86 protein-coding genes (2 of these 86 cut by a window edge) are annotated in these 115343 nt (G+C 65.9%); 35 read left to right on the top strand and 51 right to left on the bottom strand.

Annotated features, from left to right (window positions below):
* Both prsK and prsR read left to right on the top strand, forming a co-directional pair.
* Positions 1-952: the 3' portion of an XrtA/PEP-CTERM system histidine kinase PrsK gene (prsK, locus tag AC07OK_RS06640; RefSeq protein WP_494689556.1), read on the top strand. It extends 1064 nt beyond the left edge of the window; the window shows 952 of its 2016 coding nt (coding positions 1065-2016); the start codon falls outside the window, past its left edge; its stop codon occupies positions 950-952.
* 16 nt (positions 953-968) lie between these two features.
* Positions 969-2315 (top strand): PEP-CTERM-box response regulator transcription factor, encoded by a 1347-nt coding sequence (prsR, locus tag AC07OK_RS06635; RefSeq protein WP_494689555.1) that lies wholly within the window; start codon positions 969-971, stop codon positions 2313-2315.
* 3 nt (positions 2316-2318) lie between these two features.
* Here the strand turns inward: prsR and AC07OK_RS06630 are convergent, their stop codons facing one another.
* Genes AC07OK_RS06630 through AC07OK_RS06605 form a run of 6 tightly spaced genes read right to left on the bottom strand, consistent with a single transcriptional unit; the run spans position 2319 to position 6768 of the window.
* On the bottom strand, positions 2319-2960 hold the full coding sequence (locus AC07OK_RS06630) for a tetratricopeptide repeat protein (RefSeq protein WP_494689554.1): 642 nt from the start codon (positions 2958-2960) through the stop codon (positions 2319-2321).
* Between the two features lie 2 nt (positions 2961-2962).
* Positions 2963-4204: a glycosyltransferase gene (locus tag AC07OK_RS06625; protein ID WP_494689553.1), complete on the bottom strand. Its 1242-nt coding sequence runs from the start codon at positions 4202-4204 to the stop codon at positions 2963-2965.
* Entirely contained in the window at positions 4198-5028 is an 831-nt protein-coding gene (locus AC07OK_RS06620) for a hydrolase 1, exosortase A system-associated (protein WP_494689552.1), read from the bottom strand. The genes AC07OK_RS06625 and AC07OK_RS06620 overlap by 7 nt, the downstream gene beginning before the upstream one ends.
* Positions 5025-5831 carry a hydrolase 2, exosortase A system-associated gene (locus tag AC07OK_RS06615; protein WP_494689551.1) on the bottom strand — a complete coding sequence of 269 codons (807 nt, stop codon included), beginning with the start codon at positions 5829-5831 and terminating at the stop codon, positions 5025-5027. Before AC07OK_RS06615 ends, AC07OK_RS06620 begins: the two co-directional genes overlap by 4 nt.
* Positions 5828-6070 carry an acyl carrier protein gene (locus AC07OK_RS06610; RefSeq protein ID WP_494689550.1) on the bottom strand — a complete coding sequence of 81 codons (243 nt, stop codon included), beginning with the start codon at positions 6068-6070 and terminating at the stop codon, positions 5828-5830. The genes AC07OK_RS06615 and AC07OK_RS06610 overlap by 4 nt, the downstream gene beginning before the upstream one ends.
* Complete coding sequence (locus AC07OK_RS06605; protein WP_494689549.1) at positions 6061-6768, bottom strand: GNAT family N-acetyltransferase; 708 nt, start codon at positions 6766-6768, stop codon at positions 6061-6063. The genes AC07OK_RS06610 and AC07OK_RS06605 overlap by 10 nt, the downstream gene beginning before the upstream one ends.
* A 157-nt stretch (positions 6769-6925) precedes the next feature.
* Between AC07OK_RS06605 and AC07OK_RS06600 the strand changes: the two genes are divergently transcribed.
* From AC07OK_RS06600 to AC07OK_RS06590, 3 genes are read left to right on the top strand one after another with little or no spacing between them, the layout of a single operon-like run.
* On the top strand, positions 6926-8506 hold the full coding sequence (locus AC07OK_RS06600) for an acyl-CoA ligase (AMP-forming), exosortase A system-associated (protein ID WP_494689548.1): 1581 nt from the start codon (positions 6926-6928) through the stop codon (positions 8504-8506).
* On the top strand, positions 8503-9744 hold the full coding sequence (locus AC07OK_RS06595; protein WP_494689547.1) for a pyridoxal-dependent decarboxylase, exosortase A system-associated: 1242 nt from the start codon (positions 8503-8505) through the stop codon (positions 9742-9744). Before AC07OK_RS06600 ends, AC07OK_RS06595 begins: the two co-directional genes overlap by 4 nt.
* Positions 9741-11573 (top strand): asparagine synthetase B family protein, encoded by a 1833-nt coding sequence (locus tag AC07OK_RS06590; protein ID WP_494689546.1) that lies wholly within the window; start codon positions 9741-9743, stop codon positions 11571-11573. The genes AC07OK_RS06595 and AC07OK_RS06590 overlap by 4 nt, the downstream gene beginning before the upstream one ends.
* On the opposite strand, the gene AC07OK_RS06585 is transcribed toward AC07OK_RS06590, so the two are convergent.
* Together AC07OK_RS06585 and AC07OK_RS06580 are read right to left on the bottom strand one after the other, a co-directional pair.
* Complete coding sequence (locus AC07OK_RS06585) at positions 11550-12440, bottom strand: polysaccharide deacetylase family protein (protein ID WP_494689545.1); 891 nt, start codon at positions 12438-12440, stop codon at positions 11550-11552. The genes AC07OK_RS06590 and AC07OK_RS06585 overlap by 24 nt on opposite strands.
* A complete protein-coding gene (locus AC07OK_RS06580) occupies positions 12437-13732 on the bottom strand; it encodes a putative O-glycosylation ligase, exosortase A system-associated (protein ID WP_494689664.1) in 1296 nt (431 codons plus the stop codon). Before AC07OK_RS06580 ends, AC07OK_RS06585 begins: the two co-directional genes overlap by 4 nt.
* Positions 13733-13834: 102 nt before the next feature.
* On the opposite strand from AC07OK_RS06580, the gene AC07OK_RS06575 reads away from it, so the two are divergent.
* From AC07OK_RS06575 to AC07OK_RS06555, 5 genes are read left to right on the top strand one after another with little or no spacing between them, the layout of a single operon-like run.
* Positions 13835-15913, top strand: coding sequence for a glycosyltransferase (locus tag AC07OK_RS06575; protein ID WP_494689544.1), 2079 nt, complete (start codon positions 13835-13837; stop codon positions 15911-15913).
* A gap of 9 nt (positions 15914-15922) precedes the next feature.
* Positions 15923-17368, top strand: a complete 1446-nt coding sequence (locus tag AC07OK_RS06570; protein WP_494689543.1) for a lipopolysaccharide biosynthesis protein — start codon at positions 15923-15925, stop codon at positions 17366-17368.
* Between the two features lie 10 nt (positions 17369-17378).
* Positions 17379-18452 (top strand): glycosyltransferase family 4 protein, encoded by a 1074-nt coding sequence (locus AC07OK_RS06565; RefSeq protein WP_494689542.1) that lies wholly within the window; start codon positions 17379-17381, stop codon positions 18450-18452.
* Positions 18442-19920, top strand: coding sequence for an MBOAT family O-acyltransferase (locus AC07OK_RS06560; protein WP_494689541.1), 1479 nt, complete (start codon positions 18442-18444; stop codon positions 19918-19920). Before AC07OK_RS06565 ends, AC07OK_RS06560 begins: the two co-directional genes overlap by 11 nt.
* 2 nt (positions 19921-19922) lie before the next feature.
* Positions 19923-21107 carry a hypothetical protein gene (locus AC07OK_RS06555; protein WP_494689540.1) on the top strand — a complete coding sequence of 395 codons (1185 nt, stop codon included), beginning with the start codon at positions 19923-19925 and terminating at the stop codon, positions 21105-21107.
* Here the strand turns inward: AC07OK_RS06555 and AC07OK_RS06550 are convergent.
* The 13 genes from AC07OK_RS06550 to AC07OK_RS06490 are packed head-to-tail and all read right to left on the bottom strand — an operon-like array spanning position 21104 to position 38266.
* Positions 21104-21850, bottom strand: a complete 747-nt coding sequence (locus AC07OK_RS06550) for a class I SAM-dependent methyltransferase (protein WP_494689539.1) — start codon at positions 21848-21850, stop codon at positions 21104-21106. The two genes, AC07OK_RS06555 and AC07OK_RS06550, sit on opposite strands and share 4 nt — an antisense overlap.
* A gap of 13 nt (positions 21851-21863) precedes the next feature.
* Entirely contained in the window at positions 21864-24335 is a 2472-nt protein-coding gene (locus AC07OK_RS06545; protein WP_494689538.1) for a glycosyltransferase, read from the bottom strand.
* Positions 24332-25540, bottom strand: coding sequence for a TIGR04063 family PEP-CTERM/XrtA system glycosyltransferase (locus tag AC07OK_RS06540; protein WP_494689663.1), 1209 nt, complete (start codon positions 25538-25540; stop codon positions 24332-24334). The genes AC07OK_RS06545 and AC07OK_RS06540 overlap by 4 nt, the downstream gene beginning before the upstream one ends.
* A gap of 2 nt (positions 25541-25542) precedes the next feature.
* On the bottom strand, positions 25543-27468 hold the full coding sequence (locus AC07OK_RS06535; protein WP_494689537.1) for an XrtA/PEP-CTERM system amidotransferase: 1926 nt from the start codon (positions 27466-27468) through the stop codon (positions 25543-25545).
* Between the two features lie 10 nt (positions 27469-27478).
* Positions 27479-28651 carry a TIGR03088 family PEP-CTERM/XrtA system glycosyltransferase gene (locus AC07OK_RS06530; protein ID WP_494689536.1) on the bottom strand — a complete coding sequence of 391 codons (1173 nt, stop codon included), beginning with the start codon at positions 28649-28651 and terminating at the stop codon, positions 27479-27481.
* Entirely contained in the window at positions 28635-30206 is a 1572-nt protein-coding gene (xrtA, locus tag AC07OK_RS06525; RefSeq protein WP_494689535.1) for an exosortase A, read from the bottom strand. Before xrtA ends, AC07OK_RS06530 begins: the two co-directional genes overlap by 17 nt.
* Positions 30203-31432 (bottom strand): TIGR03087 family PEP-CTERM/XrtA system glycosyltransferase, encoded by a 1230-nt coding sequence (locus AC07OK_RS06520; protein WP_494689534.1) that lies wholly within the window; start codon positions 31430-31432, stop codon positions 30203-30205. Before AC07OK_RS06520 ends, xrtA begins: the two co-directional genes overlap by 4 nt.
* 4 nt (positions 31433-31436) lie before the next feature.
* On the bottom strand, positions 31437-32468 hold the full coding sequence (locus AC07OK_RS06515) for a FemAB family XrtA/PEP-CTERM system-associated protein (RefSeq protein ID WP_494689533.1): 1032 nt from the start codon (positions 32466-32468) through the stop codon (positions 31437-31439).
* Positions 32465-33298: an XrtA system polysaccharide deacetylase gene (locus AC07OK_RS06510; RefSeq protein ID WP_494689532.1), complete on the bottom strand. Its 834-nt coding sequence runs from the start codon at positions 33296-33298 to the stop codon at positions 32465-32467. Before AC07OK_RS06510 ends, AC07OK_RS06515 begins: the two co-directional genes overlap by 4 nt.
* Positions 33298-34440, bottom strand: coding sequence for a non-hydrolyzing UDP-N-acetylglucosamine 2-epimerase (wecB, locus tag AC07OK_RS06505; RefSeq protein WP_494689531.1), 1143 nt, complete (start codon positions 34438-34440; stop codon positions 33298-33300). Before wecB ends, AC07OK_RS06510 begins: the two co-directional genes overlap by 1 nt.
* A gap of 12 nt (positions 34441-34452) precedes the next feature.
* Positions 34453-35982, bottom strand: coding sequence for a TIGR03016 family PEP-CTERM system-associated outer membrane protein (locus AC07OK_RS06500; RefSeq protein WP_494689530.1), 1530 nt, complete (start codon positions 35980-35982; stop codon positions 34453-34455).
* The gene (locus AC07OK_RS06495) at positions 35966-36730 is read right to left on the bottom strand and encodes an XrtA-associated tyrosine autokinase (RefSeq protein WP_494689529.1); all 765 of its coding nucleotides are present in this window, start codon (positions 36728-36730) and stop codon (positions 35966-35968) included. Before AC07OK_RS06495 ends, AC07OK_RS06500 begins: the two co-directional genes overlap by 17 nt.
* 9 nt (positions 36731-36739) lie before the next feature.
* On the bottom strand, positions 36740-38266 hold the full coding sequence (locus tag AC07OK_RS06490) for an XrtA system polysaccharide chain length determinant (RefSeq protein ID WP_494689528.1): 1527 nt from the start codon (positions 38264-38266) through the stop codon (positions 36740-36742).
* A 157-nt stretch (positions 38267-38423) separates the two neighbouring features.
* Here AC07OK_RS06490 and AC07OK_RS06485 point away from each other — a divergent pair, with 157 nt between their 5' ends.
* Together AC07OK_RS06485 and AC07OK_RS06480 are read left to right on the top strand one after the other, a co-directional pair.
* Positions 38424-39032, top strand: coding sequence for an XrtA/PEP-CTERM system exopolysaccharide export protein (locus tag AC07OK_RS06485; protein ID WP_494689527.1), 609 nt, complete (start codon positions 38424-38426; stop codon positions 39030-39032).
* Between the two features lie 108 nt (positions 39033-39140).
* Entirely contained in the window at positions 39141-39893 is a 753-nt protein-coding gene (locus tag AC07OK_RS06480; protein ID WP_494689526.1) for an N-acyl amino acid synthase FeeM domain-containing protein, read from the top strand.
* Here AC07OK_RS06480 and AC07OK_RS06475 read toward each other — a convergent pair whose 3' ends face one another.
* The gene (locus AC07OK_RS06475) at positions 39894-40649 is read right to left on the bottom strand and encodes a S1 family peptidase (protein ID WP_494689525.1); all 756 of its coding nucleotides are present in this window, start codon (positions 40647-40649) and stop codon (positions 39894-39896) included.
* Positions 40643-43018 carry a hypothetical protein gene (locus AC07OK_RS06470; RefSeq protein WP_494689524.1) on the bottom strand — a complete coding sequence of 792 codons (2376 nt, stop codon included), beginning with the start codon at positions 43016-43018 and terminating at the stop codon, positions 40643-40645. The genes AC07OK_RS06475 and AC07OK_RS06470 overlap by 7 nt, the downstream gene beginning before the upstream one ends.
* 185 nt (positions 43019-43203) lie before the next feature.
* On the opposite strand from AC07OK_RS06470, the gene AC07OK_RS06465 reads away from it, so the two are divergent.
* Positions 43204-44484, top strand: coding sequence for a nucleotide sugar dehydrogenase (locus AC07OK_RS06465; RefSeq protein WP_494689662.1), 1281 nt, complete (start codon positions 43204-43206; stop codon positions 44482-44484).
* Positions 44484-45545: an SDR family oxidoreductase gene (locus AC07OK_RS06460; RefSeq protein WP_494689523.1), complete on the top strand. Its 1062-nt coding sequence runs from the start codon at positions 44484-44486 to the stop codon at positions 45543-45545. Before AC07OK_RS06465 ends, AC07OK_RS06460 begins: the two co-directional genes overlap by 1 nt.
* Here AC07OK_RS06460 and AC07OK_RS06455 read toward each other — a convergent pair.
* From AC07OK_RS06455 to AC07OK_RS06395, 13 genes are all read right to left on the bottom strand, one after another.
* Positions 45502-46893, bottom strand: coding sequence for a SpoVR family protein (locus AC07OK_RS06455; RefSeq protein ID WP_494689522.1), 1392 nt, complete (start codon positions 46891-46893; stop codon positions 45502-45504). The genes AC07OK_RS06460 and AC07OK_RS06455 overlap by 44 nt on opposite strands.
* Positions 46890-48035: a DUF444 family protein gene (locus tag AC07OK_RS06450; protein WP_494689521.1), complete on the bottom strand. Its 1146-nt coding sequence runs from the start codon at positions 48033-48035 to the stop codon at positions 46890-46892. The genes AC07OK_RS06455 and AC07OK_RS06450 overlap by 4 nt, the downstream gene beginning before the upstream one ends.
* A 9-nt stretch (positions 48036-48044) precedes the next feature.
* Positions 48045-49973 (bottom strand): serine protein kinase, encoded by a 1929-nt coding sequence (locus AC07OK_RS06445; protein WP_494689520.1) that lies wholly within the window; start codon positions 49971-49973, stop codon positions 48045-48047.
* A 105-nt stretch (positions 49974-50078) separates the two neighbouring features.
* On the bottom strand, positions 50079-50990 hold the full coding sequence (locus AC07OK_RS06440) for a LysR family transcriptional regulator (protein WP_494689519.1): 912 nt from the start codon (positions 50988-50990) through the stop codon (positions 50079-50081).
* Between the two features lie 104 nt (positions 50991-51094).
* Positions 51095-51520: a hypothetical protein gene (locus tag AC07OK_RS06435; protein ID WP_494689518.1), complete on the bottom strand. Its 426-nt coding sequence runs from the start codon at positions 51518-51520 to the stop codon at positions 51095-51097.
* Between the two features lie 591 nt (positions 51521-52111).
* Positions 52112-52522 carry an Hpt domain-containing protein gene (locus AC07OK_RS06430; RefSeq protein WP_494689517.1) on the bottom strand — a complete coding sequence of 137 codons (411 nt, stop codon included), beginning with the start codon at positions 52520-52522 and terminating at the stop codon, positions 52112-52114.
* Positions 52523-52580: 58 nt separating this feature from the next.
* Positions 52581-53456 (bottom strand): proteasome-type protease, encoded by an 876-nt coding sequence (locus AC07OK_RS06425; RefSeq protein WP_494689516.1) that lies wholly within the window; start codon positions 53454-53456, stop codon positions 52581-52583.
* 57 nt (positions 53457-53513) lie between these two features.
* Entirely contained in the window at positions 53514-54317 is an 804-nt protein-coding gene (locus tag AC07OK_RS06420) for a transglutaminase family protein (protein WP_494689515.1), read from the bottom strand.
* A gap of 13 nt (positions 54318-54330) precedes the next feature.
* Complete coding sequence (locus tag AC07OK_RS06415) at positions 54331-55281, bottom strand: alpha-E domain-containing protein (RefSeq protein ID WP_494689514.1); 951 nt, start codon at positions 55279-55281, stop codon at positions 54331-54333.
* Positions 55282-55290: 9 nt separating this feature from the next.
* Positions 55291-56721: a circularly permuted type 2 ATP-grasp protein gene (locus tag AC07OK_RS06410; protein WP_494689513.1), complete on the bottom strand. Its 1431-nt coding sequence runs from the start codon at positions 56719-56721 to the stop codon at positions 55291-55293.
* Between the two features lie 75 nt (positions 56722-56796).
* Positions 56797-57879 carry an ABC transporter substrate-binding protein gene (locus AC07OK_RS06405; RefSeq protein ID WP_494689512.1) on the bottom strand — a complete coding sequence of 361 codons (1083 nt, stop codon included), beginning with the start codon at positions 57877-57879 and terminating at the stop codon, positions 56797-56799.
* Positions 57880-57987: 108 nt separating this feature from the next.
* On the bottom strand, positions 57988-58503 hold the full coding sequence (locus tag AC07OK_RS06400; protein WP_494689511.1) for a PRC-barrel domain-containing protein: 516 nt from the start codon (positions 58501-58503) through the stop codon (positions 57988-57990).
* Positions 58504-58648: 145 nt separating this feature from the next.
* Positions 58649-60019 carry a short-chain fatty acyl-CoA regulator family protein gene (locus AC07OK_RS06395; protein WP_494689510.1) on the bottom strand — a complete coding sequence of 457 codons (1371 nt, stop codon included), beginning with the start codon at positions 60017-60019 and terminating at the stop codon, positions 58649-58651.
* 140 nt (positions 60020-60159) lie between these two features.
* On the opposite strand from AC07OK_RS06395, the gene AC07OK_RS06390 reads away from it, so the two are divergent.
* Genes AC07OK_RS06390 through mmsB form a run of 5 tightly spaced genes read left to right on the top strand, consistent with a single transcriptional unit; the run spans position 60160 to position 65633 of the window.
* A complete protein-coding gene (locus tag AC07OK_RS06390; RefSeq protein ID WP_494689509.1) occupies positions 60160-61662 on the top strand; it encodes a CoA-acylating methylmalonate-semialdehyde dehydrogenase in 1503 nt (500 codons plus the stop codon).
* 5 nt (positions 61663-61667) lie between these two features.
* Entirely contained in the window at positions 61668-62828 is a 1161-nt protein-coding gene (locus tag AC07OK_RS06385) for an acyl-CoA dehydrogenase family protein (protein WP_494689508.1), read from the top strand.
* A complete protein-coding gene (locus AC07OK_RS06380; RefSeq protein WP_494689507.1) occupies positions 62825-63610 on the top strand; it encodes an enoyl-CoA hydratase in 786 nt (261 codons plus the stop codon). The genes AC07OK_RS06385 and AC07OK_RS06380 overlap by 4 nt, the downstream gene beginning before the upstream one ends.
* Positions 63603-64733: an enoyl-CoA hydratase/isomerase family protein gene (locus AC07OK_RS06375; RefSeq protein WP_494689506.1), complete on the top strand. Its 1131-nt coding sequence runs from the start codon at positions 63603-63605 to the stop codon at positions 64731-64733. Before AC07OK_RS06380 ends, AC07OK_RS06375 begins: the two co-directional genes overlap by 8 nt.
* A 12-nt stretch (positions 64734-64745) precedes the next feature.
* Complete coding sequence (mmsB, locus tag AC07OK_RS06370; RefSeq protein WP_494689505.1) at positions 64746-65633, top strand: 3-hydroxyisobutyrate dehydrogenase; 888 nt, start codon at positions 64746-64748, stop codon at positions 65631-65633.
* 3 nt (positions 65634-65636) lie between these two features.
* Here mmsB and AC07OK_RS06365 read toward each other — a convergent pair whose 3' ends face one another.
* Positions 65637-66875, bottom strand: a complete 1239-nt coding sequence (locus AC07OK_RS06365) for a D-amino acid dehydrogenase (RefSeq protein ID WP_494689504.1) — start codon at positions 66873-66875, stop codon at positions 65637-65639.
* A 185-nt stretch (positions 66876-67060) separates the two neighbouring features.
* Between AC07OK_RS06365 and AC07OK_RS06360 the strand changes: the two genes are divergently transcribed.
* The 4 genes from AC07OK_RS06360 to AC07OK_RS06345 all read left to right on the top strand — a co-directional run bounded on the left by AC07OK_RS06360 (position 67061) and on the right by AC07OK_RS06345 (position 72865).
* Positions 67061-67945, top strand: a complete 885-nt coding sequence (locus AC07OK_RS06360) for an N-acetylmuramic acid 6-phosphate etherase (protein WP_494689503.1) — start codon at positions 67061-67063, stop codon at positions 67943-67945.
* Positions 67946-67970: 25 nt separating this feature from the next.
* The gene (locus AC07OK_RS06355; protein WP_494689502.1) at positions 67971-68873 is read left to right on the top strand and encodes a LysR family transcriptional regulator; all 903 of its coding nucleotides are present in this window, start codon (positions 67971-67973) and stop codon (positions 68871-68873) included.
* Positions 68874-69068: 195 nt separating this feature from the next.
* Positions 69069-71834, top strand: coding sequence for a TonB-dependent receptor (locus tag AC07OK_RS06350; RefSeq protein WP_494689501.1), 2766 nt, complete (start codon positions 69069-69071; stop codon positions 71832-71834).
* On the top strand, positions 71834-72865 hold the full coding sequence (locus tag AC07OK_RS06345) for a S66 peptidase family protein (protein WP_494689500.1): 1032 nt from the start codon (positions 71834-71836) through the stop codon (positions 72863-72865). Before AC07OK_RS06350 ends, AC07OK_RS06345 begins: the two co-directional genes overlap by 1 nt.
* Here AC07OK_RS06345 and AC07OK_RS06340 read toward each other — a convergent pair.
* Positions 72858-73913: a diguanylate cyclase domain-containing protein gene (locus AC07OK_RS06340; RefSeq protein ID WP_494689499.1), complete on the bottom strand. Its 1056-nt coding sequence runs from the start codon at positions 73911-73913 to the stop codon at positions 72858-72860. The two genes, AC07OK_RS06345 and AC07OK_RS06340, sit on opposite strands and share 8 nt — an antisense overlap.
* Before the next feature lie 272 nt (positions 73914-74185).
* Here AC07OK_RS06340 and AC07OK_RS06335 point away from each other — a divergent pair, with 272 nt between their 5' ends.
* Positions 74186-74983, top strand: a complete 798-nt coding sequence (locus tag AC07OK_RS06335) for a ferritin-like domain-containing protein (protein WP_494689498.1) — start codon at positions 74186-74188, stop codon at positions 74981-74983.
* Between the two features lie 15 nt (positions 74984-74998).
* On the opposite strand, the gene AC07OK_RS06330 is transcribed toward AC07OK_RS06335, so the two are convergent.
* From AC07OK_RS06330 to AC07OK_RS06315, 4 genes are read right to left on the bottom strand one after another with little or no spacing between them, the layout of a single operon-like run.
* On the bottom strand, positions 74999-77176 hold the full coding sequence (locus tag AC07OK_RS06330; protein ID WP_494689497.1) for an EAL domain-containing protein: 2178 nt from the start codon (positions 77174-77176) through the stop codon (positions 74999-75001).
* Positions 77173-79143, bottom strand: coding sequence for a sensor histidine kinase, YfiR-like protein-associated (locus AC07OK_RS06325; protein WP_494689496.1), 1971 nt, complete (start codon positions 79141-79143; stop codon positions 77173-77175). Before AC07OK_RS06325 ends, AC07OK_RS06330 begins: the two co-directional genes overlap by 4 nt.
* A complete protein-coding gene (locus tag AC07OK_RS06320) occupies positions 79143-79703 on the bottom strand; it encodes a TOL_0243 family YfiR-like periplasmic protein (protein ID WP_494689495.1) in 561 nt (186 codons plus the stop codon). Before AC07OK_RS06320 ends, AC07OK_RS06325 begins: the two co-directional genes overlap by 1 nt.
* 39 nt (positions 79704-79742) lie before the next feature.
* Positions 79743-81644 carry a TOL_0244 family TonB-dependent receptor gene (locus AC07OK_RS06315; protein ID WP_494689494.1) on the bottom strand — a complete coding sequence of 634 codons (1902 nt, stop codon included), beginning with the start codon at positions 81642-81644 and terminating at the stop codon, positions 79743-79745.
* Positions 81645-82067: 423 nt separating this feature from the next.
* On the opposite strand from AC07OK_RS06315, the gene AC07OK_RS06310 reads away from it, so the two are divergent.
* The 8 genes from AC07OK_RS06310 to AC07OK_RS06275 all read left to right on the top strand — a co-directional run bounded on the left by AC07OK_RS06310 (position 82068) and on the right by AC07OK_RS06275 (position 92447).
* Positions 82068-82538, top strand: a complete 471-nt coding sequence (locus AC07OK_RS06310; protein ID WP_494689493.1) for a chemotaxis protein CheW — start codon at positions 82068-82070, stop codon at positions 82536-82538.
* The gene (locus AC07OK_RS06305; RefSeq protein ID WP_494689492.1) at positions 82535-84034 is read left to right on the top strand and encodes a CheR family methyltransferase; all 1500 of its coding nucleotides are present in this window, start codon (positions 82535-82537) and stop codon (positions 84032-84034) included. The genes AC07OK_RS06310 and AC07OK_RS06305 overlap by 4 nt, the downstream gene beginning before the upstream one ends.
* Positions 84031-84570 (top strand): chemotaxis protein CheW, encoded by a 540-nt coding sequence (locus tag AC07OK_RS06300; RefSeq protein ID WP_494689491.1) that lies wholly within the window; start codon positions 84031-84033, stop codon positions 84568-84570. Before AC07OK_RS06305 ends, AC07OK_RS06300 begins: the two co-directional genes overlap by 4 nt.
* Complete coding sequence (locus AC07OK_RS06295) at positions 84563-86572, top strand: response regulator (protein ID WP_494689490.1); 2010 nt, start codon at positions 84563-84565, stop codon at positions 86570-86572. The genes AC07OK_RS06300 and AC07OK_RS06295 overlap by 8 nt, the downstream gene beginning before the upstream one ends.
* Positions 86569-87600 carry a chemotaxis-specific protein-glutamate methyltransferase CheB gene (gene cheB / locus AC07OK_RS06290; protein ID WP_494689489.1) on the top strand — a complete coding sequence of 344 codons (1032 nt, stop codon included), beginning with the start codon at positions 86569-86571 and terminating at the stop codon, positions 87598-87600. The genes AC07OK_RS06295 and cheB overlap by 4 nt, the downstream gene beginning before the upstream one ends.
* A complete protein-coding gene (locus AC07OK_RS06285; protein ID WP_494689488.1) occupies positions 87597-90506 on the top strand; it encodes a response regulator in 2910 nt (969 codons plus the stop codon). The genes cheB and AC07OK_RS06285 overlap by 4 nt, the downstream gene beginning before the upstream one ends.
* Positions 90507-90532: 26 nt before the next feature.
* The gene (locus tag AC07OK_RS06280; RefSeq protein ID WP_494689487.1) at positions 90533-90901 is read left to right on the top strand and encodes a response regulator; all 369 of its coding nucleotides are present in this window, start codon (positions 90533-90535) and stop codon (positions 90899-90901) included.
* A gap of 76 nt (positions 90902-90977) precedes the next feature.
* Entirely contained in the window at positions 90978-92447 is a 1470-nt protein-coding gene (locus tag AC07OK_RS06275; RefSeq protein WP_494689486.1) for a CHASE3 domain-containing protein, read from the top strand.
* Here the strand turns inward: AC07OK_RS06275 and AC07OK_RS06270 are convergent, their stop codons facing one another.
* Positions 92448-93116: a DUF6901 family protein gene (locus AC07OK_RS06270; protein ID WP_494689485.1), complete on the bottom strand. Its 669-nt coding sequence runs from the start codon at positions 93114-93116 to the stop codon at positions 92448-92450.
* 99 nt (positions 93117-93215) lie between these two features.
* Here AC07OK_RS06270 and AC07OK_RS06265 point away from each other — a divergent pair, with 99 nt between their 5' ends.
* A complete protein-coding gene (locus tag AC07OK_RS06265) occupies positions 93216-93350 on the top strand; it encodes a hypothetical protein (protein ID WP_494689484.1) in 135 nt (44 codons plus the stop codon).
* A gap of 17 nt (positions 93351-93367) precedes the next feature.
* Here AC07OK_RS06265 and AC07OK_RS06260 read toward each other — a convergent pair whose 3' ends face one another.
* From AC07OK_RS06260 to AC07OK_RS06250, 3 genes are all read right to left on the bottom strand, one after another.
* Positions 93368-94138: a substrate-binding periplasmic protein gene (locus tag AC07OK_RS06260; RefSeq protein ID WP_494689483.1), complete on the bottom strand. Its 771-nt coding sequence runs from the start codon at positions 94136-94138 to the stop codon at positions 93368-93370.
* A 12-nt stretch (positions 94139-94150) separates the two neighbouring features.
* On the bottom strand, positions 94151-95089 hold the full coding sequence (locus AC07OK_RS06255) for a porin (protein ID WP_494689482.1): 939 nt from the start codon (positions 95087-95089) through the stop codon (positions 94151-94153).
* 202 nt (positions 95090-95291) lie between these two features.
* Positions 95292-96338 (bottom strand): ABC transporter substrate-binding protein, encoded by a 1047-nt coding sequence (locus AC07OK_RS06250; protein ID WP_494689481.1) that lies wholly within the window; start codon positions 96336-96338, stop codon positions 95292-95294.
* 291 nt (positions 96339-96629) lie between these two features.
* Between AC07OK_RS06250 and AC07OK_RS06245 the strand changes: the two genes are divergently transcribed.
* Entirely contained in the window at positions 96630-96887 is a 258-nt protein-coding gene (locus AC07OK_RS06245; protein ID WP_494689661.1) for a beta-galactosidase, read from the top strand.
* A gap of 208 nt (positions 96888-97095) precedes the next feature.
* Here the strand turns inward: AC07OK_RS06245 and AC07OK_RS06240 are convergent, their stop codons facing one another.
* Genes AC07OK_RS06240 through AC07OK_RS06220 form a run of 5 tightly spaced genes read right to left on the bottom strand, consistent with a single transcriptional unit; the run spans position 97096 to position 113685 of the window.
* Positions 97096-101610, bottom strand: coding sequence for a YncE family protein (locus AC07OK_RS06240; RefSeq protein WP_494689480.1), 4515 nt, complete (start codon positions 101608-101610; stop codon positions 97096-97098).
* A 33-nt stretch (positions 101611-101643) separates the two neighbouring features.
* Positions 101644-105729, bottom strand: a complete 4086-nt coding sequence (locus AC07OK_RS06235; protein WP_494689479.1) for a hypothetical protein — start codon at positions 105727-105729, stop codon at positions 101644-101646.
* Entirely contained in the window at positions 105726-107930 is a 2205-nt protein-coding gene (locus AC07OK_RS06230; RefSeq protein ID WP_494689478.1) for a hypothetical protein, read from the bottom strand. Before AC07OK_RS06230 ends, AC07OK_RS06235 begins: the two co-directional genes overlap by 4 nt.
* A complete protein-coding gene (locus AC07OK_RS06225) occupies positions 107927-112360 on the bottom strand; it encodes a DUF6603 domain-containing protein (RefSeq protein WP_494689477.1) in 4434 nt (1477 codons plus the stop codon). Before AC07OK_RS06225 ends, AC07OK_RS06230 begins: the two co-directional genes overlap by 4 nt.
* Positions 112351-113685 (bottom strand): hypothetical protein, encoded by a 1335-nt coding sequence (locus tag AC07OK_RS06220; protein ID WP_494689476.1) that lies wholly within the window; start codon positions 113683-113685, stop codon positions 112351-112353. The genes AC07OK_RS06225 and AC07OK_RS06220 overlap by 10 nt, the downstream gene beginning before the upstream one ends.
* Before the next feature lie 279 nt (positions 113686-113964).
* Between AC07OK_RS06220 and AC07OK_RS06215 the strand changes: the two genes are divergently transcribed.
* Positions 113965-115343, top strand: the 5' portion of a protein-coding gene (locus AC07OK_RS06215) for a sigma 54-interacting transcriptional regulator (protein WP_494689475.1). 118 nt of this gene lie beyond the right edge of the window; only the first 1379 of its 1497 coding nucleotides appear in the window; it begins with the start codon at positions 113965-113967; its stop codon lies beyond the right edge, outside the window.

The following is a 115343-nucleotide window of genomic DNA, read 5'->3' as shown; positions in this document are numbered from 1 at the left end:
GTTGTGCACGTTTCTGGCGGCGCGCGGCTGGGTCATCGATATTGCCGAGTGGCGCGACTATCCGCAACGTTACGGCCTGCCGGCGCTGCCTTCCTGGCTGGTCGACACCGACGCGCTGCGGCTGGTGGTGCCGTTGATGCTGGAACGCAGCCTGTACGGCTACATCTGCCTGGCGCCGCCGCGCGCCAGGCTGCTGTTGAACTGGGAGGTCTGCGATGTACTCAAAATAGCTGGCCGGCAGGCCGCCAGTTACCTGGCGCATCAGGAATCGGCCAACAGCCTGGCGGTGGCGCGGCAGTTCGAATCGTTCAACCGCATGTCGACCTTTGTCGTGCACGACCTGAAGAACCTGGTGTCGCAGCTGTCGCTGCTGCTGGTGAATGCGCAGCGGCACAAGGCCAATCCGGCGTTCCAGGAAGATATGCTGGAGACGCTGGCCCATTCCTTGAGCAAGATGAAGTCGCTGCTGCTCAAGCTGCGCCGCGACGAGGTGGCCGAGCAAGCCGCGCCCCTGCAGCTGGAAGCGTTGCTGGAACAGCTGATGCGTGGCTACGCGCAACTGGAACCACGGCCGGCGCTGGAGCTGTGCGCCGACGGGTTGGTGGTGCTGGCCAACCGCCAGCGCCTGGAACGGGTGATCGGCCACCTGATCCTGAACGCGGTGGAAGCGACGCCGCGCAACGGCCGCGTGGCCATGCGCCTGCTGCGCGGCGAGGCCGCCGCCGTGATCGAGCTCAGCGACACCGGTCACGGCATGAGCGAACAATTCATCCGCGAGCGGCTGTTCCGGCCGTTTGAATCAACCAAGCGCGCCGGCATGGGCATAGGCGTGTTCGAGAGCCGCGAGTATGCGCGTGAGATCGGCGGCCGCCTGGAGGTGAGCAGCGTGCCGTCGCGCGGCACCACGTTCCGCCTGATCTTGCCCTTGCATGCGGACGCGGCGGCGGCCTGAGGCCGAGAGGAGTGACATGGGAAAAAGTAAATTGCTGGTGGTGGAAGACGATGCGGGCCTGCAGAAGCAGCTGCGCTGGAGCCTGGACGCCTACGAGGTGGTGCTGGCGGATGACCGCGAGTCGGCGATGGCGCAACTGCGCCGGCACCAGCCGGCGGTGGTCACCATGGACCTGGGCCTGCCGCCCGACCCGGACGGCGCGCGCGAAGGGCTGGCCTTGCTGCAACAGATGCTGGCGGCGGCGCCGGATACCAAGGTCATCATCCTGTCCGGCAACCAGGCCCGCGAGCATGCGCTGAAAGCCATCGCCATGGGGGCGTATGATTTCCACCAGAAGCCGCTCGACGCGGACACGCTGTCGCTGGTGGTGGCGCGGGCCTTCTATCTGCACGCGATGCAGCAGGAAAACCGCCGCATGCTGCAAATCCAGTCGGACTCGCCGCTGGCCGGCATCATCAGCCGCGATCCCGGCATGCTCAAGGTGTGCCGCAGCGTGGAACGGGTGGCGCCGTCGTCGGCCACGGTGATGCTGTTGGGCGATTCGGGCAGCGGCAAGGAGTTGATCGCGCGCGGCTTGCATCGTCTGAGTTCGCGGCACGACAAGCGCTTTGTCGCCATCAATTGCGCCGCCATACCCGAACAGCTGCTGGAGAGTGAATTGTTCGGCTACGAAAAAGGCGCGTTCACCGGCGCCCAGCGGCAGACGCTGGGCAAGCTGGAGCTGGCGCACGGCGGCACCTTTTTCCTCGACGAGATCGGCGACATGGCGATGTCCTTGCAGGCCAAGCTGCTGCGTTTCCTGCAAGAGCGCGTGATCGAACGGGTGGGCGGACGCAGCGAGATCAGCATCGATGTGCGCATCGTCTGCGCCACCCATCAGAACCTCAAGGCACTGGCCGAAAGCGGACGGTTTCGCGAAGATCTGTTCTACCGGCTCAGCGAGATCGTGCTGTCGATACCGCCCTTGCGCGAGCGCGTCGGCGACAGCGCCTTGCTGGCCCACCATTTCAAGAACAAGTGCTGCGCCAGCGAGTCGCGCTCGGCCCTGCATTTCAGCCCCGAGGCCTTGGCGGCGATCGAGGCCTATGCCTGGCCGGGCAATGTGCGCGAGATGGAGAACTGCATACGGCGGGCCGTCATCATGGCCGACGGACCGCAAATTACAGCGCTGGACCTGGGCTTGCCCGACAGCGCGGCAGCCGAAGCCAGCGTCAACCTGCGGCAGGCGCGCGACGCGGCCGAGTACAAGGTGATGGTGCAGGCGCTGGCGCGGGTCGACGGCAACATCGTCAAGGCCGCCGAGTTGCTGGGAGTCAGCCGGCCGACCTTGTACGACCTGATGAACCACCACGGCCTGAAGTAGCGGCTATTCGGCCTCGCGCCATTGGCCGGCGGCGCTCAACTGGTTTTTCAGGCCCGGCAGCGGGAAGCCCAGGCCATAGGCCAGGTGGGCGCTGGCGAGCGCCTGTTGGTAGTCCTTGCGCTTGAGGTAGAGCAGGCCGAGATTGTAGTGCGTGGTGGCGTTGCCCGGCTCCAGCCGGACGGCTTCCTTCAGCTGCTCCAGCGCGGCGTCGGACTGTCCCAAGCCCAGCAGGTAGCCGCCGAACAGGGCGTGGACCCGGGCGTCGTCCGGCCGGAAGCGCAGCGCGCGGTCGAAGTAGCAGCCGATCGAATAGTGGGCGCCGTAGGGTTTGGGGGTCTTGTCGCGCAGCGCCAGTTTGCTCATCGCCGCCAGCGCCCGGTGGTGGTTGGGAAAATGATCCAGGGTGTAGCCGATGTCGCTGCCCAGCGAGCCGGAAGAGCCGCGCACCAGCCGCTCCACCTCGGGCGTGAAATGGTAATGCTCGACCACGCTCAAGCCTTCGCGGTCGGTGGGGTTGGTGTAGTCGCCGCCGGGATCGTGGCGGACGTAGGTGCCGCAGTCCTCGCCGACGGCGGGGCGGGGCGCGGCGCTGCCGCCTGCGACGGCGAGCAGCAGCGGAATGGCCAGGTAGGCGTGTGGTTTCATTGCTACTCCTTGTGGGCGGCGTGGTCCAGCAGCGTGGCCAGCTGGCCGGTGCGGGCGCTGCGCGAGTGGCCTTCGATGACGGCGCGCGCGGCCAGCGGTGCTTGCTGTGTTTGGCACAGATGCAGGAAACGCAGCAGGGCGGCGGCGATGCTGTCTGCGTTGTCGAGCTGGCCGATGGTGTCGATGCCGGCGGCGCGCAGCGCGGCCGCCGTGTCGCCGGCGGCGTCGGTCAGGGCCAGCACGGGGCGGCGGGCGCGCAGGTATTCGTACAGCTTGGCCGGGATCTGGCTGTTGCAGTTGGCGGCCTGGAGCAGCAGCAAGCCGTCGGCGTCCAGCATCTCCGCCAGCGCGGCGTGGTAGGGCTGCGGCGGCGCCAGTTCGACCAGCCCGGCCGCGCCGGGATAGTGCTGCATCAGCGCGCGCAGGTGGTCGTCGTGCGCGCTGGCGCGCAGCAGCAGGCGAAAGTTTTCCGGCGCCAGGCGGCGCTCGGCCGCCAGCCTGGCCAGCGCCGCAAACAAGGGCCCCGGGTCGCGCTCGGATGGATAGATGACGCCGCTGTGCAGCAGCCGGAAGGGGCCGCGCGGAGCCGGCGTCGGTGCCGCCGCTTCGGCGATGCGGAAGCTGGCCTCGTCGTAGCCGTTCTCGATCAAGGCCAGGCGCCGGGCGTCGGCTTGCGGATGGCGCAAGCCCAGCCCGTTCAGGGCGCCGGGGGTGGTGCAGACCACGGCGGACGCCCGCCGCATCGCCTGGCGCTCGATCCAGGCGTGGATGCGGCGGCGGCGCGGATCGGGCGGGTAGTCGCGATCGACCATCGGGTCGCGCTGGTCGGCGATCCACGGCAGGCCGGTCAGGCGGTGCAGGCTGAGCGCGATCAAGTGCGCCGTGGCGATGGGATAGCTGGACCAGATGGCGTCCGGGCGATGCTTGCGGATCAGGCCCAGGCCGGCCGGCACCGCGCCCAGCCACCAGGAAATCCAGCGGTCCGGCTGGGCCAGAAAATCCGGATAGCGCCCGCGCAGCGCGAGATGGCGGGAACTATCGAGCGCGAAGCTGCGGTGCACCGGCGGGTCGTCGCTGGTCTGGGCGGCGCCGATCTCTTCGTAGGCGCGCGGGTGGACCGTCAGCACCGTCGGCTGCCAGCCGAATTCCGGCAGGTGCCGGCTGAACGCCAGCGTGCGGTGGATGCCGCTGCCTCCGCTCAGCGGCGGGTAGTGATAGGCGATCATCAAGACGCGCTTCACCATGACGCCAACCAGTCGGCGCAGGCGCTGGCGACGTTGGCGCGCCAGATCTTGCTGGAAAAGGTGTGGTTGGCCTGCGGCACGTGGACCAGGCGGACCCGTGGACCGTCGAGCAGCCGGCGCCAGTGCGTCTGATGGTCGTACAGCGCCGAGAATTCGCGCGCCCCCAGGTCGGCGCCGCTGAGCACGATCAGCGTGCGGCCGTGGAATTGGTGCAGCGCGCGGTAGAGCCGCTGCGGCAGGGGGGCGTCCGTGGTGGGCGCCTGCCTGGCCGCGGCAGCCAGTGCGATGAAGGAGCGCAAGCTGCGTTTCAGATGCACGGCGCCGCCCTTGAGCTTGAGCCAGAAGTCGCGGTCCAGCAGGCGCTGCACGTAGTAATGCCTGAGCGTGGCGCGCGCCTTGCCTTGTTCGGTACGCACCCAGGGATTGAGCATCACCAGCCCGGTCACGCGGGGATCGCGCGCGGCGTGGCGGGCGGCTGCGGTGGCGCCGTCGCACAAGCCCCACAACACCAGCTCCCGCATGGCCGGCAGCTGGTTGAAGAACTCGGCGATCGCGGCGTCCAGGTCGTCGTCCAGTTGTTCGAAGTGGCGCGGCTCGCCTTCGCTGTCGCCCATGCCGCGGTAGTCGAAGCGCATGACGGGGATGCCGGAGGCGGCCAGCTCCTGGGCCAGCAAGACGAAGTGCCGGTGGCTGCCGATGCGGTATTGCGGCCCGCCGGTGACGATCAGTACGCCGCGTGCTTGCGGCCGCTCCGGCAGGTGCAGGATGCCGACCAGGGCGCAGTCCTGGCAGAGGAAATGCAAGGCCAGGCGTTGCCAGTTCATGCCGGCCCCGCCGGCATGGCGGCCAGTGTCGCGCTGATCAGCGCGGGCACTTCGGCGATCTCGGGGGTGGACCAGAACGGCGCTCCCGCCAGCGCAAAGGCATCGACGTGGGCGCCGGCGCCTTCCCAGCGCTCCAGCAGCAAGGCCGATGCCGGCTGCAGCGCGACCGGCTGGGTCGGCGCGGCCAGTTCCAGCCATTGCACCGGACACACGGGACGGCCGCCGGCCTCGGCGTTCCGGATGGCGTCGCACAGTTCGGCGTCCAGCGTGTAGCCGGCGAATTCGTCCGAGCCGGCCGGCTGGCCGGCGCCGAATAGTCTGGCCGCGTTTTGCAGCCGCATGAACTGGTGCAGGTGCGGCCGTCCGCTGACCACCGCCTGCCACAGCACCAGGCCGGCCGGCGCCGGCCGGGCGCGCTCGGCGAACTGCAAGGCCAGCAGGGCGCCCAGGCGCAGGCCCCACAGGTAGGCGGGGCCGGGGGCATGCTCGGCCAACCATTGCCAGCCCAGCGCCAGGTCGGCCAGCCAGATATCCCAGCGCGCATCCGAGAAATCGCCGCTGCTGTCGCCGCAGCCGTACAGATCCAGTTGCAGCACGCCATAGCCGGCGCTGGCATAAGCGCGCGCCTGGAGCGCGGCCATGCGCCGACTCTTGTTCAGTTCTTCGGCGAAGGGATGGACGTACAGCAGCGAGCCGCGCACCTGCGCTGCCGGGTGTGGCGGGTAGTACAGGCAGAAGCGGTCGCCTGCGTCGGCCTTGAGAAAGAAGGGCAGCGCGTGGCTGCGTTGTGGGTAGCCGTTCACGCCAGCTTGCCCTGCACGAATGCCGCGAGCGTGCCGACCGTGTGGAAATGGCGGGCATTGATTTCATCGTCGTCGACGATGATGCCGAACTGCTGCTCCAAGGCCACGATGAGGTTGACGACCGCCATCGAATCGAGTTCGGGCAGGCTGCCCAGCAAGTAGGTGTCTGGATTGAGCTGCATTTTTGCCAGGCCCAGCGTGGCGCGCAGGGTCTGGCAGACTTGATCTATTATCGGCATGGCGGCTCCTCGGGTAAGGCACTGGTATCGAACAGTAATTGTGGACAGTTGCCCGCGTGGCGCGACAAGTGCAGGAATGGCGCCTGGCTGGCCCACATCCATTGCCAGCGGCCGCAGCGCAGAAAAATGGCGCTGCCCATGCGCACCACGCCGATGCGGGCATGGGCGCGCAGCGACGCCGGATTGAAGGCGGAGATGCGGCTGCAGGTCCAGCGTATGCCGCGCTGGCGCAAGTGGCGGCGCGCCGCTTCCCACAGGCGGGGAAAGACCCAGCCCAGGCGTTCCTCCGGCCGGATCCAGACGTCGAAATCCCAGGACGCGCGCGAGCTGGCGAGCCGGTAGCGGACGCGCACTTCATCTTCCAGATAGGCGTCGGGTATCAGCCAAAGAAAGCCCGCCAGCCGGCCCTTGCGCCACGCGGTCAGGCTGAGCGCGCCTTGTGCATGGCGTTGCCTGACCACGTGTTCGGGACGCGGATAGTCGGCCGGCGTGCGGTCGGCGGCCGCATGTTCGTGGATGTCGATGTCCTGTCCGCGCGTGCCGCACAGCGGTGTGTCGCCCACGTACTGGGCCACAAAATGGTAGCGGTACAGCGCCCACGTGCCGGCGCTGGCCGCGTCCAGCAATTGGGCGATCCAGTACAGCATGGCATTCAGCCAGCCCAGTTGCAGGTAGGTGTGACGCAGGCCAGTAGTCATCGCGGCGGGATAAGTGAAGAGCGGAATACAGATTAGACCCCGCACACAAGGCGGCGGGTTTGCGCCAGCACAAGCGGGCTGCATGCTTGAGCAACATCAAGGAGTCGATGGCGATTTGTCTCAATCATAGAGGGCAGTCTATCTATGGGATATCGCTATGACGCAGCTAGTTCACGAACTCATCTTTCAGACGGCGCAGCGCGAACCGCGGCGCCAGGCGCTGTCGTACCAGGGTGTCGGGCTGAATTACGTCGCGCTGGCGCAGATGGTGCAGCTGGCCGCAGCCGCCTGGGTCCATCACGGACTGGGGCGCAGCGAGCGGCTGGCGGTGTACATGGAAAAGCGCGAGGAAGCGGTGGTGGCCATGTTTGGCGCGGCGGCTGCCGGCGCGGTGTTTGTGCCGGTCAATCCGGTGTTGAAGCCGGACCAGGTGGCGCACATCCTGGGCGACTGCGACGTGCGCATCCTGGTCACCACGCGCGAGCGCTACGGCCAGCTGGCGGCGGCGCTGGCCGCTTGCCCGGGCTTGCGCAAGGTGGTGGTGATCGGTTCGATGGAGACGTTGACGCTGCCGGACGGCGTGCAACTGCTGTCCTGGCGCGAATGCATGCGCGAGGCGCCGCAGACCGCGCTGCATGCCTGCATCGACAGCGACGTCGCCGCCATCCTGTACACCTCGGGCAGCACCGGCCGGCCCAAGGGCGTGGTGCTGTCGCACCGCAATCTGGTGGCCGGCGCGCTGAGCGTGTCCTCCTATCTGGTCAATACGCCGGAGGACCGCATCCTGTGCGTGCTGCCGCTGAGCTTTGATTACGGCCTGAGCCAGCTGACCACGGCGTTTGCCGTGGGCGCCTGCGCGGTGCTGCTGAACCACCTGTTGCAGCGGGACATACTCGACGCCGTGCAACGCGAGCGCATCACCGGCCTGGCCGCCGTCCCGCCGCTGTGGATGCAGCTGGCGGACCTGGACTGGCGCCATGCGCAGCGGCTGCGCTACATCACCAATTCCGGCGGCGCCATGCAGCGCCATACGCTGGCAACCCTGCGCAAGGCCTTGCCGTACACGCAGATCTATCTGATGTACGGCCTGACCGAGGCGTTCCGTTCGACCTTCCTGGCGCCCGAGCAGCTGGACCGCCGGCCGGATTCGATCGGCAAGGCGATCCCGAATGCGGAAATCATGGTGTTGCGCGGCGACGGTTCGGCCTGCGCCCCCAACGAACCGGGCGAGCTGGTGCACCGCGGCGCGCTGGTGGCGATGGGCTACTGGAATGATGCGCAGCGCACCGCCGAACGCTTCCGTCCGCTGCCGGACCGGCTGGGCGGATTGCCCGTTCCCGAGATGGCGGTGTGGTCCGGCGACACCGTGCGCTGCGACGACGAAGGCTATTTGTACTTCATCGGTCGCAGCGACGATATGATCAAGACCTCGGGCTATCGGGTCAGTCCGACCGAAGTCGAGGAGGTGGTGTACGCCACCGGCATGGTGGCCGAGGCCGCCGCCATAGGCGTGCCGCACGCCACCCTGGGACAATCGATCACCCTGGTCGCGGCCGCCTTGCCGCAGGGCGCCATCGACGGCGCGGCCTTGCTGGCGGCCTGCCGCCAGGCCTTGCCGGCCTATATGGTGCCGGCCGCGATCGACGTGCGCGGCGTGCCCTTGCCGCGCAATCCGAACGGCAAGATCGACCGCAAGCTGTTGGCCGAGCAGCTGGCCAGTCCGCGAGGCGAGTCGTGACGGCGCCGGACGGGCTGCCGCGCCATGCCGAACCCAAGCAGTTTCCGACCCGGGATGACGTGCTTCAGATCGGTGGCATGCCGCTGACGCGCCTGGCGGAACGGGTGGGAGCCACCCCCTTCTACGCTTACGAGCGGACCCACATCGCGACCCGTGTCGGCTTGCTGCGGCACGCGCTGCCCAAGGGGGTGCAGCTGCACTATGCCCTGAAGGCCAACCCGATGCCGGCGCTGGTGCAGATGATGGCGGGCTTGGTGGATGGCTTCGACGTCGCCTCAGGTGGCGAGCTGAAGGTCGCGCTGGACGCCGGCATGGCCGCCGGGCGCATCAGCTTTGCCGGGCCGGGCAAGCGCGACGCGGAATTGCGCTGCGCGGTGGCGGCCGGCGCGCTGCTGCATCTGGAGTCCGAAAGCGAGATGGAGCGGCTGGCGCGGATAGGGGCTGAGCTGGGCATGACGCCGCGCGTGGCGGTGCGGGTCAATCCGGATTTCGAATTGAAGTTGGCCGGCATGAAGATGGGCGGAGGCGCGCGCCCGTTCGGCGTCGACGCCGCGCGGGTGCCGGCGATGCTGCGCAGGCTGGCGCAGCTGGAGCTGGATTTCCACGGCTTCCACCTGTTTTGCGGCGCGCAGAATCTGTCGGCCGCGGCGATTTGCGAGGCGCAACGGCTGAGCGTGGAGCTCGGCCTGCGTCTGGCGGACCACGCGCGCGCGCCGATGCGCATGCTGAACATCGGCGGCGGCTTCGGCGTGCCGTATTTTCCCGGCGAACGGGCGTTGGCGCTGGACGCCGTGGCCGAGGGACTGGAGCGGTCGCTGGGCATGCTGCGCCAGGGCTCGCCCGATACCGAGCTGATCCTGGAGCTGGGGCGCTATCTGGTGGCCGAGAGCGGGATCTACGTCTGCCGCGTGCTGGAGCGCAAGCGTTCGCATGGACAGACGTTTCTGGTCACCGACGGCGGCCTGCATCAGCATCTGGCGGCATCGGGCAATTTTGGCCAGGTGATCCGCAAGAACTATCCGGTCGCGATCGGCAATCGCATGCACAGCGGGCCGCCGGAGACGGTGTCGGTGGTGGGGCCCTTGTGCACCCCGCTGGATTTGTTGGCGGATCGCATGGAATTGCCGCGCGCCGAGGTGGGCGACCTGGTGGTGGTGTTCCAGTCCGGCGCTTACGGGCTGACTGCGAGCCCGACCGCCTTTCTCAGTCATCCCTTGCCGCTGGAGGTGCTGGTATGAGCGGCCTGTGCGGCTATCTGGCCGCGGCCGACGCCGGCGGCGTGCGGCATACGCTGGCCGGCATGGCGTCACCGCTGGCGCGTTTTGACGACAGCCCGATCCGCATGGTGGCGGCGCCACGCGGCGGCGTGGCCGTGGCCGCGGCGGCGGACAGCGTCAGCCTGCATGGCGCCGGCGGCGTGCTGGTCGCCGTCTGGGGCCGGCCCTTGCTGAACGGTTGCGCTGAAAATATCGCGGAGCGCTTTGCCGCGCTGTGGCTGATCAACGGCGCCAAGGCTTGCGCGGCACTGTCCGGTCCGTTCGCGCTGTGCGCGATGGCCGATGCGGGCGGGCAATTGCTGTTGGCCATCGACCGCAGCGGCGTGCACGCCATGCACTATCAGCAGGTGAAGCAAGGCGTGTTGTTCGCTTCCTCGGCCGCCGCATTGCAAGCCCATCCGCATGCGGTGGCGACGCTGGATCCGCAGTCGCTCTACAACTATCTGTATTTTCATACGGTGCCGGCGCCGCGCACGGTGTATCGCGGCCAGCGCCGCCTGCAGCCCGGCGAATATGTGCAGTACCGGCACGGCCATCTGGAGACCGGCGACTATTGGAAGATAGAGTACCAGGAACAGTCCGCCATCCCATTCGGCGAGCTCAAGCGGCAATTCCTGGCGACGCTGGAGAGTTCGGTGCGGCGCTCGGCCGATGGCGCCAGGACCGGTGCCTTCCTCAGCGGCGGCACCGACAGCTCGACCTTGGCCGGCATGCTGGCCAAGGTCAGCGGTCGCGCGCCACCGACGTATTCGATCGGCTTCGACGTGGCCGGCTACGACGAGATGCGCTATGCGCGTATCGCCGCCCGCCATTTCGGCGCCGATCACCATGAACTGTATGTGACGGCGGGGGATGTGGCCGCCGCGATACCGCGCATAGCCGCCGCATCGGACCAACCTTTCGGCAATTCGTCGGCGATACCGGCCTACTATTGCGCCAACCTGGCGCGCACCGACGGCGTGACCCGTTTGCTCGGCGGCGATGGCGGCGATGAACTGTTCGGCGGCAATGAGCGCTATGCCGATCAGGCGGTGCTGTCGCGCTATGAACAGTTGCCGTCGGCATTGCGGCAGGTGGCGCTGGAGCCCTTGCTGTTCGGCCTGACCGGCAAGCTGAACCTGGGGTTGCTGCGCAAGGCGCGCAGCTATGTCACGCAGGCGGTGGTGCCGATGCCTGCCCGGCTGGAAACCTATAATCTGTTGCACCGTTACGGACCGGCAGCGGTGTTGCACGCCGATTTCCTCGCCAGCATCGACGAACGGGCGCCGGGCGACCAGATGAGCGAGTGCTACTGGCAGAGCAAGGGCCTGAGCCAGATCAATCGCATGCAGACGCTCGATCTGCGCTACACGCTGGCCGACAACGATTTGCGCAAGGTGCGCCTGGCCTGCGAGCTGGGCGGGGTGGATGTGGCCTTCCCATTCCTGGGCGACGAGATGCTGGCTTTTTCCGCGCGGCTGACGCCCAGGGACAAGCTGAACGGCACGCGGCTGCGCTACTTCTTCAAGCGCGCGTTGCGCGGCTATCTGCCGGCAGCCATCCTGCGCAAGAAGAAACACGGATTCGGCTTGCCCTTCGGCCACTGGCTGCAGCAGGACGCGGGCTTGCAAAGCCTGGTGTTGGATAGCCTGAGCGACCTGAAGAAGCGGCACATCATCCGCGAGGACTTCATCGAGCACCTGATGCATACCTTGCTTGCCGAACACCCCGCCTATCACGGCACGATGGTCTGGGTGTTGATGATGCTGGAGCAATGGCTGGCCAAGTCAGGCGTGCCGGCTGGCAAATAACCGGAACAGAAAGCGCAGGCGCTCCGGTTCCCACGGCGTGTAGCGCGGCAGTTGCAGCGGATCGCTGGCGGCGTGCGCGGCGCCGGCTTCGGTGCTGACCGCCGCGGCGAAGCCGAGCTTGCGCGCCAGGTCGACATGGCGCTGGTCGTAGTCCACGCCGGGTTTTCCGTTGGGATAGGCGAACAAGGTGACCGGGGCCTGGATCAGTTCTTCGAGGGCCGACTTGCCGCGGGCCATATCGGCCTCGGCCGCTGCATCCTGCTGGCGCGCCAGGATGGGATGGGAGGCGGTGTGGGCGCCGATTTCCATGCCGGCCGCATGCAGCGCGCGCACTTGCTGGGAGTCCATCATCAGCTGCTCCTGGCGCGCCGGGGCCAGGCGCCGCGCCAGCGCATGGCGCTGTGCGCAGGGCAGGTATTTGAGCGCCGCCAGCAGTTGCTCGATGGCTTGCTGTTTGTGGCGCAGGGTGTGCAGTTGCAAGGCCTCGCAGCCCGGCGCCCCCGCGTGCAGTACCTTCTGCCGGGCCTGGCGCACGCAGGCTATCACGTCGTCGTTCCACATCTGGCCGCCGTCCAGGTAATCGCTGGCGATGAAGAAGGTGGCGCTCAGCCCGTGGCGCTGCAAGACCGGCAAGGCCTGGGTGGCGTTGTCCGCATAGCCGTCGTCGAAAGTGATGCAGGCGGCGCGCGCGGGCAGGGTGCCCAGGCGCAGCTGTGCGCTGGCGCGGCTCAGGGGCAGCACACGAAAACAACGTTTCAGCATGGCCATGTGGCGGTCGAAGCGCCGCACGTCCGGCAACTCCGGCAGCAAGGGATCGGCCTGCGCCAGCACGCGGTGGTAGACCAGGATCGATAGCCGCCGGCTCATGACTGTCCGATCGCCGCCCGGCGGTTGTCCAGGCCGCCTTGCACGCTGGGGCGGACGGCGTGCTGTCGTTCCGCCACCAGCGCGCGGGTGGCGACCAGGATGCCCATCAAATAATAGGGGACATCAAAATACAGCAGGCTGAGGAAGGCGCCGCCGACCGCGAAGCCGACCAGGCTGGCTTGCACCATGGTGGCAAGCTGCTGCGCCCATTCCAGCTCCGGCTGGTCGCGGCTGTGGCGCACGATCCAGGCCGCCGAACGCCAGGTCAGGCCGAGCAGCAGCAGGTACAGCGCCAGGCCGACAAAGCCGTGCTCGCCCAGCGCCTGGAAATAGATGCTGTGGGCGGCATGGACGTCGTGCGGATTGGGCGCGTAGAGAAAGAAGGTGGTCGGCTCGGCGATCTCGAAACCACCGCCGAAGAAGCGGTCCTTGGCCAGGTTCCACGCCATGTGCCAGGCATTGATGCGGCCCATCGCCGACTCGTCTTGCTGATAGGCGCCGATGCTGTCCATGCGCTCGCTCCAACGCTCCGGCATGAAGAGCAGGGCCAGCGGCGTCAGCAGCGCAATCAGGATGCCGGCGGTGAATTTGTGGCGGCTCTTGAGCCACATCACCATGATCATGGCGGCGATCGCCAGCAGCGCGCCGCGCGAGTACGAGCCCAGCGCGGCCATCGCGCTGAGCAGCATCATCGCGCTCAGGCCATGCCGCAACCAACGCTTTTCGCTGCGCAGTTGCAGGTAGCGCATCAGGGGGATGGTCATGATCAGGGCCAGGGCGATTTCATTGTTGTCGCCGATGAAGGTGCCTTCCGGCCCCCAGACACGGTCGCCGCCGCCGGTGCGCAGCGTGAAGATGCCGCCCTTGACGCCATAGTAGCCCAGCGACATCACCAATACCCACAGCAGGCGCTGGATGTCGTCGCGGTGGCGTATCACCATCATGGTGACCAGGCTCATCAGCATGATCTTCATGACCTTGCTCCATTGCACATAGGCGAACGCGGGAAACATGGCGAACAGGGTGGTGACGTTCATCCACAGTATCAGCGCGATCAAGGTGAAGGTGATGGCCGAGACCGGCAAGGTCTTGGCCATGCGCGAAATGGCGACGCTGAACATGGTCGCCACCGCGACGATGAAGGCGAAGGGAAACGTGGCGGCGAAGCCCCAGCTCTGCGTGTGCGGATTCATCACACTGATCCATACCCACATCAACACGCCGTTGACGGGATTGCGCAGGATCAGCGGCAGGCTGCCGAAGACGATAAGGGTGATCAGGATGTCGCGCATAGGCAAGGGAACTCGTTGATGCGGCTCAACGAAGTATTTGAGCCTGTCATTACACTGGATTGTCACGTTCTGTAATCTTAGGATATGGGAGAAGCACTCTTGTTGACCGTTCTCATAGCGACCTGCAATGGCGTACAGACACTGCCCAAAGTGCTGGATGGCTATTGCCGTCTGCAAACGCCCGGCCAGGCATGGCGGCTGATCATTATCGAGAACGGCAGCAGCGACGGCACCGGCGCCCTGATTGCGCAATATCGCGAGCGCCTGCCGCTGCATCTGCTCAGTACGCCAGACAAGGGCAAGAACGCTGCCCTGAACCTGGCCGTGGAATGGGCGTTGCGCCACTGCGACGATGACGCCCTGTTTATTTTCAGCGATGACGATGCCACGCCGGCGCCGGACTGGCTGCTGCAATGGGAGCGCTGCGCCACCGCGCATGCGGAGTACGCGGTGTTCGGCGGGGCGATAGAGGCGGATTGGGCGGTTGCGCCGCCGGAGTGGTTGCCGCGCCTGGTTCCGGTCGGGCTGACCTTCGGCCTGACCGCCGGCGCGCAAGCCGAGGGGCCGGTATTTCCCGGCCTGGTGTGGGGCGCCAACATGGCGGTGCGGCGGGCGGTGTTCGATGCCGGCTATCGCTACGACAGCTCGATCGGCCCGAATGGCGGCGCCTACGCCATGGGCAGCGAAACCGAGCTGACCCGCCGGCTGGCACTGGCCGGCTACCCGGCCTGGTTCTATCCTCACGCGAGGGTGGCGCACCATATCCGCACCCATCAATTGACGCAGGAGTATGTGCTGGACAAGGCCTGGCGTTTCGGCCGCGGCAAGTATCGGCAAGACCGGCCGGGCACCTTTCCCGAATGGTCGGGCGTGCCGCGCTGGATGCTGGCGCGGTTTGCGCTGGAGTGCCTCGGCTACCTGCGCGCGCGGCTGCGGGGCGACGCCGACGCGCTGTTCCGGCGGCGCTGGGAACTGGCTTTCTTGCGCGGCTATTTTTTCGAGGCCAGGCGGGGGCGCGGCGATGCCTGCAAACGGGTGCTGATCACCAGTTATTCCGGCGAACTCGGCGGGATGGAAATGCGCATGGCGCAGGAATTGCGCTACCTGCGCCAGGCCGGCGCCGACGGCAGCCTGGCGCTGCGCCGCTTCGCCGGCATCGAAGCCTGGACTGGACGGCTGGCGCACGAGCAGATCGTGGTGGCGGAATTCGATCCGCCGGCCTTCTTCGAGCAGTGGTCCTGGCGCCGCTGGAACCTGCTGCGGGCCAGGCTGGGCGCCGCGCGGCGGCTGCGCGCCTTTCGCGCCGACCTGGTGCATGTCGCCTGGTGCTGGACCAATTACGGCGCCTCCGCCTTGTGGCTGGCGCGCTACTGCCGCCTGCCGGCCGTCATCAGCGTGCACAATGCGTTCCCGGCGGCGGAGATCAGCGACTGGCACCAGCCCTTGCTGCGCCAGGCTTTCGGCGCGGTGCGCGGGGTCTACGCCGTGTCGCGCTCGGCGATGGCGCATTTCATGGCCATCTATCAGCCCTATCTGCCGGCGACCGCGCGCGTGGCGGTGATACCCAATTGCGTCGACACCGATAGATTCAAGCCGGGTGCGGAGCTGCGCCACGCCGCGCGCCTGGCGCTGCAACTGCCGCCAGCGGCGCTGGTGATCGGCGTCGCCGCCCGCCTGTCCGAGCAAAAGCGGCCCCAGCTCTTGCTCGATCTGTTCACGCTGCTGCGGCAGCGATTGCCGCAGCTGTATCTGGTCCTGATCGGCAGCGGTCCGCTCGAAGCCGGGCTGCGGCGGCAAGTGGAGCAGGCCGGATTGGCGCCGTATGTGGTGTTCACCGGTTTCGTGCCGGATCTGGAAAAGCTGTTGCCGGCGCTGGACTTGCACGTCTTGATGAGCCGGAACGAAGGCTTCGGCATCGCGACGATCGAGGCGATGGCCTGCGGCGTCCCCGCCGTCGCGACGGACGTGCCGGGCAGCGCGGACATCCTGCGCGACAGCGGCGGCGGGCTGCTGGTGCCGGCCGATGATGTCAAGGCGGCCGCGGCCCTGGTGGGCGAACTGCTGGACCAGCCGGGCCGGCGCGCGGCCATGGGGCGACAGGCGCGCCAGGAGGCTGTCGAGCACTACAGCCGCGCCGTGGTGGGCCGGCAGGTGCTGGCCTTTTACGACCAGCTGATCTGAGGCGGCGCCATGCAGCCGCGCATGTCCTTCCTGCTGTCCTTCGCTGAAAAGTACACGCTGCTATTGGTGAACACGGCCGGCACGATGATACTTGCGCGGCTGCTGACACCGGCCGAGATCGGCGTCTACGCGGTCGGTGCCGTGCTGGTCGGGCTGGCGCAGGCGGTGCGCGATTTCGGTGTCGGGCCGTACGTGATCCAGGAGAAACAGCTGAACGAGCAGAAGTTGCGGGCGGCGTTGGGTACCAGCATCCTGGTGGCATGGTCGTTGGCGCTGGTGGTGCTGCTGAGCAGCGGTGTGGCGGCCCGGTTCTATCGCGATCCGCGACTGAGCTCGGTGTTGCAACTGCTGTCGATCAACTTCCTGCTGATACCGTTCAGCTCGCTGGCCTTGCCGTGCTTGCGGCGCCAGATGCGCTTCTCGGCCATCTTCGCGATCAATACCGCCAGCAGCGGCGCGCAGTTGCTGGTCTCGGTCGGGCTGGCCTGGCTGGGGCATGGCTATCTGAGCCTGGTCTGGGGCGCGGTGGCGGGCACGGCGGCGGGGCTGCTGGCAAGCATCTGCTGCTGGCCCAGTGGCCTGCCCTGGCTGCCGGCGCGGAGCGGCATGGCGGCGATCCTGTCGTTCGGCACGATCTCGACGGCCGGCAGCGTGATCGACGAGCTGGGCGTGGCCGCGCCCGACCTGATCGTGGGTAAGTTGATCGGCGTCGCCGAAGTGGGCATCTTTGGCAAGGCGCAAGGCGTGTTGAACGTCTTCAACCAGTTGGTGACCAGCGCCATCTCCCCCGTCATCTTCCCGCTGTTTTCGGCCCAGGCGCGGGCCGGCGGCGACCTGCGGCAAGCCTACCTGACCACCGCCAGCTACGTGACCGTGTTGGCCTGGCCCTTCTTTGGCTTTGTGGCGATTTCGGCGCCGGCACTGGTGCGCGTGCTGTACGGCCCACAGTGGGATGCATGCGTGCCCTTGATACGCATCATGTGCCTGTCGAGCGCCTTATATAGCATGTTTAGCATGGCGCGCTATCTGTTCGTGGCGATGGGCGCAGTGCGCTCCCAGGCCAAGCTGGACGCCTTGTCGGCGCCGGTGCGCGTGCTGGCCGTGCTGTTGGCCGCGCCGCTGGGGCTGGAGTGGGTGGCGTGGGCGGTGGTGGTCGGCGGCGTGTTCAGGAGCCTGTGGACCTTCCGCTACCTGCGGCAGCTGGCGGCGTTGCAGGCCGGCGCCTTGCTGGGCGCGGTCAGGCGCAGCGCCTTGGTGGCGCTCAGCAGCCTGAGCGGTCCGTTGCTGCTGTTTGCCTGGCATCCGCTGGCGCCGGAGCGCGCGCTGTACCAACTGTCGATGGCCGGCTTGCTCGCCTTGCCGCTGTGGCTGGCGGCCATCCTTCTTTTCCAGCACGAGCTGGCCGCCGAATGTACTTTGGCGGGACGCAAAGTGTGGGCCAGGCTAGTCAAATAGGGAGTATTTTATGCGCGTAGGAATCCTGTCGTATCCCATGCTGTTCCAGCGCGAGGGCGGGCTACAGGTGCAGGTGCGCTCCACCATGCGTGCCTTGCAGCAGCAGTCGGCGCCCGGCCTGGAGGTGTCGCTGGTCGACGCCAACCGTGAGCGCCTGGATCAGTTCGACCTGATCCATGTATTCTCCGCGATCAACGGCAACCACCGCCTGGTGGAACTGGCGGTCGACCTCGGGGTGCCGGTGGTGTTGTCGTCGGTGTTGTCGCCGGGGTGGGGGCGGCTGGATGGCATGCGTGCCCGCCTGGCCGACCAGCTGACCGGCCGCCTGACCGGCTGGAACGTGCAAACCAGTTACGCGCAAACCAAACGCGCCTTGCAATTGGCGCAGATGGTGATCGCACTGGGCGAGGGCGAGCGCGACGCGATGGTCAGCGCGTTCCAGATTGCCGAGGGGAAGATCCGCGTGCTACCGAATGGCATCACCCCGCACTTCTTTGGCGCGCGGCCGGAAGAGTTCCGTCGTTGTACCGGGCTGTACGGTCCATTTGTGCTGATGGTGGGGGCCATTTCGCCCTACAAGAACCAGCTGGGATTGGTGCGGGCGCTGGAATCGACGGCATTGCCGGTGGTGCTGATCGGCCGGGCGCAGCGCCAGCACCAGCACTATTTGCAGCAATTGCTGGCGCAGCCGCGGGTACGCTGGCTGGGCCAGCTGGAGCATGACGATCCGCTGCTGGCCAGCGCCTACGCCAGCGCCTCCGTGCTGGCCTTGCCCAGCCAGGGCGAGGTGTTCCCCCTGTCGGTATTGGAGGCGCTGGCGGCCGGCACGCCGGTGGTGATGACCGACGAGAGCGCGCTCAGCCTGCCCGACAGCGGCTTCGCCGTGAAACAGCTGGCGTGGGACGATACGGCCGGCTTGCGGCTTGCCGTCGACGGCCTGCTGGCCCGTCCGCCGGAGCGGGCACGGGTGCGTTCCCTGGTCGAACGGTACAGCTGGCAGCGGGTCGCCGAGCAGATGGTGTCCTGTTATACCGAGCTGTATCACAGGACACGCCGCGAGCAAGAGGCGCGTCGTGCTGTTTAATTCCTTCAGTTTCCTGTTCCTGTATTTGCCGGCGGTGTTGGCCGGCTATTACCTGCTGGCGCGTATGCGCCCACGCTGGGCGATCGGCTGGCTGGCGTTGGCGTCGCTGTTCTTTTACGGCTATTGGGACTTGCGCTATCTGCCCTTGCTGATGCTGTCCATCGGATTCAACTATTGGGCCGCCGGCCGCATGCAGGCGGCGCTCCGGCGTCGCCGCTGGCTGGTGCTCGCGCTGACGGCGAACCTGGCCTTGCTGGGCTACTTCAAGTATGCCAACTTCTTCATGGACAACGTCTATGCGCTGGCCGGCTCCCCTGCGCGCGGATGGGACGTGATCCTGCCGATTGGCATTTCATTCTTTACCTTTACGCAGATTGCCTTCCTGCTCGATTGCTACCGGGGCAAGGCCGGCGAGTACCGCTTCGTGCACTACACCTTGTTCGTCAGCTATTTCCCGCATCTGATAGCGGGGCCGGTGCTGCATCACAAGGAAATGATGCCGCAGTTCGAGCGCCCGCCAGGCCTGAACGCGGCCGATGTCGCGGTGGGCCTGTCGATCTTCGTGCTGGGGCTGGCCAAGAAGGTGCTGCTGGCCGATCCGCTATCGACGCTGGTGGCGCCGGTATTTGCCGCCGATGCCCATCCGCAGCTGCTGGAAGCGTGGATCGGCACGCTGGCCTACAGCGTGCAACTCTATTTCGACTTTTCCGGCTATTCCGATATGGCGATCGGCTTGTCCCGGCTGTTCGGCGTGAAATTGCCGCTGAATTTCAACTCCCCTTACCAGGCTCGCAACATCGGCGAGTTCTGGCGGCGCTGGCATATGACCTTGTCGCGTTTCCTGCGGGACTATTTGTATGTGCCGTTGGGCGGCAATCGCCATCATCGCTATCGCAACCTGATGTTGACGATGCTGCTCGGTGGACTATGGCATGGCGCCGGCTGGACTTTCGTCGTGTGGGGCGGCTTGCACGGCTTGTATCTGGTGGCCTATCGCGGCTGGTTGGCGCGGGCGGGCGAAGGAGCGCCGCGCTGGTGGGGCAGGTGGCTGACCTTTTTCGCCGTGGTGCTTGCGTGGGCGGTGTTCCGGGCGCCCGACCTGGCGACTGCCGCCGATGTCTTGCGCGCCATGGCGGGGGCGAATGGGGTGGCCTTGCCGCGCGGCGTGGCCGCATATGCTTGCTGCTTGCCCTCCGCTTTCAGCTTCACGGGCATCCGCTGGATAGATTTCAGCGGCAACGCGGTGCCGGTGCTGCCGCTGGCGATGGCGCTGGCCTTGATGGCGCCGAATACGCAGGAAATCTTCCGCCACTACGCGCCGTGCATAGAGCAGTTGCTTGCCGCGCCCCGCCGTTGGCATTGGACCTGGCGTCCGCGCCCGACCTGGAGCCTGGCGTTTTCCCTGCTGTTTCTCGGTTGCCTGCTCAGCATGAACCGCGTCAGCGAATTCCTCTATTTTCAATTCTGATCATGCGCCAGGAAGCCGGCGCCGAATGGCGCAACTATGTCAGCGTATTTTGTGCCAGCAGCGCCACGGTGATCGCTGCGGTGACGGTGTTGAATTACCAGGTCGATCCGTATTTGACCCATCAATGGCAAACGCCGGAGCTACTGCGTCTGAGACCGGAACGGGAAAAACTCAGCGCCTGGGGTAAGACCTATGCGCTGGCGAAATTCAAGCCGACGGTGCTGTACGTCGGGAATTCCCGCACCGAACTGGGCTTGCCGACACGGACGGCGCCGTTTGCCGACCTGGACGTGTTTAACGGCGGCTTGTCCGGCGCGACACTGGGCGATGCGATGGCGATGGTGGACCACGCGGCGAAGATAGGACAGCTGAAAACCCTGGTTTGGGGGCTGGATGCGCCGTCGTTCACGATGGAGGTTGGCAACTCGGAATTCGAGCGCGAACTGGTGGCCGACGGGCCGCTATATTTATGGCGGCGCGCCTTGATCGATGTCAGGCGCAGCCTGGCGATTGACATGACGGAAGATTCCATCCGTGTGCTGCGCGGAACCTTCGGCAAGGCTTGCCGTTCCAGTCTGGCCTACTACGGCCAGCGGGACGTCGCCTGCATGCGCGGGCGTATCGAGGAGCTGGGAGGAACCCGCGCGGTGATCGTTCCGCGGCTGCGCGATTACCTGCGCGGCACGGGACCAACCGCGGCGGCGATGCTGGCGATGGATCGCAGCATGGCCAAGTTATGCGCGGCCGGCACCCGCGTCCGCCTGTATCTCAATCCTACCCACGCGATGACCGCCGACGCCTTGTATTGGGCCGGCAGGTGGCCGGCCATGGAGGCCTGGCAGCGCGCGCTGGCCGGCATGGGGCAACGATATCGCGCGGCGGGCTGCAATGTGCGCATCTATGATTTTTCCGGTTTCAACAGCGTGACGACCGAAGCCATTCCGCAAGTGAGCAGGCAGCCCGCCATGCGCTACTACTGGGAGACCTCGCACTACCGTAGCAATGTGGGGGCGATGGTACTGGCGCGGATGTTTGGGGGCGGCGACCCGCCGCAGGACTTTGGCATCGAGCTGAGACCGGAAACCCTGGAGCAGCGCCAGGCGGCGATGCGCCTGGCGCGCGAGCGGTATCACCTGCTGCACCCCGAGGAAACCGCGATGGTGCGCAAGGTGGTCGCGGAGCGCTAGTGCTTGCGCAGGACCGCGCAGCCTTTTTCACACGCCTGGCTGGTGTAGGCCAGCGCCGGAAATGCCTGGCGCCAGCGCAGCAGTATCGCTTGCTCGTCGGGGCGCGCGGCGTCGTCCAGGAAGACCGCGGCGCCGGCATTCAAGCGCGGGAACAGCAGCGGCCCGGCCGGGAAGCGCGCCTGCGGGCGTGTCGCTTGCGGCGGCCCGTCGATGACCAGCAGGTCGATCGCCAGCTGCGCGGGAAGCTGCGCCAGATCGTACCAGGGCCAGGATTGTGCGTCGATGTCGTACGCAGTCAAGGGCGCATCGATCACCGTGGCCCAATCCTGCAGTCCGTGGCGACGCAGCTGGGCGCGCGTCTGGGCGGCGAAATGGCGGTCGTGTTCCAGGCTGTAGACTTTGCCGCCGCCGTTCAACTGCATGCAGCGGGCCAGCACCAGCGTGGATATGCCGCTGCTGCATTCGAGCACCGTCGCCTGTTGCAAGGTGCGCGCATGGCGCGCCACTTCCAGCAGAAAATCCGGCGAGGCGGCCCAGCCCCGCGTCGGCGGCAGGCTGTGTTTCAGATCGAGCTCGACGTAGAGGCCTTGCAGGGCCTCCAGCTGGCGGAACAGGCCGGCCTGGTCGTTATGGGTCTGGTCGCGCACGTCGTACAGCAGGAGGTGGACGTGGCGCAGCTTGTGCAAGGCATAGAGCGCGACGGCCAGCAGCAAGGCCAGCGCGGTGAAGGCGAGTATGGGCATGTCGGCTCCTGATTCAGTTGGCGACTACTTTGCTGATGACGTAACGGTGCTTGCCTGAGGCCTCCGCCGGTATCTCGGCCACCTCTTCAATCACGATCTCCACGGAGGCCCCGAGGCGGGCGCGGAACTGGCGGATGATGTCTATCCTGATCAGCGCCGGCAAGCCGCTGACGCTGACCAGCAGCACGCGGGTGACGTCCAGGCTTTCCTGGACGATCTTGAAGGCGCGTATCTGCGGCAGGTCGCGCAGCACGTAGATCAGCGCCAGGCCGTGCATGACGGTGCCGTCGCGCGCCACGACGAAATCGGTGACGCGCCCCTCGACCCGCTTCAGCAGCGGCAGGCCGCGACCGCAAGGGCATGGCCGGGTGTCGAGCGCGCCGACGTCGCCGGTGGCGTAGCGGATGAAGGGGAAGTCGCGGCTGGCGAGGTGGGTGACCACGATGGCGCCGCTGTCGCCGGGCGCGACGGGCGCGCCTTGCGCATCGACGATTTCGAGGATGACGTCTTCGGCGGTGATGTGCATTCCGCCTTCGGGACATTCATGGGCCAGGAAGCCGGCGTCGCGGCCGCCGTAGCCATTGGCGACCGGGGCGGCGAAGGCCCGCTCCAGCAGGGCGCGCTGTTCGTCGTACAGCCGTTCGGCGGTGACGAACACCACTTTGACGCCCAGACCGTCCAGCGCAAGCCGGCGTGCCTGCGCATGCTTGACCAGCAGGCAGATGGCCGAGGGATAACCGAACAGCATGGCCGGGCGCTGGCGCTGCAGGCGGCGCAGGTAGTCGTCGAGGCGGGCGGCCGACAGGTCGAAGGCCGGCAGCAACAGGCTGCGCAGCAGGCGGTCGCGCCGCATGCGCCAGCGGTCCTGCGCCTTGAGTTCGATGGGCGAGCCCCACATCAAGGCCTCGGGATCGCCGATGTCGACGCCCCACCAGCGCGTGGCGCGCCATTTGGCGGCGACGTCGTGGCTGACGCGGCCCTTGCCCTGGTAGAAGATCAACGGCTCGCCGCTGGACCCGCCCGTGTTGAAGCGCTGCAGCGGCCCGGCATCGTCGGCGACGAATTCGTCGCGGTGGTGGTTGATGTCCGCCTTGTGGATGATGGGCAGGCGGCGCAAGTCGCGCAGGTCGCGGACGCGGGTGGCGTCGAAGTCGAGGCTGGCGTAAAGCTGGCGGAAGTAGGGCACGTGTTCGGACGCGTGCAGCAGCAGCGCGCGCAGGCGCTGCAGGCGCAGCGCTTCCAGCCGTTCGGGCGGCCACCACTGGGTCTGTTCCAGGTGGCGCCGCAAGGCCACGCTACGGTGTTGCTTGAGCATTTCATGCAGCGGGAACAGCAGCCGCGACACCAGCGCCGTGTAGCCGCTGGCCGGTGGGCGCCTGAGCACGCGCCGGTATTGTGCCAGCAGCAGGGGCGCGACTTGCGGCCAGGCATAGCGCCGGGCTTCGAGCTTGCCGGCCTCGGCCAGCGTCCGGGCCAGTTGCGGCGCCAGCAAGATGGTCAGCATGGCCTCTGCCATGGACGGCGCGTCTTGCGGCGGCACCAGCAGGCCGTTGACGCCGTCGCGCACCAGATACGGTACGCCGCCGACCCCCGTGCTGACCACCGGCACGCCGCTGGCCCACGCCTCCAGTATCGAGATGGGCATGTTGTCGGCCAGGCTGGGATTGAGCGCGAGGCTGCTCTGGCGGTACAGGGCGGCCATGGCGGCATTGTCCAGCTTGCCGGTGAAGTGCAGCGCGTCGCCCAGTTCCAGCGTGTCGGCCAGTTGCTGCAAACGCTGCAAGTCGGGGCCGTCGCCGCAGATGGTGAGGCGGGCCTGGGGCAGGCTGCGGCGCACGATGGCGAAAGCGCGTAGCGCCGTCGCCTGGTCGTAGAGCGGCTCCAGATGGCGGGCGACCAGGATGGCGGCGTGCGGCGCCGCCGGGCCGGCCGGGTAAAAACGGCTCAGATCGACGATATTGGGCACGATTTGCGCGCTCATGCCGTGCAGGGTGAAGACGTCGGCGAGGAAGGCCGACGGCACCACCAGCGCGTGCGCCCTGGCCATGCTGCAGCGGACCACGGCGGCGCGCCGTTTGAGGAAGCCCATGGCTTCGCCGCCGCGATAGTTGACCAGCACGCCTTTGCCTCGGCAGCGGGCGATCCAGATCGCCGGCGCCGCATACAAGTGCCACGACCAGCCTGAGTTGGCCATGACGTGCACCAGTTGCGCCTGGCCCGCGGCGCGCCACAGGCGGCACAGGTAGGGCGGCAGCCGCAGCGCCGCGCGCAGTCCGCGCACCGCGCCGAGCCAGGCCGGCCGCACCGCGGCGTTGACCTGGACCAGCTCGACCTCGGCGCCGGCCTCGCGCAGCAGCCTGGCGAGCTGCTCGGTCTGGTTGGCGATGCCGCCTGCCGGCGGCGGCAGCGGCCCCACCAGGGCGATCCGCAGGCCCGCGATGGACCCGGCGCGGCTGTCGGCGGACAGCGGATGCGGGCCGTTCATGCCGCGTGTGCGCGCAGGCGCTGGTAGATGGGGCCATAGCGGGCCACCGTGGCCGGCCAGTTGCGTTCGCTTTCCACGTAGGCGCGCGCGCGCTGGCGCAGGGCCGGCCAGCGATCGGCATGCTGGAGCAGGTCGAGGACCTGGGCCGCCAAGGCCTCGGCGTCGCCGGCCTTGAACAGCACGCCGGTCCGGCCGTGCTCGATCAATTCCCGGTGGCCGCCGACGTCCGAGGCCACCACCAGCCGGCCCTGGGCCATCGCCTCCAGCGGTTTGAGCGGCGTCACCAGCTCCGTCAGGCGCATCGGCAGGCGCGGATAGATCAACATGTCGGCCAGCTGATAGTAGTCGGCGATGCGTTCGTGCGGCACGCGGCCGGCGAACCTGACCTGGCCGCGCAAGCCCAGGCGCTCGACCAGCGCGCGCAATTCGGCCTCCTGCGGACCGCCGCCGACCAGCAGCAGCCGCACCGACGGCGCGCCGCTCAGCAGGCGCGGCATCGCCGCGATCAGCAACGCCAGGCCTTCGTAGGCGTAGAACGAGCCGATAAATCCCAGCACCAGATTGCCCTGCAGGCCCAGGCTGAGGGCCAGCTGTTGCGGCGCGGAGCAGGCGTCCGAGAACTGGTCGCCATCGACCGAGTTCGGTATCACCGTGACCTTGGCGGCCGGGATGCCGCGCGCGATGATATCGTTGCGCAAGCCTTCGCAGATGGTGGTGACGGCGTCGGCCCGGCGCAGCACATGGCTTTCCAGCGCGCGCGTCAGGCGGTAGCGCAGGCCGCCGGCGCGGCCGCTGCCATGGTCGGCGGCGGCGTCTTCCCAGAATGCGCGGATTTCATAGACCACCGGTATGCCCAGCGCGCGCCCGACGCGCAGCGCGGCCACGCCGTTGAGCGCGGGCGAGTGCGCGTGCAGCACGTGCGGGCGCGCCTTGGCGGCGATCGTCATCAGGCGCTGCTGCAAGCCCAGCACCACGCCCCAGTGGCGCAGCAGCGGCAGCCGCGTCCACCAGCGGCGCAGCGGCTGGGTGCGAAAGAAATGCCAGCCGTCGACTTCCTGTTCGCGCTGGCCGCCGCCTTGCTTGGCGCTGGTCAGGTGGATGGTGTGCCAGCCCAGCTTGCGCTGCTGACGCAGTATCGCCAGCGTGCGGAAGGTGTATCCGCTGTGCAGCGGCAGCGAATGGTCGAGGATGTGCAGCACGCGCATCGTCATGCCACCTGCCGGACCAGGTTGCGCGGCGCGGCCGCCGGCAGCTGGCGCAGGAAGGATTCGAACATCAGCAAGGACCACAGTGGCGCGCTGTGGTCGCTGCGGCCGGACAGGTGCTGCGCCAGCAGCGCCTGCACCTGCTTGAGATTGAACAGGCCGCAATCGGCCAGCACCGGACTGCGCAGGCTGCGTTCGAGGTGGGCGCGCAGCGGGCCGCGGAACCAGGCGGCCAGCGGCACCGAGAACCCCATCTTGTTACGGTACAGCAGCTGCTTGGGCAGGTGCCGCTCGAGGCCGCGTTTGAACAGGTATTTGCCGATGCCGCCGCGCAGCTTCAGTTCCGGGGGCAGGCTGGACATCCATTCGACCAGGCGATGGTCGAGCAAGGGCACCCGCACCTCCAGCCCGTGCGCCATGCTGGCGCGGTCGACCTTGGTGAGTATATCGCCCGGCAAATAGGTCTTCAGGTCCAGGTACTGGATGCGCGACAGCGCGTCCTCGGCCGGGCAGTCGCGGGCGTGCCGGTACAGCACTTCCTGCGCGTGGTAGCCGGCCAGGTCGCGCCTGAGCGCGGGGCTGAACAGGGCCAGCCGCATCTGGTCGTCCATGATGCTGACGCTGTGGAAATAAGCCGACACGCTGTCCCTGGCCAGCGCCTCGAAGGTGGTCTTGGCGCGCAGCGGACGTGGCGCCCAGTCGGCCTTGGGGTAGAGGCGGCCGAGGGCGCCGAACAGCGGCCGGCGCAGGCCGAGCGGCAACATGGCGCGCCAGCGTTCCTCGTGCAGGTGCCAGCGGTAGCGCCGGTAGCCGGCCAGGTTCTCGTCGCCGCCGTCGCCGGACAGGGCCACCGTCACGCGCCGGCGGGCCAGTTCGCAGACGCGGTAGGTCGGCAGCGCGGAACTGTCGGCATAGGGTTCGTCGTACAGTCCGGCCAGGCGGTCGACCAGGCTGATGTCGTGTTGTTCGACGCGCTGCATGTGGTGGCGGGTGCCGTAGCGTTCGGCGACCATTTGCGCGTAGGGCGTTTCGTCGAACCTGGGGTCGCCGAAGGAAATCGAGCAGGTGTTGACCGGCGTCGCCGACTCCTGCGCCATCAAGGCCACCACGGCGCTGGAGTCGACGCCGCCGGACAGGAAAGCGCCCAGCGGTACTTCGGCCACCAGCCGGATGCGCACCGCTTCGCGCAGGCGCGCCAGCAATTCATCGGCGGCCTGCGCTTCGCCCAGCGCTGGCTGGACGTCGAAGGGGATGTCCCAGTAGCGCCGCGGCGCCGGCAACGCTTGCCCTTTGCGCAGCAGCAGCGTGTGGCCGGGCGCCAGTTTGCGCACCTGGCGGAAAATGGTGCGCGGTTCGGGGATGTAGCCGTAAGCGAAGTAGTCTTCGACCGCCAGCGGGTCGAGATCGCGCCGCAGTCCATCGTGCAGCAGCAAGGCCTTGATCTCCGAGGCGAACAGCAGCTGGCCGTCGTCCAGCAGCGCGTAGTGCAGCGGCTTGACGCCCAGCCGGTCGCGCGCCAGGAACAGTGTCTGCTGGCGCCGGTCCCACAGCGCGAAGGCGTACATGCCGCGAAAACGCTCGACGCAGCGTTCGCCCCATTGTTCCCAGGCGTGGACGATGACTTCGGTGTCGCAGTGGGTGCGGAAGCTGTGGCCGAACTGCTGCAACTCCCGCATCAGGGCCTGGAAGTTATAGATCTCGCCGTTGTAGACCACGACCACGCTGTGGTCTTCGTTGAACAGCGGTTGCTGGCCGCCACCCAGGTCGATGATGGACAGGCGCCGGTGGCCCAGCCCTAGGCCCGGCTCCAGGTGTGCGCCGCCCTGGTCGGGGCCGCGGTGGCGCTGGCGTTCGGTCATGGCGTGCAGCATGCCGGCGTCGATGTCGGCATGACGGTGTAGATCGAAAATTCCTGCGATGGCGCACATGGCGGTCCTTTCATCGGTCACGTTGCTGGGGGGCGGCGAGGGCGTCGTAGACGGCCAGGTAGGCGTCGGCCATGGCGTTCAGGCTGTATTCGGCCAACACCCGCCGGCGTCCGCGCTGGCCATGGTTGCCGGCCAGGGCGGGCAGGCGGTAATAGTCGTTGAGGGCGTCGGCCAGCATCGCCGGCGCGCGCGCGGGCACCAGGGTGCCGGTCCAGCCGCTGTAGACCAGGTCCGGATTGCCGCCGACCGCGGTGGCCACCACCGGCAAGCCGGTCGCCATCGCTTCCAGGATGGTGTTGGACATGCCCTCGGCCAGCGACGGTTGAACGAACACGTCCATGGCCCGCATCAGTTGCGGGATGTCGTCGCGCTGGCCCGGCAGCCAGGCCAGCTCCTCCATGCCAGCCTGGCGCAGCAGGTCCTGGCAAGCTGGCCGGCAAGGGCCGTCGCCGGCGATGAGCAGGCGCAGGCGGTCGCGCGGCAGCGCGTGTTCGGCGATCAGCAGGATGAAGGCTTGCACCAGCGACAGGTGGTCCTTGACCTCGGCCATGCGGCCGACGCTGCCGATGACGAAGGCGTCCTCGCACAGAAAGCCCGGCGGGCCGACCACGGCGGGCGGCCCCAGGCGGGGATGGAATTGCAGGCTGTCGACGCCGTTGCAGATGTGGGTGACGTGTTGCGGCCGGGCGCCTATGGTGCCGATCAGCCAGGCTTCCAGGTCCTTGCTGACGGCGATGAAATGCCCGATCAGCGGCCGCAGCAGCTTGCGCAGCCAGCGATATTTCCGGCTCAGGCCGTGCAAGTCGTCCATGTCGCGGCCGTGCTCGCCATGCACGCGCAGACGCACGCCGGCCACGGCGGCCAGCAACTGGCCTTCGATGCCGGACAGGTTGCGGGTGTGGATCAACAGCGGCCGCAGCCGTTTCAAGGTGTGGAACAGCCGCAGATAGTGGCCCCAGTCCTTGCCCTCGCGCTTGTTGATGCTGATGATCTCGACGCCGGGCCGCCGGATGCGCAGATGGTAGTCGGTGTAGTCGCGCAGGCAGACGATGGCGTGGCGGTAGCGCTCGGGCGGCAGGTGATTGATCAGGTTGATCAGACCGTTCTCCAGACCGCCCACGTCGAGGCGATGGATCAGGTGCACGATCAGCGGCGCGGCGACCAGTTCAGCGTCCGGCGACATGGGCAAGTCCTTGTTCGATGGCGGGCTGCATGGCCGACAGCAGTGCTTGCATGGCTTGTGCGGCTTGCTCCGCTTGCTCGTCATAGCGCGCGGCGAGCGCGATCTCCGCGCCGTCGTCTGCGCTGCCGAGTAGTTTGCTGCGCGCCAGCAGCAGCTTGAGCAGCAAGGGACTGGCGGTGTCGCGTCGCGCCTGGCGGTACCAGCGCCACACGAGCACCTTGGTTTCGCCGGCCTGGACGATGGTTTGGCGCACCCGCAGATCTTGCTGGCCGAGATGGACTAGCCGGCTGGTTTCCGCCATCTCCTTCCACGCCGGGCTGCCGGGCGGCGTCGTCCATACCTGGGTCAGCAGTTCCTCGCCTTTGGACTGGTGGCGATACCAGCTCAGTTGCAGCGACACCTGCTGCACGCCGTCGCTGTAATTGGCTGACCAGCGCTGGGGCTGTCCCGCATGCGGGGCGTGCCAGTCGCCGGCCTGCAGGGCGCTGGCCTGCCACGGCGCGGGTGGCGGCGCCAGCATCAGCGGCGTTGCGGCGTGGCGTTCAGCCGTCGGCGGCCGCAGGACGAACTGGGCCAGCAACGGCCAGACGGCGACGCACAACACCCCCGCCAGCGCCGCCGCCAGGCAAGCGGACGGCCGCGGCGCCGGAGCCTGGCCCGGCGGGCTGGAGGCCGGCAGCCGGGGCGCCGCCGGGCCGGCTTCACGCCAGCGCGCGCCTACCCAGAACATCAGGCTGGCGACCACGCCGAAAAATAGCCAGCCGTAGATCAGATGGTCGATGCCGACGGCCAAGGTCATGTTGCTGTAGTGGCCGATCAGCACGATCAGGAAGGCGCGCAGGCCGTTGGCGACGATGGGCAGCAGCAGCGCGACGACGATGAAGGCGGCCCGCCGCCAGCGGCTGTGATAGGTCAGGTAGGCGTACAGCGTGCCGAGGGCGATCGACGCGATCAGATAGCGCAGGCCGCTGCACGCCTCCTCCACCGACCAGTTTCCGCTGGGCAGCGACAGATAGCTGTTGTCGCGGAAGACGGGAATGCCGGCCAGCTGCAAGGCGCCCACCGTGAAGCCCGAGGTGAATTCAATCAGGGGCGGGATGAACACTTCGCCAAAGGGCACGGCGAGCAGCAGATAGGCCAGGGCGAAGGAGCTCGCATAGGCGTGGCGCCAACCCAGCACCAGCGCAACCAGCGCGGCCACCATGAGCACCAGGCTGTATTGCTGCAGCACCGGCACGTTGGCGATCGCGGCCAGGAACCATAGCAGGCCCAACAGCGCCAGCGGCAGCAACGCGGTCGGTGCGGGTTGCAACCGCAGGACTGCCAGTTCGGCGCGTTGCCGCCAGGCCAGCCAGATGCAGACCGGCGGCACCAAAAAGCCGTGGGCAAACGTTTGCGAGTGCCACCACTGATTGATCATCGCGCCAGCGGTCGCCCAGTAGGCGGCCAGCAGCGCGCCCAGCGCCAGCAGCAGGCAGGCATATGGCCATGACGGGGCCGGTCGGGCCGGCGGCTCGGCCCGCGGCGCCGGGACGGGGTACAGGGCCGCGGTCATGGCGCTGGCTCCGCCGATTGGCGCTCAGCTTCGCTGACGTAGAGCACGACGCCCAGCCGTTCGAGGTTGCTGTGCCACTGGTAGTCGCGCAGCACGTGCTGGCGGGCAGCTACGCCGAGACCGCCTTCGGTCCGCAACTGCCGGCCGATATGGTGGATGAACTCGACGGCGCCGCTGGCGCTGAGCAGATCGCGTCCCGGCACGGCCGACAGTCCTTCCAGGGCCTGCGGCGTCGCCACCACGGTCTTGCCCATGGCCATGGCCTCGAGCACCTTGTTCTGGATGCCGCGCGCGATTTGCAGCGGCGCGACCGCCAGCGCCGCGTGTTGCAGATAGGGACGGATATCGGGCACCGTGCCGCTGACATGGATGCCCGGCAGGCGGGCCAGCGCCGCGACCGCCGGAGCGGGACGCGCGCCGACGATGTGGAATTGAAGGTCGGAAAATTCCTGCCGCAGCGCGGGCATGACGCGCCGGGCCAGCCAGCTGACGGCGTCGACATTCGGCCGATAATCCATGGCGCCGGTGAACACCAGCACGCGGGCGCCCTGGTAGGGATCGGGCGCGGCGGGTTGCGGTGAAAAATACTGGCAGTCGACGCCGTTGCTGAAATGGCCGGTCTTGTGGCCCGATTCCGGCGCCCGCAAGCGAAACAGTTCGGCTTCGGCGCGCGAGACCAGCAGGGTCTGGTCGAAGCTGCGGGCGGCGGCGCGTTCGAATTCCAGCAGACTGCGACCTTCGCGCCGATACAGCGACGACAGCGGCCAGCCCCGACCATCGGCGTAGTTCTGCCATTTTTCCGAGTCGACATCGACCAGGTCCAGCACCCGGTGCAGCGGGCCGCGCGCGGTGCGGGCCGGCAGGTATTGGGCCATGGGGCCGGAAAAGGCCAGCGCGCTGTCGATGCGGTGCTGCTTGAGCGTGGCGGCGACCCAGTCGCGCAGTTGCGGGTGGCGATAATAGGCGACGCTGAGCGCCTCGCCGCGCCACAGCGCCGGTATGCTGGCCAGCCGCGCCAGGCGCGGACGGAGGCGGACAAAGCAGCTGCTGGCGCAATCGGCCGCCAGGTGCTCGGCATGGACCAGATCGGCGGGATCGTCGATGAAGCTGCCCAGGTGCACGCGGAAATGGCGCTGCAGGTAGCGCAGCACGTGGTAGGCGCGGATCTTGTCTCCCTTGTTGGGAGGGTAGGGGATGCGATGGGTTAAGTACAGCAGCTCGCGCATGGTATCAGCCCAGTTGCCGCACGATGTGGGGGCCGATCGCATTGGCCAGCGACAAGGGCAGCATGCGCCACGCGCGTATCAGCAGTTGCAGACGCGGATTCAAGGGCTGGACATCCTTCAGCTGTTTTCCCCGATGCAATTGATAGTCGTAGCGCAACGCTTGCGGCGCGAAGCCCCAGTTCTTCTTGAACGCGAACGCGCCGGTGCCGTATTTGCTGCGGCCGAAGTCGAACAGCCGGCGGCCGCGCTCGGTGGCGCGCCGCATCACTTCCCAGTACATGAAATCGTTGCCGGCATGGAGGCGGGCGGCATCGCCGCCGCCGCCGTAGTAGGGCAGGATCTCGTCGCGAAAATGGAAACTCAGCACCGAACAGATCGCCTTGTCGCCGTGCTGGACGCTGAGGATTTCGCAGTCGTCGCCAAACGTTTGCTGCAAGGTGCGGAAATAGCGGCGACTGAACACCGGCGTGCCCAGCCGATGCACGCTGGTGGCGTAGTTGTCGTAAAAACGGTCGGTGTCGGCGTCGATCACGCTGTTCAGGCCGGCCGCCATGCCTTTGCGCACCATGGCGCGCTGCTTGCGGGGGATGGCCAGCAGGTTTTGTTCATGGTCGGCGGCGAGCGGCTTGCGGAAGGTGGCGTACAGGTCTTTGTGCAACCAGTCGGCGTGGATCGATTGCAGTTGACGGTATTCCAGATGGTCGACCCGCAGGCGGCGCGCCAGTTGCTGGGCCGCCTGGTCGACCGCAGCGGCGGCGCCTTCTTCCAGCGCGGCCACGCCGCCGTAGACGCAGAAGGGCAGCGAGCACAAGGTGTTGCCGAACAGGCGGCTGTTGACCTGGGCCAGCGGCAGCACGGCCTGGATTTGTCCGGCCGCTTCCGCATACAGATACCAGGTGGGATGGCCGAACGCGTTTTCTATCACCTGCTGCCAGCCGGCGCGATGAAAGAAAGTGGCGTCGGGGCAGCGTTGCACGAAGGCGTCCCAGCGCGCGTGGTCATGCTTGCCCATCTGTCCTACGCTCCACTGCATCATGTCTTCCCCAGAAAGAGGTGGTCGATCCGGCCCCATTGAAAATCGCGCAGCAGATGACCGATGCGCCCCTCCATCCGGTGCAGGTTGAGGTAGTGGCGAAACCGGGTCTTGAAGGCGATGCCGGGTTGGCGTGGCTGGCCGGGATCGAGTTCCCACGGATGAAAATAGAATATGCCAGCTTGGCCGTCGACTGAATTGATGCGCCGCAAGGCCCAGCGGGACGCGGCATAGGGCAGCAAGCGGAAGTAGCCGCCGCCCCCGGCCGGCCAGTTGCGTCCGAACAGGCGAACGGTGCTGATCGGCAGCTCCAGCACGCCGTGCTCGCCGCGCGGGCGCCAGGCAAAGCGCGCGCCGTCCGGCATGCCGTAGTGGTCGTGGCGGATCGGATAGATGCTGGAGCTGTAGCGGTAGCCGGCGGCGTACAGGCTGTCCAGGGCCGCCAGGTTGGCGGCGCCGATGGAAAAGCTGGGCGCCCGATAGCCGAGCACGGCCGTACCGCTCAGCTGTTCCAGCACTTGCTTGCTGCGCCGTATGTCGTCGAGAAACTGCGCGGGCGTCTGTTCGTTGGCGCGCAGGTGGGCGTAGCCGTGGCTGGCGAGCTCGTGGCCGCCTTCGACGATACGGCGCACCAAGGCCGGATAGCGTTCGGCGACCCAGCCCAGGGTGAAGAAGGTGGCTTGCGTGTGCTGCTGCGCCAGCAGGCCGAGGATCAGCTCGACGTTGCGTTCGACCCGGCACGGCAGCGTGGCCCAGTCCGCGCGGCGGATATGGCCGGCGAAGGCGGACACCTGGAAATAGTCCTCGACGTCGATCGACAAGGCGTTGCGCATCAGCTTGCCTCCTGGGTGGTGGACAGCCAGCGGCCGATGTGGCCGGCGATGCGTTCGGCTGCGTGGCCGTCCCAGCAGGCGGGGCTGCGCCCGGCCTTGCCGCCATAGCGCAGGATGTCGCGGCTGAGCGCCAGGATGACGGCGGGATCGCGGCCGGCGATGGCGTTGCTGCCCTCGGTGACCGTGACCGGGCGTTCGGTGCTGTCGCGCAGGGTGAGGCAGGGCACGCCGAGCGCCGTGGTTTCCTCCTGCACGCCGCCGGAATCGGTGAGCACCAGGCTGGCCGATTTCATCAGGCCCAGCATGGCGCGGTAGGCTTGCGGCGGCAGGCAGGCGATGCGCGGCGCGTCCAGCAGATGGCCGAGTTCGTGTTGCTGCAACATGGCGCGGGTGTGCGGGTGCAGCGGGAACAACACCGGCACCTCGTCGCTGAGCTTGACGATGGTCTCCATCAGCAGGCGCAGGCGGCGCGGATCGTCGACGTTGGACGGGCGGTGCAAGGTCAGCAGTGCGTAGCGGCTGTCGTGCTGGAGGAAGCCGGCCAGATGGACCTGCCGCAACACTTCCAGCACCGGCGTGGCCCGCGCCAGTTCGCGCTGCAGGGTATCGATCACGACGTTGCCGACAAAATGGATGCGCGCCGCCGGTATGCCTTCACGCAGCAGATTGCTCATGCCGCTCGCTTCGCTGGTGAACAGCAGGGTCGACAGCTGGTCGGTGAGGATGCGGTTGATTTCCTCCGGCATGGTGCGGTCGTAGCTGCGCAGGCCGGCCTCGACATGCAGCACCGGTATGTTTTTCTTGGCGGCCGTGAGCGCGCACGCCAGCGTGGAATTGACGTCGCCGACCACCAGCACGGCCGCCGGGGCGCTGGCGTCCAGCACCGGCTCGAAACGCTGCATGACCAGCGCGGTCTGCACCGCGTGGCTGCCTGAGCCGACCTGCAGCCGCACGTCCGGCGCGCGCATCTCCAGCGCGGTGAAGAATTCGCCGTCCATGTCGGCGTCGTCGTGCTGGCCGGTGTGGACCAGCACCGACTCGAGCGGATAGTCGGAGCCGGCCAGGGCGCGCAGGATGGGCGCCATCTTCATCAGATTGGGGCGGGCGGCGACGACGCAGACGATGGGGGAGGGCGAGGGCATGGCTGACTCCGCTTAAAAGGCGACCATCAAGGCCGCGCCGATGCCGTTTTCACGGTAGTTGCCGCCGGCATTGCTGCTGTGGCGGACATGGCGCAGATCGATGCTGGCGCTGACCTTCGATTGCAATTGATGGGTCAGCGACACGGTCAGCGCGCTGTTGCGGTCGGTGCGGCCGGTGCTCAGCGATTCGGCCCGGCTGACGCTGGCGCCGACGTTGAGGTTGCTGCGCGGCGACATGCGATAGTTCCAGCCGGCCTGGGCGCTGTTCTGCCGGGTGCGGTCTTCCAGCGCCAGTTGGTCGGGACCCAGCAAGGGGCTGTCGATGGCGTTGCTGGTCTGGGCGGTGCGGCGGCCGCTGCTCAGGGAGAACGCCAGCGCGCCGCGCGGGCCGCTGTACACCGTCGCCAATTTCAAGTCTTTTTGCAGATAGTAGCGATGGCTGAAGAAGTTGACGTTGCCGTTAGGCCCCAGTATTTGCGACACCAGCAGGAACAGCTTGATGGTTTGCAAGCGCGCCTGCGGATCGGGGATGCGGGTGGCCCACAGCTGGTATAGAAAGTCGCCCAGGCCGGTTGGCGGTATGCTGAGGAACTCGCCGTGCGTGGTGGTGATGTCCTCGTTGTAATTGAGCGTCCAGTACATGCTGCGCAGGCGGTATTCGGCGTCCAGGCTGTAGGTGTTGCCGAAATAGCGGCGTCCCAGGCTGGCGGCAAGCTTGGTGCGCGGCGACGGTGTCCAGTTGCCGCCCACTGACCAGTGGCGGCCCTGCGGCTGGGCGCCGGTCGAGTGGTAGTCGTTCTTTTCGTAGCCGCCTGTGCCAAACAGCGACAAGCGGCTGTTGAGCGGGTAGCTCAGCGTCAGCGCGACGTCGCTCATGGTGACGGTAGGCAGCGCTGTGTCGTCGATATTCTTGTGGTTGGCGTGCAAGTCCCAATTCCAGCCCTGGCCGCCGTTGTCGCCGGTCAGTTGCAGGCTGGCGTCGTCGCTGCGCACGCTCAACCGGCTGCCGCTGCTGACGCGCTGGTAGTCGTAGCGCAGCTGGGCGGTGGCCAGGCCATGGAAGTAGTGCTTCAGGTAGGGGCTGAGGCTGGTGGCGCGCACGGTGCTGTTGTTGCCGGTGACCTGGGCCGCATCCACCAGCTGCGGGCCGAACGCCGAGACGTTCTGCTGGCTGATGCTGGAGCGGGCGTCCAGGTACAGCCAGTCGCGCAGCAGGTCGGCGTGGCCGCTGGCGTCCAGTTGCTGGTTGCTGCGGTCGGCCTGGCGGGTGTAGGCTATCCTTTGCAGCGAGTAGTCCAGCGCGAGTTTGAGCCGCGGACCATTGGTGCTGATGGCGATGCCGGGCGAGAACTCGGTGGTGAACTCGCCGCGCGCCTGGTCGGGCGGCGCCAGGTTCATATTGTCGCTGTAGGATTCGCGCAGCCGCACCGAGGGCGTCACGTTCCACTCGGCCGGAATGGCGCAGGCCGGCAGCGACAGCAATACCAGCATGCTGAGCTGATAGGGAGCGCCGCGTGGAGCCAGGTTAATCATAATAACCATAGTATTCGCCGCCGGGGAAGGCCTTGCTCTTGTTGTAGATCAGACTGACATGCGGGCACTGCTCGATGTGGCGCAGCGCCTCCTTGACCGCATGCTGGCTGGTCGTCTCGGACTCGACCACCATGACGATCTGCCCCATCTGCGCCGCCAGCACGCTCGCTTCCGTGGTCATCAGCAGTGGCGGCGAGTCGAAGATGACGATGCGATCGGCATAGCGTTCGGCGATCTCGGTCAGCAGCCGGCTCATGCTGCGGCTGGCCAGCAGTTCGGTGGCGTGCTTGTTGGCCCGCCCGGCCGGCAGGATGCTGAGCGTGGCGACATTGGTGCGCAGGATCACGTCGGACAGTTCGGTGCGCTCGCGCAGCAGGATGTCCATCAGGCCGGGCTCGGCAGGCAGGCCCAGCACCTTGAGCACCGAGGGCCGCGCCACGTCCGCGTCGACCAGCAACACCGTGATGTCCATCTCCATCGCGATGCTCATCGCCAGGTTGACCGCGCAGAAGGTCTTGCCTTCGCCGGGCAGGGCGCTGGTGACGACGATCAGGTTGCCGTGCCGCAGCGCCGGGATGTCGTGGTCGCCGCGGGCATTTCGCAGCAGGGGCCGCTTGATGATGCGGAAATCCTCGGCGACGGCGGTGCGGCCGCCGTCATGGGTCACCATGCCCAATTGACTGAGCCGTTCGAGGTTGATCTCGATATGGCGCGGTGCGCCGTTGGTGGACATCGTATGCTCGGTGGATTGCTCCATGCGCTACTCCTAATATCGCAACGCCGCCATTGCCAACACGGCGCCGTAGGCTACAAACAAACAGGACAGGGCGGTGCCGAAGGCGTAACGGCCACGCTTGCGTTTGATTTTCTGCAGATTGGTCCAGTTCATGGACACCGTGCCCAGCACCGGCAAGCCGGTGCGTTCGCGCAACTCACTCGGACTGAGGAAGGTGGGGCGCACCTGGCTGATCAGCAGAGCGGCCGCCAGCCCGGTCAGCAGCGCGCCGCCCAGCACCAGGCTGGACAGCAGGACCCGGTTGGGACCGGCCGGCAACAAGGGCACCGTGGGCGGATCGATGATCTTGAAGGCCATCATTTCGGTGGTGGAGCTCAGTTCACCCGACAGCTTGGCCGCCTCGCGCCGGCCGATCAGTTTTTCGTAATTGTCCTTGTTGATCAGGTAGTCCCGGTTCAGCTGTGCCAGTTCGGACTCGACTTCCGGCACCGCGTTCGCCTGCGCCAGCAGTCGCTGGTGGCGGGCGGCGTACTCCTGCACGCGGGCGCCGACGGCCGCCACCTTGGCGTCGGCCTCGGTTTGCGCGACCTTGAGTTGTTGTAGCATCGGGCTATAGTTCTTGCCCGGGTCGCCCGCTGGCTTGAGCTTGCTTTCCTCGATTTTGCGCGCCTCCAGCTGCGCCACCAGGCGCTTGGCGGCGATGATGTCCGGATGCAGCTCGGTGTATTGCATGCGCAAGGCGTCGAGGTTTTTGTTCAGCGCCGAGATACGCCCGTCGAGCTCGGGACTGTCGATGCTGGCGGGGTTGAGGTCGGCGCCCAGCACCGGCTCGTCGCCGCTGATCTGGCTGCGGATGGCGTTGCGCGCCTGCTCGGCTTCAAGCAATTCCAGCCGGGCGGCGTTCAGCGTGTCCGCCGACTGCATAATCTGGCTGCTGTAGTCGACGCCCTGGCGTGGCAACAGGCCGTTATTCTTTAACTTGAATTCCTTGACTGAATTCTCCGCCGCAATCAATTTGTCTTCATAGGATTTAATCTGCTCGTCGATGAATTGCACGGCTTTCCGGGTTTCGCCGTTCTTCCCTTTGAAACTGCCTTCGACGAATATCGTCAGCAGCGATTGCACGACGTCGTGCACCAGTTTCGGACTGCGATTGTTATAGGTGATGGTGTAGATGTCGTAAGTGTTGGTGCCGCCGATTTTAATCTTGCTCATTAATTCGTCCAGTTGCTGTTCGTGATCGCGCGCGGTCTTGGCATTCAGGTCCAGGTCCACCATGCGCATCACGCGCTCGACGTTCGGGCGGCTGAGCAAGGTGCGGCTCATGATGGAGACCTGCTGCTCGACGTTGGGGACGCTGGTCATGCCGGACAATAGCGGCTTCAGTATGCTCTGGGTATCGACAAAGACCCGGGCGGTGGTTTGATAATCGTCGGGCAGCAGCGCCACCTTGGTCCAGCCGGCCAGCGCCACCAGCCACATGACGCCGATCGCATACCAGCGATATTTCCATATTCCCTGCAAGCTGATTAACAACTGGCTAATCATCTGCTCCATGATGTGTTTTCTCCGGTAGCTTGGGGAAGGTGAATCCAAATTATATGGCTCGGAATATGGCGTTTTTTTCTTAACTGGGCAGTGATTGAGCCAGATCAAGCAGCGGCGGACGGCTTTTCTCAATCATGGAATCCGGACTATTCAAACGGGATTCGTCATGCATACTATTTTGCGTATTGCCTTTTCTACGCTGCCGGCCTTGTTGCTGGCGGCTTGCGCGCACCGCCTTGCACTGCCGCCGGAAGAACCGGTGGCGCCCCAGGGCGATTACCTGATCGGCGCCGGCGACGTGGTCAACATCAATGTCTGGCGCAATCCGGAGGTGTCGGTCAGCGTGCCGGTCAGGCCGGATGGGAAAATCACCACGCCGCTGGTCGAAGACTTGCAGGCGGCCGGCAAGACCTCGACCCAGCTGGCGCGCGACGTGGAAAAGGCGCTGGAAAAATACATACAACAGCCGATGGCGACCGTCATCGTCACCAGTTTCGTCGGCCCATACGACCAGCAGATCCGCGTCATCGGCCAGGCCGCCAAGCCGCAGGCGCTGGCCTATCGCCAGGGCATGTCGCTGATGGACGTGCTGATCGCGGTGGGCGGCGTCACGGACTTCGCCGCCGGCAATAAAGCCAACATCATCCGCACGGTGAACGGCACACGGCAGAGCTTGCCTGTGCGCTTGCAGGACCTGTTGCGCGACGGCGATATTTCTGCCAACGTAGCGGTGTTGCCCGGCGATGTATTGGTGATCCCCGAAAGCTGGTTCTGAGGCAAAAAAATATTTCAAATTTCGGGGAACTTTTCATCCACTAGGCAGGTCTGAAGAGCATGAGCCCAGTTTGTCCTTTGCCGACAGCTGGCCGACAGACCTGACAGGATGCCAACCGTGCAACATGACGACGCAATAGTTTCTTTTGAGGCCGGTCCAGGCCTGCGCGACCTCGTGGTCGGCGAAGGCGTAAGCAACAAGGAACTGGACCACACCATAGACCAGCAAATATTCCACATCCGCATGGCCAACTCGCAGGGGCGGCGCGAAGCGGCCAGCTTGTTGCTCAAGAAGATGTACGGTTGGCGCGGCTATTCGGTCGACCCCAACGCCAGCCATGCGCTGAACAAGATCACGCTGTTTGCGGAAACCGGCGGACAGACCGTGGGCACCATGTCCTTGTGCCTGGACAGCGAAGAGATCGGCCTGCCCGCCGATGAAAACTTCCGGGACAAGCTGGACGATCTGCGCAACCAGCACCGGCGCCTGTGCGAGCCTTCGCGGCTGGCGATCGACAAGGGCGTGTCCAAGCGCGTATTCGCGGCGCTGATACACATCTCCTACATCTATGCGCACAATATCCACGGATACACCGACTACGTGATCGAGGTCAATCCGCGCCATGTCATGTTCTACAAGCGCATGCTGGGCTTTCGCGACTTCGGCGGCGAGCGGCCGTGCACGCGGGTCGGCGCGCCGGCCGTGTTGCTGCGCCTGCAGCTGGACTATATGGGCGAACAGATCCGGAAGTTCGGTGGCATGATGGAGCAGCAAACCACAGAGCGTTCGTTTTATCCCTACTTCTTCCCGACCTGGGACGAGCCCGGTATCACCGGACGTCTGATCGCGGGCAAGAACTGACTATTTGGGCGGTGGCGGTTCGAGCAGGCTGGCGGGGATGGCGTAGGCGATGCCGCTGGGCGCGGAGATCGCGGTTTCCTTGACGCCCTTGACGAATACCATGTTGACCACACCGATCACCTCGCCAGTGTCGGGGTCGAACAAGGGGCTGCCGCTATTGCCCGGATAAGCCGTGCCATCCAGCTGGAACACGGCGTAGGCGGTTTTTTGCAGCTGGTTCAGCAGCTTTCCGTCGAGTTTGCTTGAGCTGATCGAGGGCATGGCCACGGGTGTGATCGCCGATACCGTGCAACGATGGGTCACGTGACGCAGGCCGAGTACCATGCCGAGAGGGAAGCCCATAAAGGCCAGCGACTTCCCCTCCTGCACCTTGGCCGAGTTGCCCAGCCTGAGGGCGGGAATGGGCGCGCCCTGAACCCGCAGGCGGGCGAGGTCGTGCTCCTTGTCGATCATCGTCACGGCGGCGGCGCGGAACTGGGCGGTGTCGCCTTGGCGCACCAGTATGCCCAGGTTGTCGCCCTGATCGGTGCGCAACAATTCATTGACCACGTGGGCGGCGGTCACCACGGTCAAGCCGTCTTCGATCACGAAGCCAGATCCGATAAACGACAGGGCCGGGCTGCGGGTCTTCTGAAAACTGCCTATGCCCACCACGGAAGGTTTGACGAGCTCGATAGTGCGGCTGAGTTCGTCTGCGGAGGCGGCAAAGGCCAGGCTCAAGGCCAGCAACGCCGGCCAATAGGTAGGTTTCAACATGGGGCGCTCGCGGCAGGACGGATGGAAGGGGCGGGCCGCAGCGCGGCGGCGCACAGCAGCAGCATAAACAACAAGGTGATGCGGGGCACGTCGAACAAGCTGTCGAACAGGCCGACGACCTGGAACGCGCCCAGCGCCGCCAGCAGCGCCAGCGCCTGGGCGCCGGCCGCGCCGTCGCGTGCGCAGCGCAGCAGTTCGGCGGCGGCGCTCGACAGCAGGCCGGCATAGGCCAGCAGCCCTGGCCAGCCCATTTCAAAATACAGGTTGAGTCCCAGGTTCTTGAGGTGCCAGGGCAGGTGATGGCGATCGCTGCTGAAGAACCAGTAATTGTTGGCGTCGGAGAAGGTGCCGTTGCGCACCAGTTCATGCTGGCTGTCGAGATCGCGCAAGCTCACATTGTCGATGTCCAGCGCGGCCTGCTCGCCTTCGACGGCGATTTCCAGCTGCACCCGGCGGCCGGGGCGCCCCAGGGCGCCGGACGACAAGGGAAATTGATATCGCTGCCAATAGGGGGCATGCGGGAGCCGACGCATGGGCAGGGGAATGCAGCCCTGCGGATAGAGCAGCTGGCGTTCGCACAGATTCACTTGCAGGAAGGCGGGCGCGGCGCCGTTCGCGACGTCCAACGCCAGCATGTAGGACGTGTTGCTTTCGATGGGAACGATCTGCAGCAAGCGTAGCAGTTCGCCATAACCCGCCGGATACGCGCCGGCGGACAAGCGCAGAAAGCGATTGCCATCCTGATCCAGATAGCGATAGCTCGCCGGAACCTCGTGTTGCTGGTTGCGCCAAAAGTACAGGACGGGGAACTTGCCCAGACCCGCCCCCAGGATCGCGGTGCCAAGGTCGTCATCCAACAGGCCCAGCGCGTTGCGCCAGTGCTGGATGCGTCCCGACAGATCGCTCGTGGTGCTGGCAAACCGCTCGGCGACGAAGTAGCCGTTGTAGACCGGGACGGCGGTCGCCAACACCAATGCGCAGCTGATCAGCGCCGTCAGGCTGGCGCGGCGCAGGCGCCACAGCGGGCGCCGGCGCAGGACATTGAGCGCGAGCGGCGACATGGCCGTCAGCAACAAGCCGGTGCTCGGTACCAGCGTGGCCGGGCCGGCATGATGGTAGGCGATCCAGACGGCATTGACGGCCAGCCCCGCCAAGGCCAGCATGGCCAAAGGCAATAGCGGGCGTCGGCGGCAGGCGGCCAGAGCGAAGGCGGCGAACGAGAGCAGAAAAAGCAGATAGGGACTCTTCAGCATGGCCACCGGCGGTTCGCCGACCGGCAACAGCCACGCCAATCCTCCGGCGAGCGCGACGCCGCAAAGCAAGCTGCTCGCCAGGACGGGCGCCCGCAAAGGCAGGGAGGACAGGATGAGGGACGCCGTCAACAAGGCCAGGGCCGCCGCCAAGCCGCGATACCCGCTGCTTTCAAACACCACGCCCAGTACGCAGGCGGCCAGCGCGGCGCCGGCGGCGGCGACCAGCGGTGCGCGCCATCGGCGCCTGGCCGGAGCGGTGCGTAAGATGGCCATCAAGGGGATGCCGGCAAGGATGGGGACGGCCAGCGCATAGGCCGCGTACAGCCCGCGCGAAAAGGTCGCCAGGCCGGCGTACAGCGCCAGCGGCAGCATCAGCAACGCCGTTGCCTGCCGCGCCGGCCGGTGTTGCTCGAACAGCCATGCGCCAAGCAAAGGGAAGCTCATCGCCAGGTAGCCGTCCAACGCGGCCCCGCCGGTGTGCATGGCGGAGAACGGCGCCGTGATGCGATAGTCGCTGGAAAAATTGAGCAGGCCAGGAAACTGCCAGCGTTCCCAGGTCGCGGCAGCACTGGTCAATAGCAGGCCGATCAACATGCCCGGTATCAGCAAACGGCGCAAGCCCGCCAGGTCGGGGGCCAGCGCCTGCCTCAACGGCGGCAGCAGCACGTAGCTCCAGAACCACGCCTTGCCGACGCGCAGCGCGTTGTAGGGACTCAGGTAGTTGTTGAAGGAATTGGCATCAATCGGCGGCAGTGGCTGCAAGCCGCGCCACAGCGCGAGGCACCAGGCGCCGGCCAGCAACCACAGGCTGAAACGGAACAGCGGCGGAAAGGCCGGGCGCATGCCTGTCAGGTCGAGGCGCCAGTAGCAGGCGCCGGCCGTCAGCAACAGGAACAGGTCGATTTCTTCCAAAAAGAACCAGCCGGTATGCGGCGCCAGATCCAGCACGGGGAGCAAGGCGGGCAAGGCCAGCAGCCACAGCAAAGGCCGCCACCACAGCAAGGCGCCGTAGCCCAGCAACATGGCGGGCAGCCAGCTGTCATGCAGGGGATAGACGCTGAGCGCCAAGATCAATCCGCCGAAAGACAACACGGAAAGGAGGCGGACGCACATCATGAGACTCTCCTTGGCGAACGGTAGGGATAGAGTAGGAACTCTGGTCGCTGCACTCTTTGATACAACACAAACGGAGCGGCCTTGCGGCGCAATCGGCGCTGGTTTGCGACACCTCAACAGCGGCCCGGAAGCGCTCCGTAGAATCGGCCGAGACGCATGTTTAACGTTCAGACGCGAGGTGCATGATGGAAGTCGTAGCCGTGGTGGGATTGGGATATGTGGGGCTGTCGCTGGCGGTGGCTTTTGGTGCGCGCCGCCGCACCATCGGGGTCGACCTGTCCGCGCGCAAGGTGGCGAACTACCGGCGCGGCTTCGATCCGGGCGGAGAGGTCAGCAGTGAGCAATTCGCCGCGGCGCGCCTGCTGGAGATGGGCTGCGATCCCGCTGCGCTGAGCGAGGCCGATTTCATCGTGGTTGCCGTGCCGACCCCGGTCGACAGCGCCCACCAGCCGGATTTCTCGGCGCTGGTCGGCGCCAGCCAGTCGGTGGGGCGCTATATGAAGGCCGGCGCCGTCGTGGTCTATGAATCCACGGTCTATCCCGGCGCTACCGAGGAGATCTGCATTCCGGTGTTGGAGCGGTGTTCGGGATTGACTTGGCGGCAGGATTTCCATGTCGGCTTCTCGCCCGAACGCATCAATCCCGGCGACAGCGAGCACACGCTGGCGACCATACGCAAGATCGTCGCGGGCGACGACCACGCCACCCTGCAACGCGTGGCCGCGCTGTACGAGGAGGTGGTGGACGCCGGCGTGCATCGCGCATCCAGCATCATGGTCGCCGAAGCCGCCAAGGTGATCGAGAATACCCAGCGCGACCTCAATATCGCGTTGATGAATGAACTGGCCATCATCTTCGACCGGATGGGCATCGACACACTGCAGGTGTTGCAGGCGGCCGGCACCAAGTGGAATTTCCTGCCGTTCCGGCCCGGCCTGGTGGGCGGGCATTGCATCGGCGTCGACCCCTATTATCTGACGCACAAGGCGGAAATGCTGGGCTACCACCCGCATGTGATCCTGGCGGGGCGCCGCATCAATGACGGCATGGCCAAGTTTGTTGCCGAGAAGACGGTCAAGGAAATGGTGCGCGCAGGGTTCAAGCTCAAGGGATGCCGGGTCAACGTGCTGGGGCTGACGTTCAAGGAAAACTGTCCGGACTTGCGCAACTCCAAGGTCGCCGATCTGATCGTCGAGCTGGAATCTTATGGCTTGCATGTCCATGTGCACGACCCGGTGGCGGATCCCGACGAAGCGCAGCATGAATATGGCGTACGGCTGGAGCAGTGGGACGAGCTGCCCTGCGCGGAGGCGATGATCAGCGCGGTGGCCCATCGCGAACTGGCCGAACGCCCCTTGCAGCAGCTGCGCGCCAAGATCGTCCAGGATGGTTGCTTCATCGACCTCAAGTCCCAGTATGACGAGCAGGCCTTGCGTGAATGCGGACTCAGCGTCTGGAGGCTATGATGGCCGACTACGAAGATGGCACGCCGGCCACCACCAGCTACCAGGAGGTGCGCGAACATCTGCAACAGCAACAGTACCGCTGGGTGATCACCGGGGTCGCGGGATTCATCGGATCGAACTTGTTGCAGTGCTTGCTGGAGCTGGGCCAGCGGGTGGTCGGACTCGACAACTTCCTGACCGGCCACCGCCACAACCTGGAGCAAGTCAGGAGCACGGTTAGCCCGGAGGCCTGGCGCCGCTTCGAGCTGATCGAAGGTGACATACGCGACGCGTCCACCTGCAACCGCGCCTGCGATGCCGCCGACTTCGTGCTGCACCAGGCAGCGCTGGGCTCGGTAGCGCGCTCCCTGCACGAGCCCTTGCTGTGCAACGATATCAATATCGGCGGCTGTCTCAACGTGCTGGAGGCCGCGCGCCTGGCCGGCGTGCGGCGCATCGTCTATGCCGCCTCCAGCGCCAGCTATGGCGACCATCCGGCCTTGCCCAAGCAGGAAGCCCAGGTCGGCAAGGCTCTGTCGCCGTATGCGCTAACCAAATATGTGAACGAATTGTACGCGGATGTCTATGCGCGTTGCTACGCCACCGAATGCATCGGCCTCAGGTATTTCAATGTGTTCGGGCCGCGCCAGGACCCGGCCGGCGCCTACGCAGCGGTCATTCCGCAGTGGATCGCGGCGATGATAGGGCGGCGCCGGCTGGTGATCAACGGCGACGGCGAAACCAGCCGGGACTTCTGCTATGTCGCCAATGCCGTGCAGGCCAACCTGCTGGCGGCTTTGACAGATCGGAAGGACGCGGTCAACCAGGTCTACAACGTTGCGCTCAACGAGCGCACCAGTTTGAACGAACTATACCTGATGCTGCATGGCTTGCTGGTGGAGCGCTACCCGCACCTGCGCGATTTTCAGCCGGAGTACGGCGAATTCCGCGCCGGCGACGTGCGCCATTCCCAGGCCGACATTTCCAAGGCGCGGGAACTTTTGGGCTACGCGCCCACCCACGATCTGCGGCGCGGACTCAGGCAGGCTTTGCGCTGGTATGTGGAATATCTGGGTGGCTGACGCTCAACGTTCGTGGGGCGCCACGAAAGTCCACCGTCAATAGGGTGACCGGCTTGCGCCAGATGCGGGCCACATAATTGAGCACCTGCTCGGCGGCGGCCAGGTCCAGCCCACGCCCATCGCTGGCGTGGTCGTGCCGCAAGACCAGGCTCTGGTCCTCCAGCACCTTGTCGACTGCGATGCGCGGCGCCCCGTAGTTGTATTTCGGTCCCAGTATGGCTTCCCGTACCTCGTGTATATCCCGGCTGAGCAGACGCGTTTCGCCGTCCTTGCGCATCTGGTAGCTGAACAGGCCCAGCTCGGCAGCCAGGTCGGCCTCCAGGTAGTTGCGGATGAAGCCGAAGTCGTCCTCCTCGCTGCAAATACGGCGCGCCGCCTCGATGCCTTGCCGCTCGACGATACGCTCCCACATGCTGAAGCCGAGGTGGTAGGGGTTGACCGCGAGCGCCAACTGTTGCTCGCCCGCGTAAGGCCGCACCACATCGGAATGCGCCTTGAGGGCTTGCAGGTAGATTGCATGCGGCAGGAATTCTGCCTCGCGCAGCAATCGTGCGTGCCAGTAGGACGCCCAGCCTTCGTTCATGATCTGGCAGGCATGTACCGGATAAAAATAGAACGATTCTTCACGCACGGCCAGGAATATGTCTCGCTCCCAATCCTGGAGTTCCGGCGCGTAGTGTGCTACGAACCACAGCAAATCATATTCGGGGTGGGGCGGCAGCGGCGCCCGCTCCGCTGCCTGCGGCGATGCCAGCAGCTCGCCGGGCAGGGCGCGATAACGTTGCTGGAAAGGCCCGCTTGCCAGCGGTGGCGGCGCTGCTTGGGCGTCGGGGTAGGGCGGACGGTACAGCTCCTGCTGGATGTCGATGTGCGGCTCCAAGGCCAAGGCGGCGTCCAGCACGGCTTCTACCCGTCGCTGGCCGTGCCGCGCCAGCGCCAGGTCGAGGCGATGGGCGCGGGCCGCGCTTTGTTCGAGTATATGTCCGCCCGTCATGTTCAGGAAGCGGTCGAACAAGCTGTTGCGTCGAACGAAATCCGCATGGCCGATGACATGGGCGGCCACCAGGGTGTTCTCGGCCAGGCTGTTCTGATTCATCATGTAGGCCCGGCACGGATCGCCGGGGAACATCACCTCGAAGATGCGCGAGTGTCCCATGTTTTGATGCAGCAGCTGGTGGATGTAGCGCAAGCCGAACGACCAGTGGTGCATGCGCACCGGCACGCCGTACACTGCGATTTCAAGCATGAAGTTTTGCGGCACCAGTTCGTAATCGACCGGGCAGTATTCCAGTCCAAGCTCGCTGGCAAGTTGCTCAATGCGGGCAGTCCAATCCTCAAGCGTACTCATGCTTTTTCCTCGGCGCCAGCCTGCTGCGTCAGAAATTGTTTCAGCGCGCCGATGATGTCTTCGCTCTGGGTCAGCACCACGCTGGACAACGGCAGCCCCTGCCGTTCGCGCTCCTTCCACAGCCGCCCCATCTCGGTCTCCAACATGCGCGGCATGCCGGGCAAAGTCTCGACATAGGCCAGATAATTCATGCGGCTCGCCAGTTGGCCCAGCAACTTGCTGGCCGCCGTCCGGTCTTCGGAAAAATTGTCACCGTCCGAGGCGTAGAACAGATAGCTGTTGTAGCTGGCTGCATCGTAGTGCTCATCGAGCAGCGATCGGGCCAGCTCAAAGCCGGTCGACGCCATGGTGCCGCCCATGCCGCTGACCTCGAAGAATTCGCTCTCGTTGAACTCCCACGCGCGCGCCGCGTGCGCCAGAAAGCGCAGTTCCAGCCGCCGGTAGCTACGCCGCAGTCCTTGCAGCGCGAGAAAGAAGAAGGTCTTGGCCAGGCGCCGCTCGGCCTGTGTCATGCTGCTGGAGACATCGAGCACCATGAACACCACGGCCTTGCTGCTGGGACGTGGCCGCTCGACGAGCTGGCGGAAGCGCAGGTCTTCATTGGTAAATGCCGCCGGCGTATTCTGCACCGCGCGCCGCTTGACGGCCTCTTTGATGGTGCGGCGCCGGTCCAGCCGCGAACGGGCGCCATGCTTGTCCCAGCCGCGCTGCAGGAATTCCGGTTGTTCCAGTGTGGCGTTGCCACGCGGCTGTAGCGAAGGCAATTGAAATTCTTGCCATAGCCAGTCCACAATATCGTCGATGGAAAACTCCATCATCAGCGTGACCGTGCCCGGCGCATTGCCGGCGCCGCCTTCATCGCCGTAGGCTTCATCGGGCGGCATCAGCAGGTCGCCCGGTTGACCGGGCCCCTGGCCGGCGCCGGTGGTGCTATTGTGCTCCGCGAGACGAAAGCGCGCATGCTCCAGCAGCCGCAGCGGCACTTGCACGCTGTGCTGACCGGGTTCGCTCATCAGTTCGGACGAGGATATGATCTCAGGCAAGTGATCGCGCACGGCGTTGCGCACCTTGTCGTTGTGCCGCAGCCAATCGCGCGCGCCCCGGGAAAACAATTCGTACCAGTCGCGTTGGCCGGTCTGCATGGTCTGGCCTCATTCCTGCGCCAATAGCGTGGTGACATAATTCAAAGCTTCGCGCGCGCAGTGGCTGTCGTAGCCGTAGTCGTCAACCAGGCGCTGCTCCACCGCGGAAATCTTGGCGCGTACCTCGTCGTCGGGACGCTTGCTGGAACTGACCAGGCGCAGCACGTCGCGGCGTTGCTCGAACAGATATTGCTGCAAGGCGTCGCGCAGCTGCGCGTGGCTGCCCAGGCCGAAGCGTTGGCCGCGCTTGTACGCGCTCATGGCCTTGCGTACCACTTCCTGGCGGAATGACTGTTTTCCCGAATCGGAAATCGCAATCTTTTCCTCGACCGCGCGCAGGAAACGCTCATCCGGCCGCCGTTCTTCGCTGGTGATGGGGTCCTTGACCTGGCGGTTGTCCAGCATGGCTTCGACCTCGTCCAGATACTTGCCCAGTAAATCCTCTATTTCTTGCTCGAACGAGACGAACAAGGCTTTGTGGACATCTTCCTTGACCCAGCGGTTATAGAAATCCTTGCGCGTCAAAACCAGATAGTCGACCCATTTGCGTTTGCGGGCCGGCTCGATGCGCGCATCGCTTTCGATGCCATCCTTCAGCGCCAGCAGCAAGTCCATCGTGGTCAGGCTGCTGCGGGAGGTTTGAATGATGGCGTTGGACACAGCATTGATGACGAAGCGCGGCGACACGCCGGACAGGCCCTCGTCGGGCGCCTTTTCCTTGCTGCGCAGCCGCTGCGCCTCGGACGGATGGACGCCGTCCACGTCCTCGCCGGCATGGATGCGCACCCGCCTTGCCAATTCGCCGTCGCGCTCTTCGCCTTCGTGCAGGCGGGTCAGCACGGCAAAGACGGCCGCGGCGTGCAGCACATGCGGGTCCAGGTGCACGCTGCGGAAGGCCGGCGCCGCCGCCAGGATCAGCTTGTGATAGATGCGTGCCTCATCCCGGTAGTTCAAGGTGTAGGGCACCTGCACTATCACCATGCGATCCAACAAGCCCTCATTCTCGCTCTCCTGCAGGAACTTGCGGAACTCGGCGAGGTTGGTGTGGGCGAGGATGGTCTCGTCGAGATAGATCAGCGGAAAGCGCGCCACCTTGACGTTCTTCTCTTGCGTCAGCGTCAGCAGCAGGTACAGGAACTCGCGCTTGACCTTGAGGATTTCTATCATCTCCAGCATGCCACGGCTGGCGGCATACACGGCGCCCGACCATGACCAGGCGCGCGGATCGCCTTCATCGCCGAACTCGGCCACCTTGGACAGGTCGACCGAGCCCACCAGGTCGGCGATATCGGCCGTATTCGGATCATGCGGCGCATAGGTGCCGACCCCGCTGCGTCCGGCCTCGGAAATGAAGATGCGCTCGACCGGCATGCGCAGGAAGTCGCCGCTCAGTTCGTGCTCCAGCCGCATCCGGCAGTGTGGACACAGCTCGCCGGTCAGGTCGACGCCATAGGTTTCGCGGAAGCCCGGGCGCATGGTGTGCGGCACCAGATGCAGCGGCGATTCGTGCACCGGGCAGCCGGCAATGCCGAACAGGGCGCCGGCGTCGGTGTAGCTGTATTCCTCCAGGCCGCGCTTGAGCCGTATCACCAGCGTGGATTTGCCGCCGGACGGCGGCCCCAGTAGCAGCAGCAGGCGCCGCCCCACTTCGGAACCGGCCGCGGCGGCCTTGAAATAGTCGGCCACGCGCGCCAACGCATCGTCGATGCCGAAGAGCTCGTCAGCGAAGAGCTTGCAGCGTAACCTGCCGTGCTCGTCTTGCTGGCCGCTCCAGCCCAGCATGTCCCAGATGTATTGATGCGAACTGCGCACGAATTGGCAGGGCGCCATCGGCAGCACCTGCTCCATGAACTGCGCAAAGCTGCCGCTCCAGTGGCCCGCCCGGTGCTGGCGCGTGAAGGCTTGCAGTTGCTCCCGGTATTGTTCGCGTTGATCCATCGTCGCATCCCCTCCTGTGCAGTCAGCACAGACAAGTATCTGCGCCAGGACGGGCTGGCTATATGAGGTGCGTCAAATGGACTCGGGGATTTTTATGGCTGCAAATCAGTCAGCGCGGTCCCACGGCGGCGTGCCGGAAAATTCGTCGACCAGGAAGTCGATCATCACCCGCACCTTGGCGCTCAGGTGGCGGCGGCTGGGGTAGACCGCCAGCACATCGATATCGGGCATATGGTAGTCGGGTAGCACGCGCACCAGCCTGCCTGCGCGCAGGTCGGCGCCGACCAGGAAGCTGGGCTGCCAGATCACCCCCAGGCCGCCCAACGCCGCGCCGCGCGCTGTATCGCCGTTATTGGTATGCATGACGCAGGACACTTTGACGGTATGGAGCTGCGCTTTGGCGTCCAGAATTTGCCACTCGTCGGCCGTGGCCGCGTAGCTGTAGCCGATGCAGCTGTGTTGCAGCAAGTCGGCGGGCTGCATGGGCATGCCGCGCTGCTGGATGTAGGCCGGCGACGCGCACAGGATATTGTGCGAAGTGGCCAGTTTGCGCGCCACATGGGAGGCCGAGCCGGCGCGCGAGATGCGGATCGCCATGTCGTAACCTTCCTCGACGATATCGACCACGCGGTCGATCAGCGCCACATCGAGTTGCACGTCGGGATATTTCTGCAGAAAGCCGGCCCACAGCGGCGCCAGGTGCAACACGCCGAAGCTGAGCGGGGCATTGATGCGCAGCACGCCCCGCGGCTGCATGGTGGCGGAGGAAACGATGGCCTCCGCCTCGGCCACATCGTCCAGGATGGACTTGGCGCGCTCGAACAAGGCTTCGCCGCTGGCGGTGAGCGACATCTTGCGCGAGCTGCGGTTCAGCAGCCGGGTTTGCAGATGGGCCTCCAGGTCGCTGATGTAGCGGGTGACGTTGGCGGGCGACGTGTCAAGCGCGTCCGCGGCACGGGCAAAACCTTCCCGGCGAACGACTTCAACAAACACTTCCAGTGCACGCAACCGGTCCATGCAACGCTCCTATTCATCTTTTGTAAAGTATAAATCAACAGCGCAATAAAAAAGCCGCAGCACCGGACAGGTGTTGCGGCTCTATGGCGATGGGAGCAAGGTGCTCAGCGCGGCAGGTAGTTCACGTTGGCGGCTTCCTTGATCACGCGGCCGGCGGTGAGGGCGGCGTTGCCGGCGGCGTCTTGCATGCCTGCGGACTTGCCGTGATACATACCGACCAGTCCTACCGCCGCCTGGGCGTCGCCGGCATTGGCGGCCCGCTCGAACAACTGTTGGGCTTCACCGCGTTTGGCCGGGTTGGCCAGATAGCGCAGCGCCAGTTCGCGCTGGGCCACCGGCGAACCCTGTTCGGCCCATTCTTGCAAGCGGCGCTCGGCGGCCGGTTGACCTTGTGGACCCAATTGCATGGCGGCGGCTTCAATCATGGTCGGCGAAGGGATCCCGTCTTCCTGTGCCTGGCAAGCGATCAGCGCTCCCACCAGCACCAGCACCGACGATACCAGCACGCCAGACTTGTTGAATAATTCCATATTCTAGTTACCTTTGGTTAAAGCAGCACCACTATCAGTGAGGAGAGCCATCTACTGCGCTGCCCAGGCTGAAACCCGGGCCGCCTGCCGTGGTACTTCAAATGCTGCGCGCGCCAGTCCAGTGTCTCGACGCAATGCACCATTATACTTGCACTGAGACAAATTATCAATTGCGCAAGATGCCTCAGCGCAATAAATTTATCTTTCCATTCTACAAAATTATCGGAAAACATGGCGCACACTAGGTTCTGCCTTGCTAGCCGCCTTGAATTCGCTGGTACGGCTCGGATATTATCACGAAGCTTTTCAGCCTCTTGATTGCAGGCGGATATTCAGGGTAACAATTGTAACCATTCGTTAAGCGGGGCAATAAAGCGCTAACGGGACGCGCCTGGTTGCACTGCAACACGGATAAGTATTCACAATTTCTGAATAATATGCCCGATTTTTTGCTTCCTTGCGCGGGCGGTGTTGTAATTAGTTGACTCGCAGGCAGCAATAAACTGATCAGGCAATCTTCAGGCGTGGGGCGCATGCGGCGGTCCAGGTGGCCGTTCGCAAATGGTAGTAGTCCGGCGTGTAACTGTAACTTCAGGCTTGGGCGGCTTGCCCGCTTGATGGTGCATTGCCTTGCAACCAGCCGTCGGCCGACTGCAATACCAGTTGATACTCGAATTCCAGATCCAGGAAAAGGGCGGGGACCTGGTCTGGCAGGCGCCCGGCGATCGCCTGCTCCAGTTTGAGCGAAGAAGCCACCAGACGCTTGGCGCCCAGCGTGCCGATCGATCCCCGCAGGCTGTGCAAGAGCTTGCCGGCATCGGCGTAACGCTCCTCCCGCAGGGCGGCGGCGGTTTGCTGCATCGGCGCCATGCCGGGAGCGCAGGCATCGCGCACGATCTTCGAGACTACGGCCAGCGCCTTATCGTCATTGCCCATGTATTTGAGCAAGGTATCGACCGAAAAGATTTGTTCTTCGGCTAACGGCGGTAAGGCGTCGGACATGCATCGCTCCGTGTAAGGTGAAAACTTCCTGCATCATACTCTTTCCGGAACGCTGGTGTTACTGCTGCCCGTCATGGAATTGTTGCGTGAGCGTCTGCAAGGGCGTGTTCGACAGCGGCGGCACCGCCACGGTCGCCGGCGGCGCCACGCGCACCGGCTGGCCCCCGGCCCGGGCCGAATGCAGCACATTGTTGGTGGCTTCAGGCGCGGCGTCCCAGACCGGATGGTCCAGTCCTTCGAATACCCGCTTCAGTTGATGGCCCCAGGTATTGCGTATCATCTGGAAATACTGGTTGCGCTCGTCGATGGTGACGAAATGGGTGACCGCCAGTTTCTCCGTCTCATAGACCAGCAAATCCAGCGGCAGCCCGACCGACACGTTCGAGCGCAAGGTCGAATCCATCGAAATGAGCGCACATTTGGCGGCATCGTCCAGGCTGGTGGCGGGGGTGACCACGCGGTCGAGGATGGGCTTGCCATACTTGGCCTCGCCGATCTGGAAGTAGGTGTGCTCGTCGTGCGATTCGATGAAGTTGCCAGCCGAATAGATCTGGAACAAACGGCAACGCTCGCCCTTGATCTGACCGCCGAAAATGATGCTGACGTTGAACTCGATGCCGAACTCGGCCAGCGCCTTGGCGTCGCGCTCGTGCACCTGGCGGACGGCGTCGCCTAGAAGGCGGGCCGCCTCGTGCATGCTGGTGGCGGTCCAGATGCTATGGCCATCGGCGTTCTGCTGTTCGGACACCAGCTGGCGTATCGATTGCGAGATCGACAGATTACCGGCGGTCATCATCACCATCATGCGTTCGCCGGGGATTTCAAACACGCTCATCTTGCGGAAGGTGCCGACCTGGTCCACGCCTGCGTTGGTACGTGTATCGGATAGAAACACCAGCCCGGCATTCAGGCGCATGCCCACACAATAGGTCATCGTTACAAGTTATTGATTAGAATAATTATTATTGTACACCCGGGGTGGGAGCACTATCTATTGCGGCACGATCTGCACATCCACGCTCATAGACTCGGTGCCGCCGCCGCGCCGCACGCCGCGCACCGGCGCCGCCGCATCGTAGTCGCGGCCGATGGCCAGGCGGCAATAGGCGTCCGTCATCAGCCGCGCGTGGGTCACATCGATGCTGACCCAGCCGGCGTAATCCCTGTCCTCGGCCCAGGCGTCCACCCAGGCGTGGCTGGCGGCGTGGTCGCTGGTTTCCGGGTCGATATAGCCGGACACGTAGCGCGCCGGTATGCCGTGCGCATGGCAGCAGGCCAGGAATAGATGGGCATGGTCCTGGCACACGCCTTCGCCCAGCGCCAGCGCGTCGCTGGCGGTGGTGGTCACGGCGGTCGCACCGCTTTGATACCGGACCGCACCAAAGATGTGCTCCGCCAGGCGGATCAGGTCCTTGGTTTGCGCCTTGCCGTCCGGCAGGCAGGACGCCGCCAGTTCCAGAATGCCGGGCGTGGGTTCGGTCAAGCGCGTCGACACGGTGTAGATCAGCGGCGACAGGCTGTCGCCGTTCGGCATCCGGCCCTGTTTCGGGCTGGTGGTCTCGATCACGCCGCGGGCCACGATGGTCAACCCCTGGTGCGGCACGTTCATCGTCATCATGTGCGACAGGTTGCCATAGGCATCGGTGTAGGCATGCACATGGCCCGGCATGGCGATGTTCCACGACAGCACGTGCTGCTGCGACTCCGCGCGCGGCGTCAGGTGCAGCTGCTGGATGGTGTAGGCCAGTGGCGTGGTGTAGGTGTAGCGCGTTTCGTGACGTATCGTCAGTTGCATAGAGTGCCTCGTTTCAAGCCGCCAGCGGCACCAGGAAATCGCGGCTGACGCGATTGCCCAGTTGATTGATGTCGGCCAGGAAGCCGGTCAGGGTGTCGTGCAGGCCGGCCGCCAGGATGTCGTCGATCTTGCCGAATTGCAGTTCGGCGCGCAGCCTGCCGGCGTAGCGTTCGGTGTCGGCGGACACGTCGTTGCGCACCTCGCGCAGGTTCTGGACCACTTCGTCCATGCAGGCCAGCAAGGAGCGTGGCATGTCGCCGCGCAGCATCAGCAATTCGGCGATGCGGGCCGGGGTGATGACGTCGCGATACACCTTGCGGTAGATCTCGAAGCCGGACACCGAGCGCAACAGCGCGCCCCAGTAATAGAAGTCGCGCTGGGTCATGGTCTCGCCGGTGCTTTCCGCGCCGCCGCCGTGGAACTTCACGTCGAGGATGCGGGCGGTGTTGTCGGCCCGCTCCAGGAAGGTGCCAAGCCGGATGAAATGCACGGCTTCGTCGCGCAACATGGTGCCAACTGTGACGCCGCGCGATAAATGCGAACGGAACTTGACCCATTCGAAGAACTTGCTGGGATCGTTTTCCAGCAGATCGCTGTCCAGGCGTTTCTGCATGTCCAGCCAGGTCTGGTTCTGGATTTCCCACACTTCCGTGGTCAGCGTGCCGCGCACGGCGCGGGCGTTCTCGCGCGCCTCGGTCAGGCAGGCCACGATGGAGGAGGGGTTGTCCGGGTCGCGCACCATGAAATCGATGACGGCGCGCGCCTCCAGCGCGTCGTACTTGCGGTCGAAGGCGGATTGCAGCTCGGAGATGCCGAGCATGGCGCGCCAGCCGTGGGCGTTTTCCTCGTCGGACTGCGGCAACATCGAGGTCTGCACGTTGACGTCCAGCATGCGGGCGGTGTTTTCGGCGCGCTCGGTGTAGCGCGCCATCCAGAACAGGTGATCGGCGGTGCGGCTTAACATGGGCTCTCCTTAGCGTTCCAAAATCCAGGTGTCCTTGGTGCCGCCGCCTTGCGACGAGTTCACCACCAGCGAGCCTTCCTGCAAGGCGACGCGGGTCAGTCCGCCCGGCACCATCGAAATGGTCTTGCCGGACAACACAAAGGGACGCAGATCGATGTGGCGCGGCGCGATGCCGCTTTCCACGTAGGTCGGGCAGGCCGACAAGGCCAGCGTCGGCTGGGCGATGTAGCCGTCCGGCTTGGCGATCAGGCGGCGCCGGAAGTCCTCGATCTGCTGCCTGGTCGAGGCCGGGCCGACCAGCATGCCGTAGCCGCCGGCGCCATGCACCTCCTTGACCACCAGCTCGGGCAGATTGGCCAGCGTATAGGCCAGGTCTTCCTTCTTCCGGCATTGGTAGGTCGGCACATTGTTCAGCACCGGCTCCTCGGACAGGTAGAACTTGATCATGTCGGGAACAAAGGGATAGATCGACTTGTCGTCCGCCACCCCGGTGCCGATGGCGTTGGCCAGCGTGACGCGCCCCGCGCGGTACACCGACAGCAAGCCCGGCACGCCCAACGATGAATCCGGCCGGAACGCCAGCGGATCGAGGAAGTCGTCGTCCAGGCGGCGATAGATCACGTCCACCCGCTTGGGGCCGCGCGTGGTGCGCATGAACACCGTGTTATCGCTGACAAACAAATCCTTGCCCTCGACCAGTTCCACGCCCATCTGCTGCGCCAGGAAAGCGTGTTCGAAGTAGGCTGAGTTGTACATGCCTGGCGTCATCACGACCACGGTCGGATCGTTGATGCCCATGGGCGCGACCGAGCGCAGGTTATCGAGCAGCAAGTCGGGATAGTGGTCGACCGGCGCGATCTTGTTGCGGGCGAACAGTTCCGGGAACAAGCGCATCATCATCTTGCGGTCTTCCAGCATGTAGGAGACGCCGGACGGCACCCGCAGATTATCCTCCAGCACGTAGAACTCGCCCTGGCCGGCGCGCACGATGTCGACCCCGGCGATGTGCGCGTAGATGTCGGACACCACCTTGATGCCCTGCATCTCGGGTCGGTACTGGGCGTTCTGGTAGATTTGCTCGGCGGGGATGATGCCGGCCTTGATGATGTTCTGGTCATGATAAATATCATGGATGAACATGTTCAGGGCCTGGACCCGTTGCACCAGCCCGGTTTGCAGCTGCTTCCATTCGGCCGCCGGGATAATGCGCGGTATCGTATCGAAGGGGATCAGCCGCTCGGTGCCGGCATCGTCGCCGTAGACGGCGAAGGTGATGCCGACCCGGCGGAAGGTCAAATCGGCCTCGGCCCGCTTGCGCTCGATGGTCTCGGCCGACTGGCGTTGCAGCCAGCCGCAAAACTCGCGGTAGTGTTCACGTACCTCGGCGCTGGCGTGGTGGGCCAGCCCGTCGGCGGTCATTTCGTTGAAGAATTTAGCCATATCGAACATTCCCTGATGAGTACATTTCTCTTCTATCAAGAAACGTGCCAGAAAAAATGCCCGCTATTGGTGCGTCTACTGGGCCATGTCGATCTGCCAGAAGCCGTTGCTGGTCTCGGTCTTGTGGACCATCATCGCGGCCGGCAGGGTAACCTTCAATGCCGCCATGCGCGCCGGGTCCACCATCACCGTCGGCGTCGTCTGGCGCAGGATGGGCATGACGTCCGGCTTGGTGTGGCGTTGCAGGATCCTGGCCGCCTGGTTGCCGGCCAGCCGGCCAACCTGGGTGAAATCGGCGCCCACGTACAGGGCCGCGCCCGGTACCCGCACCATCGCCAGCGTTACCACCGGCACCTTGTTCTCGATGCCGAAATCACCCAGGTCGATCGCCGCCTCGTAACGGTGCAGGCCGTAATAAGTGTCCAGCGGCACGGCGAAGATATCGACGCCGCGGCCGCCGTTATACAGTTCTTTCAGCGTTGGCGCGATGGGATCGGTCTTGTTCACCAGCCGCGTGCTGACGTCCAGGCCCAAGGGCTTGCCGTCGCGGGTTGCCGCCGCCACGTTGGCGACACCGTTTTCATCGTCGGTATGCACCATGCCCATCCGGTGCGCATTGGGGAATACCTCACGGACCAGTTTCAGCGAGTCCGACATGTCGGTGTACAGGGTGGAGCCGGTGGCGCCTTCGCCGCCGTCGACCAGCGACACGCAACCTGCGTCCTCGGGATTGGCCACCGCCGTGAACACCAGCGGGATATGGGCGTCAACCAGCATGCCGCGCGCATACTTGGTGGCCGGCGTGCCGATCGTCAACACCAGGTCAGGCTTGGTGGTGACGATGCGGCTGGTCTCCTGGCGGATGCGCAGCAATACGCCCAGCCGGTTCCAGAAGCCGCCTTTCTCGACATCGAAGTCGATCGCCACGCGGTTGATGCGCAAATTCTTGCCCTCGACCAGGCCGCTGTCGTGCAGCGACTTCATAAAGCCGGTGTAGGCCTGCTGGTAAGGCTCGATGTCGGTGACCTGCAATATCTCGACCTTGAAGACGCGGGCGTCGTCCATGGTCTCCGGCGGCAGGGGTTCAAAGGCGAGGGCGGGAAGATTGCCGGCGCACAGAGCCAGCGCGATCAGGGGAAGGGCGTAGGATTTTTGCATGGTGGGTCTGATTGCTGTCGATGCAACAATTAGACCAGAGATGCCCGTCAGGCACGCTTGCTATCGCATGCCTTGACGAGCCAATCTGCGCGTTCTGTGGGCCAGCCGCTACATGTTGCCGCTGCTGCTGCCGGGGGCGGAGCGGCTGGCGCTGGCGCCCGGATCGCTTTGCAGGCTGCCAGTGCCGCTGCCCATCACGCTGCCGCTGGCGGTGCGGGCGCCGCGCACGTTTTGCTGGGTGCCGTAGAAGTTGTGGATCTGGCTGCTGAACTCGGCGCTGGCCATGTCGGGCCAGTTATCCTTGTTGAAGCCGGGGGCGTTCTTCAGGTGCTCCTTGGACACATCCAGCAGGAAGCGCTTGTTGGCGCTGTCCAGTTGCAAAGCCTGCCAAGGTACGGCGAACAATTTGTCGCCCATGCCCAGCCAGCCGCCGAACGACAACACCGCATAGGCAACGCTGCCCTGGCGCATGTCGAGCATGATCTCCTTGATGTCGCCCAAGTCTTCGTCCTGGAGGTTGTAGACGTCTTCACCGATCAGTGTGTCTGCCCCCATCAGCCGGGGGCCGGGGCCGGCCGAGGTGTCGCTGTAAATGCCGTAGGTATCGCGGTCTAGGTAGCTCATGTTTGGTCTCCAGATGGTGAGTAAAGTCCCGCGTTGGATAACGAGGTGACAACACTCATCATGCTTGGAGCGCCCTGATGCGGCTATAGGTGCGCAAGCGGTGTGGCTGTAGGACGAAGCTGAGTTCCTGGGGAACCAAACGCTGTCATGCCGGCCGCACCGCCGCGGCTTTTTGCCGCAAAATGGACGGAAACGCCCGTTGCGGGCAGTCATTGCGTTCGCAGACTTTGCAACCGTTGCCGATGGGCGTGGCGACGTCGGGATTGGCCAGGTCCAGGCCCTTGGCGTACACCATGCGCTGCGCCTGGCTGATATCGCAGCCCAGCGCGATGGCAAACGACTTGCCCGGCGCCATGAAACCGGCTGGCCCGCTGCTGACCTGGCGCGCGATCCACAGGTGGGTGCTGCCGTCGGGCATGCGCGCCACCTGGCGCAACACCTGGCCAGGCAGGCTGAACGCCTCGTACACCACCCACAGCGGACAAGTCCCGCCCGCGCGGGAAAAGTGGAAAGCCGCTGCGGACTGCCGCTTGGAAATATTCCCGGCCCGGTCCACGCGCACGAAAAACACCGGCAAGCCGGAAAATCCTGGGCGCTGCAGCGTGCTGAGCCGGTGGCAAACCGCCTCGAAACTGACGCCGAACTGTCCCGCCAGCAGCTCGATATCGTAGCCGCAGGCCTCGGCCGCCGCCAGAAAGCGGCGGTAGGGCAGCCGTACCGCTCCGGCAAAGTAGTTCGACAAGGCCAGACGCGCGCCATCCCGGGTCGCCTCGCTGGAAAACGATGCCGCCCGCACCAGCGACGCTATCGTCTCCGCCTGTTCCAGCAATGCCAGTTGCGCCGCCATCTGGAACGCCCGCTGGCCCTCGCTGATCGTATCGGGCAGCCAAAGTATTTTTTGATCCGGATCATAGCGTCGCCGCGCCGCCGGCAACCCGGACTGATGCGACGACAGCACCGTCACGCCATGCCGGTCGGCCAGGCGGCGCTGCAAGGCGGCAGCGTCCGGGTCCATCTGCAGCTCGGCGGCGCGGTCCAGCTCGTCGATGTAGTTCTGGCGCTGGTTCAGGTAATCCCGCACCTCCTCATCGACCGAGGGCGGCGCCACGCTGATGCCGCGGTTGCCGTCATCGAATTGCGACTCCAGCGCCGCCGCGCGCCCGGCCACCATGCGGTAGCGGCTCTGCATCTGCACGATGGCGCGCGCCACGCCCGGCATGTTCTCGACCAGCGTCTTCAGTTCCGCCAGCGACGTATCGGCGTCCGGCAGCTCGCCGAAGGCGTCGCGCAGGTCGGCCACCAGCCCGGCGCTGTCGTGCTCGGAAAAAATCTGCGGATCCACGCCCAGCACCGCGCCCACCCGCAACAGGATGGACACGGTCAACGGCCGCTGGTTGCGCTCGATCTGGTTCAGGTAGCTGGGCGAAATGTCCAGCAGCTTGGCCAGCGCGGCCTGGGTCAGCTTGCGTTCCTCCCGCAAGCGCTGCAAACGCACTCCCATGAAAACCTTAGACATCTTCGCAACCTTCGCAAAATCCCGGCATCAACTTCGCAATTCCTCGCATTTTTACGTCTTTACGCCTGTTTGCAATAAGCGAATAATGCAAACAATTGCCAAAAAATGCAAGCTTTCGAAACACCACCAGGAGACCGACGATGACCACAGCTATCCCCACCGTACCCTTGCTGATTAATGGCGAATGGGTCGAATCCCGCACCACCGTTTGGCGCGACGTCGTCAACCCGGCCACCCAGGAAGTGCTGGCCCGCGTGCCGTTCGCCACGATGGACGAAGTGGCGCAGGCGGTTTCCGCCGGCCAACGCGCCTTCAAGACCTGGCGCAAAACGCCGATCGGCGCGCGCGCCCGCATCTTCCTCAAGTACCAGCAGCTGATCCGCGAAAACATGGCCGACCTGGCCGCCACGCTGACCGCCGAACAAGGCAAGACCCTGCTCGATGCCGAGGGCGACATCTTCCGCGGCCTGGAAGTGGTCGAGCACGCCGCCAACATCGGTTCGCTGCAAATGGGCGAATTCGCCCAGAACGTGGCTGGCGGCGTCGACACCTACAGCGTGCTGCAACCGCTGGGCGTGTGCGCCGGCATCACGCCGTTCAACTTCCCGGCCATGATCCCGCTGTGGATGTTCCCGATGGCCATCGCCTGCGGCAATACCTTCGTGCTCAAGCCGTCCGAGCAGGACCCGTTGGTGACAGTGAAGCTGGTCAAGCTGGCGCTGGAAGCCGGCATTCCGGCTGGCGTGCTGAACATGGTGCATGGCGGCGAGGAAGTGGTCAACGCGCTGTGCGACCATACCGACATCCGCGCCGTTTCCTTCGTCGGCTCCAGCCACGTCGGCAAGCACGTCTATGAACGTGCCACGCTGTCCGGCAAGCGCGCCCAGTGCATGATGGGCGCCAAGAACCACGCCGTGGTCCTGCCGGACGCGAACAAGGAGCAAACCCTGAACCAGCTGCTGGGCGCGGGCTTCGGCGCCGCCGGCCAACGCTGCATGGCGGCCTCGGTCGCGGTGCTGGTCGGCGCGGCGCGCGAGTGGCTGCCGGAGCTGGTGCAGAAGGCCGGCGCGCTGTCGGTCGGCGCCGGCAAGAACAATCCCGACCTCGGTCCCGTCATCTCCTGCGCCGCCAAGGAACGCGTGCTGGCGCTGATCGGCAAGGGCGTGGAGCAGGGCGCCCATCTGGCGCTGGACGGCCGCACCATCAAGGTCGACGGCTACCCGAACGGCAACTTCATCGGCCCGACCATCCTGTCCGGCGTCAAGCCCGGCATGGCGGTGTACGACCAGGAAATCTTCGGACCGGTGCTGATCGTGGTCGAGGCCGACACGCTGGACCAAGCCATCGCCCTGGTCAACGCCAACCCGAACGGCAACGGCACCGCGCTGTTCACGCAAAGCGGCGCCGCCGCCCGCAAGTTCCAGGAAGACATCGACGTCGGCCAGGTCGGCATCAACGTGCCGATTCCGGTGCCGGTCCCGCTGTTCAGCTTTACCGGCTCGCGCGGCTCCAAGCTGGGCGACCTGGGGCCTTACGGCAAGCAAGTGGTGCTGTTCTACACCCAGACCCAGACCATCACCCAGCGCTGGTTCGCGGATGCGGCCTCGGTCGGCCAGGTCAACACCACCATCAGCCTGAAGTAATGAGCATGGACTTCGCGCTCAACGAAGAGCAGCAAGCCTTCCAGCAGGCGGCGCGCGAGTTTGCCGAGGGCGAGCTCACGCCCAACGCCGCCGGCTGGGACGCCGACGGCTACTTCTGTCGCGACACGCTGGCGAAAGCTGGCGAACTCGGCTTCTGCGGCATGTACACCCCGCAGCACCTGGGCGGGCTGGGCCTGTCGCGGCTGGAGGCGTCCATCATCTTCGAAGAGCTGGCCGCCGGCTGCACCTCCACCAGCGCCTACCTGTCGATCCACAACATGGCGACCTGGATGGTGGCGCGCTGGGGCGGCCAGGCCGTCTGCGAACAATGGGTGCCGCGACTGGCCAGCGGCCAGGCGCTGGCCAGCTACTGCCTGACCGAAGCGCAAGCCGGTTCGGACGCGGCCTCGCTGCGCACCCGCGCCGAACGCCAGGGCGAGCGCTACCTGCTCAACGGCAGCAAGGCCTTCATCTCGGGCGCCGGCAGCACCGACTTGCTGGTGGTGATGGCGCGCACCGGCGACAGCGGCGCCGCCGGCATCTCGGCCTTCGCGGTGCCGGCCGACACGCCCGGCATCAGCTTCGGCAAGAACGAAGAGAAGATGGGCTGGAAAAGCCAGCCCACCTGCGCCATCCACTTCGACAACGTGGCGATCCCGGCCGCCAACCTGCTGGGCGAGCCCGGCCAGGGCTTCGCCATCGCGATGAAGGGCCTGGACGGCGGCCGCATCAACATCGCCGCCTGTTCGGTCGGCACGGCGCAGGCGGCGCTGGCGCGCGCCGGCAACTATCTGAAGCAACGTGTGCAGTTCGGCCGCGAGCTGGCGCAGTTCCAGGCCCTGCAATTCAAGCTGGCCGACATGGTGACCGAGCTGGTCGCCGCGCGCCAGATGGTGCGGCTGGCCGCGTGGAAGCTGGACCAGGAAAGCCCGGACGCCAGCGTCTACTGCGCCATGGCCAAGCGCTTCGCCACCGACGCCGGCTTCGCCGTCGCCAACGAAGCGCTGCAGCTGCACGGTGGCTACGGCTACATCCGCGAGTATCCGCTGGAGCGCCACGTGCGCGACACGCGGGTGCATCAAATCCTCGAAGGTACCAATGAAATCATGCGCCTCATCGTCGGCAGGGCCATCCTGCGCGAGGGCGCGACGGAGAACATCAAATGAATAAAACCTACGCAAACCTGCAAGTCGAACGGCGCCAGCACACGGCCGTCGTCACCCTCGACAACCCGCCAGCCCACACGTGGACGCTGGAAAGCCTGGCGGCGCTGGCCGAACTGGTGGCCGACCTCAACGCCGAGCGCGACATCTATGCGCTGGTGATCACCGGCGGCGGCGCCAAGTTCTTCTCGGCCGGCGCCGACCTAAAACTGTTTGCCGACGGCGATAAAGCCGTGGCGCGCGCGATGGCGCAGCGCTTCGGCCAGGCATTTGAAGCGCTGTCCGGCTTCCGCGGCGTCAGCATCGCCGCCATCAACGGCTACGCCATGGGCGGCGGCCTGGAGTGCGCATTGGCCTGCGACATCCGCATCGCCGAAGAACATGCACAGATGGCCTTGCCGGAGGCTTCGGTCGGCCTGCTGCCTTGCGCCGGCGGCACCCAGCAACTGTCGTGGCTGGTTGGCGAAGGCTGGGCCAAACGGATGATGCTGTGCGGCGAGCGCATCGACGCACGGCGGGCGCTGGCGATCGGCCTGGTGGAAGAAGTGGTCGCCACCGGTGCCGCCCTGGATGCCGCGCTGGCCCTGGCCGAAAAATCGTGGCGCCAAAGCCCGAGCAGCGTCACCGCTTGCAAGGCCTTGATCCAGGGCGCGCGCAGCCTGCCGCCGCAACACATGCTGCCGCAGGAACGCGAACGCTTCGTCGACCTGTTCGACACGCAGGATCAGCAAGAGGGCGTGCTGGCCTTCCTGGAAAAACGTCCGGCACGGTGGCGCAATGCGTGAGACCGCCAATTTGGAGCAAGCGCCAGCGGTGCTGCTGGAAACCCGTGCCGCCAACAGCGGCAAGCGCATCGGCGTCGCCACGCTGAACGTGCCGTCGACGCTACACGCGCTGACGCTGGACATGATACGCGCCCTCTACCTCGCAATACAGGACTGGGCCAAGGATGACGGCGTCGCCTGCGTCGTGCTGCAGTCAAGCACGGACAAGGCCTTCTGCGCCGGCGGCGACGTGCGGACCTTGCGCAACGCCATCCTGGCCGAGCCCAGCGCCATGCCCAACCGGCAGGCGCAGGCCTTCTTCAGCGAGGAGTACCGGCTCGATCATCTGATCCATACCTATCCCAAGCCGCTGGTGGTGTGGGGCGGCGGCATCGTCATGGGCGGCGGCCTGGGCCTGCTGGCGGGCGCAAGCCATCGCGTCGTCACGCCGACCACCCGCATCGCCATGCCGGAGATCACCATCGGCCTGTTCCCGGACGTGGGCGGCAGCTGGTTCCTGCCGCGCATGCCGGGCCGCAGCGGCTTGTTCCTCGGCCTGACCGGCGCCTCGCTGAACGCGCATGACGCGCTGTTCACCGGGCTGGGCGACTATTTCCTGCCGCAAGAACAGCGCGCTGCCGTGGTCGAGGCCTTGTGCGCCGCTGAATGGAACGCGGATGCGGCGGTGGTGGTGGTGGACCGCTTGCTGCGTTCCCTGAGCCTGGCGCACGAGACGCTGCCGGCATCGGCGGTGCGCCAGAACTGGGATACCATCACTGCGATGACCGCCAGCCGCGAGTTGGGCGAGGTAGTGGCAGCCATCACCGGCTACCAGGGGGATTCGGTGTGGCTGCAACGCGCGGCGGCGGCGCTGGCGCAAGGCGCGCCCTCATCGGCGGCGCTGGTGTGGGAACTGCAGCAACGCAGTCGCCACCTCAGCCTTGCCGATGTGTTCCGTCTTGAACTGGTCGTCGCCCTGCAATGCTGCGCCCATCCGGATTTCGCGGAAGGCGTGCGCGCACTGCTGGTGGAAAAGGACAACGCACCGCAATGGTCGCCGCGCACGCTGGATGAGGCAGTGGCCAAGGTCGGCGAGTTCTTCGAGGCGCCGGGCCGGCAGCATCCGTTGGCAGACTTAAACTAACAAGGAGACAAAATGCATATCGCTTTTATCGGACTGGGTAATATGGGCGCGCCGATGGCGCACAAGCTGCTGCGCGCGGGCCGCACGGTGTCGGTCTTCGACCTGTCGGCGGCGGCCATGGAGAAGCTGCACAGCGCGGGCGCGCGCGCCGCCGCGACGGCCATCGCAGCGGTGCGCGAGGCGGACGTGGTGGTCACCATGCTGCCGGCCGACCGCCATGTGCGCGAGCTGTATTTGGGGGAACAGGGCATCCTGGCCCACGCCGCAGCCAATGCGCTGTTCATCGATTGCAGCACCATCGCCGCCGATGCCGCGCGCGAGGTGGCCGCCGCCGCAGCCAAGCTGGGCCTGGCGATGATCGACGCGCCGGTCTCGGGCGGCACCGCCGGCGCGGCCGCCGGCACGCTGACCTTTATCGTCGGCGGCGAGACGGAAGCGCTGGAACGCGCCCGTCCCGTGCTGGAGCAGATGGGCAAGAACATTTTCCACGCCGGCGGCCCAGGCGCTGGCCAGGTCGCAAAAATCTGCAACAACATGCTGCTGGGGATACTGATGGCGGGCACAGCGGAAGCATTGAACCTGGGCGTCTCCCATGGCCTCGATCCGAAAGTGCTGTCGGACATCATGGCCAAGAGCTCGGGCCGCAACTGGGCACTGGAACTATACAATCCCTGGCCCGGCGTGATGGACAACGTGCCTGCCTCGCGCGACTACGCGGGCGGCTTCGGCACCTCGCTGATGCTGAAGGACCTGGGCCTGTCGCAGCAAGCCGCGCAAGCGACGCAAGCGGTCACGCCGCTGGGCAGCCTGGCGCGCCAGCTGTTTCAATTGCACCAGCAACAAGGCCACGGCCAGGAAGATTTCTCCAGCATCCTGCGTCTGATCCAGCAACCAACCTGATCGTCAGCGGCGCAGCGTCAGCCCATCCAGCGCGATGGGCGATGCCGCGCCGCGCAGCATGCCCGCCAGCAGGCTGGCCGTGCCGCAGGCGAAGGTGAATCCCAACGGGCCGTGCCCCACATTCAGCCATAGATTTGCATAGCGCGTGGCGCCTATGATGGGCGCGCTGCCCGGCGTGGCGGGCCGCAAGCCCGCCCATGCTTCGGCCCGGTCGTAATCGGCCGCGCCGGGCATGGCTTCCTTGGCCAGGCGCACCAGGCTTTGCACGCGGCGCTGATTGATGCGCGTGTCCGCCCCCACCATGTCCACCATCGCCGCCACGCGCAGTTGCGTGCCGATGCGCGCGTACAAAACCTTGCGTTCAAAGTCGGTCACGCTGATCTCGGGCGCCACGTCGTTGGCGCGGATCGGCGCGGTCAGGCTGTAGCCTTTGAGCGGATACAGCGGAAGGTAGATGCCGGCGCTGGCCGCCAGCTCGCGGCTCTGGATGCCTGCGGCCAGCACGAAATGGTCGGCCCGCAGCGGGCCGGCCGCGGTGCACAGCCACGCCACCTTGCCGCGGTCGGTGCGTATGCCGGTCACATCGCGGCGCAGCACGCCGTTGAAATTGGGATGGCTTTGCAAACGCCGCATCAGCAGCACGCAGAACGCATGGCAATCCGCCACCGCTTCGCCGGGATTAAAGATACCGCCCGCCAGATCGCCTTGCAGCGCCGCCAGCGCGGGCTCGCGCAGCGCCGTGCCAGCCGGCGTCAACACCTCGGCATCGTCGGCGACCAGCGCGGCCGCGTGCTCGAACAGGCGTGGACTGCGATACACCACCAGCTTGCCCGCATCGCGCCAGGCGAATTCCGACAGCGCCACCTGCAGCGACAATTCGTGCATCGCCCGCCGGCTCAAGGCCCCGAGTTGCAGCAAGGTGGCGGTGGTACGGCGATTGGCGGAGGCATTGCAGCGGCCGAGGAATTGCGCCAGCCAGCGCCATTGCCGCCAGTCCGCCTCCAGCCGAAAGCGCAGCGGGCCGTCCGGCTGAAACAGCCACTGCAAGGCCTTCAACGGCACGCCGGCATCGGCCAGCGGCGACACATAGCGATAGCTGAGCTGCCCGCCGTTGCGATAGCTGGCCATGCTGCCGACCTCGGCCTCACGCTCGACCAGCGTCACGCGATAGCCGGCCTCGGCCAACCACCATGCGGAGGTCAGGCCCACCACGCCGCCGCCGATGACGATCACCTCGCTCATGACATCACCGTCAAGGCCTGCATTTCGCGTTTCATGGTGGCCTTAAAAATTGACTCGATGGTCAAGAATACTGCCAGCGGAGCACGCCCGCCAATGAAAACCGGCGCTTGCCGTATAACTTTTCGGAATGAGTGCCCGGCAAGCTTTCATGACTGCGCGGCGAGATTCAAGCTTACACTTTCAACATGCTCAAAACCGAAACCCCCAGTCAGGAACACGCCGGCCTGGACCAGTATCCGGTGGCCGCGCTGGTCGATACGCTGATCGCCGACCAGCTCAACGCCGTTGCCGCCGTGCGCGCCGCAGCCGACGTGATCGCCGAAGTGGTCGAGGCCGCTGTACCGCGCATCGCCGCCGGCGGACGGTTGATCTACGTCGGCGCCGGCACCTCGGGACGACTCGGCGTGCTGGATGGCGTGGAACTGCATCCGACCTTTTCGTGGCCGCATGAGCGCGCCTTGTCGCTGCTGGCCGGCGGCAAGGGCGCGATGTTCAAGGCAGTGGAGGGCGCGGAAGACGACAGCAAGCAGGGCTTCCTCGACCTGGCGGCCTTGCTGCCGCAGCCCAACGACGTGGTGATCCTGCTGGCCGCTTCCGGCAGCACGCCGTATGTGCTGGGCGCGCTGGACGCCGCCCGCACCGCCGGCGCCCTCACCATCGGCATCGCCAACAACGTCGACGCGCCGGTGGCGTCGCGGGCCGCGTTCGGCATCACGCTCGACACCGGCCCGGAAGTCATCTCCGGCAGCACGCGCCTGAAGGCCGGCACCTCGCAGAAGATCGTGCTCAACACCATCTCCAGCGCCATCATGGTGCGCTTGCACAAAGTCCACGGCAACCTGATGGTCGACATGAAGGCCAGCAACGCCAAGCTGCTGCGCCGCGCCGTGGCGCTGACCATGCACGCCACCGGCGCCGACCAGGCCAGCGCGCACTTCGTGTTGGAGCAATGCGACTACCACGTCAAGGCGGCGATCGTGGTGTTGCTGCGCCGGATCCCGGTGGCGCGGGCGCGGGCGTTGCTCGACCAAAGTGAGGGCAGCGTCCGGGCGGCACTCCTGCTACAGTAGCGCATCGTCATAGCGAAAGAGGAAGATGCGGCTGCGTCACATAGAAGTTTTTCACGCGATCATGCAAGTCGGCACCATCAGCGGCGCCGCACAGGTGCTGCACATTTCGCAGCCGGCCGTCACCAAGGTGTTGCAGCACTGCGAGCTGCAACTGGGCATGCCGCTGTTCGAGCGCGTGCGCGGCAAGCTGTATCCCAAGCCGGAAGCGCACCGCCTGTTCGCCGAGACCGAAAAACTGAACCGCGACCTGCAAGGCATACGCCGCCTGGCGGCCAGCCTCAAGGGCCGCGCGGTGGAAACCATCCGCCTGGTGTCGACGCCGACCGTGGCCGCCAGCGTGCTGCCGCAGGCGATGAGCAACTGGCGCCGCGCCTTCGCCGACACCCGCTGCGAACTGGCGACCCACCACACCAGCGAAATCGTCAACACCCTGCGGCTGGGCGAGGCCGACCTCGGCCTGTCGCTGCAGGACCCGCGCCATCCCGGCATCATCGCCGAGCCGATCGCGCAGGGCGTGATGACGGTGATCGCGCCGCTTGGACGCTGGTCCGCCGCGCAACTCACGCAGCCGTTCACCGCGCCGGCGCTGGAAGGCGAGCTGATCGGTTATGCCGACAACGATCCGCTCGGCGACCAGGTACTGGCCGCCTGCGAGGCACAAGGCATCACCCCGCATTTCCACACCGTGGTCCAGACTTACCAGATCGCCCGCTCGCTGGTGGAAGCCGGAGGTGGCATGGCGGTGGTCGATCCCTTCACCGCGGCATCCGGACGCGGCCGACTGCAAAGCCGGCCGTGGGCGCCGGAAATCACGATCCAGCTGTATCTGCTGACGCCGGCCCACGCGCCGCTGTCCCACGGCGCCGGCCAGCTGGCCGCCAGCATCGCCGAAGCCGCCCAGGCATTGCTAACTGAGTTGCTTGCCTAGTCTTTATTCTTGATAAATGTGGCTTTAAAGATACAAATATCTTTCCTGAAAGTTCGCGCGACTGGCATGCTGCTGGGGAGAACGCTACTTCATGACTAAAAGTTATGACGGCAAAAGCTAATTTCATTGGCAGGTCAATGAAGCAAGGCGCTACTCTGGAAAAATAAGAATTCAGATTCACCACAGGGAGAGACCGTGAAGGTTAAAAAACTGGCGCATGCGATTGCGCTGATGGGCGTGTTCGCCCCGGCTGCAGGTCCGGTGTTCGCACAGGATGGCACGGCGGTGATGCAACGCGTTGAAATTACCGGCAGCAGCATCAAGCGGCTGGCGAAGGAGGGCGCGTTGCCGGTCCAGGTGATCAACTACGACACCATCGAAAAATCCGGCATCACCAGCACCGAGCAGCTGATCCGCAGCCTGTCCGCCAACGGCACCGGCGCCGACAACATGACCTCCGGGAACAACGTCTTCGGCGCCGATGCCGACCGCGTCAGCGGCGGCGCTTCGTACGCTTCGCTGCGCGGGCTCGGCCCCAACAGCACGCTGGTATTGCTCAATGGCCGCCGCATCGCCACCTTCGGCGCCAGCGCCAAGGCGGTCGACCTGAACGCGATCCCGCTGGGCGCGATCCAGCGCGTGGAAATTTTGAAGGACGGCGCCTCGGCCATCTACGGCACCGACGCCATCGGCGGCGTCATCAATTTCATCTTGCGCACCGACTATCACGGTCTGGAAGTCTCGCTCAACGACAACTTCACCCAACATGGCGGCGGCGCCAACCGCCGGCTGTCGCTGTTGGGTGGCATCGGGTCCTTGCAGAAGGAGGGCTTCAACGTCATGGGCAGCGTCACCTATGACAACAACGAAAAGCTGAGCTCGCACGACCGCGCCTTTGCCAACGGCTTCCAGCCCGAACGCGGCCTGTCGCCGGACACCACCGGCACGCCCTACGCCAACCAGCTGACCGGCGCCGGCACCGCGCTGGGCACCGGCTTCAAGCGGCCGGGCGATCCGACCACCTATCTGCAAGCGAATCCGCTCAGCTTCCAGGGCAAGTGCGATTCCATACCCGGCATGTCGCAATACCAGACCGCGCTGTGGAAGGATGTCACGGCCGCCACCCGCAGCACCTATTCCTGCGCCTACGATTACGGCGCCGACTACATCATCAGCTTCCCGGTCGAGCGCCTGAACGCGGTCTCGCGCGGCACGCTGCAAATCAGTCCCGACCATAAGCTGTTCGTTGAAGCACTGTATGGCCACAACAAGGCCACGGCGGAATTTACGCCGGTGCAGATCCAGACCTCGCTGGCCAACGGCAACGCCTATCCGGTCGGCGGCGCGTATTACCAGGACTTGTCGGCCTTCATTCCGAGCTTCGACAAGACCAAGCCCATCATCTACAAATGGCGCGCCAACCCGTGGGGCAACCGGGTGCAGGAGAACATCACCGACAACGCCCGCCTGCTGATCGGCGCGGAAGGCGTATTGCTCGGCAAGTGGGACTACCGCGCCGGCCTGTCGCATGGCGAGAGCACGACCAAGACCGCGCTGCTCGATGGCTACGGCTACACCAGCAAGATCTTTTCCGCGCTGGGCGGCGGCCTCATCAACCCGTGGCTCACCGCCGGCCAGACCCAGACGCCGGAAGCCATGCAGTTGGTCGAATCGACCAAATTCCGCGGCGCTTTCCAGCACGGCAAAACCAGCTTGACCCAGTTGGACGGCAATCTGTCCGGCGAGGTCGGGCAGCTGGCGGCTGGTCCGGTGTCGATGGCGGTCGGCTTCGACCTGCGCCGCGAGGGCTACAACTTCGCCCAGGACGTCGACGCCACGCAGATCCTGCTGTCGCCGGGGAACGCCGCCTTGAACGAAGCCAGCCGCGACATCAAGGCGCTCTACACCGAGCTGATCGTACCGATCACCAAGGAACTGGAAACCCAGCTGGCCTTGCGCCGCGACCACTACAGCGTGTTCGGCTCGACCACCAATCCGAAAATCTCGTTCCGCTACCAACCGAACGGCATGCTGGTGTTCCGCGGCTCGGCCAACAAGGGCTTCCTGGCGCCGAGTTTTACCCAGCTGTATTCCGGCCGCCTGTCGCAGGAACTGCCGAACGGGATCATCGATCCCGTGTATTGCCCGACCCATCCCGGCGATCCGGCCTTCTGCGCCATTGCGCGCCTGCCCTACTTCAGCGGCGGCAACCCCGCGCTGAAACCGGAAACCTCCAAGCAGGGCAGTCTAGGCATGGTGATCGAGCCGGTGCGCGGCTATTCGGCTTCGATCGACTACTGGGCCATCAATTCGCAGAACCGCATCCTGAACCGCACGCCGCAGATCGTGCTGGCCAACGCCGCGCTGCTGTCGAAGAACATCATCCGCAACCCGGACAACACCATCGCCTACGTCAACGCGGGCTGGATCAACGCCGCCGGCACCAAGACGCGCGGGGCCGACGTGAGCCTGCGCGGCGAGGGCAAGCTCGACAGCTACAAGTGGGCCTTCAACCTCGACGGTACCTATACGCAGAGCTTCAAGTTCGCCGAGATCGAAGGCCAGCCCTACCAGGAATACGTCGGCAACTTCTACACCCGCGACCTGTATCTGCGCTGGAAGCACAACGCCAGCCTGAGCCTGTCGCGTGGCGACTGGAGCGGCATGCTGATCCAGAGCTACAGCTCCGGCTACAAGGACCAACTGCCGGACGGCGGCAAGGCGGCGCCGCCACCTGGCTTCAACCCCAACGTGAAGGCCTACACCAAGTACGACTTGTCGGCCACGTACAGCGGCTTCAAGAACGTCACGATCACGCTCGGCATCCAGAACCTGCTCGATACCGATCCGCCGTTCACCGCGCACAATGTGGATGAGGTGGTGGGCGCTGGCTGGGATCCACGGGTGGCCGATCCGCGTGGGCGGGCGCTCAACGTACTGCTCAAGTACAAGTTCCTGTAATGGCCGCAGACCACGGCCGGCGGTGGTTCGGCCAGGTGCTGGCCGCCGCCGCGCTGGGCACGGGCGCCTTGTCCGCGACGGCCGCGCCGGCCGGGAGGAAAACCATGCGACTGATTAAACCGCGCCGGCTGCAAGCGGGAGACCTGGTCGGCCTGATCGCGCCCGGCGGCCACACCAATGATGCGGCGCTGGCCCAGGCCGTGGCCAATATCGAATCGCTGGGTTTGCGGGTGCGATTGGGCGAGAACATCCACTACGTCTACGGCAATTACGCCGGCACGGTCGCGCAGCGGCTGGCCGATTTGCATGGCATGTTCCTCGATCCCGAGATCAAGGCGGTGTGGGCGGTGCGCGGCGGCTCAGGCTGCATCTCGCTGCTGGAGCACATCGACTACCGGCTGATCCGCGCGCATCCGAAAGTCCTGATCGGCTATTCGGACATCACCTGCCTGCACCTGGCCATGCTGAGGCAAGCGGGGCTGGTGACGTATCACGGACCGGTGGCCACGTCCACATTTTCCGACTACTCGGTGGAGCAGCTGCGCAGCGTGCTGATGGCGCCGCAAGCCAACTACACCATCGCCATGTCGGCCGACTATCCGCCGCCGCGCACCGTGCATGGCGGCGTTGCTAGCGGACGCCTTATCGGCGGCAACCTGTCGCTGGTCGCCGCGCTGGCCGGCACGCCCTACGCGGCCGATTTCAAGGACGCCATCTTGTACCTGGAAGAGGTCAACGAAGAACCCTACCGCATCGACCGCATGATGACGCAACTCCAGCTCAGCCAGGGCTACCGCCACGCCGCCGCCGTCGTGCTGGGCATTTTTGAAAACTGCGAAGGCGTGGAGGGCGAGAGCGCGCTGTCGCTGGAAGATACCGTCAACCAGCACCTGCTGCCGCTGACCCGGCCCGCCGTGGCCGGCTACTCCTTCGGCCACATCCGGCACCAGTTCACGCTGCCCGTCGGCCTACGCGCCAGGCTGGACACGGCGCAGCAAACCCTGACCTTGCTGGAGCCGGCCGTCAGCTAGGCGCACAAGCCATGCTGGCCTGATAGACCTCGCATCTGTTTTTGCCGCTGCGCTTGACTTTGTACATGGCGCAGTCGGCGTACTTCATCAGTTCCGGCAGATTGGCGGCATGGCTGGGGTAGAGGCCGATACCGATGCTCGCGCCCAGCGTGTAGGAGAGGCTGTGGACTCCCACCGGCGTCATCATTTGCGCCAGCAATTTGTTGGCGATTTCCAGCGCCTGTCCTTCGTTGACCAGCTGGGTCGCGATGACGACAAACTCATCGCCGCCTATCCTGGCGCAGATGTCGGTGCTGCGGGTGTTTGCCTTCAGGCGCTCCGCGATGATTTTCAATACTTCGTCGCCGACGTCGTGCCCGGCCTTGTCATTGATGGGCTTGAAGTTATCCAGGTCGATATACAACACGGCGACAACGTGGTGCGGCCGTGTGGCCAACAACAGCGCCTGGTCGAACAGGGTGCTCATATAGCGCTTGTTGTTCAAACCCGTCAACGGATCATGGAAGGCGAGATCGAGCGCCTGGGCCTCGGCATCGACCAAGCGTTGCTGAAACAGCGTCAGCACGGCGGTCAGCAGCGAGAAGTATTGGACCAGCACCAGGAAGGTCCCGATCAGGAAGCTGTCCTTGAACCAGGTCGGATGAAAGTAGATCACGATCGGCGCGCCGAACCAATGGATCGCCAGCAAACCACTGGCGACGGCGGTGATCCGTAGCGGCAAGCCGGGAAAGTCGCCGCTCCGGCTCAAGGCCAGCCAGGCCATGCATGCCAATAGCCCGGCATTGATGGTCGCGTAGCCCATCGAACGGAACAGGGGATGGGTGTCGGCGATCAAGGTCACCAGCAGCCAGGTTTCCGCCGCCACCGCGGCGATCCAGAAGCCCCGGATGCGCATGTCCAGGTTCAGGAAACGCACCATGCCCGTCAACAGCAATGGCTTTTCCATAATGTTGAAGACCACATACGCCGCAGTGGCGATGCGGCGGTCCTCCATCGGGAGCAGCAGGAATAGAACAATGCGCGCGATCAGCGCACAGGAGATCGACATGGCCCACCAGCCCGAGCCTCGATTCGTTCGCGGTATGTTTCCCACCCACAGGAATAGCAGCGCGAACATGAAATAGATAGTGCTGCCAATTGTATGGATGATCGCGTGGGACATAGGACCTTCTCCAGTGCAGTCAGCAAATCTTACCTCAGAGAAGATGTTAATTTGCAATCAAGTTGCCCTTGCCCCGGTACGGGGGGCTCGGTGTTGTAGCCACGCATCACGGCAGGGATTTGTTACACTGCGTCCTTTTTCAAGCTTCTAGGAACACCATGGTCAGCCCAACCGAGTTGCGCGCCTACGCGCTGCATTGCCTGCTAGAGAACGACCCCGCCGCCAAAGTAGCGGCAGTCGCAGCGATGGCGGCGGCGGCGCGCGCGGGCGAGTGCGGGCTGGAGCCGGCGGGCGCCATCGTGCCGGCGGCTGCCATTCCGGGCCGGCCGGCCAAGCCGGAGCTGGTGCCGCCGCTGTCGGTGGGACGGCGTTCCATGGTGACGGTGGAGGGCAGGGCCATGCTGATCCACGCGCTGGCCCACATCGAATTCAACGCCGTCAACCTGGCGCTCGATGCGTTGTGGCGCTTCCCGGACCTGCCGCAGGAGTACTACATCGACTGGCTGCGGGTGTCCGCCGAGGAGGCGACCCACTTTGCGATGCTGGCCGCACACCTGCAAACGCTGGGCTACCAATATGGCGACTTCCCGGCGCACGACAGCCTGTGGGAGATGGTCGGCAAGACCACCGAAGACGTGCTGGCCCGCATGGCGCTGGTGCCGCGCACGCTCGAGGCGCGTGGACTGGACGCGATCCCGCCGTTGCGCGCCAAGCTGGCCCAGGCCGGCGACCGCGAGGCGGCAGCCATCCTGGACATCATCCTGCGCGACGAGGTCGGCCATGTGGAGATCGGCAACCGCTGGTACAACTACCTGTGCCTGCAACGCGGCCTGGAACCGCGCGCCACCTATGCCGAACTGGCGATACGCTACAAGGCGCCGACGCCGCGCGGCCCCTTCAACGTCGAAGCCCGCCTGCGGGCGGGCTTCACTGAAGCAGAGATCCAGGCGCTGTAGCGCCGGTCCGCCGTGCTACCCTGGATTGGGCAAGACGCTATCGTCCATGCCCTCGACCAGCGTTGCCTCCACTTCATCGGGATTCAAGCCGTGCAATTGCCAGTAGTGGCGGAAGGTGGCGCGCAGGCTCTCGCGCAGCACCTTGCTGTCCCAAGGCTTGGTGAAGAAACGGAATAGCGCCCCGCGATTGATCGCCTCCAGGATGGTCTCCAGATCGGTGTAGCCCGACAAGATAATGCGCAAGGTATCGGGGTACATATCCTTCACTTTACCCAGGAATGCCGTGCCGTTCATGTCGGGCATGCGCTGGTCGCACACAATCACATGTACTTGATGCATGGCCAGCAAAGCGAAGCCTTGTTGCGCACTGCCAGCCGTCAGGATGTGGTAGCCGTCCTGGCGCAACAGCCGGCTGAGCGAGGCCAGGATGTGCGGTTCGTCATCCACCAGCAGCAAGGTGCGCGGCGGCGTGCTGGCGCTCCCCTCGGGCAGGACCAGGCGGCTATCGGCGGCCAGCAATTGTTCGAATTCCGCCGCCGGCAGCGGACGGCTGAAATAATAACCCTGGATCTGGTCGCACCGGCAGCGCCGAAGATAGGCCAGCTGTTCCACCGTTTCCACGCCTTCGGCCACGACATCCATTTTCAGGCTGTGCGCCATGCCGATGATGGAGCGGACGATGGCCGCGTCCTCGGCGGAACTCGTCACGTTGCGGATGAAGGCGATATCGATCTTCAGCGTATCGACGGGAAAATGGCGTAAATAGGCCAGGCTGGAATAGCCGGTGCCGAAGTCGTCGATCGAAATCGGCACGCCCATCGACTGTAGCAGTCCCAGGGTGGCGACGGTGCGCTCCATGTCGACCATCAGCGCGCTCTCCGTCACTTCCAGCTCCAGCATTTCCGCCGCGACGCCGTTGGCTGCCAGCGCATCGGCCACCACGGTGGCCAGATCGCCGCTGCTGAACTGGCGGCTGGCCACGTTGACAGCAATGTGCAAGGCCTGGCCAGCGCGCCCCCAAGCCGCGACCTGCCGGCATACCTCATTGATGGCCCAGGCGCCCGCCCGCACGATCAAACCCGTCTCCTCCAGCAAAGGTATGAATTCGGCCGGCGAGACCAAGCCATGCCCGGGCCGGTTCCAGCGCATCAGTGCCTCGGCGCCGATCACGCGGCCGGTGCTGATCTGGACCTTGGGCTGGTAATGCAGCACGTACTCTTGCTGGTCGAGCGCCTTGCGCAAGGCGTCTCCCATCCACAGCCGTTTTTGCGCCTGGAGGTTCATTTCCTCTGTAAAAAAACGATAGGTATCCCGTCCGGCCTGTTTGGCCTGATACATGGCGGTATCGGCATACTGGATCAGGGTATCGGCGTCGCCGGCATCGTTGGGATACACGGCGATGCCGATGCTGGCGGTCATGCTGACGTCCTGGCCACCCAGGCGGAACGGCAGGTCCAGCGCCTGCCGGAGCTGGTCAGCCACCCTGGCGGGCGCCTCGGCCCCCGTTACGTATTCCACGATCAGGCCGAATTCATCGCCGCCCAGCCGGCCACGCAGGGGATTGATCGGTCCGAGGCGTTGCGCGCACTGGCGCAATAGTTCGTCACCGACGACATGACCCAAGGTGTCGTTCACATGTTTGAAACCGTCGAGGTCTATCAACAGCATGGCCACCATGCCACCTGCGGCGGTCGATTCCAGCGCCTGGGCCAGCCGCTGCTGGAACAGGAAGCGGTTCGGCCAGCCGGTCAGGCTGTCATACCGCGCCAGATGCAGGCCGTGCTGGCGCGATTCCGTGTACAGCAGGCGCACCTCCAGCATGTTGCGGATGCGGGTCAGCACCTCGATGTGGTCGAACGGCTTGCTGACAAAATCGCGCGCGCCCGCTTCCAGCGCGCGTAGTTTGTATCCGGGCTCCGCCGTCACCACCAGTACCGGCAGATAGCCCTCAGCCTCGATCAGCTTCAGCCCCTCCAGCACCTCGAAACCGCTCATGAAGGGCATGTTCAGGTCGAGCACGATCAAGTCGTAATGGTTGTCGCGATGCAGGTCGAGCACGGTGCGCGAATCCATGGTGGAGCTGACCGCGCTGTAGCCGGCATCGCCCAGCATGTACTCCAACACCCGCACATTGGCCAGTTGATCGTCGACCAGCAGTATCCTGGCGGTGTGGATGGCGGCTTGGGTGATCATGGCGCTTCCTTCGATAGGGCGAGGTTGATGGCTTCGGTCAGCTGTTCAATATTGATCGGTTTGGTGACATAGCATAGGAAGCCGCGTTCCATGCCCGCCGCGACATCGCGTTGCATGGCGCTGGCGGTGACGGCAATGACGGGAATGGCGGCGGTCGCCGGTTCCGCGCGCAACTGCTGGAGCGCGTCCAGTCCGCTCAGGCCGGGCAAATGCAAATCCATCAGGATCAGGTCCGGCAGGTGGCCGCGCGCCAGCTGCAAGCCCAGATGCGCGTCCGGGGCCGACAACAGGCGCAGGTCCGGGATGGTCTTGATGATCTCCTCCACCAAACGCAAGTTGGCCGGGTTGTCCTCGACGTACAGGATAGTCGACATGGCGGCCCTGCGCTGCGGCGCCACGGCCGGTTTGGACGGCGCCGCGGCGGGCGCGCCGGCGTCCTGTTCCAGCGCGAGCAGATCGATCCAGAACAGGCTGCCCACGTCCACCGTGCTGCTCACGCCCATATTGCCATTCATCAGGCCAACCAGGCGCTTGGTCACCACCAGTCCGATGCCGGTGCCCTCGACCACGCCCAGCTCTTGCCCCAGACGGTTGAAGGGCTGGAACAATCCCTCCAGCTGGGCGGCGTCCAGGCCGCGCCCGCTGTCACGCACGGAGATGCGCAGGTAACGCGCCTGGCGCGCGCATGCGACTTCGACGATGCCGCCATCGCGGTTGTATTTGATGGCGTTCGATAGCAAATTGAGCAGGATCTGTTTCAAGCGGGTGCGGTCCGCCAGCACGCACCACGGCGGCGCTTCCGGAAACACCATGCGCAGCGCGCGTTGCGCGCCCAACGGTTCGAGCATGGTGCGGCATTCCCGCAATACCTCACCCAGGTTGACCGGTTCCAGCGACAGCCGCAATTCACCCGATTCGACCTTGGCCAGGTCGAGCACCTCGTTGATCAGTTCCAGCAAGTGCGTGCCGGCCTTCATGATGAAGCCGGTGAATTCCTTGCGCCGTTCGGTGGTGGTCGCCACCGTGTCGGACGCCAGCAACTGGGCGAAGCCGAGAATGGCGTTGAGCGGGGTGCGCAACTCATGGCTCATGCTCGACAGGAAAGCCGACTTGGCCTGATTCGCATGTTCGGCCGAACGCATCGCGACCTCCAGCTCGGTCGTGCGCGCCTGTACGCGCGACTCCAGGTCTGTGTTCAAGTGCATGATTTGCGCCTGCACCCGTTCGCGCTGCACCACCTCGCGCGAGATCGCCAGGTTGGACGCTTCCAGCTCGACGGTGCGGCGCTCGACCTCCATCAGCATCGCATTAAAAGAATCGACCAGGGCGCCGACCTCGTCATCCTCGACCTTGTTGACGCGGCGGGAATAGTCGCGCTGTCGCACCACCTCGCGCGCGGCGCGCGCCATGTCGACGATGGGCCGGGTCACCAGCCGCTCCAGGCGTTGGGTCATAAAGTAGGCGATCGCCATGGCGCAGACCAGGGCCACGGTGGCCAGCGCGGCATCCGTGGCGACGGCGCCGTGCCAGTCATATTCGGCCCGCAGATACAGTGTGCCGAGCGGCACGCCCTGGTGTTCGATGTGGCGGAAGACCTGCATGCGGGTGCTGTTCAGCTGTATGCCGTCGGCTTCCGGCCGGGACGGCAAGCGGACCGTTTCGCCGGCCCGCGCGTAGCTGGCGAACAGCGTGCCGCGCTCGGTATAGACGGCGGCCGCCAGCACGTTGGGCCGGCTGGCCAGCGCGCTCAGGTTGGCGCTGGCCAGGGCCTCATCCTCGAACGCCAGCGCGGCCGACATCATGCGCCCCATCAGGTCGGCGTTGCTGCGCATATCGGCCTCCATTTCATGGTGAAACCGCCAGAGATCGACGCTCACCGTGGCGATCAAGGTCAACAGCAGTGCCACCAGCGTGGTCGACATCACGCTGGCGAGCATCTTTTGCCGTATCGAGCGCTGGAAACTCATCAGGAGCCGTCCTTGCGCACCCGGTACGCCGCCGACAACATCAGGGCGCTGAACTTGAGCCGGCTCGAGGCCGCCGGCTTGAGCGCCACTTCGAACCGCAGCCGTTCATCGGGCACCACGAAGTTGATCATGCCGCCCAGCGAGAACGCCTCGTCCGACTCGGTGACCGTCAGGATGGGCTTGTCCCGGACCCGGGAGAACAGCGCCAGCAACTCATGCCTGGGCAAGTCGCCGAGGAACAAGATGTGTATGCCGACAAACGGCTCGCCCACCTTCAGCTTGCGCACCAGCAGCTTGCGGCCGTTGGACTGCCGCCCGTTCAGGCTGGCGGCGATCTCGTCCGCCAGTGCGTCCGCCCCGACCATGGCGATGATGAAGGGGCTGTCCGGCTGGGCAAAGGCGTCGGCCGGCCACTCGACAAAGGCGGAAAATTTGTACAGATAGGCGGCGCTGACCTGGGCGCCGATGGCGACATGGGGTTCGACCGACTGGGCCAGCACGGCCGGCGCCGGCAACAGACAGCAAGCCAGCAGCAGAAGGCTGAGGTGGGGGCATCGCATCGGGAACACCGGCTCCTTCCACTGTGCTGCGCTAGGTAATCAGAACCGCAGGATGGCCTTGGCGTACCAACTGGCTTCCAGTTGGCTGCGCGTGCTGACGGCGCCAAACTCACCATGGCCGCCGCCGATCAGGTTGTTGCCGCCCGCAGCCAGCTCCCAGCGGGCGTCGGCCTGCCATCCGAGCCGGACGTCGAGCGCGGTGTAGGCCGGCACCGCCGGCCGCGACAGCGCCGCCACCCGGCGCAGCGACAGGTCGAACTGGGTCCGCGCCCACGGTTCGCTGGAGGAGCGCAGTATCCACATATGCGCGGGGTCGCGCAGCGCGCCGACCACACTGGTGGTGTCGACGCTGCCCGGCTTGAGGTACAGCTGTTGGTGCAGCGCGCTCCAGCCGGCGCTCAGGCGCCAGCCGGGCCGGGCCTGGTAAGTGCCCCACATCTCGACGCCGTTGACGCTGCCTTGCATCATGCTGGAAAACCACACCAGCTTGCCATCCGGCGAGCGCTCCTGGGTACGCAGGAAGTCGTAGGCGGTATGGAACAGCGTGGCCGAATAGCTCAGCACGTTGGCGGCGCTGCCGCGATAGCCGAGTTCATACACAGTGGCCAGTTCGGAGCGCACCGGCGCACCGCCGTTGAGCACGAACGGGGCGGCGCCCGGCGCATACAGGTCGCGGTCCAGGCGGGATGGCGCGCGCACCGCGCGCGAGACTGCGCTCCACACCATCTGGCGCGGCGCCACCGTCCAGCCCAGCCGCATGCTGGGCAGCACTTCGCGGCCAGTGTAATCGTTGCGTTCGAAGCGCGCCCCCAGCGTCAGGCGCAGTTGCTCGCTCAGGCGCACTTCATCCTGGAAGAACAAGCTGGACCATTGCTGATCGACGTCGGCCGGCAGAAAGGCCACAAACGCGCTATTGGTCAAGCGATCCCGGCTGCGGCGGTAGTCCATGCCGGTGACCAGGGTATGCGCGCCGACCGGCGCCAAGGTGTACTGCAATTGCAGGTCGACGATGGCCAGCGATTCGGCGAAGGTGGGGATCACCGTGCGCTCGCTGTTGTCGAGGTAGGCTTGCAAACTCATCCGCGCACCGCCGTCGAGCGGCCGCTCCCAGCGGGCCATCAGGTCGCCGCCCGATACGGAGATCGTCCCCAAAGCGAATTTGGCGATGGAAACGGAAATCGAGCCCGGCGGCGGCTGCTCTTCGCTGCCGCGGTAGACGCGCCCCTGCAACATGAACTGGCCGGCCGTACCGCTCCAGTCGGCGCGAAAGCCGGCCTGCGACATCGTGGCCGCGTCCGCGATCGCCAGGCCGGCGGCGGACTCGGTGTGCCTGCTCTCGACATGCTTGGCGTAGACCCGGTAGGCGACGCCGCTGTCGAGCGTGGCGCCCCAGCGCGCGGTGGCGTCGGACTGGCGGCCGCCCGCCGTGCCGCTGGCCAGCCCGCCCTGGGTGTGCTGGGCCGGGCGGGTGATGATGTTGATCACGCCATTGACGGCGTTGGCGCCCCACAAGGTTCCGCCGGGACCGCTGATGACTTCGATGCGCTCGATATCCTCCAGCACCACGTCCTGCACGTCCCAGAACACGCCCGAGAACAAGGGCGTGTAGACCGAGCGGCCGTCGATCAACACCAGCAGTTTGTTGGCGCTATTGCTGTTGAAGCCGCGCGAGGAAATGGCATAGCCGTAGCCGCTGCCTTGGGCCACTTGCAAATTGGGCGCCAGGCGCAGGGCCTCGGCCACGTTGCTGGCGCCGCTGCGCCGGATGTCTTCACCGCTGATGACGTACACCGACGCCGCCGCCTCGCTCAATCGTTCGGGTTTCTTGGAAACCGAGGTGACGCGGATTTCCGCCAGTTCGGCGAACGACATTTGCAATATATCGCCGTCCGCTGGTGCGGCGCTGGCGGGCGAGGCGTGCAGCGCACAGACTAGCGCCATGCCACTTGCCACCATCACCGGGCGCTGAAAAGGCGCTGTTGCGCCGGACGTCAAGGCGTTCGCCGAGACATGGGCTCCTGTATTCCATCGCGACCGCATCAGCGACTCCCCTATGGAGCAGCGCGCAAGCAATCACGGATGGATTGTCAGTTGCAGGCGGAACTCTAACCATAAATACTATCCCTTCATGCAATGAAATGCACGAGATCAATACAGCCGTTGTTTTCTACGAAAACGCGCTGTCCGCAGCCTCACGGGTGATGCAAGGCGCTTGCGAAAATGACTCAATCGCAGATTGTGATGCCCCGAAGCCAATTTACATCATGTGATTTTTGGATAGATTCTCTGTTAGAATCTTCTGTAACCTTCATGGAAGCGCAGCCCGCTTCCCACGCATTGTGCTGCTCAGTGAAATGGATCTCCATGACATTCGATAGCGAGGCATTGCATTCAGTACTGTTGTGCCGCAGCGGGCAACGCCTGTGTGCGCTGCCGTTGCGCCATGTGCGTGAAATCATGCGGGCGCTGCCGGTCGATCCGGTGCCCGCCATGGCCGACTTCCTGCTCGGCCTGGCCCTGATCCGCGGCGTCCCCGTTCCCGTCATCGATTGCGCGCGCCTGGTCGGGCCGTCCCGCTCGGCGCAAGTGTCGCGTTTTGTCACCTTAAGCGTCGGCCCGCGCCAACTGGCGCTGGCGGTGGACGGCGTGCTCGGCGTGCGCCAGCTGGCCGCCGCCGCGCTGGCCGAGATCGCTCCCTTGCTGGACGCCAGCGACGACGGCCTGGTGCAAGCGATCGCCACCCTCGACGCTGAATTGCTGCTGGTGTTGCGCGCCGGCCGCATGGTGCCCGAGGCCATGTGGGACGCGCTGGCGGCAGGCGAGGCCACCGTATGAACCTCGAGCCGACCTCCACCCAGGTGGCGCAGTTCCGCGACCTGATCGCCGAGCGGCTGGGCCTGCAATTCGATGAAACCAAGCTGGGCAACCTGGCCCGGGTGCTGGCCCTGCACGCGGGCGGCGACAGCGCGGCCTTTATCGCCACGCTGGCGGCGGCGCCGGCGCCATGCGAGGCGCTGCACCGGCTGGCGGTCGACCTGACCGTCACCGAGACCTATTTTTACCGGAATATCGAGCAAATCCACGCCTTTGCCGAAGTGGCGCTGCCGGCCTGCTGGCAGGCGCGCGAAGGCTTGCCGGTGCGGGTGCTGTCGGCCGGCTGCGCCTCCGGCGAGGAGCCGTACACGCTGGCCATCACCGCGCGCGAGGCGGGCCCGCTGGGCGCCGGCAGCGTCGAGATCCGCGCCGTCGACGCCAATCCCGCCATGCTGGCCAAGGCCGCGCGCGCGCGCTACTCGGCCTGGTCGCTGCGCGAAGTCAGTGCGGCCATGCGGGCCCGCTGGTTCACCCGCGAAGGCGAGCTGTATGTGCTCAACGACAGCGTGCGGCGTTCGGTGCGCTTCGACCAGTGCAACCTGGCCCAGGACGACGACCAGCTGTGGGCGCCCGGCAGCTACGACATCGTGTTTTGCCGCAATGTGCTGATGTACTTCAGCCCGGCCCAGGCGCAGGCGGCGGTGGCGCGCATCGCCGCTGCGCTGGCGCCCGGCGGCTACCTGTTCATGGGCCACGCGGAAACCCTGCGCGGCCTGTCGCACGATTTCCACCTGTGCCATACCCACGCGACTTTTTATTACCAGCGCAAGCTGTATTCCGGCGCCGCGCCGCTGCCGGCCGACTTCAACCAGCCGCCCTGGACCGGCGTGCAGACCCGGCCCACCTTGTTCGACGACCCGGCCTGGGTCGACGTCATCGCCCGCGCCGCGCAACGCATCGACACGCTGGCGGTGGCCGTGCCGCGCGCCGGCGCCATGCCGTCGGCGCCGGCGCAGGCCGACCTGCACCACGCGCTGACCTGCCTGCACAACGAACAGTTCGAGCAAAGTCTGGCGCTGATCGACAAGCTGCCGCAACAACATGCGGAGGACCCGGACGTGCTGCTCTTGAAGGCCATCTCGCTCAGCCAGAGCGGCGCGCTGATGGCGGCGCAAAACGTCTGCCATCAATTGCTGGCGCGCGACGAGCTCAACGCCGGCGCCCAGTACGTGCTGGCGCTATGCCGCGAGGAAGACGGCGACAACGCGGCGGCGCTGGCCCATTACCGCAGCGCGGCCTACCTCGATCCCGGCTTCGCGCTGGCGCGCCTGCACATCGGCGTGCTGGAACGGCGCATGGGCGACGCCGAGGCGGCCCGGCGCGACCTGGCCCAGGCCCTGATCCTGCTTCAGCATGAGGACGCCTCGCGGCTGCTGCTGTTCGGCGGCGGCTTCCCGCGCAGCGCGCTGGTCGGATTATGCCGGGCCGAACTGGCCGCACTGGGAGCCGCGCCATGACCCCGAACAGCCTGCCGGCCGACAGCGCGCGCCAGCTGCGCGAGCAGTTCGACCGTTCGTTCGCGCTGGCCCCCAGCCTGCCGGCGGCCGGCAGCGCCAACCTGCTGACGATACGCATAGGCGCCGAACCCTATGCCATCCGCCTGGCCGACATCCGCGGCCTGCACGCCGACCGCCGCATCCTGGAAGTGCCCAGCCCCATGCCGGAACTGCTGGGCGTGACCAACTTCCGCGGCCAGATCGTGCCGGTCTACCAGCTGACCACCTTGCTGGGCAAGGCGGCCGCCGGCGCGCCGCGCTGGATGGTGCTGGTGCAGGCCAGCGCGCCGCTGGCGTTCGCCTTCGAGGCGTTCGAATCCCATATCTGCGCCAGCGCCGAACAATTGATCGCCTCGGCCGACGCCGGCGGCCACGGGCAGCAATGCGAGGCGGTCCACACGGCGGGCGGGGTGGTGCCGGTGCTGGCGATCGCCGCGCTGGCGGCCGAGGTCGAGGCGCGCACCCTCCGCGTACAGCAGGGAGGCGGGCATGGCTAAAGATCCCTACCGCTATTTCCGCATCGAAGCGCGCGAGCTGATCGAACAGATCGGCAAGGGCGTGCTGGCGCTGGAGCAGGGCGTGCGCGACGCCGAACAGGTCGCCTTGCTGCTGCGCTGGGCCCACACGCTGAAGGGCGCGGCGCGGGTGGTGCGGCAGGCCGAGATCGCCGACCTGATCCACGGCGTCGAGGAATTGCTGGCGCCCTTGCGCAGCGACGCAGCGCCGCTGCCGCGCAGCACCGTCGACCAGTTGCTGGCCGCCTGCGACCGCGTGAACAGCTTGCTGGCGCAGCTGCCGCAAGCCGAGGCCGCCCCCGCGGCGCCCGGTCCCGTGCAGGCCGCCGGCGGCGGGTCCGCTGCTGAAACCGAGGCCGAGGCGCCGCAGCGGCTGGGCCGCGCCGACGTGCTGGAAGTCGACGTGCTGCTGGAAGGGCTGGGCGAGATCGGCACCGAGCTGGCGGCCATGCGGCGCGCCATCGGCACGCTGGACGCCTTGCGCGAACTGGCGCTGGCGGGCGAGGCCGCGCAGGGCGGCCGGGTGCTGGTGGCGCAGCTCGACACGCTGGAACGCCGGATGGCCGGCGGCGCCGAGCGCATCGACCGCGAACTGCGCCAGACCCGCGACGCCGCCGAACGCCTGCGGCTGGTGCCGGTGGCCGGCATCTTCACCACGCTGGAACGCTGCGCGCGCGACGCCGCCCACAGCAGCGGCCGCCAAGTGGTGTTCGACGCCCGCGGCGGCCAGTTGCGGGTCGACGGCGAAGTGCTGGACGTGGTGCTGGGCGCCTTGCTGCAACTGGTGCGCAACGCGGTGGCGCACGGCATCGAGCCCCCGGCCGAGCGGCTGGCGGCGGGCAAGCCGGCCCCCGGCCGCATCGTGCTGGAGGTGGCGCGGCGCGGCTACATGGTGTGGTTCCGCTGCCGCGACGATGGCCGCGGCATCGACCAGGCGGCGTTGCGCCGCTCGCTGGCCGAACGCGGCCTCGATGCGCCGGACGACAGCGCCGGCCTGCTGGCGCGGCTGATGCAGGGCGGCGTCAGCACCAGCAGCGTGGTGACCGAGCTGTCCGGGCGCGGCATCGGCATGGACGTGGTGCGCGCCGCGATGGGCAAGCTGGGCGGCAAGGCCCAGGCCGCCAGCAGCGCGGGCGGCGCCACCTTCGAGCTGAGCGTGCCGCTGAGCTTGGCTGCGCTGGACGTGTTGCTGGTCGAGGCCGACGGCCAGACCATGGCCTTGCCGCTGGACGCGGTGCTCGGCGCGCTGCGGGTGCCGCTGGAGCAGGTGGTGCACACCGTGGACGGCGGCGCCATCGTCTACGAGGGCCAGCTGCTGCCGCTGCTGCCGCTGGCGGTGGGCGCGGCCGCGCGCGGCGCGCACCTGTGGTCGCCGCGCGCGATGACGGCGGTGGTGATCCGCAGCCAGGGCGAGTTGCTGGCCCTGGCCACCAGCCGCCTCGGCGGGGTCGACAGCGTGGTGCTGCGCGCGCTGCCGCCGCTGGTGGCGGCCGATCCCATGGTGCTGGGCCTGTACCTGGACATCGAGGGCGAGCCGCGGCTGGTGCTCGATCCCGAGGAGCTGGGCCGGGCGCTGACCCGGCGCCGCAGCAGCGGCCGCGAAGTGGCCACGCCCTGCCTGCCGATCCTGATCGTCGACGATTCGCTGACCACCCGCATGCTCGAAAGCAGCATCCTGGAATCGGCCGGCTACCAGGTGGCGCTGGCGGCCTCGGCCGAGGAGGGCCTGGAGCTGGCGCGGCAGAACCGCTACGCGCTGTTCCTGGTCGACGTCGAGATGCCGGGCATGGACGGCTTCGGCTTCATCACCGAAATCCGCGCCGATCCACAGCTGTGCGAGATTCCGGCCATGCTGGTGACCTCGCTCGACACGGCGGCCCACCGGCGCCGCGGCGCCGAGGCCGGCGCCAACGGCTACATCGTCAAGAACGAATTCGATCAGACCGCCTTCCTGGCGCGGATCGGGGAGCTGGTGCAGCGATGAACAAACTACGGGTGCTGGTGGTGGAAGATTCGCTGACGGTGCGCATGCACCTGTGCGAACTGCTGGCGGCCGACCCGGCGGTCGAGCTGGTCGGCTCGGCCGAGGACGGCAAGCAGGCCATCGAGCTGTGCCTGGCGCTGCGGCCGGACGTGATCTCGCTCGACATGATGATGCCGGTGATGACCGGGCTGGCCGCCACCGAATACATCATGGCCTATTGCCCGACGCCCATCCTGGTGGTGTCGTCCTCGGTCAACCGTGGCGAGCTGTTCCGCACCTACGAGGCGCTGGCGGCCGGCGCGCTGGACGTGATCGAGAAGCCCCGGCCCGACCAGCTCGGCTGGGGCGAGCACTACATCGCCATGCTCAAGCTGGTGGCCAAGATCAAGGTGGTGACCCATCTGCGCGGACGGCGCGCCGCCGCGCCGGTGGCGCCGCCGGCCACCATCCCGCAGCAGGGCCTGCGGCTGATCGCGGTGGGCGCCTCGACCGGCGGACCGCGCGCGCTGGTCGACGTGCTGGGTGCGCTGCCGGCCGATTTTCCGCTGCCGATGCTGGTGGTGATTCATATCGCCGAACCGTTCGGCACCGCCTTCGTCGACTGGCTGGACGACCACTGCGCGCTGGACGTGCGGCTGGCGCGCCACGGCCAGCCGCTGCCCGCGCGCGGCGTGGTGCTGGCCGCGCCCGGCCTGCACCTGGAATTGCGCGGCCGCCAGCTGGTGTGCGAGCGCGGGCCGGAGCGCCACTCGTGCCGGCCGTCGGTCGACGTGCTGTTCGACTCGGTGGCGCGCCAATGCGGCGCGGCCGCCGCCGCGGTGCTGCTGACCGGCATGGGCCAGGACGGCGCGCGCGGCATGCTGGCGCTGCGCGACGCCGGCGGCCTGACCATCGCCCAGGACGAAGCGAGCAGCGTGGTGTACGGCATGCCGCGCGAGGCCGCGCTGCTGAACGCGGCGCAGCGCATCCTGCCGCTGGCGGAGATCGGCCCGGCGCTGGCCGCGCTGGCGACCTGGAGGGCGCCATGACCGCACCGGTACTGATCGTCGACGACAGCCTGACCGTGCGGGCCGACCTGGAGGATGCGTTCGAGGAGCACCAGATCGCCACCATCGCCTGCGCCACGCTGGCCGAGGCGCGCGCGGTGATGGCCGGCCAGCCAGTGGGCCTGATGATATTGGACGTGATGCTGCCCGACGGCGACGGCATCGACCTGCTGCGCGAAGTGCGCGCCACCGAGGCCGGCGCCGCGCTGCCGGTGCTGGTGTTGTCGAGCGAAGCCCAGGTCAGCCACCGCATCCGCGGCATGCTGACCGGCTCCAACGATTATGTCGGCAAGCCCTACGACCGCGACCGCCTGGTGGCGCGCGCGATGCAGCTGCTGGAGCTGGCCGGCGCGCCGGCCGACGCCGCGCCGCTGGTGCAGGTGATCGACGACAGCCTGACCTACCGCGAACAGCTGGGCGCGCTGCTGCGCGAGCAGGGCTACCAGGTGGCGCTGGCCCATACCGGCGAGGAAGGCTTGCGGGCGATGGCGCTGCGGCGGCCGGCGGCGCTGGTGGTGGACCGGGTGCTGCCCGGCATCGACGGCGCCGCCGTGGTGCGCCGGCTGCGGCTCGACCCGGCGCTGCGCACCGTGCCCTGCATCCTGCTGACCGGGGCCGACGAGCAGGGCGCCGAACTGCACGCGCTGGAGGCCGGCGCCGACGCCTTCGTGCGCAAGGACGGCGACGCCGGCATGTTGCTGGCGCGGCTGGCGGCGGTGCTGCGCAATGTGGACGGCGGCGGCAAGCCGATGGCGCCGCAGGCCGGCCAGCGCATCCTGGCGGTGGACGACAGCCGCACCTATCTGTTCGAGCTGGCCGAGGTGCTGGGCGACGAGGGCTACGACATGATCCTGGCCGAATCCGGCGAACAGGCGCTGGCGCTGCTGAAGGTGCAGAAGGTCGATTGCGTGCTGCTGGACCGGCTGATGCCCGGCCTGTCCGGCACCGACACCTGCTACCGCCTCAAGGGCGACGCCGCCACCCGCGACATCCCGCTGATCATGCTGACCGCGATGGAAGACCGGGCGGCGATGATCGAGGGCCTGTCCACCGGCGCCGACGACTATGTGCTGAAGTCGAGCGACTTCGACGTGCTCAAGGCGCGCGTGCGGGCCCAGCTGCGGCGCAAGCAGTTCGAGGACGAGAGCCGCCGCATCCGCGCCGAGCTGATGGGCAAGGAGCTGGAGGCGGCGGAAATGCGCGCCGCGCGCGCGCTGGCCGAAAGCCGGGCCGCGCTGTTGACCGAGCTGGAACACAAGAACCGCGATCTGGAGCAGGCCGTGCAGGCGCTGGAAGAGGGCCAGCGCGAGGTGGCGGAAAAGAACCGCCAGCTGGAGCAGGCCAACCGGCTCAAGTCCGAGTTCCTGTCGAATATGTCGCACGAGCTGCGCACGCCGCTCAACGCCATCATCGGCTTTTCCGACCTGATGGCGCGCGGCGTCACCGGCGAGCTCAGCGCCAAGCAGCAGACCTGCGTCGGCCATGTGCTGGCCAGCGGCAGGCACCTGCTGGGCCTGATCAACGACATCCTCGACCTGTCCAAGGTGGAGGCCGGCAAGATGGACCTGGCGCTGGAGCCGGTCGACGCCAACACCGTGCTGCGCGCCTGCCTGTCGATCGTGCAGGACAGCGCGGCGCGGCGCGCCATCGGGCTGGAGTTCCTGCCATGCGCGCCGCTGGGACCGGTGCAGGTCGACCTGCGCAAGTTCCGGCAGATGGTCTACAACCTGCTGTCGAACGCGGTCAAGTTCAGCCACGACGGCGGCCGCGTCACCCTGTCGCTGCACCGCGTGCGGCGCCCCGACGTCGGCTACGGCGAGGACGGCGAATGGACCAGCCGGCTGTTGCCGCTGCCGGCCGGCGGCGAGCTCGAATTCCTGGAAGTGCGGGTGCGCGACGGCGGCGACGGCATCGCCGCCACCGACCTGCTGGCCTTGTTCGAGACCTTCAGCCAGCTCGATTCGTCCAGCTCGCGCCAGCACGAGGGCAGCGGGCTGGGCCTGGCGCTGGTCAGCCGCCTGGCCGAGCTGCACGGCGGCACGGTCGGCGTCACCAGCGCGCCGGGGCTGGGCGCGCAGTTCTCGGTGTGGCTGCCGCTGCGGCTGGAAGCGCAGGCCCCGGCGCCCGATCCGGCCAGCCGCCGGGTGCTGGTGATCGAGGATGACGAGCACGCGGCCGAACTGCTGCAGCTGCATCTGGAGAGCATCGGTTTCGCCGTCAGCCACGCGCGCGACGCCGTCACCGCGCTGGCCATGGCGCGCAGCGACGTGCCGGACCTGATCACGCTCGACCTGCTGCTGCCCGACGCCAGCGGCTGGGCGGTGCTGGACGAGATCAAGAGCAATCCCCGGCTGGAAAGCGTGCCGGTGGTGATCGTCTCCATCCTGGCCGAGGAAATGAAGGCCTGCGTGCTGGGCGCGGCGCAGCTGCTGCAAAAGCCGGTGTCGCACCAGAGCCTGCGCGACGCCGTGTATGCGCTGGGGCTGGGCGACGACGACGCGCTGGCGCCGACGGTGGTGATCGTCGACGACGCCGCCACCTGCGCGCGGCTGAGCGGCGACCTGGCCGCGCTGAACTACAAGGTGCAGTGCTACGCCGACGGCGCCAGCGCGCTGGCGGCCATGCCGGCGCTGCGGCCCAACCTGCTGATCATCGGCCTGGTGCTGGCCGACATCAGCGGCTTCGAGGTGATCGCCGCGCTGCGCCACGGCGCCGCCGCCGAGGTGCCGATCCTGGTGCTGAGCGACCGCAGCGTCAGCGACGACGACAAGCGGCGCCTGAGCGGCCAGGTGCTGCGCATCATGGAAAAGGACAGCTTCAGCCGCCGGCAGTTCCTGTTCGAGGTCGGCCGCGCGCTGCAACAGCGCGCCGACGAGCCGCGGCAATGAGGCAAGCACGATAAGCGGGGTGGAAGATGGCACGCATACTGATCGTTGAAGATACGCCCGGCAACATGCTGCTGACCAGCATCATGCTCGAGAGCGGCGGGCACACGCTGTACTGCGCCGAGCGGGCGCGCGCCGGCATCGCCATCGCCCGCGAGCAGAGGCCGGACCTGATCCTGATGGATGTGCAGATGCCGGAGCTGGACGGCATCGCGGCGGTCGCCATCCTCAAGGGCGACCCGCTCACGCAAGCGATACCGGTGGTGGCGTTGACCGCCTACGTGATGAAGGGCGACCGCGAGCGCATGCTGGCGGCCGGCTTCGACGGCTACATCGAAAAACCCATCGATTACGACAGTTTCATGGCCGAGGTCACACGCATCCTGGGGCCGGCATAGCCAGGGCGTCGCCATTTGAGCATGCAAGGGTAGGCGGACCGATCCGCCGGTTGGGGAATTGAGGGAGCGAGGCATCATGAACAAAAACTGGACCTTTGGACGCAAGCTGGCGTTCGGCTTCGCGGTATCGTCGACCTTCCTGATCGCGATCGGCGTCGCCGCCTACTGGAGCATCTACGTGCTGATCGCCACCGCCAGCTCGGTCAACCATACGCAGAAGGTGCTGGAGCACGTGACCGCCCTGGTGAGCCAGATGAAGGACGCCGAGACCGGCCAGCGCGGCTACCTGCTGACCGGCGACCCGGCCTACCTGGAACCGTTCCTGGCGGCCGCCGCCGCCACGCCGACGGTGCTGGCCGAGATGCGCAGCCTGACGGTGGACAACCCCGGCCAGCAGACCAGGATAGGCCAGGCCGAGACGCTGGTGACCGCCAAGTTCAACGAGCTCAAGCGCACCATCGACCTGCGCAAGGCCGGCCATGGGGATGAAGCGATGAAGATCGTGCTGAGCGGCGAGGGCAAGAAGGTGATGGACACCCTGCGCGCGGTGTGCGAACAGATCAGCCGCGAAGAACTCTCCCTGCTGAGCAAGCGCGAGGCCGATGCGGACGCCACCTCCAACAGCGCCAAGATGACCATCGTCGGCGGCACCTTGCTGTGCCTGCTGTTCGTGATCGCCGCCGGCTTCACCATCACGCGCTCGCTGACCGACCGGCTGGGCATGGCGGTGGGCCATGTGCAGAGCTCCTCGGCCGAACTGCAGGCCGCCGCCACCCAGCAGGCGTCCGGCGCCCGCGAGCAGGCCAGCGCCATGAGCGAGATCAGCACCACCATCAGCGAGCTGGGCGTGACTTCGCGCCAGATCGCCGAGAGCGCGCAGCGGGTGGCGCAGATCGCCGAGCAGACCGCGGGCGCGGCGCGCAGCGGCGAGGGCACGGTGGAACGGGGCCAGGAATCGATCGCCGGCATCCGCCGCCAGACCGACCTGGTGGTCAGCCACATGCTGGACCTGGGCCGCAAGTCGCAGGAGATCGGCGCCGTGCTCGACATCGTCTCCGAGCTGGCCGAGCAGACCAACATCCTGGCCATCAACGCCACCATCGAGGCCAGCGGCGCCGGCGAGGCGGGCCGCCGCTTTGCCGTGGTGGCGGAGGAAATCCGCAAGCTGGCCGACCGCGTGGCCGCCTCGACCAAGGGCATCCGCATCCAGATCGACGATGTGCGCGGCGCCGTCAACACCACCGTGATGGCCACCGAGAGCGGCGCCAAGGCGGTCGACCTGGGCGCGCGCCAGTTTGCCGAGGTGGCGCTGGCGTTCAAGCAGATTTCCGACCTGGTCAGCACCACCACCGAGGCGGTGCGCGAGATCGAGCTGTCGACCAAGCAGCAGGCCACGGCGGCCGACCAGGTGCGCATCGCGGTGTCGGACGTGGCGCAGACCACGCAGGAGACCGAGGCCAGCTCGACCCAGACGCTGCAGACCGCCTCGCAACTGGCCGGCCTGTCGATGGACCTGCGCCGGCTGGTCCATCCGCAGGCGGTGTGATCAGCGAACGGCGGCGAAGGCCGCCTTGATATCGTCCAGTTTATCGTCGATCGAGTAGGGCAGCGCCTTGGCCAGCAAGTCGAGGATGATCAGCGCGTTGATGGCGCCATCCTCGTCGACCGCGTGGCGCAGGCGTTTGGCCATCGCGCTGTTGACGCTTTGCAGCGCCAGGTAGCGCGCCTTCAGGCCGTCCAGTTCCCAGTCCGGCGCGCCGCCGTCGCGGGCGATGAAATACTGTCCCAGCAAATAGGTGGAGGCTGCGCGGTAGATGGTTTCCTCCTCGGTCGCGAACGGCAGGTGGAAGTGGGCCATCGGACGCAGAAAGTCCGTGTGCGGGCAGGCGCTGCTGGCCGCCAGCAGGCCCATCAAGGCGCCCACGCCGCGCTGCACGGTGGTGTGCCTGGCGACGCTGCGCTCGGCCATCTCGACCCGCACCTCGACCTGTTCGTAGGAGCGCAGCTTGCCCATCATCGCGATCAGGGGAACGAAACGCAGCGCCATCGGGCAATGGGGCGTGCTGCCGGGCGGCAGCGGGCAGTTGGGGCACTGCTGGAACGCCAACGCGGTCCATGCCGGCAAGCCAGACGTCTCCTCCGCGGCAACGTCGCCGACTGCGCAACTCGCGCTCTGGCCGTCGGCAAAGCGAAAGTGATAAACCACGTTCTGCATGGACACTCCCCGGTTGAGTCGGAATTGACAGGCTACTCCTAAATGCCCCAGCTCGGTTGATTTTGGATCGTCGGCCCGGCGCAGGAAAAGCTGGAGCTGATGAAGCATCTGATCAAGCATCATCCGGCCGTCGCCCACTGCGTGATGAGCGTGGAAAGCGCCGACCATCCCACCGACGGCCAGCTGCTCAAGTATGCGCGCAAGTATTTCCTGAAGGCGGACATGCTGCGCTGATCTCGGCCAGGCGAGCGCTAGCCACCCTTGCCGTCGCCCAGGTATTTTTGATAGATCGCGTTGAACCGCCCACTGTCCTTCAAGTGCTTGAGGCCGGCATTGAAATCGTCGCGCACTTTTTTGTCGCGGAACACGGCACGATAGTCCATTGGGTTGAACTTGACGAAGCTTTGCTCCACCACGGCCTTGGGATGGAAGCTTTTATTCAGTTTCAGTTGCAGCGTGAAATACCTGAAGATATTGCGGTCGCTGAGCACGATGTCGTAGCGTCCGCGATCGAGCGTGAGCACTTGCAGCGCCTGGTCGTTCTGCTCGTAGTAGTGGCCGGCCTTCTTGACCTCGTCGAGCCATTCCGGATAGCGTTTGGCGGCGCCGGCGAACGAGATGACGGTCAGGCCGCGCAGGTCGTCGGGCGTCTTGATGTCCAGGTGGCGTTCTTTCAGGCTGACGAAGACGTTGTCGTAGAAAACCGCGGGATCGCCGTAGTACGCGCCCCATTTCTCCATGTCTTCGCCCAGATCGGTCATGGCGGCATCGACATCGCCGGCCTTGAACGCGACCGGGATGCGGGCGAAGGGATAGTAGTGCGGCTTCATGACATGGCCGCGATAGGCCAGCGCCTCGCGCAGTATTTCCACTTCGATGCCGGAATCGGTCTCGGGAAAACAAAACGGCGGTATCTTTTCGCCGAAGGCCATGCGGACCGTGTCGGCGGCAGCCAGCGGGCTCGATAAGCAGGCCACCAGCGCGCCGAGCAACAGCGGGATGAAGCGATGACGTGCACTCATGGCGTTCCCCACTCAGAATTGATGGCGCATGCCAGCGGCGACCAGCCGGCGCGTGCCGCCCGGCAGTGCGGCCTGGTAGCTTGCGGCGCTGCCGTTGCGTAAATTCGAACTGACGACATACAAATTGGTCCGCTTTGAAAGTGTGTAGTAATAACCCAGCGCCAACTGGGTGGCATTGGCATTGCGGACGATGCGGTCGGTCTTGTGCACGACATCGGCCGCGATCAGGCTGCGGCCAAACGGGATGCTGACGCCCACCAGCGTATCGCGGGTGTCGAGCGTGGCGTTATTGCGGCTGCGCGCCAGCACCATCCAGCCCCGCAGCGGACCGAAGTCGTAATTCCCCGCCACCAAGGTGCTGCGCGCCGCGCGCACGCCGAGCGCATCATTGGTGTCGTGGTAGGCCAGTTCGACATTCAGCGGTCCCGCAGCATAGCCGGCATCGGCGCTGACCTGGCGATTCGCCGATGCATTGCCGGCCACCTCGCCGGCGCCGTAGGCCAGGTCGGCATAGAAGCCATGCAGATCCGGCAGCGAGTATTTTACCGTGTTGTCCATGCGCACGCCGGAATCCTGGAACACCCGGGTCGACTCGCCCGGTCCCTTGGCGTCGAACGGATCATTGGTGGCGATGGCGCCGAAGTAGGGCGTGAACATCCGGCCCAGCTTGATGCTGCCGAAGGCGCCGGACAATCCAACCCAGCTCTGGCTGCCGAAGGCGCGCCCGGCGAACGATGGATTTCCGGTGTCGGCTTCGATCTGGGATTCGACCACAAAGCTGGCGCGCATGCCGTCGCCGAGGTCTTCATTGCCTTTGAAGCCGAAGCGGGAGGCGGTCTGCTGCCCGCTGTTGACGGCGGTGGTCGACTTGCCGGAGTCGCGGTCGGCGACGACGGCCAGATCGACCACGCCATACAGGCTGACGCCGTTCTGGGCCAGGGCTTGCTGCATGATGCAAGCAAGCGGAAGCAGCACAATTCGCCATGTTTTCACTCGATCTCTCCTGCTAAGAAACGGGCAGGGCGCCTTCATAGCCGGGCGCCTTGGGTGCGGACAATATTAACGTTCTACACCGCGTAGTGACGGGAATCAAGCATTCTGTAAATTATTTGGCTGCGGCATGCCGGCTTTACGACACCTTGTGGTGGCCGTGTCAATGCGGCGGATCAGCGGCCGCGACGGACTCTTTCGCCGCATCCATCAAGTCGGAGGGCACCGTAATCCCAAATCGCTTGATCAGTTTGAGGTCGAAGGCCACACCTATCCTGGCCGGCGTTTCGGCCGGAATCGCGGCAATGGGCTCGCCGGCCAGCAGGCGGGCGATCATCCTTCCAGCCTGTTGTCCCATGCCCGGCAGCGACGGGTAGATGCACATGGTCGCTCCCCATCCCGCACGGGCGTCAGGTTCGATGATGCCGACCAGCGGTTTGTTCGCGTACTTGACCATGGTGCGGGCAAACTCCGGATTGATGCCCATTTGATCGTTCGGCGCGAGAAACAGGTCGACCTGGTCGTTGAGCTCTTCGATCAGCGGCACCGTTTGCATCGCCATGCGCTGCGTGCCGTTGTCGCCCCTGACGAACTTGACGCTTCGGTACAGAATCTTCAAGTCTTTAAACTCGGGGTCGCTGGCCAGCATTTTTTCCAGCCATGCGCGATAGCTGGCCGACTGCGGCATGTCGCCATGAATCAGGCCGATGGTGCGGGCGCGCGGCATCAGCCGCCGTACGAATCGCAGACGGTCCTTGACCGGCACCGGAAAGGAAACGCCGGTCATATTCCGGGTCGGCGCCACGCCGAAGCCGCCGATCATTCCCAGGCCAACCGGATCGGTGACGGAAGCGAAGACGAAACGGCTGTTGGGATGCTCCGCCGCTATCTTCACAAATGCCTGGGCCGCGATGGTGCCGGCGATGTACACCACGTCAAAGTTCGCTCCGTGCTTGAGCTCCCAGATGTGGGTAGCCGCGCCCTCAAACTGCGAGAGCGAATAGCGTTCGACGTCCAGGTTGCGGCCGACGACGAAGCCGTGGCCTGCAAGCGATTCGAGCATCGCACCGGTGATGGTGATATAGGGCTCTGTCCTCTGGGTGTCAACCACCAGCAGTCGCCTGGGCGGCGCGGCGGCGCCCAGCGGGGGCCATGCCACTAGCCCTGCAATTAGCAGCGGCAACGCAATGATGGTGCGGCGGTCGCTCATATACCTTCCTCCGGTCATCGTCATGATACTCCGTTCGGCGGCTCCGGGGCCGTGAGCGGGCCCATGCCTCCGGCATTTAAATCGCAAGATAAATTACCTTGTAACTTTCGATTTAAGAATAAGTTTGACGTACAAGCTTTCGTTAAATTCTGATGTTTACGTTCTTATTCTTTCGAAAAGAAAAGTAGTAATAACTTGAGGAGACTAGCTTGCAATACAAGGACATGAAGCGGCTGGCGGCACTGGTCCTACGGCGAAAACCACGCCTACATGGCCACCATCCAGTAACAGCTGATCGACGCCGGTTTCGATCTGCCGCTGTTCACGTCCGACGGCCGCGACCCGACACTGCTCGACCGCGGCACTTTGCCTGGCCTGACGCCGGTGGTCAATTTCAACGGCACGGTCGACGAGGTGAAGGACGCCTTCACGCGGTTGGCCGCCTCCCGCCCGAACACGCCGCGCATGGCCGGCGAATACTGGGCCGGCTGGTTCGACCACTGGGGCGAGCGCCGGCACCAGCTTCGGCTGGCAGCCCGGCCCCAATAAAAAGGCCGCCATGCAAACATGGCGGCCTTTTAGCGCTTCGACCTAAAGATTGCTACCTCGCACCAGCAGGAAAATAAGGCATACAGCCCTGGCATTTTTGAAGGTGCCCGACCCGAACGCAGCATGGCGTCTGAGAGGCATGCAGCGCAGCTAGCTGGCTGCCCTGCATGCTCAATTTACGGAGAGGCAATCAACCGGAGTTGGCCTGTCAAGGCGTGGCGCCGGTGTAGTTGAAAGGCACCGTCCCTATGACCATCTCCTGCACGCTGTAGTCCGGGCCCCAAACAGGTATCAGCATATCGGCATGCCTGCGCAATACCTTTTTGAGCATAGCCACGGGAGGCATGAAACTGGTGAACGCAATCACCGAGCACCCCGCTGGCATGGACTGGCCCGGTGGCAACTCATACGTATAGGTCAGCGTTGGTGTTGGCGCATTGGCTGGCCACGCCAGTGTCTGCGAGTAGGTGTCTACGCTAGTGATGGGAACCATAGGATACGTATAGTTGATCGTCCCGTCCGAGTTGAGCAAGGTGAAGCCAATTTTTCCACCCATCTTAATAATGGGCGCACTCAACAGGACGCCTATCGTCACGCTTCCTCCCTCGGCCGGCCCGGTCACCAGGGTCGACTCGTTCAGGAATTGGTTAGGGTCGACAATGTCGGTGGTATTCCGCCAAGCCATATTGGGATGCGCCATAATGAATGTGCCGAGTTCGGCCCACGTCCCGAATGTCCCGTATGCCCCCAGATCCGGCGGACTTGGGTCTGCCGTGTTGTCGACCCAGGCGATCAGGCAATAATGGGGAAAGCTACTGTCCGGTTGCCACAGCAGCGGCGCCAGGCATGCAGCAATGCCGTTGCCCTGCGTATCGGCGATGTCGAGATAGTTTCCCGGTACGCCACCGGCGATGTCAAAGTTGTTTGGACTCCATTGGCTTGGCAACAGCGTGGTATTTTGATTCTCGTAATAGAAATACACGCGCGATTTTTGCGGTGTGGCCATGGTGTTGAAGCCGCGCACATACACGTAATTCACCTGATTGTCGACTGTGTTTGGCGGGTTGCCATAGTCGTTGCCGTTATAGTCGGCAAGCGTTCCCATGGTCGCCAATGCCGACGGCGTGAGTGCCGTCGGACCGTAGGGAATGATGTCCGGCGACAAGGTCCAACCGGATCCGTTGTTAGACTGAGGCGACTGCCCCAGGTAATCGCGCAGGAAGATGCCCTGATAGGACGAGCCGCTCGACAGCGTGCTGCGGTCAACCAGGTCCTGCGTGACCGACGGCCGCAAGTGGGGGGCGATCGACAATGTTCCGCTGAATGCGCCAACCACATAGACCGCCGACGCGTCCGGTGCAACCGCGACGCCCATGGGGAATGCGGCGCCATTCAGGCTGACGTTTTCCACGTTCTGCATGGAGCTGGTGGAGAAGATGCGCAGCCCGCTATTGGAGTCGGACAGGAATAGGCGCTTGCCGTCGGGGGCGATCGTCATGCCGTTGACCTGGAAGTTGGCCTGGCCTGGCAAGACGAAACTTTCCATGGTGGCGCTTGCGATGTCGAAACGCGCGAAGGCATTGTGCTGCGCCTCGTTCATCCAGATATACAGGGTACTGTCGTCTGGTGCGCACAGTATGCCGCTAGGCATCATCGACAGCGGGTAGCTGGTCGCATCGAGACTGTAGCCGGAAGGCGTTGCGCGCACCACGCTCATTTGCTTGCCCTGCTCATCGGTGATGTATACCGCCGTGCCATCCGCAACCGACACCATGCCGTATGCGGAGGCTGCGGTCGCGGAGAACAGCGGCACATCGGCGGCCACGGTAAACACCTGGTTGCCGAGGTCGCAGTCGACCACCACCAGATGCAGCATGTGCTGCTGGTCGGACATCAGGACGAAGACATTGTTCCCATAAGGCGAGATCGACAGTTTCAGCGGCGTGTAGCCTGGCGCCGCGCCCAGCGGGACCGCCGAGATATCGGTGTAGCCTGCAGTCTCCATCACATACAGATTGCCGTCACCGCTGCGGATCGAAAACGCCACAGCCTTTGTCGTATCGGGCCAGAATTGGAAGTCGATCAGCGACAGCTCGCTTCGGACTATGGCACTGGTTTGCGATGCGCAGTCGTAGACCGACAGCCCGGTGAAGGGGGTTTGTCCCGGCAGGTTGATGCTCACGTCGCAGTTATGCCAGGAAAGCACCGACGTCGTTGAGGCTGCTACGCTGGTGACCAGCGCGCCGCTGGCTACCGTGCTGTTGCTGTCCTGGTAGGTACTCGAATTCCAGATCGACACGCTGGCCGACGCGTTGGCCAGGTAGAGCACCTCGCCGCCCGAAGACGCCGCCATCGCCGCCACATTGGCGCCGTTGGCGAGGCCGCTCTCGACCACCGTGCAGCAGTCGTAGCCGGCGATGCAGTTAATCAAGCTCAGGGTCGGATTGGCGTTGCTGGCGACATAGGCATACGTGCCTTGTTCCGTGGTAAGCAAGCTGGTCGGCGCCGTCACGCTCAGGCGCTGGCAACCCGCCACGCTGGTGGCACCGATGGGAAATGCGCACACGGCGTTGCCGCCGGTGCAGGCGACCAGCAAGGTTTCGGACTGCTGGTCGACCACGGCGATGGCGCACGGCAGATCGTCTGCCTGGAAGCCCTGGATGGAACGCACCAGTTCGAATTTCTTGAGCACGATGTTGTAGCCCAGCACCGACACCTGCGGCGTCGCGTCGACGACAAACACCTGCGCTCCCGAGGGCAATGAGGCAATGCCGCCCACTGCGCCGCTGACGGTGAAACTTTGCGCCAGGACGAAGCTGCCTTTGCCATTGCCGCTGTAGATGCTCAATTGGTTGCCGCCATCGCCTGCCTGGCTGCCGATAAAGACGTAGCTGCCGTCGTACGACACCGACAGCGCGAGCACCGCGCCGACGACACTGGCGCTGCTGACCTCGGCGAACTCATAGCATTCTTGCGCCGCGTCGTAGCTGGCTTGAAACACCGTCAGGGTTTCCGTCGCATCGGCCGCGAACAGGAATTGCCCGTCCCTGGAAAACTGCAGGGCGCAGACCTGGCCGCCCAGTTCGATCGGCGCAGCGTTGGCTTGATTGGTAATGCTGTCAAAAATCGCGATCGTATTGACGCCTGACTGGGCGATCGCGTACAGGTTGGCGCTAGGCGATACCGCAATCGCCAGCGGCGCGGAAGCGGTGTCGATGGTTTGCTGACTGAGCTGGAACGCCGAAAGGACTTCGTTGCGGCGAATGACCAGACCCAGCTCGTGGTCCAGGGGGGTGATGGTGAGCATTTGCGGTTCGGTGATCGTCAGGCTGGTGACACCGCCCGATGGCACCACTTTGGGCAATTCCGCTGACACGGCCAGGCTGGTACTGAGAGTGACTCCGCCGTTGCTGCTCACCGACCAATCGACGAGCACCGTGGATGGGAAATCTTTGTAGTATATATTTGCCGGCGCGGCATTGATCGCGTTGGTAATGGGCAGGACGTCGACCGCAAGATTGGCCGTGGCCGTGTTGGCGGCCTGGTCGCCTTGGGCAATCAGCGTAAACTGGGTGCTTTCGGTGATGCTGGTCTGCCAGGTGTTGAGGTTGCTGACGTCGATATAGCCCGGCATCAAAGTCAGGCTGGGCGCCGACGCCGTCCAGTTCAGCGTGATCTGGGCGCTGCCCCCCGACAGCACCGGTGGCCTGGCCGGCCCGGTGAAGCTGGAAATGTACACATGCGGAACCTTGGTCAGCGCAATCGTGAAGACGCCGTCGTCGTAGCCAGGCACGCCGGAGTACGCCACCACCATGGTGGTCGCGCCTGCTTGCATCTTGGTCAGCAGGTGGCTGATATTGAATGCGACCGTGTCTTGCGCGCCGGCGCCGAGTATCACCTGATTCGCCGGCGCCTGGAGCATCCAGGCCGGGTTTTGCGATCCGAGCGGCGGATCGGTAATGAGCCAACCGGTGGCATCGACACCGGCCGTCACGCTCATGTTGAAGGCGGCGGTCAAACTGCACAAGGCGCCATAGCCGAACGGGTTGGCGGCGCCGGCATAGACGAAGCCTATCGTGAATACGGTATTCTCGCCCGCCGTGATGGACGCCGAGTGCGGACCGGGCGACATCACCAGGCTGAGCGTATTCTCGACGTCGGGCGTGGCGGCGATCGTCTGCACCACATTGCTGTCGACGACGGACAAGCTCATGGCCTGGTGTAAATCCAGTTGCCCTGTGGTGGGCGCCTGCAGTGTGACGATGTTGTTGTAAGTGAATGGCAGCGCGCCGGAGGACACGGGTAGGGCCCGGTAAAAATTCATGTACATCTGGACGCTGGCGCCTGCCGGCGGCGCGCTACAGGCAAAGCCGGCCAGCTTGACGGTAATAGTGGCGCCGGCGGCCAGTTGCTGGTCCTTGGACGACGCCACGCACAGTGTCTGGGTATCGGCGTACACCTGGCATTGCCAATTGGCGGCGGTGCAGTCGAGGCCTTTGAGTTCGGCGTTCGACAGGTTCAGGCAGCTCAGGTCGAGGTAGAACAGGCTGCCGGTGGCGCCGGCGGCCATGGCCTGCTCCACCGGCTTGGCGGCCTTGCTCAGTGTCAGCGCGGCGTTGCTGCTGATCCGTAAGGTCACGGCGTTGGCAGCCGCCCCGGAAGTGGGTACGTAGAGTACGCCAGGGGTGTCGCCGCTATACAGTTCAAAGGAAATCTGGTTCATAGCCTTGCTCCTAGAGGTGAAGTGAAGAACAGGTCAAGAGGGCAGGACAAGCAACAGGTCCCGGCTCACGCCGTCGTTGATGCCTGCCACTGCGGAGTATTCGAAGCTGATGGAAATTTGCTGCTTGGTGCTTTGAATAGGGATATGGTCGGCCCCGATGCTGAGGGTGGCGCCGCCGTGCAGCACGATCGGTTCCGGCCCGCTCGGCGTAGCGAGCCAGTAAGGGGCGCCGTTCGGCGCGCTGACGCAGGTGAAGCGCCAGGCCGCGGCATGGAAGTTGATGGCGCGGACGTCGGCCGCCGGCACGGCCGGGCCGAAGTGAATGGCGAACGTCGATCCGGCGTGCGGTGCGGAGCGCGGCCCCGTACCGGCGGCAAGGAATTGAATGTCGCGGCCCTGCTTGTTGGTGAGGACCAAGGTCAGGGAATTCTCCTGGCCGTTGCGTACCTGCGGCTTGTGGTCGGCATCGAAGAAGGCGAAATCCAGCAGCAAGGGATTCAGGCGCAGCCAGCCTTCGCGCAGCGATTGCGGGCTGTACGGCCACATGCCCTGGGGCGCATCCAGACCGACCTGCGGATCGACCAGCCAGGATTTGTGTTGGCCGCTATGCTGTTGCGCAACCCACGACCACTGATAGCCGCTCTGGGCCGGCAACGGCAGGTTCAAGGTGGTGGCGCCGGCCAGCACGGGGGTGCACGGAAACGTCATCTCCAGCGTGCGCAGCGTGTCGGCGTACATATACGGCGGAATGCGGATCGCCTTGGTCGGCAAGATGCCGGTCGAGGCGTGCAGCGCGGCGCGCGGGTCGAGCAGGGCCAGTAGTCTGCGTTTGTGGCCGGCTGGATCGGCCGAGCTGGCTTGCTCGGCTGCAAAGGGCTGCACTTGCAGCGTGTCCTGGGCGGCCTGCCGCACGCCGCCGCTGCTGTGCGCGTCCGCGCCCGCCGTGTAAAACGTCGCCATGTCGTAAACGGCCTGGCCGGGCGGCGCGATGAAGTATCCGATCAGGCCGTCATCGAGCTTGGCCAGCTTGCCCAGGATGACAGGGAAGCCGACCGCGGTCACGCCATTGTCGGTCTCGGCCAGCTCGCCGCCGGTCGCGCCGGTGTCGAGCACCAGCATCGACTGATTGTAGGCCGGCGCACCGCGCAACTCCAGGCACACCGACAGCTGCACCAGGGCGACCGGGCGACCGACCAGGACCGCCAGGTCATTATTGGTGCTAAAACCCTGCGCCTGGACGTCGCCGTTAACCCGGTCGATGGCGCGCGAGAAATCGGCAAAGAAGGCGGCGCCGCCAGAGTAGAGCGCCAGGCCGAAGTCACGCAACTGCGGCTGTTGCTGGGCCAGCACCGTGTCGATCCCGCTGTCGATGGTTTGATTGTTGCCGGGCGCCGATTGCCACATGACCCGGCTCCGGTCGCCGTTCAGGAACAAGGTGCCCAGCGAGGCGCCGGCGGCGTCGTACAGGAACAGGCTGCCATCGACGTGGTTGGGCAGGACCCAGCCGCAGATGGGCGTCGTCGCCGGATGCTGGTTCATTTCATCCAGCTGGCTCGAATCGGCGGCCACCCAGCGCAGCAGCAGGCGCGACGGTTGCGCCAGGCGCGGCGGCAGGTAGCCCACTGCCGGCACCGGCTGGCCCTGGTACTGCGCCTGCATCGGCGCGGCCAGCGTGAAGCTGAGCGGCTTGACGACTTTCTTCTGGCCATACACGTCGATCAAGGTGAGCCCAAGCTTGAAGTAGCCGGCCCGTATCGGGTTGAAACAGCCGCCGGCGTCGGGCGCGGTGTCGGCGTAGCCGCCGATCGCCGCGGCCACCGCGCTGGTGAGCGGACCATAGGGGGACTGCGGCGACACCGCGGCGTTGAGCTGAAGATCCTGCTGGCGCATCAACAGCGCCGCGTTCAGACCGCTGAGCGCCTGCATCAGCATGTGCTGGCTTTCCAGGACGGCCAGCATTTGCTGCAACACGGGCTCGCTGCTCTGGGCCAGTTGGCGCATCAGGCCGGACACCGCGCTGGTGGCCAGCACCGCGGTGCCGGTATAGGCTTGGGCGAAGGCGGCGCCGGCCGGATCGGGGGGCGGACCGGGCGGCCGATAGTCGATGGCGCTGCCGGCGTCTTGCTCGATCATGAAGTTGGCGGTCATGAAATCGGCGCCATAGTCAAGCAGCCCGGCGCCGCTGGCGGTGGGCGAGAATGGCGCGAAATCGAGCTCCCACTGGACCAGCAAAGGCAGCCAGGGATTGCCGTCCCACCAATTCAGGCCGACCGGCGACGGCGCCGTCCCGCTCAGCGTCAGCGGGCCGGCATCGCCGGCTAGCGCCTTGAGCAGTTGCCCGGCCGCGATCGCCAGCCCGCAGCGCGCGCCGAGCCAACTGGTGTTGAGCAGGCAGGATTCCTCGATCAGCGCGCTGAACACCGCCGGCGCCGGCAAGGCGTTGTGCGGCGGCAGCGCCGCGCTGGCGTAGTCGCTCGCATGCACGGTCACGCCGTTGGCGGCGATGGCGTCGAGGTAATCGCCGTCGAGCCGGCACGCCAGCATGCCATCCTTGCGGAAGCGGCCATCGCCGCCGTAGCGGTCCATCGCCGGCAAGGCCGCACCACTGAGCATCACCACCGGCTCGGACGGCTGCCAGTAGCGCGGCGCGGCCACCTTGCGCAGTACCCAGTCCGGTTCCAGCATCGCCTGCAACGCCGCCGCCTGGCCATCCAGGGCGGCCTGGGCGTCCGCCAGCTGCGCTTCGGCGCCGCCGAGGGCCTGATACTTGGTGTAGGCGACGTCATAGGCCGGCGTCTCATAGCCGGTGCTGATGGCCATGAAGATGCGGTACCAGTCGGCAAACAACTGCCATTGGAAATCGGCATAGCTGGTTTGCATCGCCTGGTAGCTCTGCGCCGCCAGGTTCAGGCCGTTGAGCGCGTCGCCCAGCGCCTGTGGCATGCCTTCGACTTCGATGTCAACGTAGCGCAGCAGCTCGTCGTTGTTGCGGTCGGGCATGGCGGTGACCCGCGCCACGCTATACAGATAGCCGGCCTTGATGGCCCGGAACTGCTTTTCCTGGAGTCCCTCGTCCAGGCTGGACAGCTGGTCGGCCGCGGGACTGTGCAAGGCGCCCAGCAAGCCCTGGAAATAGGCGTTGAGCAGCGTTTCGAAATAGGGCAATTCGGGATGCGCTTGCTGGCGCAGGAAGGCCGAGACGGCTTCGGCGGGATTGTTGCCGACCGCGATATCGAGATCGACCTCCAGCGGTCCCGCCGACGCGTCGGGCAGGTAGCTTTGCGACGGATGCCAGAGCACTCCCTGCACCAGGCCGTGGTACAGCGAATACGTGGGCGTCGCGGCGGCGGCGGTAGCCAGCGTCCAGCCATACTGTTGTTCGAGCTGGGCCTGGGTCAGGCCGCCGTCGAGCGGGTCGCCGGCCGGGTCGCTGTACCAGCCGGTGACCGCGTACATGAGCTCCAGCTGTTGCCCCGGCGCCAGCTGCAGGTCGGCGAAGGTGTCGACGAAGCCGAACACCCCGCGACAATTCGGATAGAAGGAGGCGAACGTCGCATGGCCGCTGGCGACGGCCGACAGGGCGGCGCCGGTCAGCGCGGCAAAGCTGCCCGCTGCGGGCAGGTCGAGCTCGCTCCAGTCGGCGTCGAAGGCTTGCCATTCGCCGCAATAGGCGTAGTCCTGGCCATTGGCGAGCGGCTGGGTAGGCAAGCTGACCGACACCTGACCGGCGCCGAGCGCGTCATTGAGGCGGTCGCTGAGCACCACCCAGGACGTGCGCCGGGCGGCGCCGTCGACCAGCGACAGGCGGCTCACCAGCCAGCGGTTGGGGACGGCGCCGAACAGCAGTTGGCCATGCTCGTTGCCGGCCCGCGTGAGTCCATCGGGAATGGCCCAGTGCAGGTGCATCCCGGCCTCCAGCGGCTGGGCCGGCGCCGCCGACGGCGAGCGGCTGACGTTGGCGCCGAGGAAGGCGTCGTTGCCGCCCGACTGGTCGACGAAGACCGCGTTGGCGCCGGCGAATTGGGGCGTGGCATCGATGGCGTCCTCGGCGTTGACGCCAAAGGCGCTCAGGTCGATCGGGACGATGAGGCCGCGCGCGACCTGGTTCATGGGTTTCATTGCAAGCGCTCCTTGGCCGTGCCGGCCAGATTGAATTCCACTTTGACCACCCCCTTGATCATCTCCAGCGCGAATTCGGCCGAGGTGAAATTGGCTGGCGCCACCGCTTGTCCATAGTCCTGGTTCAGCGTGTTGAGGATGTTGGTGCTGGACTGGCCGACGTCGATGGTGCGGCCGCCGCCATACGCGGGCACCTGCGCCGTCGCGGTCGGGCCGAGCGGCTCGCCGGGCTGCCAGGCGCCGCTCGGGGTCAGGGCGCGCAAGGTGGTGGTGAACGGGGACGCGTCGCCCTCCACCCCACAATGCAGTTGTTCGGGTGGTTCATGCAGCGCCAATTGCACGATGTCGCCATCGAAAATGCACAGCATGCAGTCGGGCGCCAGCAATTCCATGCGCAGTTTTTTTACTTCCGAGGCGGGGTCGTCCTGGACGGCGTAGCCGTTGACCCGCAAATCCGGCCACCCCACCAGCGCCTGCGAACGCAGCAGAAAGCCGGTGTAGGCCTGGCCCGCGTTCGACCGGTAGGCGCCGGCAGGGCGCTGCCGGCGGCGGCTGGCGGCGCGCTGCCGGGCCTGCTCGGCGACGCCGCCGAACAGGCGCCGGTCGCGGTCCACTTCGGCGCTGCAAGTGCGTCCGATGCTGAACGCGCCGTCGAGCAGTGCGTCGATCCAGTTCATGTCCATCTGGAAGAAACGCAGGGACTCCAGCGGCAGCATGGCTTCGTCCGCCACCAGATAGTGGAACGGCACGCCGCTCAGCAGACGCAGCCCGGCCAGCCAGTCGGCGACGATCTCCGGCAATGGCGCCGCGGCGGCCAGCGCGGCGCCGCGGCGCGCCATCAGCTGGGCGAACAAGGCATCGCCGCCGAGCCGCTGCGCCAGTATCTGCTGTTCCGCCTGCATCGCTTCGGCGGCCGTCGCCGCCTTTTTCCAGTTGAACAAGGCGTTCGCGTACGCCCGGTTCTGCATCGCCATCAGCAAGCCCAGCTGCCAGGCGGCGCCGTACGATACATCGAACAGGCCGGTGAACGGGTTGTAGCTGTTGGCCGCGTCCGGACAGGACAGCGGCAGCGTCGGGGCATTGGTGGCGGCGCCGTAGGGCAGGCAGGGTCCGCGATACCAGGAGAGCGTGTCGACCGCGTGGCGGGTCGCGTGCTTCATCGGCAGGTAGCCCATCGCCAGCGCGTTAAGCGCCAGCACTTGCGCCGTGTCCGGGGCTAGCGTCCCGCTGCCCTGGGCCGCCAGCGCCTGCGCCACCTGCGCGGCGGTCGGCGCGGGGGCGGCGGTGGGCCATTGCAGGGTCGAACAGGGCTGGACGGCGTTGGCATTCAGGTTTTCCAGCAACTGCTGCAAATTCTGGCCGAGTTGATTGGCGGTGAAGCGCCAGGAGCGGTAACTGATCAGGCGCACTGTGGTGGTCCCGTCCGGCAATTGCGAGGCGCGCCCCGGACCGGGCAGGGCGGTGCCGAGGTTTTCCAGCGAGACCAGGAAGGCGTACATGGGATTGCCGGAGCGCGTATCGGGGAGGCGGTTGCCCAGCACCACGGCAAAGCTGGTCTGCTCGGCTTCATTGCTGGCGCTGTCGATGCGGTCGACCTGGCGCACGTGCGCCAGGTATTTCAGGTCGGCCATGCTGGGCGCGATCTGATTGAACAGCGCCTGGTCGATATCGATGACGGTGCAGGCGGCATCGGCCGATTCGCCATATTCGAGCCGGTCCATGTGCGGGTAACTCGCATACCCCGTCGGCAATGTCCCCACCCCCTGGGCCTGGGAATTGCCGGCGGCGCTGATGCAGTGGCCCAGCGGAACCAGCGCGCGCGCGCTCGCCTTCGTGAGGACCGGCAGCGCGTCCGCATCGAACAGCAACACGGCCAGCCATGGCAGCGCAGCGTCGGACGGATCCAGATAACGCTCCCATGGCAGCATGCGCCGGTTGAACACGACATGCGGCAGGCAACCGTTGAACTCGCCGTTGGCGAGGTCGGGCGGGTACACCGAATCGATCTGGTCGGCGCCGAAGGCGAAGCGTTCGCCGGTCACGGCAAAGTTGCGGGTGATGCCGAACTGGTTGGGAGCGTCGGTATTGGTGCTCTGCGCCACCGTCATCGTATAGGCATCAGCCTTCAGCGCCGGCTCGTCGAACTGGATGAAGCAGACCAGCTGCGGGGGCGGGGCGGGCGCGGTGTCGGGTTGTTTCATTGGAGCTCCTCTTGCATGGTTGCTTGTCCCAGCAGGCACATCAATGGTTCAGCCAGCAGGCCGTTGCGGGTGGCGTCGGCCAGGCCACCGAGCTCGACAACGGCCGGCAGCTGCGGCAGGAATTGCTGCAATACCGGCAGCAAGGCGGCGCGGTTGGCTTGCGCCAGCGGCGCCATCACGCTCTGCTCCACGGTGGCGCCGGAAAATGCCGGGCTGGTCGCGGTGCCCGGGCGGCTCCAGGCAAAGACGCCGATCTTCGGTCCGAGGGTGTAGTGCAGCAAGTTGCTGTCGACCGCCATGGTGTGGTCGGGTTGCGGCCGGATCGGCAGCAGACGGTAGCCGGTGACGACGTTGGCGATGGTGGTCTGGTTCAAGGGGTCGGCCAGTACCGGGTTGTGCTCGTCATCGAATGGCGCCACGGCCCACAGCGACATGGGCGCGTTCGAGAGCAGCCGCAGCGCTTGCAGCACGGGCTGGTCGCTCAGCTTGCGCGACGGATCGGTCAGGCTGACCGTCACCGCCAGCACGGGCTTGAAGTCGCCCGCGGCGGTGCCGGTCGGTCCCACGCCGAATGCTTCGCAGGGGACGATCGGCGCGCCGGCCGCGTCGTGCGGCTGCGACGCATCCGGCGCCAGTTCGACCAGATCGGCGAACAGCGCCGGGCTGTGCGACTCCTTGACCGGAATCGCACAAGTGAGCGTCAGCTCGAACTGTTCGGCGTCGACGATGAAATCGAGCTGGCCGGGGTCGTCGCTCAAGGTCTTGACCAGGCCGCTGGTGACATTGACGCCCAGGCCGCCGCTCGGCACGGCCCCGGCCGGCGCGCCGCTGACGCCGCTGACGCCGCCGCCGCCGGGCAGCATGCCGGCGACAAAGTCGCTCCATGCGATCGTGCAGGCCTGGCCTTGGTCCGAGCCGCCGAAGTCGATGGTGAAGGAGATGATATCGAGATCGACCGTGGCGCGGCCGGTAAAATCGGGACCCCACAGTTCCAGGTCCGCGCCCACGTGGATGGTCAGCGTGATGTGGGTAAACAGCAGGTTGATTTCAAACGAGGCGCCGATGTCGACGCTGGCCCGCAGGTAGTAATGGAAGGGCTGGTAGATCATCAGGAAGTCGGCCTGGACGCTGAACCATGCGCTGATGTCGCCGCTGCTCCAGGTGGCCGACAGGCCGCCGCCGGCCATGACCGCGATCGAGGTGACAGCGAAGTATTCGTCGCCCTTGACCACCAGGTTATCGCTGACGTTCCAGTTGATCGCCAGCCGCGGCAGCTGGGGGTAGTAGGCGGGCACCTGGAAATTGGGATTGTAGCCCCCCATGCTGATGACGAATTTCCCCTGGTGCTCGCCGCTGTACCAGAAGTAGTAGGCGAATCCGCCGGTCAGGTGGCAATCCTGCGACAATACATAGGACTGCGGCGTCAGCTGGCCGCTGATGCCGATGAAGCCCTCGGCCGGCCGGAACGTGGCGAGCAGGGCCAGTTCGGCGTAGATCACCGGCGCCGTCGGTGGAATCGCGATGATGCTGGTGCCGATGATGTCGACCTCGAATTGCTTGCCGAACTTGACCAGCGCGAGCGCGAAGGAATTGGCCAGGCCGAAGGAGCTGAACTTGACGCCCGCGGCCAACCAGTCGTCGCCGACCGACGGCGCCACGATGCCGCCGGCCGTCAGGCGCTGCAGCACGGTGTCGACCTGCGGGCCGATCTTGCCGCCCATGTCCATCGGGGGCGGACTCTGCGCGCCGTTGGCCCACGCCACCAGCGGAAAGTCGGCGATCTCGCCCACGTCCGGAACCAGCAGCTTGCGGTTGTAGCCGAAGCCGGCCGCCAGGCCGGTGACGAAGAAACAGGCTGGACCGCCCAGTTCGGCGGCGAGCACCGCATACAGGAACATCGAGGGATTGCCGGCCGCGCTGCTGTAGCCGCCCAGCGCGGCGATGCCGAAGCCTTCGGCGTTGACCATCAACTGTCCGGTGAAGCTCAGTTCCGGTTCCAGCGTGCCGTACAGGCCGCCGCTGAGCGTGACGCCCGAACCGGCGTAGCTGACGTCGATGCCGTCGATGGTGAAGCGCGGTGAAAACGAACTGATCTTGCTCGACACGCCGAAGCCCTGCAGGCCCACCGTCAGTCCGGAAGCGCTGAGCGACAGGTTGGCCAGCACGGCGATGGCGCCCTGGTCGGTGCGATACTGGACGCCTATCTTCTGGATATTCACCGGTCCGAAGGTTTTCTGCAGATCGAACCACAGCACGCCGTCGGACGACGCGCTTTGTGCGATCGCCGCGCCGGCCACCGCCGGCCTCAGCAACTTGGCCCGGGCCGGCGCCGGCGTGCCCGGCACCGTCTCGTGGCCGGCGCCGAACATCAGCGGAATCGCCGTGTCGCCGACCTTGAACTGCATGGCAAAGCCCAGACCGGCCTCCATGCCCTGGCCGTTGTCGCTCGGTATCAGGGCGTAAGCGCCGCGCAGCGCCGCGATCAACTGGTTGGCCTTGGCTGCCAGCGCATCGTCAAAGTCGGCGGTGGCGACCACCACCTGGATCTGGTCGATCTCGATGGTGTTTTCCGGTCCCAGCAAGTCGTCGATCAGCGGTAGATTACTGATCGGAATGATCTTGTTGATATTCAAACCGAAGAACGCTTGCCACGCGCCGCCATCGCCGGCCGCCTTGAGCGCGACAAAGACGGCGTTGCCGTAGTTGACGGACTCCATTGCAATGAGCAAGTGTTGCTGTTCGAAGTCGTAGCTCAGCGTGGCCGACTGCAATCCCAGGTCGAGGTCGGCGGGAATCGGGGGCAGCAGCGTGCCGAAGCCGAAGGCGTCGGCGAGGTCGGTCAGGCCCAGGCCGCCGTCGCCCATGCTCTGCCACTTGGCCTGCATCACCATCGACGTCGCTGCTTTGGCGGCGCTCTTGCCCATGTCGAGTTCGAGTGTGAAGCTTTGCTGGCCGACCAGCATGCTGCCGGTCAGGACGATGCTGTAGCCGCCGTCCTGGTAAGTCGCTTGCGCCACCAGGCTGGCGACCAGGTCGGTCCCCATCAAGGGCATGGTGGCGTCGCACCGTCCGGTGAGCAGGTAGGTGTAGCCCTGGCCTTGCTTGACGGCGGAGACCGCAAAGGCCGAGAAGCGCAAGTTCTCCAGGCTGGACGGCAGTGCGGCGGTGCCGCCGACGACGGCGCCGACCAGCGCCCCCAGTGTCACGCTGCCGCCGTAGATGCCGGCGGCGGCGGCCACTTCCCAGCCGTCCCCGGCCGCGCGGCGCAAGCTGACGCGGAAGTCGAAGTCTTGCTCGAAGATGGAGGGGAACAGTTGGCAGCGGGCCGTTAGCGTCGCCTCGGTCGATGCCTGCGCGGCGCCGGGGCTGAGCAGGTCGAGCGACAGCGCGGTTCGCTTGAGCACCAGCACCGATGGAATCAAAGTCCAGACGTAATCCTGGTCGGCGCCGATGCACAGCTCGACGCGGGCGATGTCATGCTTTGCCGTGAGGCTGAGCGCGAAGCGCTGCAGCAGGCAGGCGTCGAACGCCTTGCTCAACTCCTGCGGGATATAGCGCTGGAAGCCGGCGCCGCCGGGCAGGGCGAGGATCTGGGCGATCCCCACGCTATGGCCGGGCAGGGGCGTGGCGCTAAAGCCCAGGGCCGGGTCGGCCATCGCCAATTGCACCGCGAACGCGAGGCCGCCGCTGCTGGCGCAGATGGCCAGGCCGATGTCCTGCATCAGGTCGACGGGCGCGCCGACCGTGATGACCAGACTCAGGTTGTCGATGCTCAGGCCCGGCGCCAGCGGGAACGTCGCGGCGCCAAGACCCAGGCTCAGCGCCATGGCCGGATAGGGCGTCTGCGGACTGGGCGCGAGCGGTCCGCACACCTTGTGGCTGGTCGACGTGCCGAGCAACTGTTCGAGCAGCACCAGCGCGCCGCCGAAAATATTGAGTGTCATCCAGCTGGCGATATTGAGGCCGCTGGCCAGCGCCACGGTCTCGTCGGGCTTCGAGCGCCATGGGCACCAGGCCGCCTGCGCGCCGCTGGCGTACAGGAAGCAGGTTGACGCTGGCGCGACGGCGTTAAACGGGAACATCGTCAGCGTCGGAAAGCTGTCGGAAAATTGCCAGCCGTCCGCCACGGCGCCATTGAAGACAAACTGGACGGCGCCGTCGCCGTCGATCGAAAACTGCAGGTCCACCGAGCTCGAAGGCTGGCCGAACAGCGTCGCCTGTCCAGCCGAGATGGTCAGGCTGGCGCCGCCCGGATCCGGTATGTCGGCGGCGGCCAGGCCGTCCACGCGGAAGCAGGCGTCGGGCGCGAGCAGGAACGCCGCCGCCATGGCCTGCTGCGCCGCGGGGGGCAGGAAGTCGCCGTCGAAGCTGATCGCACCGGTGTTCAGTACCTGGGTACGCAATGCCAGTGCAAGTGTTGTCAGATCCATGTGACTGCCTCGCTGCGGAAATGTGGCGCCGGACCGCCAAGTGCGGCCTGGGCTGAAATAGGGGGGACGGGCAGGGCGGGAATGTCGGCGATTTCGCGTCGTTGGACCGGTGTCTGCCCTGCAAAATCGAGCGTAAACAGGTTGTCGCCGACCCAGCCCTTGGCGACGGCGGCTGACATCACTTGCTCCAGCACGCGGCATTGCGCCAGGTACGGCTCCTGTCCCGGATCCTGGCAATAGGGCAGCAAGGTGTCGGCGACAAACGCCGACAGCGCGACGGCGCCGTTGACGGGCCGGTTGGCCTCGATGCCCTGCAGATGCTGCAGCAGCAAGATGCGGCTGGCGCCCACGCTGGCCGTCGCGCCGACGTTGTCCGCGTCCGCAGCGGCCTCGCATTTCACGACCGACAACGCGGTGACCAGCCGCTGCTTGTATTCCTTCTTTTTCAGGTAGTTGGAAAAGCTGACATCCTCGTTGGAGGCGACGAACAGCGGGCTCATATTGAGGTTTTTTGCGTTCAACGCCGTAATGTTCCACAGTACAACTTGTTGCAACAAGCCATACGTCATTTGCCCGAAGTTGACGTTTCCAGCGGCGAAAGTGATACCGGCGCCATTCAGCTCGCCGGCGGTTAGCAGGGCGGTCGCAGCGGTGAATCCAATGCCGTAAATATCGTTGGCCATGTTGGGCTCGAACGTCTCCAGCCGCTCCGGAAAGCCGTTGACCTGGACCACGTTGTCATCGACCACCCATGCCTTTTCATATTCCAGGTGTTTGAGCATTGCCAGGGCGGCGTAGCGGCAGGCGCCAAAGCCAACCAGGCGGCTCTGGTTGGCGCCGCCCCCAGCAGCGTCGCCCGCATAGTGGTATGCCACCACGGTGACATTGACTAAATCCTTCAATTTCGCATGGTAATAGGCAAACTCGCGGTGGTGCACGACCACATACAGCGGCCGCCGGGAGCGCTGCGGCGCATACCAGGGGATGGCGCCGTCCTTGAAGGTGTTGGTCTGCAGATAGCCTTTTTTAAATGGGCCATGCGTGACCGCCAACCCGAGGGCTGACGCCATCCATCCCGCCCGGTTGCTGGACACCACCACCATAGGCGCCACCTTCTTGCTCACCTCCGGCCATTTCGCATACAAGGTCAGCGTGCGTGGGAAAAGGTTCCTATCGTCCGCCCCCAGCGCCGCGATGCGGGCGGCGACGATGGCGCGGCATTCGGCCTTGTCGTCATTGTCGGGGTTGGGGGCATTCACCGCCGTATATTTATCGGGGATGGTCGAGCCACCGTACTTCGTATTATTTTGCAGAGTGATAGGCATACAAATCCTCGATTGAAGTGGTGGTGTGGCGTCCCCGAAGATGTAGGAGCAAACGCCGTGCCAGTCACCATAGGCAGGGCCGCCACTGCGGCGGCGATGCCGGCGCCTGCCAATGCCCGTGTCAATAGCACGCAATTTGCCGTGCTTGACACAGGCATTGACACCCGCATTGACACGCTGTCCCGCGCGCCGCGCTGCATTCGCTTGTGGTCGGACGCACGGCAGACGATAATCAGGCAGGCCTGCCTGGAACCACCCGCCACCGACAAGGAACCGCCGATGCTATCGTCCGACGCCGAACACACACTCACTTCCGCACTGTCGAGGCTGGAGCCGTACGCGCAGCGTTTGCTGGCGCTGACGATCCTGTGGCATCCGGACTTGAGCCGGGTCGGCGAACAGTTCCTGGTCGGAGCGGATTTCACCGAGCTGGCGTTGAACCGCTATGCGCCGGATTTTTGCCGGCCGGCCGGCCCCCAGCGCCCGCTGGGCGAACGCCGGATCGCACGCGAGTCGCTGCTGCTGCGGCGCGCCGCGGCCGGCGGCCTGACGCTCTGCGCACCGGCCAGCCGCATGGCGGTGACGGTGGATGGGCTGGCGCTGGCGGCGCCGATGGCGGTCGACGCGGCGCGCCTTGCCGACGGCCTGGTGCTCGAGCTCGGCGGCGTCTTGCTGCTGCGCGTACATTGGGTCGATGGTTTGCCGAAGGCGGATCGGGAAGGTGAACTGATCGGCGTCAGCGACTGCATGCGCAAGGCGCGGGCACTGATACGCCAGGTCGCCGCCACCGAGCTGCCGGTGCTGCTGCTGGGCGAGACCGGCACGGGCAAGGAACTGGCGGCGCGCGCGATCCATGCGGCCAGCCGCCAGCCGGACGGGCCGCTGGTGGCGGTCAACATGGCCGCCCTGAACGACGGCCTGGCCGCCGCCGACCTGTTCGGCGCCGCGAAGGGCGCCTACACCGGCGCCGAGCAGGCGCGCAGCGGTTTTTTTGCCGAAGCGGCCGGCGGCAGCTTGTTCCTCGATGAAATCGGCAACGCCCCGGCGGCGGTCCAGCCCATGCTGCTGCGCGTGCTCGACGGCGGCGAGTACCGCCCGCTGGGCGCGCCGCGCTCGGTGCAATCGCAAGCGCGCCTGATCGCCGCCACCGACCAGCGGCTGGGCGCGGACGGTTTCAACCAACCCCTGCTGCGTCGGCTCGAAGCGTTCGTGATCCGCTTGCCTGCGTTGCGCGAGCGGCGTGAGGATATCGGCATGCTAATCGCCCACGTGATCGGCCAATGGCAGGCCGCCACGGGCGCACAATGCAGCTTGCCGATATCGTTGGTCAGACAGATGTGCTGTCACGACTGGCCGGGCAATGTGCGCCAGCTTGGCAATGTGGTCAGGCGTGCGCTGCTGGCCGTACACGCCGGCCAGGCGCCGTCGTTCGCATCGCTGGTGTCGTTGGCGCCAACGTCCAGCCACGTGCCTGCGGCGGCCCCGGCGCGCCGCACCGAACTGGCCGGCGTGGACCAGGACGCGGTGCTCGCCGCGATGGAGCATAACAGCTGGCATATCCGGGCGGCGGCGCAAACACTGGGGGTGTCACGCCCGTCGATGTACAAATTGCTGGGCATGCATCCGCTCATCCGCCAGGCCAGCGAGATTCCGCTCGA

Source organism: Duganella sp. GW821-FHT07G03 (assembly GCF_059418605.1).
The sequence above is the reverse complement of the archived record's forward strand: the minus strand, read 5'-3'. Positions and strand labels throughout refer to the sequence as shown.

What these genes read in the sequence shown, in the direction of transcription:
- AC07OK_RS06495 (WP_494689529.1), bottom strand. Translation starts at nt 36,730, where the DNA reads ATGGAGCAATCCACCGAGCATACGATGTCCACCAACGGCGCACCGCGC.
- AC07OK_RS06420 (WP_494689515.1), bottom strand. Translation starts at nt 54,317, where the DNA reads ATGCAACTGACGATACGTCACGAAACGCGCTACACCTACACCACGCCA.
- AC07OK_RS06550 (WP_494689539.1), bottom strand. Translation starts at nt 21,850, where the DNA reads ATGCCCATACTCGCCTTCACCGCGCTGGCCTTGCTGCTGGCCGTCGCG.
- AC07OK_RS06450 (WP_494689521.1), bottom strand. Translation starts at nt 48,035, where the DNA reads ATGCAGACCGGCCAACGCGACTGGTACGAATTGTTTTCCCGGGGCGCG.
- AC07OK_RS06255 (WP_494689482.1), bottom strand. Translation starts at nt 95,089, where the DNA reads ATGCAGCAAGCCCTGGCCCAGAACGGCGTCAGCCTGTATGGCGTGGTC.
- AC07OK_RS06565 (WP_494689542.1), top strand. Translation starts at nt 17,379, where the DNA reads ATGCGCGTAGGAATCCTGTCGTATCCCATGCTGTTCCAGCGCGAGGGC.
- AC07OK_RS06620 (WP_494689552.1), bottom strand. Translation starts at nt 5,028, where the DNA reads ATGAACTGGCAACGCCTGGCCTTGCATTTCCTCTGCCAGGACTGCGCC.
- AC07OK_RS06375 (WP_494689506.1), top strand. Translation starts at nt 63,603, where the DNA reads ATGCGTGAGACCGCCAATTTGGAGCAAGCGCCAGCGGTGCTGCTGGAA.
- AC07OK_RS06390 (WP_494689509.1), top strand. Translation starts at nt 60,160, where the DNA reads ATGACCACAGCTATCCCCACCGTACCCTTGCTGATTAATGGCGAATGG.
- AC07OK_RS06365 (WP_494689504.1), bottom strand. Translation starts at nt 66,875, where the DNA reads ATGAGCGAGGTGATCGTCATCGGCGGCGGCGTGGTGGGCCTGACCTCC.
- AC07OK_RS06625 (WP_494689553.1), bottom strand. Translation starts at nt 4,204, where the DNA reads ATGGTGAAGCGCGTCTTGATGATCGCCTATCACTACCCGCCGCTGAGC.
- AC07OK_RS06240 (WP_494689480.1), bottom strand. Translation starts at nt 101,610, where the DNA reads ATGAACCAGATTTCCTTTGAACTGTATAGCGGCGACACCCCTGGCGTA.
- AC07OK_RS06520 (WP_494689534.1), bottom strand. Translation starts at nt 31,432, where the DNA reads ATGCGCGAGCTGCTGTACTTAACCCATCGCATCCCCTACCCTCCCAAC.
- AC07OK_RS06535 (WP_494689537.1), bottom strand. Translation starts at nt 27,468, where the DNA reads ATGTGCGCCATCGCAGGAATTTTCGATCTACACCGTCATGCCGACATC.
- AC07OK_RS06400 (WP_494689511.1), bottom strand. Translation starts at nt 58,503, where the DNA reads ATGAGCTACCTAGACCGCGATACCTACGGCATTTACAGCGACACCTCG.
- AC07OK_RS06265 (WP_494689484.1), top strand. Translation starts at nt 93,216, where the DNA reads ATGAAGCATCTGATCAAGCATCATCCGGCCGTCGCCCACTGCGTGATG.
- AC07OK_RS06300 (WP_494689491.1), top strand. Translation starts at nt 84,031, where the DNA reads ATGACCCCGAACAGCCTGCCGGCCGACAGCGCGCGCCAGCTGCGCGAG.
- AC07OK_RS06600 (WP_494689548.1), top strand. Translation starts at nt 6,926, where the DNA reads ATGACGCAGCTAGTTCACGAACTCATCTTTCAGACGGCGCAGCGCGAA.
- AC07OK_RS06220 (WP_494689476.1), bottom strand. Translation starts at nt 113,685, where the DNA reads ATGCCTATCACTCTGCAAAATAATACGAAGTACGGTGGCTCGACCATC.
- AC07OK_RS06230 (WP_494689478.1), bottom strand. Translation starts at nt 107,930, where the DNA reads ATGAAACAACCCGACACCGCGCCCGCCCCGCCCCCGCAGCTGGTCTGC.
- cheB (WP_494689489.1), top strand. Translation starts at nt 86,569, where the DNA reads ATGAACAAACTACGGGTGCTGGTGGTGGAAGATTCGCTGACGGTGCGC.
- AC07OK_RS06310 (WP_494689493.1), top strand. Translation starts at nt 82,068, where the DNA reads ATGACATTCGATAGCGAGGCATTGCATTCAGTACTGTTGTGCCGCAGC.
- AC07OK_RS06545 (WP_494689538.1), bottom strand. Translation starts at nt 24,335, where the DNA reads ATGAACGGCCCGCATCCGCTGTCCGCCGACAGCCGCGCCGGGTCCATC.
- AC07OK_RS06490 (WP_494689528.1), bottom strand. Translation starts at nt 38,266, where the DNA reads ATGGAGCAGATGATTAGCCAGTTGTTAATCAGCTTGCAGGGAATATGG.
- AC07OK_RS06305 (WP_494689492.1), top strand. Translation starts at nt 82,535, where the DNA reads ATGAACCTCGAGCCGACCTCCACCCAGGTGGCGCAGTTCCGCGACCTG.
- AC07OK_RS06430 (WP_494689517.1), bottom strand. Translation starts at nt 52,522, where the DNA reads ATGTCCGACGCCTTACCGCCGTTAGCCGAAGAACAAATCTTTTCGGTC.
- mmsB (WP_494689505.1), top strand. Translation starts at nt 64,746, where the DNA reads ATGCATATCGCTTTTATCGGACTGGGTAATATGGGCGCGCCGATGGCG.
- AC07OK_RS06605 (WP_494689549.1), bottom strand. Translation starts at nt 6,768, where the DNA reads ATGACTACTGGCCTGCGTCACACCTACCTGCAACTGGGCTGGCTGAAT.
- AC07OK_RS06425 (WP_494689516.1), bottom strand. Translation starts at nt 53,456, where the DNA reads ATGACCTATTGTGTGGGCATGCGCCTGAATGCCGGGCTGGTGTTTCTA.
- AC07OK_RS06355 (WP_494689502.1), top strand. Translation starts at nt 67,971, where the DNA reads ATGCGGCTGCGTCACATAGAAGTTTTTCACGCGATCATGCAAGTCGGC.
- AC07OK_RS06270 (WP_494689485.1), bottom strand. Translation starts at nt 93,116, where the DNA reads ATGCAGAACGTGGTTTATCACTTTCGCTTTGCCGACGGCCAGAGCGCG.
- AC07OK_RS06415 (WP_494689514.1), bottom strand. Translation starts at nt 55,281, where the DNA reads ATGTTAAGCCGCACCGCCGATCACCTGTTCTGGATGGCGCGCTACACC.
- AC07OK_RS06510 (WP_494689532.1), bottom strand. Translation starts at nt 33,298, where the DNA reads ATGCGCAACGCCTTGTCGATCGACGTCGAGGACTATTTCCAGGTGTCC.
- AC07OK_RS06470 (WP_494689524.1), bottom strand. Translation starts at nt 43,018, where the DNA reads ATGATGTGCGTCCGCCTCCTTTCCGTGTTGTCTTTCGGCGGATTGATC.
- AC07OK_RS06465 (WP_494689662.1), top strand. Translation starts at nt 43,204, where the DNA reads ATGGAAGTCGTAGCCGTGGTGGGATTGGGATATGTGGGGCTGTCGCTG.
- wecB (WP_494689531.1), bottom strand. Translation starts at nt 34,440, where the DNA reads ATGCCCTCGCCCTCCCCCATCGTCTGCGTCGTCGCCGCCCGCCCCAAT.
- AC07OK_RS06250 (WP_494689481.1), bottom strand. Translation starts at nt 96,338, where the DNA reads ATGAGCGACCGCCGCACCATCATTGCGTTGCCGCTGCTAATTGCAGGG.
- AC07OK_RS06335 (WP_494689498.1), top strand. Translation starts at nt 74,186, where the DNA reads ATGGTCAGCCCAACCGAGTTGCGCGCCTACGCGCTGCATTGCCTGCTA.
- AC07OK_RS06395 (WP_494689510.1), bottom strand. Translation starts at nt 60,019, where the DNA reads ATGTCTAAGGTTTTCATGGGAGTGCGTTTGCAGCGCTTGCGGGAGGAA.
- AC07OK_RS06485 (WP_494689527.1), top strand. Translation starts at nt 38,424, where the DNA reads ATGCATACTATTTTGCGTATTGCCTTTTCTACGCTGCCGGCCTTGTTG.
- AC07OK_RS06345 (WP_494689500.1), top strand. Translation starts at nt 71,834, where the DNA reads ATGGCCGCAGACCACGGCCGGCGGTGGTTCGGCCAGGTGCTGGCCGCC.
- AC07OK_RS06325 (WP_494689496.1), bottom strand. Translation starts at nt 79,143, where the DNA reads ATGAGTTTCCAGCGCTCGATACGGCAAAAGATGCTCGCCAGCGTGATG.
- AC07OK_RS06440 (WP_494689519.1), bottom strand. Translation starts at nt 50,990, where the DNA reads ATGGACCGGTTGCGTGCACTGGAAGTGTTTGTTGAAGTCGTTCGCCGG.
- AC07OK_RS06280 (WP_494689487.1), top strand. Translation starts at nt 90,533, where the DNA reads ATGGCACGCATACTGATCGTTGAAGATACGCCCGGCAACATGCTGCTG.
- AC07OK_RS06515 (WP_494689533.1), bottom strand. Translation starts at nt 32,468, where the DNA reads ATGATGCAGTGGAGCGTAGGACAGATGGGCAAGCATGACCACGCGCGC.
- AC07OK_RS06540 (WP_494689663.1), bottom strand. Translation starts at nt 25,540, where the DNA reads ATGCGCGTGCTGCACATCCTCGACCATTCGCTGCCGCTGCACAGCGGA.
- prsR (WP_494689555.1), top strand. Translation starts at nt 969, where the DNA reads ATGGGAAAAAGTAAATTGCTGGTGGTGGAAGACGATGCGGGCCTGCAG.
- AC07OK_RS06360 (WP_494689503.1), top strand. Translation starts at nt 67,061, where the DNA reads ATGCTCAAAACCGAAACCCCCAGTCAGGAACACGCCGGCCTGGACCAG.
- AC07OK_RS06330 (WP_494689497.1), bottom strand. Translation starts at nt 77,176, where the DNA reads ATGATCACCCAAGCCGCCATCCACACCGCCAGGATACTGCTGGTCGAC.
- AC07OK_RS06320 (WP_494689495.1), bottom strand. Translation starts at nt 79,703, where the DNA reads ATGCGATGCCCCCACCTCAGCCTTCTGCTGCTGGCTTGCTGTCTGTTG.
- AC07OK_RS06460 (WP_494689523.1), top strand. Translation starts at nt 44,484, where the DNA reads ATGGCCGACTACGAAGATGGCACGCCGGCCACCACCAGCTACCAGGAG.
- AC07OK_RS06445 (WP_494689520.1), bottom strand. Translation starts at nt 49,973, where the DNA reads ATGGATCAACGCGAACAATACCGGGAGCAACTGCAAGCCTTCACGCGC.
- AC07OK_RS06385 (WP_494689508.1), top strand. Translation starts at nt 61,668, where the DNA reads ATGGACTTCGCGCTCAACGAAGAGCAGCAAGCCTTCCAGCAGGCGGCG.
- AC07OK_RS06380 (WP_494689507.1), top strand. Translation starts at nt 62,825, where the DNA reads ATGAATAAAACCTACGCAAACCTGCAAGTCGAACGGCGCCAGCACACG.
- AC07OK_RS06475 (WP_494689525.1), bottom strand. Translation starts at nt 40,649, where the DNA reads ATGTTGAAACCTACCTATTGGCCGGCGTTGCTGGCCTTGAGCCTGGCC.
- AC07OK_RS06555 (WP_494689540.1), top strand. Translation starts at nt 19,923, where the DNA reads ATGCGCCAGGAAGCCGGCGCCGAATGGCGCAACTATGTCAGCGTATTT.
- AC07OK_RS06275 (WP_494689486.1), top strand. Translation starts at nt 90,978, where the DNA reads ATGAACAAAAACTGGACCTTTGGACGCAAGCTGGCGTTCGGCTTCGCG.
- AC07OK_RS06225 (WP_494689477.1), bottom strand. Translation starts at nt 112,360, where the DNA reads ATGGATCTGACAACACTTGCACTGGCATTGCGTACCCAGGTACTGAAC.
- AC07OK_RS06480 (WP_494689526.1), top strand. Translation starts at nt 39,141, where the DNA reads ATGCCAACCGTGCAACATGACGACGCAATAGTTTCTTTTGAGGCCGGT.
- AC07OK_RS06630 (WP_494689554.1), bottom strand. Translation starts at nt 2,960, where the DNA reads ATGAAACCACACGCCTACCTGGCCATTCCGCTGCTGCTCGCCGTCGCA.
- AC07OK_RS06610 (WP_494689550.1), bottom strand. Translation starts at nt 6,070, where the DNA reads ATGCCGATAATAGATCAAGTCTGCCAGACCCTGCGCGCCACGCTGGGC.
- AC07OK_RS06235 (WP_494689479.1), bottom strand. Translation starts at nt 105,729, where the DNA reads ATGAAACCCATGAACCAGGTCGCGCGCGGCCTCATCGTCCCGATCGAC.
- AC07OK_RS06530 (WP_494689536.1), bottom strand. Translation starts at nt 28,651, where the DNA reads ATGTCGCCGGACGCTGAACTGGTCGCCGCGCCGCTGATCGTGCACCTG.
- AC07OK_RS06340 (WP_494689499.1), bottom strand. Translation starts at nt 73,913, where the DNA reads ATGTCGATCTCCTGTGCGCTGATCGCGCGCATTGTTCTATTCCTGCTG.
- AC07OK_RS06590 (WP_494689546.1), top strand. Translation starts at nt 9,741, where the DNA reads ATGAGCGGCCTGTGCGGCTATCTGGCCGCGGCCGACGCCGGCGGCGTG.
- AC07OK_RS06260 (WP_494689483.1), bottom strand. Translation starts at nt 94,138, where the DNA reads ATGAGTGCACGTCATCGCTTCATCCCGCTGTTGCTCGGCGCGCTGGTG.
- AC07OK_RS06585 (WP_494689545.1), bottom strand. Translation starts at nt 12,440, where the DNA reads ATGAGCCGGCGGCTATCGATCCTGGTCTACCACCGCGTGCTGGCGCAG.
- AC07OK_RS06285 (WP_494689488.1), top strand. Translation starts at nt 87,597, where the DNA reads ATGACCGCACCGGTACTGATCGTCGACGACAGCCTGACCGTGCGGGCC.
- AC07OK_RS06405 (WP_494689512.1), bottom strand. Translation starts at nt 57,879, where the DNA reads ATGCAAAAATCCTACGCCCTTCCCCTGATCGCGCTGGCTCTGTGCGCC.
- AC07OK_RS06500 (WP_494689530.1), bottom strand. Translation starts at nt 35,982, where the DNA reads ATGGTTATTATGATTAACCTGGCTCCACGCGGCGCTCCCTATCAGCTC.
- AC07OK_RS06410 (WP_494689513.1), bottom strand. Translation starts at nt 56,721, where the DNA reads ATGGCTAAATTCTTCAACGAAATGACCGCCGACGGGCTGGCCCACCAC.
- xrtA (WP_494689535.1), bottom strand. Translation starts at nt 30,206, where the DNA reads ATGACCGCGGCCCTGTACCCCGTCCCGGCGCCGCGGGCCGAGCCGCCG.
- AC07OK_RS06580 (WP_494689664.1), bottom strand. Translation starts at nt 13,732, where the DNA reads ATGCGCGACATCCTGATCACCCTTATCGTCTTCGGCAGCCTGCCGCTG.
- AC07OK_RS06295 (WP_494689490.1), top strand. Translation starts at nt 84,563, where the DNA reads ATGGCTAAAGATCCCTACCGCTATTTCCGCATCGAAGCGCGCGAGCTG.
- AC07OK_RS06570 (WP_494689543.1), top strand. Translation starts at nt 15,923, where the DNA reads ATGCAGCCGCGCATGTCCTTCCTGCTGTCCTTCGCTGAAAAGTACACG.
- AC07OK_RS06435 (WP_494689518.1), bottom strand. Translation starts at nt 51,520, where the DNA reads ATGGAATTATTCAACAAGTCTGGCGTGCTGGTATCGTCGGTGCTGGTG.
- AC07OK_RS06455 (WP_494689522.1), bottom strand. Translation starts at nt 46,893, where the DNA reads ATGAGTACGCTTGAGGATTGGACTGCCCGCATTGAGCAACTTGCCAGC.
- AC07OK_RS06315 (WP_494689494.1), bottom strand. Translation starts at nt 81,644, where the DNA reads ATGGCGCTAGTCTGTGCGCTGCACGCCTCGCCCGCCAGCGCCGCACCA.